The sequence below is a fragment of the Simplicispira piscis genome, assembly GCF_054783455.1.
Genome location: NZ_BAAGQN010000014.1, coordinates 117,878 through 209,629, shown reverse-complemented (window position 1 = coordinate 209,629; position 91,752 = coordinate 117,878). Strand labels below are relative to the sequence as shown.

114 protein-coding genes, 3 tRNA genes and 1 other RNA gene are annotated in these 91,752 nt (G+C 62.5%); 47 read left to right on the top strand and 71 right to left on the bottom strand.

Annotation, left to right across the window (positions count from 1 at the left end; all coding sequences use genetic code 11):
- Positions 1 to 31 precede the first annotated feature (31 nt).
- The 5 genes from ACYVOC_RS09580 to ACYVOC_RS09560 form a co-directional block, all read right to left on the bottom strand.
- Entirely contained in the window at positions 32 to 727 is a 696-nt protein-coding gene (locus tag ACYVOC_RS09580; RefSeq protein ID WP_461161658.1) for a hypothetical protein, read from the bottom strand.
- Between the two features lie 246 nt (positions 728 to 973).
- Positions 974 to 1,387 carry a VOC family protein gene (locus ACYVOC_RS09575; protein ID WP_461161657.1) on the bottom strand — a complete coding sequence of 138 codons (414 nt, stop codon included), beginning with the start codon at positions 1,385 to 1,387 and terminating at the stop codon, positions 974 to 976.
- A 131-nt stretch (positions 1,388 to 1,518) separates the two neighbouring features.
- Complete coding sequence (locus ACYVOC_RS09570; RefSeq protein WP_461161656.1) at positions 1,519 to 2,652, bottom strand: GGDEF domain-containing protein; 1,134 nt, start codon at positions 2,650 to 2,652, stop codon at positions 1,519 to 1,521.
- Between the two features lie 157 nt (positions 2,653 to 2,809).
- On the bottom strand, positions 2,810 to 3,448 hold the full coding sequence (gene nth, locus ACYVOC_RS09565; RefSeq protein WP_461161655.1) for an endonuclease III: 639 nt from the start codon (positions 3,446 to 3,448) through the stop codon (positions 2,810 to 2,812).
- 299 nt (positions 3,449 to 3,747) lie between these two features.
- Complete coding sequence (locus tag ACYVOC_RS09560; protein ID WP_116003331.1) at positions 3,748 to 4,011, bottom strand: DUF2164 domain-containing protein; 264 nt, start codon at positions 4,009 to 4,011, stop codon at positions 3,748 to 3,750.
- Between the two features lie 110 nt (positions 4,012 to 4,121).
- On the opposite strand from ACYVOC_RS09560, the gene ACYVOC_RS09555 reads away from it, so the two are divergent.
- Positions 4,122 to 5,312 (top strand): aminotransferase-like domain-containing protein, encoded by a 1,191-nt coding sequence (locus ACYVOC_RS09555; RefSeq protein WP_461161662.1) that lies wholly within the window; start codon positions 4,122 to 4,124, stop codon positions 5,310 to 5,312.
- A 147-nt stretch (positions 5,313 to 5,459) separates the two neighbouring features.
- Here ACYVOC_RS09555 and ACYVOC_RS09550 read toward each other — a convergent pair whose 3' ends face one another.
- Positions 5,460 to 6,059 (bottom strand): 3'-5' exonuclease, encoded by a 600-nt coding sequence (locus tag ACYVOC_RS09550; RefSeq protein WP_116003333.1) that lies wholly within the window; start codon positions 6,057 to 6,059, stop codon positions 5,460 to 5,462.
- A gap of 47 nt (positions 6,060 to 6,106) precedes the next feature.
- A complete protein-coding gene (locus ACYVOC_RS09545; protein WP_116003334.1) occupies positions 6,107 to 7,399 on the bottom strand; it encodes a sensor domain-containing diguanylate cyclase in 1,293 nt (430 codons plus the stop codon).
- A gap of 79 nt (positions 7,400 to 7,478) precedes the next feature.
- Here ACYVOC_RS09545 and ACYVOC_RS09540 point away from each other — a divergent pair, with 79 nt between their 5' ends.
- The gene (locus ACYVOC_RS09540; RefSeq protein WP_116005952.1) at positions 7,479 to 7,775 is read left to right on the top strand and encodes a DUF6172 family protein; all 297 of its coding nucleotides are present in this window, start codon (positions 7,479 to 7,481) and stop codon (positions 7,773 to 7,775) included.
- 136 nt (positions 7,776 to 7,911) lie between these two features.
- On the opposite strand, the gene ACYVOC_RS09535 is transcribed toward ACYVOC_RS09540, so the two are convergent.
- Positions 7,912 to 9,180 (bottom strand): DEAD/DEAH box helicase, encoded by a 1,269-nt coding sequence (locus ACYVOC_RS09535; protein WP_461161654.1) that lies wholly within the window; start codon positions 9,178 to 9,180, stop codon positions 7,912 to 7,914.
- Between the two features lie 110 nt (positions 9,181 to 9,290).
- On the opposite strand from ACYVOC_RS09535, the gene ACYVOC_RS09530 reads away from it, so the two are divergent.
- The 3 genes from ACYVOC_RS09530 to ACYVOC_RS09520 are packed head-to-tail and all read left to right on the top strand — an operon-like array spanning position 9,291 to position 10,334.
- A complete protein-coding gene (locus tag ACYVOC_RS09530; RefSeq protein ID WP_461161653.1) occupies positions 9,291 to 9,746 on the top strand; it encodes a DUF2721 domain-containing protein in 456 nt (151 codons plus the stop codon).
- Complete coding sequence (locus ACYVOC_RS09525; RefSeq protein ID WP_461161652.1) at positions 9,743 to 10,105, top strand: translation initiation factor Sui1; 363 nt, start codon at positions 9,743 to 9,745, stop codon at positions 10,103 to 10,105. The genes ACYVOC_RS09530 and ACYVOC_RS09525 overlap by 4 nt, the downstream gene beginning before the upstream one ends.
- A gap of 13 nt (positions 10,106 to 10,118) precedes the next feature.
- On the top strand, positions 10,119 to 10,334 hold the full coding sequence (locus ACYVOC_RS09520; protein ID WP_116005953.1) for a DUF3820 family protein: 216 nt from the start codon (positions 10,119 to 10,121) through the stop codon (positions 10,332 to 10,334).
- Positions 10,335 to 10,354: 20 nt separating this feature from the next.
- Here the strand turns inward: ACYVOC_RS09520 and ytfE are convergent, their stop codons facing one another.
- On the bottom strand, positions 10,355 to 11,107 hold the full coding sequence (gene ytfE, locus ACYVOC_RS09515; protein ID WP_461161651.1) for an iron-sulfur cluster repair protein YtfE: 753 nt from the start codon (positions 11,105 to 11,107) through the stop codon (positions 10,355 to 10,357).
- A gap of 94 nt (positions 11,108 to 11,201) precedes the next feature.
- On the opposite strand from ytfE, the gene ACYVOC_RS09510 reads away from it, so the two are divergent.
- Entirely contained in the window at positions 11,202 to 11,669 is a 468-nt protein-coding gene (locus tag ACYVOC_RS09510; RefSeq protein ID WP_116003339.1) for an RrF2 family transcriptional regulator, read from the top strand.
- Here ACYVOC_RS09510 and ACYVOC_RS09505 read toward each other — a convergent pair.
- The 4 genes from ACYVOC_RS09505 to mfd are packed head-to-tail and all read right to left on the bottom strand — an operon-like array spanning position 11,663 to position 17,103.
- Entirely contained in the window at positions 11,663 to 12,211 is a 549-nt protein-coding gene (locus tag ACYVOC_RS09505) for a redoxin domain-containing protein (RefSeq protein WP_461161650.1), read from the bottom strand. The two genes, ACYVOC_RS09510 and ACYVOC_RS09505, sit on opposite strands and share 7 nt — an antisense overlap.
- On the bottom strand, positions 12,208 to 12,924 hold the full coding sequence (serB, locus tag ACYVOC_RS09500) for a phosphoserine phosphatase SerB (protein WP_116003340.1): 717 nt from the start codon (positions 12,922 to 12,924) through the stop codon (positions 12,208 to 12,210). Before serB ends, ACYVOC_RS09505 begins: the two co-directional genes overlap by 4 nt.
- A 38-nt stretch (positions 12,925 to 12,962) precedes the next feature.
- Positions 12,963 to 13,610: a hypothetical protein gene (locus tag ACYVOC_RS09495; protein WP_461161649.1), complete on the bottom strand. Its 648-nt coding sequence runs from the start codon at positions 13,608 to 13,610 to the stop codon at positions 12,963 to 12,965.
- Positions 13,611 to 13,629: 19 nt separating this feature from the next.
- Positions 13,630 to 17,103: a transcription-repair coupling factor gene (gene mfd / locus ACYVOC_RS09490; RefSeq protein WP_461161648.1), complete on the bottom strand. Its 3,474-nt coding sequence runs from the start codon at positions 17,101 to 17,103 to the stop codon at positions 13,630 to 13,632.
- Between the two features lie 89 nt (positions 17,104 to 17,192).
- Here mfd and ACYVOC_RS09485 point away from each other — a divergent pair, with 89 nt between their 5' ends.
- Together ACYVOC_RS09485 and ispF are read left to right on the top strand one after the other, a co-directional pair.
- On the top strand, positions 17,193 to 18,029 hold the full coding sequence (locus ACYVOC_RS09485; RefSeq protein WP_461161647.1) for an IspD/TarI family cytidylyltransferase: 837 nt from the start codon (positions 17,193 to 17,195) through the stop codon (positions 18,027 to 18,029).
- A gap of 18 nt (positions 18,030 to 18,047) precedes the next feature.
- The gene (ispF, locus tag ACYVOC_RS09480) at positions 18,048 to 18,527 is read left to right on the top strand and encodes a 2-C-methyl-D-erythritol 2,4-cyclodiphosphate synthase (protein WP_461161646.1); all 480 of its coding nucleotides are present in this window, start codon (positions 18,048 to 18,050) and stop codon (positions 18,525 to 18,527) included.
- Between the two features lie 165 nt (positions 18,528 to 18,692).
- Here the strand turns inward: ispF and ACYVOC_RS09475 are convergent, their stop codons facing one another.
- Positions 18,693 to 20,174 carry a sensor histidine kinase gene (locus ACYVOC_RS09475; protein ID WP_116003344.1) on the bottom strand — a complete coding sequence of 494 codons (1,482 nt, stop codon included), beginning with the start codon at positions 20,172 to 20,174 and terminating at the stop codon, positions 18,693 to 18,695.
- 16 nt (positions 20,175 to 20,190) lie between these two features.
- Positions 20,191 to 20,922: an osmolarity response regulator transcription factor OmpR gene (gene ompR, locus ACYVOC_RS09470; protein WP_116003345.1), complete on the bottom strand. Its 732-nt coding sequence runs from the start codon at positions 20,920 to 20,922 to the stop codon at positions 20,191 to 20,193.
- A gap of 205 nt (positions 20,923 to 21,127) precedes the next feature.
- On the opposite strand from ompR, the gene ACYVOC_RS09465 reads away from it, so the two are divergent.
- The gene (locus ACYVOC_RS09465; protein WP_461161645.1) at positions 21,128 to 21,838 is read left to right on the top strand and encodes an SIMPL domain-containing protein; all 711 of its coding nucleotides are present in this window, start codon (positions 21,128 to 21,130) and stop codon (positions 21,836 to 21,838) included.
- 63 nt (positions 21,839 to 21,901) lie between these two features.
- Here the strand turns inward: ACYVOC_RS09465 and ACYVOC_RS09460 are convergent, their stop codons facing one another.
- Positions 21,902 to 22,684 (bottom strand): 3-hydroxybutyrate dehydrogenase, encoded by a 783-nt coding sequence (locus tag ACYVOC_RS09460; RefSeq protein WP_116003347.1) that lies wholly within the window; start codon positions 22,682 to 22,684, stop codon positions 21,902 to 21,904.
- 74 nt (positions 22,685 to 22,758) lie between these two features.
- Here ACYVOC_RS09460 and ACYVOC_RS09455 point away from each other — a divergent pair, with 74 nt between their 5' ends.
- From ACYVOC_RS09455 to ACYVOC_RS09445, 3 genes are all read left to right on the top strand, one after another.
- Entirely contained in the window at positions 22,759 to 23,706 is a 948-nt protein-coding gene (locus ACYVOC_RS09455; protein WP_461161644.1) for an alpha/beta fold hydrolase, read from the top strand.
- The gene (locus tag ACYVOC_RS09450) at positions 23,703 to 25,937 is read left to right on the top strand and encodes a RelA/SpoT family protein (RefSeq protein WP_461161643.1); all 2,235 of its coding nucleotides are present in this window, start codon (positions 23,703 to 23,705) and stop codon (positions 25,935 to 25,937) included. Before ACYVOC_RS09455 ends, ACYVOC_RS09450 begins: the two co-directional genes overlap by 4 nt.
- Positions 25,938 to 26,016: 79 nt before the next feature.
- Positions 26,017 to 26,093 (top strand) — tRNA-Val (locus ACYVOC_RS09445).
- A gap of 92 nt (positions 26,094 to 26,185) precedes the next feature.
- Here ACYVOC_RS09445 and ACYVOC_RS09440 read toward each other — a convergent pair.
- On the bottom strand, positions 26,186 to 27,373 hold the full coding sequence (locus ACYVOC_RS09440; protein ID WP_461161642.1) for an acetate/propionate family kinase: 1,188 nt from the start codon (positions 27,371 to 27,373) through the stop codon (positions 26,186 to 26,188).
- Positions 27,374 to 27,389: 16 nt separating this feature from the next.
- Positions 27,390 to 28,820 carry a bifunctional enoyl-CoA hydratase/phosphate acetyltransferase gene (locus ACYVOC_RS09435; protein ID WP_461161641.1) on the bottom strand — a complete coding sequence of 477 codons (1,431 nt, stop codon included), beginning with the start codon at positions 28,818 to 28,820 and terminating at the stop codon, positions 27,390 to 27,392.
- A gap of 202 nt (positions 28,821 to 29,022) precedes the next feature.
- Between ACYVOC_RS09435 and phaR the strand changes: the two genes are divergently transcribed.
- Both phaR and rimO read left to right on the top strand, forming a co-directional pair.
- Positions 29,023 to 29,580: a polyhydroxyalkanoate synthesis repressor PhaR gene (phaR, locus tag ACYVOC_RS09430; RefSeq protein ID WP_461161640.1), complete on the top strand. Its 558-nt coding sequence runs from the start codon at positions 29,023 to 29,025 to the stop codon at positions 29,578 to 29,580.
- 33 nt (positions 29,581 to 29,613) lie between these two features.
- Entirely contained in the window at positions 29,614 to 31,005 is a 1,392-nt protein-coding gene (gene rimO / locus ACYVOC_RS09425; RefSeq protein WP_461161639.1) for a 30S ribosomal protein S12 methylthiotransferase RimO, read from the top strand.
- 385 nt (positions 31,006 to 31,390) lie between these two features.
- Here the strand turns inward: rimO and efp are convergent, their stop codons facing one another.
- Both efp and earP read right to left on the bottom strand, forming a co-directional pair.
- Entirely contained in the window at positions 31,391 to 31,945 is a 555-nt protein-coding gene (gene efp, locus ACYVOC_RS09420) for an elongation factor P (RefSeq protein ID WP_116003352.1), read from the bottom strand.
- A 140-nt stretch (positions 31,946 to 32,085) separates the two neighbouring features.
- Positions 32,086 to 33,192, bottom strand: coding sequence for an elongation factor P maturation arginine rhamnosyltransferase EarP (earP, locus tag ACYVOC_RS09415; protein WP_461161638.1), 1,107 nt, complete (start codon positions 33,190 to 33,192; stop codon positions 32,086 to 32,088).
- A gap of 113 nt (positions 33,193 to 33,305) precedes the next feature.
- On the opposite strand from earP, the gene uvrC reads away from it, so the two are divergent.
- From uvrC to ACYVOC_RS09380, 7 genes are all read left to right on the top strand, one after another.
- Positions 33,306 to 35,246 (top strand): excinuclease ABC subunit UvrC, encoded by a 1,941-nt coding sequence (uvrC, locus tag ACYVOC_RS09410; protein ID WP_461161637.1) that lies wholly within the window; start codon positions 33,306 to 33,308, stop codon positions 35,244 to 35,246.
- Positions 35,247 to 35,299: 53 nt separating this feature from the next.
- Positions 35,300 to 35,866, top strand: a complete 567-nt coding sequence (gene pgsA / locus ACYVOC_RS09405) for a CDP-diacylglycerol--glycerol-3-phosphate 3-phosphatidyltransferase (RefSeq protein WP_116003354.1) — start codon at positions 35,300 to 35,302, stop codon at positions 35,864 to 35,866.
- Positions 35,867 to 35,988: 122 nt separating this feature from the next.
- The gene (locus ACYVOC_RS09400; RefSeq protein ID WP_116003355.1) at positions 35,989 to 37,074 is read left to right on the top strand and encodes a tartrate dehydrogenase; all 1,086 of its coding nucleotides are present in this window, start codon (positions 35,989 to 35,991) and stop codon (positions 37,072 to 37,074) included.
- Positions 37,075 to 37,358: 284 nt separating this feature from the next.
- Positions 37,359 to 37,631 (top strand): HU family DNA-binding protein, encoded by a 273-nt coding sequence (locus ACYVOC_RS09395; RefSeq protein ID WP_116003356.1) that lies wholly within the window; start codon positions 37,359 to 37,361, stop codon positions 37,629 to 37,631.
- Between the two features lie 16 nt (positions 37,632 to 37,647).
- Positions 37,648 to 37,723 (top strand) — tRNA-Val (locus ACYVOC_RS09390).
- 57 nt (positions 37,724 to 37,780) lie between these two features.
- Positions 37,781 to 39,700: a SurA N-terminal domain-containing protein gene (locus ACYVOC_RS09385; RefSeq protein ID WP_116003357.1), complete on the top strand. Its 1,920-nt coding sequence runs from the start codon at positions 37,781 to 37,783 to the stop codon at positions 39,698 to 39,700.
- Positions 39,701 to 39,749: 49 nt separating this feature from the next.
- Positions 39,750 to 39,825, top strand: a tRNA-His gene (locus ACYVOC_RS09380).
- A 204-nt stretch (positions 39,826 to 40,029) separates the two neighbouring features.
- On the opposite strand, the gene ACYVOC_RS09375 is transcribed toward ACYVOC_RS09380, so the two are convergent.
- Genes ACYVOC_RS09375 through ACYVOC_RS09360 form a run of 4 tightly spaced genes read right to left on the bottom strand, consistent with a single transcriptional unit; the run spans position 40,030 to position 41,831 of the window.
- A complete protein-coding gene (locus ACYVOC_RS09375; RefSeq protein ID WP_461161636.1) occupies positions 40,030 to 40,884 on the bottom strand; it encodes a hypothetical protein in 855 nt (284 codons plus the stop codon).
- A gap of 3 nt (positions 40,885 to 40,887) precedes the next feature.
- Positions 40,888 to 41,244, bottom strand: a complete 357-nt coding sequence (locus tag ACYVOC_RS09370) for a hypothetical protein (protein WP_461161635.1) — start codon at positions 41,242 to 41,244, stop codon at positions 40,888 to 40,890.
- Positions 41,241 to 41,576 carry a hypothetical protein gene (locus tag ACYVOC_RS09365; RefSeq protein WP_461161634.1) on the bottom strand — a complete coding sequence of 112 codons (336 nt, stop codon included), beginning with the start codon at positions 41,574 to 41,576 and terminating at the stop codon, positions 41,241 to 41,243. Before ACYVOC_RS09365 ends, ACYVOC_RS09370 begins: the two co-directional genes overlap by 4 nt.
- 3 nt (positions 41,577 to 41,579) lie before the next feature.
- On the bottom strand, positions 41,580 to 41,831 hold the full coding sequence (locus tag ACYVOC_RS09360) for a hypothetical protein (RefSeq protein WP_461161633.1): 252 nt from the start codon (positions 41,829 to 41,831) through the stop codon (positions 41,580 to 41,582).
- A gap of 351 nt (positions 41,832 to 42,182) precedes the next feature.
- Here ACYVOC_RS09360 and ACYVOC_RS09355 point away from each other — a divergent pair, with 351 nt between their 5' ends.
- On the top strand, positions 42,183 to 43,019 hold the full coding sequence (locus ACYVOC_RS09355; RefSeq protein ID WP_461161632.1) for a KilA-N domain-containing protein: 837 nt from the start codon (positions 42,183 to 42,185) through the stop codon (positions 43,017 to 43,019).
- Position 43,020: 1 nt separating this feature from the next.
- Here ACYVOC_RS09355 and ACYVOC_RS09350 read toward each other — a convergent pair whose 3' ends face one another.
- From ACYVOC_RS09350 to ffs, 15 genes are all read right to left on the bottom strand, one after another.
- Complete coding sequence (locus ACYVOC_RS09350; protein WP_461161631.1) at positions 43,021 to 43,398, bottom strand: hypothetical protein; 378 nt, start codon at positions 43,396 to 43,398, stop codon at positions 43,021 to 43,023.
- Entirely contained in the window at positions 43,395 to 45,584 is a 2,190-nt protein-coding gene (locus ACYVOC_RS09345) for a hypothetical protein (RefSeq protein WP_461161630.1), read from the bottom strand. The genes ACYVOC_RS09350 and ACYVOC_RS09345 overlap by 4 nt, the downstream gene beginning before the upstream one ends.
- Positions 45,574 to 47,421 carry a hypothetical protein gene (locus ACYVOC_RS09340; protein ID WP_461161629.1) on the bottom strand — a complete coding sequence of 616 codons (1,848 nt, stop codon included), beginning with the start codon at positions 47,419 to 47,421 and terminating at the stop codon, positions 45,574 to 45,576. The genes ACYVOC_RS09345 and ACYVOC_RS09340 overlap by 11 nt, the downstream gene beginning before the upstream one ends.
- Positions 47,422 to 47,424: 3 nt before the next feature.
- Positions 47,425 to 47,985: a hypothetical protein gene (locus ACYVOC_RS09335; protein WP_461161628.1), complete on the bottom strand. Its 561-nt coding sequence runs from the start codon at positions 47,983 to 47,985 to the stop codon at positions 47,425 to 47,427.
- Positions 47,978 to 48,184 (bottom strand): helix-turn-helix transcriptional regulator, encoded by a 207-nt coding sequence (locus ACYVOC_RS09330; protein ID WP_461161627.1) that lies wholly within the window; start codon positions 48,182 to 48,184, stop codon positions 47,978 to 47,980. The genes ACYVOC_RS09335 and ACYVOC_RS09330 overlap by 8 nt, the downstream gene beginning before the upstream one ends.
- 266 nt (positions 48,185 to 48,450) lie before the next feature.
- Positions 48,451 to 49,014 carry a hypothetical protein gene (locus tag ACYVOC_RS09325; RefSeq protein WP_461161626.1) on the bottom strand — a complete coding sequence of 188 codons (564 nt, stop codon included), beginning with the start codon at positions 49,012 to 49,014 and terminating at the stop codon, positions 48,451 to 48,453.
- 49 nt (positions 49,015 to 49,063) lie between these two features.
- On the bottom strand, positions 49,064 to 49,540 hold the full coding sequence (locus ACYVOC_RS09320) for a hypothetical protein (protein WP_461161625.1): 477 nt from the start codon (positions 49,538 to 49,540) through the stop codon (positions 49,064 to 49,066).
- Between the two features lie 113 nt (positions 49,541 to 49,653).
- The gene (locus tag ACYVOC_RS09315) at positions 49,654 to 50,121 is read right to left on the bottom strand and encodes a hypothetical protein (protein ID WP_461161624.1); all 468 of its coding nucleotides are present in this window, start codon (positions 50,119 to 50,121) and stop codon (positions 49,654 to 49,656) included.
- Positions 50,121 to 50,459, bottom strand: coding sequence for a hypothetical protein (locus ACYVOC_RS09310; RefSeq protein ID WP_461161623.1), 339 nt, complete (start codon positions 50,457 to 50,459; stop codon positions 50,121 to 50,123). The genes ACYVOC_RS09315 and ACYVOC_RS09310 overlap by 1 nt, the downstream gene beginning before the upstream one ends.
- On the bottom strand, positions 50,460 to 50,717 hold the full coding sequence (locus tag ACYVOC_RS09305; protein WP_461161622.1) for a hypothetical protein: 258 nt from the start codon (positions 50,715 to 50,717) through the stop codon (positions 50,460 to 50,462).
- Between the two features lie 187 nt (positions 50,718 to 50,904).
- Entirely contained in the window at positions 50,905 to 52,200 is a 1,296-nt protein-coding gene (locus ACYVOC_RS09300) for a hypothetical protein (protein WP_461161621.1), read from the bottom strand.
- Positions 52,201 to 52,304: 104 nt separating this feature from the next.
- Positions 52,305 to 52,616 carry a HigA family addiction module antitoxin gene (locus ACYVOC_RS09295; protein ID WP_461161620.1) on the bottom strand — a complete coding sequence of 104 codons (312 nt, stop codon included), beginning with the start codon at positions 52,614 to 52,616 and terminating at the stop codon, positions 52,305 to 52,307.
- 16 nt (positions 52,617 to 52,632) lie between these two features.
- Complete coding sequence (locus ACYVOC_RS09290) at positions 52,633 to 52,911, bottom strand: type II toxin-antitoxin system RelE/ParE family toxin (RefSeq protein ID WP_461161619.1); 279 nt, start codon at positions 52,909 to 52,911, stop codon at positions 52,633 to 52,635.
- 36 nt (positions 52,912 to 52,947) lie between these two features.
- Positions 52,948 to 54,249 (bottom strand): tyrosine-type recombinase/integrase, encoded by a 1,302-nt coding sequence (locus ACYVOC_RS09285; RefSeq protein WP_461161618.1) that lies wholly within the window; start codon positions 54,247 to 54,249, stop codon positions 52,948 to 52,950.
- Positions 54,250 to 54,715: 466 nt separating this feature from the next.
- Positions 54,716 to 54,812: signal recognition particle sRNA small type (ffs, locus tag ACYVOC_RS09280), an RNA gene on the bottom strand.
- 72 nt (positions 54,813 to 54,884) lie between these two features.
- Between ffs and dnaX the strand changes: the two genes are divergently transcribed.
- The 6 genes from dnaX to ACYVOC_RS09250 all read left to right on the top strand — a co-directional run bounded on the left by dnaX (position 54,885) and on the right by ACYVOC_RS09250 (position 59,690).
- A complete protein-coding gene (dnaX, locus tag ACYVOC_RS09275) occupies positions 54,885 to 56,849 on the top strand; it encodes a DNA polymerase III subunit gamma/tau (RefSeq protein ID WP_461161617.1) in 1,965 nt (654 codons plus the stop codon).
- 33 nt (positions 56,850 to 56,882) lie between these two features.
- Entirely contained in the window at positions 56,883 to 57,215 is a 333-nt protein-coding gene (locus tag ACYVOC_RS09270) for a YbaB/EbfC family nucleoid-associated protein (protein ID WP_116003359.1), read from the top strand.
- 15 nt (positions 57,216 to 57,230) lie between these two features.
- Positions 57,231 to 57,821, top strand: a complete 591-nt coding sequence (gene recR, locus ACYVOC_RS09265; protein ID WP_116003360.1) for a recombination mediator RecR — start codon at positions 57,231 to 57,233, stop codon at positions 57,819 to 57,821.
- 76 nt (positions 57,822 to 57,897) lie between these two features.
- Positions 57,898 to 58,308 (top strand): MAPEG family protein, encoded by a 411-nt coding sequence (locus ACYVOC_RS09260; RefSeq protein WP_461161616.1) that lies wholly within the window; start codon positions 57,898 to 57,900, stop codon positions 58,306 to 58,308.
- Between the two features lie 125 nt (positions 58,309 to 58,433).
- Positions 58,434 to 59,483 carry an ABC transporter substrate-binding protein gene (locus tag ACYVOC_RS09255; RefSeq protein ID WP_461161615.1) on the top strand — a complete coding sequence of 350 codons (1,050 nt, stop codon included), beginning with the start codon at positions 58,434 to 58,436 and terminating at the stop codon, positions 59,481 to 59,483.
- 54 nt (positions 59,484 to 59,537) lie between these two features.
- Positions 59,538 to 59,690 (top strand): DUF3096 domain-containing protein, encoded by a 153-nt coding sequence (locus ACYVOC_RS09250; RefSeq protein ID WP_116003362.1) that lies wholly within the window; start codon positions 59,538 to 59,540, stop codon positions 59,688 to 59,690.
- A 240-nt stretch (positions 59,691 to 59,930) separates the two neighbouring features.
- On the opposite strand, the gene ACYVOC_RS09245 is transcribed toward ACYVOC_RS09250, so the two are convergent.
- The 14 genes from ACYVOC_RS09245 to ACYVOC_RS09180 form a co-directional block, all read right to left on the bottom strand.
- Positions 59,931 to 61,436, bottom strand: coding sequence for a transglycosylase SLT domain-containing protein (locus ACYVOC_RS09245; RefSeq protein ID WP_116003363.1), 1,506 nt, complete (start codon positions 61,434 to 61,436; stop codon positions 59,931 to 59,933).
- The gene (gene gloB, locus ACYVOC_RS09240; RefSeq protein WP_116003364.1) at positions 61,433 to 62,209 is read right to left on the bottom strand and encodes a hydroxyacylglutathione hydrolase; all 777 of its coding nucleotides are present in this window, start codon (positions 62,207 to 62,209) and stop codon (positions 61,433 to 61,435) included. The genes ACYVOC_RS09245 and gloB overlap by 4 nt, the downstream gene beginning before the upstream one ends.
- Positions 62,210 to 62,293: 84 nt before the next feature.
- Positions 62,294 to 62,545 (bottom strand): pyocin activator PrtN family protein, encoded by a 252-nt coding sequence (locus tag ACYVOC_RS09235; protein ID WP_461161614.1) that lies wholly within the window; start codon positions 62,543 to 62,545, stop codon positions 62,294 to 62,296.
- Positions 62,542 to 62,865, bottom strand: a complete 324-nt coding sequence (locus ACYVOC_RS09230; RefSeq protein WP_461161613.1) for a hypothetical protein — start codon at positions 62,863 to 62,865, stop codon at positions 62,542 to 62,544. The genes ACYVOC_RS09235 and ACYVOC_RS09230 overlap by 4 nt, the downstream gene beginning before the upstream one ends.
- A 5-nt stretch (positions 62,866 to 62,870) precedes the next feature.
- A complete protein-coding gene (locus ACYVOC_RS09225; RefSeq protein ID WP_461161612.1) occupies positions 62,871 to 63,203 on the bottom strand; it encodes a hypothetical protein in 333 nt (110 codons plus the stop codon).
- A 195-nt stretch (positions 63,204 to 63,398) separates the two neighbouring features.
- On the bottom strand, positions 63,399 to 63,944 hold the full coding sequence (locus ACYVOC_RS09220; protein ID WP_461161611.1) for a hypothetical protein: 546 nt from the start codon (positions 63,942 to 63,944) through the stop codon (positions 63,399 to 63,401).
- Between the two features lie 61 nt (positions 63,945 to 64,005).
- The gene (locus ACYVOC_RS09215; RefSeq protein WP_461161610.1) at positions 64,006 to 64,260 is read right to left on the bottom strand and encodes a hypothetical protein; all 255 of its coding nucleotides are present in this window, start codon (positions 64,258 to 64,260) and stop codon (positions 64,006 to 64,008) included.
- Positions 64,257 to 65,513 carry a hypothetical protein gene (locus ACYVOC_RS09210; protein WP_461161609.1) on the bottom strand — a complete coding sequence of 419 codons (1,257 nt, stop codon included), beginning with the start codon at positions 65,511 to 65,513 and terminating at the stop codon, positions 64,257 to 64,259. Before ACYVOC_RS09210 ends, ACYVOC_RS09215 begins: the two co-directional genes overlap by 4 nt.
- A gap of 119 nt (positions 65,514 to 65,632) precedes the next feature.
- On the bottom strand, positions 65,633 to 65,944 hold the full coding sequence (locus tag ACYVOC_RS09205; RefSeq protein WP_461161608.1) for a hypothetical protein: 312 nt from the start codon (positions 65,942 to 65,944) through the stop codon (positions 65,633 to 65,635).
- Positions 65,910 to 66,617 (bottom strand): hypothetical protein, encoded by a 708-nt coding sequence (locus ACYVOC_RS09200; RefSeq protein ID WP_461161607.1) that lies wholly within the window; start codon positions 66,615 to 66,617, stop codon positions 65,910 to 65,912. Before ACYVOC_RS09200 ends, ACYVOC_RS09205 begins: the two co-directional genes overlap by 35 nt.
- Positions 66,618 to 66,737: 120 nt before the next feature.
- Positions 66,738 to 66,998, bottom strand: a complete 261-nt coding sequence (locus ACYVOC_RS09195) for a hypothetical protein (protein ID WP_461161606.1) — start codon at positions 66,996 to 66,998, stop codon at positions 66,738 to 66,740.
- On the bottom strand, positions 66,995 to 67,429 hold the full coding sequence (locus ACYVOC_RS09190) for a hypothetical protein (RefSeq protein ID WP_461161605.1): 435 nt from the start codon (positions 67,427 to 67,429) through the stop codon (positions 66,995 to 66,997). The genes ACYVOC_RS09195 and ACYVOC_RS09190 overlap by 4 nt, the downstream gene beginning before the upstream one ends.
- A gap of 31 nt (positions 67,430 to 67,460) precedes the next feature.
- The gene (locus tag ACYVOC_RS09185) at positions 67,461 to 67,859 is read right to left on the bottom strand and encodes an Lcl C-terminal domain-containing protein (protein ID WP_461161604.1); all 399 of its coding nucleotides are present in this window, start codon (positions 67,857 to 67,859) and stop codon (positions 67,461 to 67,463) included.
- A complete protein-coding gene (locus ACYVOC_RS09180) occupies positions 67,856 to 68,044 on the bottom strand; it encodes a hypothetical protein (protein ID WP_461161603.1) in 189 nt (62 codons plus the stop codon). Before ACYVOC_RS09180 ends, ACYVOC_RS09185 begins: the two co-directional genes overlap by 4 nt.
- A 698-nt stretch (positions 68,045 to 68,742) precedes the next feature.
- On the opposite strand from ACYVOC_RS09180, the gene ACYVOC_RS09175 reads away from it, so the two are divergent.
- Positions 68,743 to 68,907 (top strand): hypothetical protein, encoded by a 165-nt coding sequence (locus tag ACYVOC_RS09175; RefSeq protein ID WP_461161602.1) that lies wholly within the window; start codon positions 68,743 to 68,745, stop codon positions 68,905 to 68,907.
- A gap of 3 nt (positions 68,908 to 68,910) precedes the next feature.
- On the opposite strand, the gene ACYVOC_RS09170 is transcribed toward ACYVOC_RS09175, so the two are convergent.
- The 17 genes from ACYVOC_RS09170 to ACYVOC_RS09090 all read right to left on the bottom strand — a co-directional run bounded on the left by ACYVOC_RS09170 (position 68,911) and on the right by ACYVOC_RS09090 (position 79,729).
- A complete protein-coding gene (locus ACYVOC_RS09170) occupies positions 68,911 to 69,252 on the bottom strand; it encodes a hypothetical protein (protein ID WP_461161601.1) in 342 nt (113 codons plus the stop codon).
- A gap of 59 nt (positions 69,253 to 69,311) precedes the next feature.
- Positions 69,312 to 71,057: a YqaJ viral recombinase family protein gene (locus ACYVOC_RS09165; RefSeq protein WP_461161600.1), complete on the bottom strand. Its 1,746-nt coding sequence runs from the start codon at positions 71,055 to 71,057 to the stop codon at positions 69,312 to 69,314.
- A 67-nt stretch (positions 71,058 to 71,124) separates the two neighbouring features.
- A complete protein-coding gene (locus tag ACYVOC_RS09160) occupies positions 71,125 to 72,285 on the bottom strand; it encodes a recombinase family protein (protein ID WP_461161599.1) in 1,161 nt (386 codons plus the stop codon).
- Positions 72,286 to 72,584: 299 nt separating this feature from the next.
- Positions 72,585 to 72,866, bottom strand: coding sequence for a hypothetical protein (locus ACYVOC_RS09155; RefSeq protein WP_461161598.1), 282 nt, complete (start codon positions 72,864 to 72,866; stop codon positions 72,585 to 72,587).
- Positions 72,863 to 73,081 (bottom strand): hypothetical protein, encoded by a 219-nt coding sequence (locus ACYVOC_RS09150; RefSeq protein WP_461161597.1) that lies wholly within the window; start codon positions 73,079 to 73,081, stop codon positions 72,863 to 72,865. The genes ACYVOC_RS09155 and ACYVOC_RS09150 overlap by 4 nt, the downstream gene beginning before the upstream one ends.
- A 108-nt stretch (positions 73,082 to 73,189) precedes the next feature.
- The gene (locus ACYVOC_RS09145) at positions 73,190 to 73,546 is read right to left on the bottom strand and encodes a hypothetical protein (RefSeq protein WP_461161596.1); all 357 of its coding nucleotides are present in this window, start codon (positions 73,544 to 73,546) and stop codon (positions 73,190 to 73,192) included.
- A 27-nt stretch (positions 73,547 to 73,573) separates the two neighbouring features.
- A complete protein-coding gene (locus ACYVOC_RS09140) occupies positions 73,574 to 74,092 on the bottom strand; it encodes a hypothetical protein (RefSeq protein WP_461161595.1) in 519 nt (172 codons plus the stop codon).
- Between the two features lie 389 nt (positions 74,093 to 74,481).
- The gene (locus ACYVOC_RS09135; RefSeq protein ID WP_461161594.1) at positions 74,482 to 74,679 is read right to left on the bottom strand and encodes a hypothetical protein; all 198 of its coding nucleotides are present in this window, start codon (positions 74,677 to 74,679) and stop codon (positions 74,482 to 74,484) included.
- A gap of 451 nt (positions 74,680 to 75,130) precedes the next feature.
- Positions 75,131 to 75,415, bottom strand: a complete 285-nt coding sequence (locus ACYVOC_RS09130; RefSeq protein ID WP_461161593.1) for a hypothetical protein — start codon at positions 75,413 to 75,415, stop codon at positions 75,131 to 75,133.
- 277 nt (positions 75,416 to 75,692) lie between these two features.
- Positions 75,693 to 75,920, bottom strand: coding sequence for a hypothetical protein (locus tag ACYVOC_RS09125; RefSeq protein ID WP_461161592.1), 228 nt, complete (start codon positions 75,918 to 75,920; stop codon positions 75,693 to 75,695).
- 41 nt (positions 75,921 to 75,961) lie between these two features.
- On the bottom strand, positions 75,962 to 76,513 hold the full coding sequence (locus ACYVOC_RS09120; protein WP_461161591.1) for an HNH endonuclease signature motif containing protein: 552 nt from the start codon (positions 76,511 to 76,513) through the stop codon (positions 75,962 to 75,964).
- A gap of 280 nt (positions 76,514 to 76,793) precedes the next feature.
- Positions 76,794 to 76,988 carry a YegP family protein gene (locus tag ACYVOC_RS09115; protein ID WP_461161590.1) on the bottom strand — a complete coding sequence of 65 codons (195 nt, stop codon included), beginning with the start codon at positions 76,986 to 76,988 and terminating at the stop codon, positions 76,794 to 76,796.
- A 199-nt stretch (positions 76,989 to 77,187) separates the two neighbouring features.
- Complete coding sequence (locus ACYVOC_RS09110) at positions 77,188 to 77,397, bottom strand: hypothetical protein (RefSeq protein WP_461161589.1); 210 nt, start codon at positions 77,395 to 77,397, stop codon at positions 77,188 to 77,190.
- Positions 77,394 to 77,834, bottom strand: coding sequence for a thermonuclease family protein (locus tag ACYVOC_RS09105; RefSeq protein ID WP_461161588.1), 441 nt, complete (start codon positions 77,832 to 77,834; stop codon positions 77,394 to 77,396). The genes ACYVOC_RS09110 and ACYVOC_RS09105 overlap by 4 nt, the downstream gene beginning before the upstream one ends.
- Position 77,835: 1 nt before the next feature.
- Positions 77,836 to 78,582, bottom strand: coding sequence for a DUF1828 domain-containing protein (locus ACYVOC_RS09100; RefSeq protein WP_461161587.1), 747 nt, complete (start codon positions 78,580 to 78,582; stop codon positions 77,836 to 77,838).
- Entirely contained in the window at positions 78,569 to 79,003 is a 435-nt protein-coding gene (locus ACYVOC_RS09095; RefSeq protein ID WP_461161586.1) for a hypothetical protein, read from the bottom strand. Before ACYVOC_RS09095 ends, ACYVOC_RS09100 begins: the two co-directional genes overlap by 14 nt.
- A 39-nt stretch (positions 79,004 to 79,042) precedes the next feature.
- Positions 79,043 to 79,729 (bottom strand): LexA family protein, encoded by a 687-nt coding sequence (locus ACYVOC_RS09090; RefSeq protein WP_461161585.1) that lies wholly within the window; start codon positions 79,727 to 79,729, stop codon positions 79,043 to 79,045.
- A gap of 71 nt (positions 79,730 to 79,800) precedes the next feature.
- Here ACYVOC_RS09090 and ACYVOC_RS09085 point away from each other — a divergent pair, with 71 nt between their 5' ends.
- On the top strand, positions 79,801 to 80,028 hold the full coding sequence (locus ACYVOC_RS09085; RefSeq protein WP_461161584.1) for a hypothetical protein: 228 nt from the start codon (positions 79,801 to 79,803) through the stop codon (positions 80,026 to 80,028).
- A 101-nt stretch (positions 80,029 to 80,129) separates the two neighbouring features.
- Here the strand turns inward: ACYVOC_RS09085 and ACYVOC_RS09080 are convergent, their stop codons facing one another.
- On the bottom strand, positions 80,130 to 80,309 hold the full coding sequence (locus ACYVOC_RS09080) for a hypothetical protein (RefSeq protein ID WP_461161583.1): 180 nt from the start codon (positions 80,307 to 80,309) through the stop codon (positions 80,130 to 80,132).
- Positions 80,310 to 80,392: 83 nt separating this feature from the next.
- On the opposite strand from ACYVOC_RS09080, the gene ACYVOC_RS09075 reads away from it, so the two are divergent.
- From ACYVOC_RS09075 to ACYVOC_RS08995, 17 genes are all read left to right on the top strand, one after another.
- On the top strand, positions 80,393 to 80,638 hold the full coding sequence (locus tag ACYVOC_RS09075) for a hypothetical protein (protein WP_461161582.1): 246 nt from the start codon (positions 80,393 to 80,395) through the stop codon (positions 80,636 to 80,638).
- Between the two features lie 18 nt (positions 80,639 to 80,656).
- A complete protein-coding gene (locus ACYVOC_RS09070; protein WP_461161581.1) occupies positions 80,657 to 80,929 on the top strand; it encodes a hypothetical protein in 273 nt (90 codons plus the stop codon).
- The gene (locus ACYVOC_RS09065) at positions 80,922 to 81,176 is read left to right on the top strand and encodes a hypothetical protein (protein WP_461161580.1); all 255 of its coding nucleotides are present in this window, start codon (positions 80,922 to 80,924) and stop codon (positions 81,174 to 81,176) included. Before ACYVOC_RS09070 ends, ACYVOC_RS09065 begins: the two co-directional genes overlap by 8 nt.
- A 4-nt stretch (positions 81,177 to 81,180) precedes the next feature.
- Entirely contained in the window at positions 81,181 to 82,017 is an 837-nt protein-coding gene (locus ACYVOC_RS09060) for a hypothetical protein (RefSeq protein WP_461161579.1), read from the top strand.
- Entirely contained in the window at positions 82,001 to 82,834 is an 834-nt protein-coding gene (locus ACYVOC_RS09055) for an ATP-binding protein (protein WP_461161578.1), read from the top strand. Before ACYVOC_RS09060 ends, ACYVOC_RS09055 begins: the two co-directional genes overlap by 17 nt.
- The gene (locus ACYVOC_RS09050) at positions 82,831 to 83,052 is read left to right on the top strand and encodes a hypothetical protein (protein WP_461161577.1); all 222 of its coding nucleotides are present in this window, start codon (positions 82,831 to 82,833) and stop codon (positions 83,050 to 83,052) included. The genes ACYVOC_RS09055 and ACYVOC_RS09050 overlap by 4 nt, the downstream gene beginning before the upstream one ends.
- Entirely contained in the window at positions 83,045 to 83,263 is a 219-nt protein-coding gene (locus ACYVOC_RS09045) for a hypothetical protein (RefSeq protein WP_461161576.1), read from the top strand. The genes ACYVOC_RS09050 and ACYVOC_RS09045 overlap by 8 nt, the downstream gene beginning before the upstream one ends.
- The gene (locus tag ACYVOC_RS09040) at positions 83,260 to 83,685 is read left to right on the top strand and encodes a hypothetical protein (protein ID WP_461161575.1); all 426 of its coding nucleotides are present in this window, start codon (positions 83,260 to 83,262) and stop codon (positions 83,683 to 83,685) included. The genes ACYVOC_RS09045 and ACYVOC_RS09040 overlap by 4 nt, the downstream gene beginning before the upstream one ends.
- On the top strand, positions 83,678 to 84,142 hold the full coding sequence (locus ACYVOC_RS09035) for a recombination protein NinB (protein ID WP_461161574.1): 465 nt from the start codon (positions 83,678 to 83,680) through the stop codon (positions 84,140 to 84,142). Before ACYVOC_RS09040 ends, ACYVOC_RS09035 begins: the two co-directional genes overlap by 8 nt.
- The gene (locus tag ACYVOC_RS09030) at positions 84,135 to 84,401 is read left to right on the top strand and encodes a hypothetical protein (RefSeq protein ID WP_461161573.1); all 267 of its coding nucleotides are present in this window, start codon (positions 84,135 to 84,137) and stop codon (positions 84,399 to 84,401) included. Before ACYVOC_RS09035 ends, ACYVOC_RS09030 begins: the two co-directional genes overlap by 8 nt.
- Positions 84,402 to 84,474: 73 nt before the next feature.
- Positions 84,475 to 84,972: a hypothetical protein gene (locus tag ACYVOC_RS09025; RefSeq protein ID WP_461161572.1), complete on the top strand. Its 498-nt coding sequence runs from the start codon at positions 84,475 to 84,477 to the stop codon at positions 84,970 to 84,972.
- A gap of 89 nt (positions 84,973 to 85,061) precedes the next feature.
- Positions 85,062 to 85,778 (top strand): hypothetical protein, encoded by a 717-nt coding sequence (locus tag ACYVOC_RS09020; protein WP_461161571.1) that lies wholly within the window; start codon positions 85,062 to 85,064, stop codon positions 85,776 to 85,778.
- Positions 85,775 to 87,343, top strand: coding sequence for a terminase (locus ACYVOC_RS09015; RefSeq protein ID WP_461161570.1), 1,569 nt, complete (start codon positions 85,775 to 85,777; stop codon positions 87,341 to 87,343). The genes ACYVOC_RS09020 and ACYVOC_RS09015 overlap by 4 nt, the downstream gene beginning before the upstream one ends.
- Positions 87,340 to 89,451, top strand: a complete 2,112-nt coding sequence (locus ACYVOC_RS09010; protein WP_461161569.1) for a portal protein — start codon at positions 87,340 to 87,342, stop codon at positions 89,449 to 89,451. Before ACYVOC_RS09015 ends, ACYVOC_RS09010 begins: the two co-directional genes overlap by 4 nt.
- Before the next feature lie 17 nt (positions 89,452 to 89,468).
- The gene (locus ACYVOC_RS09005; RefSeq protein ID WP_461161568.1) at positions 89,469 to 89,783 is read left to right on the top strand and encodes a hypothetical protein; all 315 of its coding nucleotides are present in this window, start codon (positions 89,469 to 89,471) and stop codon (positions 89,781 to 89,783) included.
- Positions 89,784 to 89,812: 29 nt separating this feature from the next.
- Positions 89,813 to 90,835, top strand: coding sequence for a hypothetical protein (locus tag ACYVOC_RS09000; RefSeq protein WP_461161567.1), 1,023 nt, complete (start codon positions 89,813 to 89,815; stop codon positions 90,833 to 90,835).
- A 166-nt stretch (positions 90,836 to 91,001) separates the two neighbouring features.
- A partial coding sequence (locus ACYVOC_RS08995; protein WP_461161566.1) for a phage capsid family protein occupies positions 91,002 to 91,752 on the top strand: 751 nt, incomplete at its 3' end.

The window sequence follows — 91,752 nt, the reverse complement described above, 5'->3', positions numbered from 1 at the left end:
GCCAGTCAGACTGCCATGATGGTGGCCTGACTTAAACCAACTGGCCTCCACGAAAGCCGGGGCGATTCAGTACCCCACGTGGATGGAGGCTGTCAGTCAACCAGACCGCCAGTTGTTCCTGCTGTCCGCCCTCGTCTAGGCTGAACAAGTCGACCGGGCTGTTGCTGCCGTGGCTCGTAATGAAGTGATTGAAAACTGCATGCCATTCCTCGATGAGGACAATTTCTGCAGATAGCAACTCGTCAGGGGTTGTAGTGCCTTTGAATGCCCGTTTCAGCAGGTCGTCTGCCTCTTCAGTTATGGCTGTGTAATCTACTTTCCCCCGTGTCGCGTTGTTGATCCAGCCGCTTACCTCCGAAGGGAAGCGAACCTGTACGGTGGACCATGCAACATTCAGGGCAAGCTCGTTAAACAGGAATATGGGGGATGGTTCCCCTGATATCAGCCCCTGCAGCGCTGTGACTTCTGCCTCGTTCTCCACGACTGACCAGAGCATCGCAGGCTTAGATGGATCGTCGTACGCCGTGAATGCATACAGGAGACGACCGCTCACGCGCGCCAGATGAAACCGTAGCCGCGCACCCAACACCATGTACTTCAGTAGGAGCGTGCTGCCCTTCACCAGCAGCGTCGGCTCAAAGCTCTTCGTTCCCTTTGCATAGTCGATTCGTATGAGTTGCGGTGTAGCCAGGAACTCAGATCGATAGTGCGAGGCGAGTAGGTGCATGTGGCCTTCTTCGTGCGGTAGTCGCTCAACGGAATGTGGGTGTGGTCTAAATGTAGACAGTACTAAACCGTAGGCCATATCTGGCGCTTGTGGTGGCACCAAACGCGTCGGTGGCCAAGCGCCAACAGACAAGTAGCGTGTCAGTAGCTCTGAAATCAATAGCTTGTAGCGCAATGAGAGCGGGCGCTACAGGCCAATATGAATCAAAATTTTGCCGCTCATTGCAGCCGAGGTATGTAGTCTTGTTTACCCCGCCAAATGGCACACCGCCTCGATGTTGTTGCCTTCGGGGTCGATGACAAAGGCGCCGTAGTAGTGCGCGTGGTACTCGGGGCGCAGGCCGGGGGCGCCGTTGTCCTTGCCGCCAGCGGCGATGGCGGCGGCATGGAAGGCGTCCACCTGGGCGCGGGTCTGGGCCTTCCAGGCCAGGTGGCAGCCGGTGGTGGCCGGTGGGCCGCCGTAGGGGGAGGGGCCGTCGATGAACCAGACGTCGGCCTTTTTGCCGTCGGGTTCGGCGGGGTCGGGGTAGGCGAAGCCGAGGATGTTCATGCCGTAGTTGCCCTCGAAGCAAACGCTGTAGCCCAGGGGCGCAAGGGCTGCGCTGTAGAACGCCTTGGCGCGCTGGATGTCGGTGACGCGGAAGGTCATGTGGTCAAGCATGGGGTGGCTCCTGTGTGGGTTGGTCGTGCGCATGCCGCACATCGATACTGTATGCGTATACAGTTTGATTTGGCAAGAGGCGCGTGAACCTGCTCAAAGGCCGGTGTGTGGGCTGCCGCAGCACACCACCTTCAGGCTGTGCAGGTTTTGTTGCGCCCCTGCGCCTTGGCGCGGTACAGGGCGGCATCGGCGCGGTCCAGCATGGCGTCCAGCGTGTCTTCGGGTCCGCGCCAGTGGGTCAAGCCGATGCTGGCGGTGCAGTCCAGGACATGGCCGGTGGAGAGTGCGGCGCGAATGCGCTCGGCCACGGGCAGCGCTGCGTCCGTGGTGGTGTTGGGCAGCAGCACCAGAAATTCCTCGCCGCCATAGCGTCCGAAGCGGTCGGCGCGGCGCAGGGCGGCGCGGGTGCATTCGACAAAATGCACCAGCACCCGGTCGCCGTGCTGGTGGCCGTGGGTGTCGTTCACCGACTTGAAGTGATCGAGGTCGATCATCATCAGCGAGAACGCCTGCCCGTAGCGCAGGCTGCGCTCATGCTCGTCCTCGCAGAAATCGAGAATGGCGCGGCGGTTGAGGGTGCCGGTGAGCACATCGTGCGTGGCCATGTGTTCCAGCTCGGTGCGCACACGGTCCGTGGCCATGAGCACTGCGCCAATGGAAAGCAGCAGCACAGCCAGCACATAGGCGCCGAGGTAGAAGGTCTGCAAGGTAGAGGCTTCCATCAGGTTGCCCACTTCGGGGACAGACAGCACGCTTTGCAGCCGCACCAACAGCACGCACAGGTGCAGTGCCAAAGTCACCTGCACCATGCGCACCGGGAAATTGCGGTTGCCGCGCTGCCACAGGAACACCAGCGTGCTGGTATGTGCCACGGCGATGGCGGCGGTGACAATGGCCACGCGCATGCGGTAGGACGGATCGGGCCCGGCAAACCAGGCCAGTGACAGCATGACCAGCGCGAATGGAACCACGATTCGGCGCCATTGAACGGGTTGCCCGAAGAAACGGCGGCACCCCACATGGAACAGGACGAAACCCAGCAAGACCAGGCCATTGCCGAACCAGCGCCCCACTTCCGGGTGCCATGGGCCGGGAATTGCGAAGAAAACCGTGGCAATCAGCCAGACGGCAGGAGCCAGTGCCCAGTAGCCCAGCCCCAGGATGCTGGGCGGGTAGTAGCGCCGCATGAAGCCCAGCACCAGCCCCATCACCAAGGCCATAAAACCACCCATGGCAATCAGGGAGCGCGGGTCAAGTGAGTTCATGGGGGCGGGCGAGAGGCGTGGTCAGTGCAATTCAGTATATCGAGAGGTGTATTCAAGAGGCCCCGTGGGGAAATGGCCGCTATGGAGGCTCATGGAGATTGTGGCGCTTATCTGGTAAGCGCAATGCGCTATCAATGCAATAGCAATTTGGCGCATCTCAGGGGCGTTGGGTTTTGGGCGTGAAGTCGCAATACGGCGCCACCAGGCACTCCCAGCAGCGCGGCTTGCGTGCCTGGCAGACGTAGCGGCCCAGCAGGATGAGCCAGTGGTGCGAATCCACCGCGTAGGCGGGGGGCACGCGCGCGAGGAGTTGCTTTTCCACCTCTAGCGGGTTCTTGCCGGGGGCCAGGCCCGTGCGGTTGCTGACGCGGAAGATGTGCGTGTCCACCGCCATGGTGGGTTGGCCAAAGGCCACGTTGAGCACCACGTTGGCGGTCTTGCGGCCCACGCCGGGCAAGGCTTCGAGCGCCTCGCGCGTGCGGGGCACCACACCGCCGTGCTGCTCGACCAGGATGCGGCAGGTTTGCATCAGGTGGCGCGCCTTGCTTTTGTACAGGCCGATGGTCTTGATGTAACCCTCCAGGCCATCGAGCCCCAGATCCAGGATGGCCTGCGGCGTGGCCGCCACCGGGAACAGCTTGCGCGTGGCCTTGTTCACGCCCACGTCGGTGGCCTGGGCCGAGAGCAGCACGGCGGCCAGCAGCTCGAACACGGTGGTGTATTCCAGCTCGGTTTGCGGGTGGGGGTTGGCTGCCTGCAGTGCAGCAAAAAAAGGTTCGATCAGGGCGGTTTGCATGAAGGGTGGGTGGCGGGTCGCAGCGCAGCTACTATAGAAGAAGCAGGGTGCCATTGCCTCGGGTTGGGGCTGCATCGTTGGGTACACCGTGCTGCCGCGCTTGCGTTCCAGCGCCGCCGCCTTGGTACAGCTGAGCGTGCCGCTTCTTGCGGCGCTGGGTAGAACCTTGCTGCTGGGTGAGGATTGGCCCCAGCGCCTGGGCTGGACGGGCCATCTTGGGCGGTATTGCGCTGGTGGTCATGCGGCCCCAGCGGGCTCTGGGCGCGTGAAGGGTTGGTTTTGGCGCTTGGGATGGCGCGTCAGCGCTTGCTGGCGCGCTTGTTCCACCAGGTAAATGCGTTTTCGTGCAGATCGATGTCCAGTTCCGCAATGCGCGCCTGCATGCTTTCCTGTGCTTGCGCCACGGCCAGGTTGTACACGGCGGGAGCAATGTCGGCGAGGAAGAAGTTCAGCAGCGCACCCGCGGCCATGTTGCCGATGGGTTCGCCGTTTTCTTCCAGAAAATAGCGCTCAATCGAAGCGATGGCTTGGGTGCGTACTTCTTTGGTGAGTTCGATGGTCATGCGCGCAGTCTAAAACGGCCCCGCAATTCCCAGGATCACCCCAACGCAGGATTCGAGCGTGTGGGATTGGCGACAATCGGGGCCAGACTTTACGGGACACCACCATGCCGCTGCAATTTGCCGATCGCCTGAACAACGTAGAAACCTCCGCCATCCGTGAGCTTTTCAAACTGCTGGGCAAGCCCGGCATCATCAGTTTTGCCGGGGGGTTCCCCGACAGCGCCCTGTTTGATGTGGACGGCATCCGCGCCGCCAGCAACGCAGCGCTGGACCAGGAACCCGGCGCCGCGCTGCAGTACGGCGCCACCGAGGGCTACCAGCCGCTGCGCGAGCAGCTTGCCGCCTTCATGGCAGCCAAGGGCGCGCTAGATGTGGCGCCCGAGCAGCTCATCGTCACCACCGGCAGCCAGCAGGCGCTCGATTTGCTGGGCAAGACGCTGATCAGCCCCGGTGACAAAGTCATTGTCGAAGGCCCGACCTTCCTCGCCACCATCCAATGCTTCCGCCTGTACGGCGCCGAGCTGATCAGCGCGCCCATCGATGCCCATGGCGTGCAGACCGACGAACTCGAAAAGCTCATCGCCGAGCACAAACCCAAGTTTGTGTACCTGATCCCCACCTTCGGCAACCCCAGCGGTGCCATGCTGAGCCTGGAGCGCCGCAAGCAGGTGCTGGAGATGGCCGCCCGGCACCAGACGCTGATTGTCGAGGACGACCCCTACGGCGACCTGTACTTTGGCGAGGCCCCGCCGCCCAGCCTGCTGGCGCTCTCGGCCACGGTGCCGGGCAGCCGCGAACTGCTGGCGCACTGCGGCAGTTTGAGCAAGGTGCTTTCGCCCGGCCTGCGTGTGGGCTGGATGATTGCCCCGCCCGAGCTGCTGGCCAAGGCCACCATGTGCAAGCAGTTCAGCGATGCGCATACCAGCACTTTTGCCCAGGCCACGGCAGCCCAATACCTCAAGACCGGCCGCATGCCCGCCACGCTGGCCCATGTGCGCCAGGTGTACGCCGAGCGCGCCCAGGCCATGGGCGATGCATTGCGCAAGGATCTGGGTGATGCCATCGCGTTCGTGCAGCCCCAGGGCGGCCTGTTTGTGTGGGCACGCCTGACGGGTGCGGGCGGCAAGGTGAATGACGGCAATGTGCTGGCCAAGCGCGCCATCGAGAAGGGCGTGGCCTTTGTGCCCGGCACGCCGTTCTTCTGCGCCCACCCCGATCACGCCACGCTGCGCCTGTCGTTTGCCACGGCCGATGTGGACAAGATCCGCGAAGGCGTGGCGCGGCTGGCGCAGGCTCTTTGAGGTTTCAGGGCCGTAGCGCACGCTAGTGGTGTGCGCTACTGAAAAAATAGCATTTAACGCTTGTATTTGTTGGGGTTCAACTATTTTTAATATTGAATATCAATATGGACAAGCGCTAGAAGCTCTCGTATTGATAGCAAAAACTCCTCAGCCATTGAACCCCAGTGCATCGAAAACGCGCGCTGCTGCGTAGGCGTCGTTGGCTGCGTAGACCAGTTGCCCTTCGCTCAGCTGGCGCTGCGCCCAGTTGGAGGTAGCGGCTTTTTTCGACTTGATGAAGCGCTGCTGGAACAGCACGGCCACGGCGGCCTTGACGCCCATGTCTTTGCGGTAGCCCCGCTGGTGCAAGGCGGTGTTGAGTTCCAGCACATCGGCCGTCTCCACGCCCAGCCGCGCCTGGATGCGCTTGCGGTCATCGCCCAGGCCAAAACCCGCTTTGGTCACACCACGCAGCGCCAGCAGCTGTGCCACCACAGCGCGGCAATCGGGGTCGTGCAGCTGGAACACCCAGGCGCGGTCCAGGGTGGACAGCTGCACGGTGTGCGGCCCCTCGGACGCCTGGCCTTTGGTGAAGGTAGGGCGCGATTCGGTGTCAAAACCCCAGAAGCGGCTGGCGGCCAGCGCATCCCAGGCGCGCTCGGCTTGCGCGGCGGTGTGGACCAGGAAGATGCGGTCCAGGCCCAGGCGTTCAAAGGGTTCGAGCAGGGCGATCTGCTCTTTGTCGGGAACCCGGTGAAAATTGTGCATGGAGGGCATTGTGAACCCAGCGCCCAGGCCCCCGTGGGGAGGCGCGGTCAGGGCGCTGCAGCGGGGGCGGCCATGGCGCCGCCGCTTCCGGCGTCCAGCACTGCGAGCTGGTTGCGGCCCCGGTGCTTGGCCAGGTACAGGGCCTGGTCGGCGCGGTCCAGCAGCTCATGCAGACTGCGGTCGCCCGGGCTGAGCGTGCCCAGACCAACGCTGGTGGTGATGCCGTAGTGCTGCCCGGTGCTGTCGGTCAGCGACAGGGCGCGAATGGCCTCCAGAATGCGGGAGGCGATGTCGGCACCCTCGGTAGAGGTGGTTTGTGGCAGCAGCAGGCCAAACTCCTCGCCGCCCAGACGGCCCATGGTATCGGTGGCGCGCAACTGGTGTTTGGTGGCCCGGGCAAACTCCGCCAGCACCCGGTCACCTTCCAGGTGGCCGAAGCGGTCATTGATGCTCTTGAAATGGTCCAGGTCAAGCATCAGCAAGGTCAGCGGTAGCTGGCTTTCCTGGGCCCGCTGGAAGGCCGCCTCGGCCACTTCGAGAAAGGAGCGGCGGTTGGCCATGCCGGTCAGCATATCGGTGGTGGCCAGGCGGTGTAGTTCGCGCTCCAGGTTTTTGCGCTGCGTGACGTCGCGGTACATGCCCTCGACGCCGGCAAACGCACCGTTGTGGTCGAACAGCGCGTGGCTGCTGATGGAAATGTCGATGACGGTGCCGTCCTTGCGCACCATCTGGCCCGGAAAATCAGACACCTCACCGTGCGCCAGAATCGCGGCCTTGAAGGCATCGCGGTCGCTGCTGTGCGGGTAATACGACTCGGCGGTGTGTCCCTCGATCTCATGGGGCTCGTAGCCCAGCACGCGGCGCACGCCCGGGCCCACGTGCTGCACTACGCCGTGGGCGTCGGTGCGGTAGTACACATCCTGCATGCTCTCGAACAGGCGGCGAAAGTGGCGCTCGCTGTCGCGCAGCTGCTCCTGGATCTCGTTCTGGTGCGTCATGTCCATGCCGCAGATCAGCAAGGATGCAACGCCGTCGAGCGTGATGCCGACGGTCGAGACCAACACCATGCGCAGATGGCCCTTGGCGGTGCGAACGCGGAACTCGGCCGGTTTGTTGGCATGGCCGATCTGCTCTGGCGCGCTGGCCTGGCGGACGCGGTCGCTGGAACGCAGCTTGTCCAGCGTGTGCACAAAATCGGAAAGCCGTCGACCTTGCAGGTCTTCCTGCGTGTCCGCCTCCAGCAACGCCACTCCGGCCGGATTGGCGCGGCAGATCACGCCCTGCTGGGTGATCAGCGCGGCCACCGGCAAGGCTTGCATCAGTTCTGTATCGCTCGGCATGGCCCTGGCATTCTTTGATTTGCAATCCATTGTGGCACTTGGGCGCTTGTTGTGGCTACGCGGCGCGCTACCATTGGCCATGAAAAAAACATTTGCCCTGCATGTCGAGGGTCTGCACCCCGACCGGCGCCTTGACGCCATCAAGCACGAAATCCGCAAATACTTGCGCCGCGAACGTGGCAAGTCGCTGCCCGAAGGCATGGATTTTTGGGATTTTGACTGCCGTTTCGCTGTACCGCCGGCCGCGCCTGAACCGGTGGCACTGGCGGACATCATGGGTTTGATTGATGCCGCTGCTGCAGCGCAGGCCGGGCAGTTTTACCTGGAAGTTCTGGCGCGCGCCGCCAAGCGCCCGCCGCCAGCCCTCTCGGCCTAAAGCGTCAACGGCACACGCCGCTTGTCGCTGCGCCTTATTCTGTTTCCAAATCATCCGTGTCTAGGCGCGAAGCCGCAGACAGTGCTATTGCACGGCAAGGCGAAGCAACAACGACACGGATGGTTTAGAAACGGAATTACTCTGAGGATTGATCGAGCGGTGGCAGCAAGCCTGCAGCGCGCAATTTGTCTTTCTTGCTCGGGCGCTTGCCCTTGATACCGCCGACGCCACTGCCTGGCTGCGGGGGCGGCGCCGCTTCGGTGGGCTCAAAGCCTGTCACCTGTTCCAGCGGCAGACTGAGGCCCTGGCGCTTTTCAATCAGGTGCCAATGCGCCGTGCTGGCGGGGGTGACCAAAGTGACGGCCAGGCCGCTTTCGCCCGCACGGCCGGTGCGGCCGATGCGGTGGATGTAATCGACGGCCGAGCGCGGCAGGTCGTAATTGACCACCACGGGCAGTTGCGCAATGTCGATGCCGCGCGCCGCCAGGTCGGTGGTCACCACCACTTGCCAGCGGTCGGCCTTGAATTCGTCGAGCACCTGCGTGCGTGCGCCCTGGCTCAGGTCGCCATGGAAGGGCGTGGCAAACACCTTGGCGCGGTAGAGTTTTTCTGCCACATGCTCGGCGGTGTATTTGGTGGCAACAAATACCAGCACGCGCTCCCAGCCTTCGTCTTTGATCAGCTTGAGCAGTAGCTGCGTGCGCCGCTTCTCGTCCACCGCGATGGCGCGCTGCAAGATGGTGGCCTTACCATCTTCGCCCACCTCGGTCGGTGCGACTTCAATGCGCACGGGTTCGCGCAGCAGGCCAGTGGCCAGCTGCTGCACGTCGGCCGGAAAGGTGGCAGAGAACAGCAGGTTCTGGCGCTGGCGCGGCAGCAGTGCCAAAACGCGCTGCAACTCTTCGGCAAAACCCAGGTCGAGCAGGCGGTCGGCTTCATCGAGCACCAGCAACGTAGCCCCCGAGAGGCCCAGTGCGTTGTGTTCCACCAGATCGAGCAGACGCCCTGGTGTGGCCACCACGACATCCGCACCACCGCGCAGCGCCATCATCTGCGGGTTGATGGAGACGCCGCCAAACACCACGGCGATGCGCGGTGGCGAGGGCAACGCCGCAGCCAAGTCGCGCAGCACGCCGCCCACCTGGGCCGCCAGTTCCCGCGTGGGCACCAGCACCAGGGCCTGCACGCTCCGCTGGCCGGGCAGGCGGGCCTCTTGCACCCGCTGCAGCAGCGGCAGGGCAAAGGCTGCGGTCTTGCCCGAGCCCGTTTGCGCCTGGCCCAGCAGGTCGGCGCCGCGCAGGATGGCGGGAATGGCCTCGGCCTGAATCGGGGTTGGCGACTGAAATCCTTGTGCAGCAGCAGCGGCAGCCAGGGCGGGGGAAAGACCAAGAGAGGCAAAAGGCATGGAATAAGCGCTGGAGCCACTACGGGCGCCTGCAGGCGTACATGGAACAAAGACAGTCATTGTGCTGCACCGCCGATAATCCACGCCTGCTTTTTACAAAGACCCAGAACATGGCCCTTGCCCTTGATTCCAGTGCCATCACCCACGGCATCCAGCTGGCGGTTGCGCCGGTGTTCCTGCTCACCGCGGTCTCGGGGATGATCGGCGCGGTGGCCGGGCGGCTGGCCCGCATCATTGACCGCGCGCGCGTGGTGGAAGACCGGGCCCTCAAGGACGCCAGCTTTGTGGCCGCCGCCTACCGGGAACTGGCCCAACTGCGCACACGCGGGCGGCTGGCCAATGGCTGCATCGCCTTGCTGACTTTTTGCGCTTTCCTGATCGGGCTCACCATCATTTTGCTGTTTTTGGGGGAGACCACCAGCTTTCAGGCCAACCGCCTGGCGGTGGCGGGTTTTCTCGCTGGCGTGGTGTGTTTCCTGCTGGCGCTGGTGTGCTTTCTGACCGAAACCGTGATCGCCACGCGCCTGCTCAATTTTTCCCTGCTGAACGAAGGCGGTACGCCATGAGATCGACGTCCAAGGCAGGTGGCCTGGTTTATTCAACCGATGCGGGACGCATGTGTCCCGACTGCCGCCAGCCGGTCGCCAGTTGCACCTGCCGCCAGGCTCCGCCCCGCCCGGTGGGCGATGGCACTGCCCGCGTCAGCCGCGAAAGCAAGGGGCGTGGGGGTAAGACAGTCACCCTGGTGCGCGGGCTGGCGCTGGACGATGCCGCGCTGGCGCAACTGGGCAAGCTGCTCAGAACGGGGTGCGGTAGCGGCGGTACGGTGAAAGACGGCGTGATCGAGGTGCAAGGCGATCATGCTGACCAGGTGCTGGACTTGTTGCGCAAGCAGGGCCACGCTGCCAAGCGGGCCGGAGGCTGAACGCATGGCACCCATGCACCCGGAGCAGTTGCAAAAACTGGTGGAGACGCGCATGCCTTTCGGCAAATACGAAGGGCGCTTGCTGGCCGACCTGCCCGGCAACTACCTGAACTGGTTTGCGCGGGAGGGTTTTCCGCGGGGCGAACTGGGCCGCTTGCTAGCCCTGATGCACGAGATCGATCACAACGGCCTGTCGGCCTTGCTCGATCCCTTGCGCCCGCGCAGATAAATATTGATCAGGGGTTCAGCTCAACCGCACTGGCAGCCGCCACCGCTGCCACCGCATCCGCCACCGCCCATGGCCTTCTGGGCCTGGGCCTCGAAAGCCGGGAACAGGACATTGTTTTCCAGGTGGATGTGGTTGATCAGGTCGTCATTGAGCTGGGCAATGCCACTGTAGAGCGCGCGCCAGGTATTGCAGGCGTCCGCCGGAGGGGTAGCGTCGTTGGTCAGGGCGTTGAGCTTGTCGAGGGCGGCGCCGTGGTCCACATGTTCGGAGCGCATCACGCTGATCGGGTGCTGAACGAAAGGGTTGCCGCCCGACTTGAGCATGGGGAACAGAATGTTCTCTTCCTTCTGCATGTGGCCCAACAGCTCCGCCTGGATTTCTTCCAGCAGGTCGCCCAGACCCGCCGGTACATCAGGGTTGGCCCGGTGCACGCTTTCCACACGGTGGGCCATGCGGATCAGTTCGGGCAACTGGGCGCGGTGCACCTCGTGGTAGCGCACCAGGATGTGGTCGATCAGTGCGCCGGGTTCAGTCACCTCGGGCAGACTGGTCGGGCGCTGCAACTGCGCCAATTCGCCCAGAACGGCCTGCAAGTCAAGCCCTTTTTCGGCCACGGCCTGTGCCAGGCTCAGGTGGCCGCCACAACAAAAATCCAGCTTCAGGCGCCGAAAAACAGCCGTGGAGCCCGGCAATTCGACGGCAATCTGCCCAATGGATTGGCCGACATTGAGAGCAGATGCCGAGGTTTCAGCGGGCGACATGGGGGCGTTCATGGGGAATATCCTTACAAAGATGCATTGTGATTGCATATTTTATCGAATAAGATCTATACCGTATGTGTATTCTTCTTGATCTGCGGCAAGCTCCATGAGGCTCACTCAGTGGACCGACTTCACATTGCGGGTGCTGATGTACTGCGCCGCCTGCGAGGGGCGTGAGCAGCCGGTCACCATCAGCGAGGTGGCCGAGAGCTATGGCATCTCACGCAGCCATCTGACAAAAATAGTGCAGGAACTGTCGGCCAGTGGCCTGCTGGAAACCACCCGTGGCCGGGGCGGTGGTATGCGCCTGATGAAACCGGCCCGCGAGATCAACATCGGCGCTGTCGTTCGCTCGACCGAGACGGACTTCACCGTCGTAGAGTGCTTCGACCCCGAGAACAACCAGTGCCGCCTCAGCAGCCACTGCCGCTTGCAGGGTGTGCTGGGCAAGGCCATGCAGAGTTTTTTTGGGGTGCTTGACGCGCTCACTCTTGAAGATCTGATGGCGCCACCGACCGAGCAGCGCCCGGGCACGATCCGGCTCGTGCCGGGTCTGCCGCGCACGCCTCACTGAACCATTCGCACCCAGAGCATGCGAAGCCGCATGCCGATTTCGCTGGTGTAGCCCACCGTTGCCGCGCGGACATGGCCGTGAGCGTCGATCACCAATAGGGCGGGCACCGACTGCACGCCCAGGCTGCGGGCCAGCGTGCCCTGGCTGTCAATAGCGGTGTTCCAGGGCAACTGGCGTTTTTCCAGAACCTTCTGAACCGTTTGCAAGCTACCAGACTGCATGGCCAGCGTGAGCACGGGCCAGTCCTGGTGCAGCCGCGTGATGCTGTGTTCTTCCGTGCGGCAGATGGGACACCATTCGGCCCAGACATGCAGGGCCACCGGTTGGCCAGGGTGTCGCGCCCGCCAGGCGTGCAAGGTGGTCGTCTCGCCGGAAGTCAGCACCAGGGGCAGGTCGGGCACGGGCCCGGACGGCACATGGCGTGTCTGCCAAAGGTGTGCGCCCACCAATACGGCCATGACCGTCAATAGGGTGCCCAGGTGTGCACGCCAGCGCTGGCGCCGTAGTACCGTGGCAAGTCGCTGCCACAGCGATGCCGTCAAGGCTGAACCACTTCCAGCAAACGGTCGAGGCCGCCGCTGTTGATGGCGATGCGGGCTTGTGCGCGTACCGAGGGTTTGGCCCGGAAAGCCACTGAGAGCCCGGCGATCTCCATCATGGGCAGGTCGTTGGCGCCATCACCCACGGCGATGATCTGCGCCCGGCTGATGCCCAGGAGCGCTGCCAGTTCCAGCACGGTGCGGCGTTTTTCCTGGCCGTCGCAAATATCGCCCCAGTCCTGGTCCACCATGCGGCCTGTCAGGTGGCCGTCGTGCACCTCCAGTACATTCGAGCGCGCGTACTGTATGCCCAGTGCGGACTGGACGTGGCTGGAGAAAAAAGTGAACCCGCCGGACACCAATAACGTGGCCAACCCCGCGTTGCGGCATGCAGCGACCAGCGTCTGTGCGCCAGGGTTGTACTGCATCCGTTCGCGCAGCACTTGTTCCATGTGGGCCACCGGCACGCCCCTCAGAAGGGCAACACGCTGGCGCAGGCTTTCCTTGTAGTCGGTGATCACGCCCTGCATGGCCGCTTCGGTGATGGCGGCCACCTCGGCCTTGCGGCCGGCGGCGTCGGCGATCTCGTCCACGCATTCAATGTTGATGAGCGTGGAGTCCATGTCAAAAGCGATGAGCTTGTAATCGGACAGGCGCAGGGGCGCAACAATTCTCTGGACGATGAGGCCGGGTGCGAATTCGGTAGCGTGTTTCATGGAAGAGCCGAGCAGCGGAAATGGAAGGATCTTAACTTTCAGGGGTGCAGGTACAGCCGGTCTGACCATGTCGCCAGCCATTCGGGCTTGAAGGCGACGAAAACCGCGCAGAGCATACCGGTGACGATGGCATCGCCCCAGGCCATGAGCCAATGCGCTACCAGGGATAGTGGACCACCCACGCCGGGCAGCGGGTTGCTCGCCCATTGGGCGAGTACGGATGCTGCAAAGGTGCACAGCGCCGTGCCGAGGAAACCACGCCCCAGGATATAGACGAACATGTTTTCGCCGGTAAGGCGCCGCAGGGCTGTGCCCAGCAGCAGGGCCAGCGTGGCGGGCACCAGGCCCTGCCACACCGTGGCGACCAGGCTTTGTGACCATTCCATGGGCGATACCAGGCCAGTGGCGCAACCCACCGCCAGCAGCACCGGAACGGCCAGCGGCCAGCCCAGCATCAGCACTACCAGGCAGGCGCCCGACCACTGCAATTGCAGTGGCATGGCGTGCAAGGCCGGTAGAGCCCACAGCCAAGGCAGCAGCACCAGCGTGGCCAGCAAGGGGGTGAGTAAGGGGCTGGCGGTGGCGGCTGCACCGGCGGCTCCCGGCCTGCTGGCCAGCAAACGCCAGGGCCGGGTGGCCAGGGCAGCCGCGAGGGCCAGGGCGACGATGAGCCATTCGAGCAGCATGCTTTTCACGCCGTTTTACTCAGACCGTCGTGGGCTGTCCCAGGCTGCGCAGAATGTCGCGCACCATCTGCGCACGGGCCTTGGGGTCGGGCAGCTCTCGTTCGATGCGCAGTTTTTCGTTGCCTGCCAACTTGATGTGCCGGTTCTTCTGGATGAGTTCGATGATGCGCATCGGCTCTACCGGTGGTTGGGGCCGGAAGGTGATATTCGTGATGCCGGGCGCTGCATCCACCTTGATGACGCCATAGGGTTGGCTCAGGCAGCGCAGTCGGTGTACGTCGATCAGCGTTTGCGCCTGCGGGGGCAGCTTGCCAAAACGATCGACAATTTCTTCGAGCAAGGCGTCAATCTGCTCGCTGGTTTTCGCGGTGGCCAGTTTTTTGTAGAACGACAGGCGCAGATGCACGTCGCCACAGTAGTCGTCGGGCAGCAGGGCGGGAGCGTGCAGGTTGATGTCGGTGGTGACGGACAAGGGACTGAGCAGGTCGGGTTCTTTGCCTGCCTTCAAGCAGCGCACGGCCTCGGACAGCATCTCGTTGTAGAGCTGGAAGCCGATCTCCAGCATGTTGCCGCTCTGGTTCTCGCCCAGCACTTCACCAGCGCCGCGGATCTCCAGGTCGTGCATGGCCAAGTAGAAGCCGCTGCCCAGTTCTTCCATTTGCTGGATGGCATCCAGGCGCTGAGCTGCCTGCTTGGTCAGACCCTCGGTGTCGGGCACCATGAGGTAGGCATACGCTTGGTGGTGGCTGCGGCCTACGCGACCGCGCAGCTGATGCAATTGGGCCAGGCCGAACTTGTCGGCGCGGCTCATGATGATGGTGTTGGCCGTGGGCACGTCGATGCCGGTTTCGATGATGGTCGAGCACAGCAGGATGTTGTAGCGCTGGGCCACGAAGTCGCGCATCACGCGCTCGAGCTCGCGCTCGGGCATCTGGCCGTGGGCCACGGCGATGCGCGCCTCGGGCAGGATTTCTTCGAGCTTTTGGCGGCGGTTCTCGATGGTCTCGACCTCGTTGTGCAAAAAGTAGCACTGCCCGCCGCGCTTCAATTCGCGCAGCACGGCTTCGCGGATCACACCCGTGCCCTCGTTGCGCACAAAAGTCTTGATCGCCAGGCGACGCTGCGGCGCGGTGGCAATCACGCTGAGGTCGCGCAGGCCTTCGAGTGCCATGCCCAAGGTGCGTGGAATGGGCGTGGCCGTGAGGGTGAGCACGTCCACCTCGGCACGCAGTGCCTTCATCTGCTCCTTGTGGCGCACGCCAAAGCGATGTTCCTCGTCAATGATGAGCAGGCCCAGGTTATGGAACTTGGTCGATTCGCTGAGCAGCTTGTGCGTGCCGACCACGATGTCCACCGTGCCGTCGGCAATGCCTTTGATGGCCGCGGTGATCTCCTTGCCCGAGCGAAAGCGCGACACTTCGGCCACTTTCACGGGCCACTTGCTGAAGCGGTCCACCAGCGTGCGGTAGTGCTGTTCAGCCAACAGCGTGGTGGGCGCCAGCAGCGCCACCTGCTTGCCTCCTGTGACGGCCACGAACGCAGCGCGCAGCGCCACCTCGGTCTTGCCAAAGCCCACGTCACCACAGACCAGGCGGTCCATGGGGCGGGGTGAGATCATGTCCTGGATCACCGCGTGGATGGCGGCATTCTGGTCAGCGGTTTCCTCAAAGCCGAAGTCGTTGGCAAAAGTCTCGTAGTCCTGCGCGCTGTAGCGGAAGGCGTGGCCTTCGCGTGCGGCGCGCCGGGCATAAATATTAAGCAACTCGGCCGCGCTGTCGCGCACCTGTTCGGCGGCCTTGCGTTTGGCTTTTTCCCATTGGCCGCTGCCCAGCTTGTGCAGTGGGGCCTCGTCGGCGCTCACACCCGTGTAGCGGCTGATAAGTTGCAGTTGGCTCACAGGCACGTACAGCACCGCTTCACCCGCATATTCCAGGTGTAAGAATTCTTGCAGGGCAGGGGTTCCGTCTGGGTTTTTGTTGCCTACGTCCATGTTGACGAGGCCCCGGTAGCGGCCGATGCCGTGTGCGTTGTGCACGACGGGGTCGCCCACGTTGAGCTCCGAGAGGTCCTTGATCAGCGCCTCGACATCGCTCACCTGTTCCTGTTTCTTGCGGCGGCGGGTGGTGGGGCCTGCGGCAAAAAGCTCGGTCTCGGTGACGAAATCGATGCCTTCCTCCATCCACTTGAACCCCGTGGTGAGAGCCGCCGTGGCGATGCCCACTTTTTCATCGGTGCTGGCCTGGAATTCAGTCAGCGTGTCAAAGGCAGGTGGATTCAGGTGCGATGCACGCAGGAAGTCGAGCAGGCTTTCGCGCCGCCCGGCGCTTTCGGCCAGCAGAAGCACACGGTGCGGCGTGTTGCGAATGTGGGCGTGCAACCGGGCCAGCGGGTCTTCTGCACCACGGACCACGGACAGGTCGGTGTGGGGCTGGAAGTGCGCGTTGTCGATCACATCGTCCACCCCCGGGCGGATGGACAGCTGCGGGAGCGTTTTGCACCGGGTGTAGAACTGGTCGGCGCTCAGGAACAGGGCCTCGGGCGGTAGCACCGGGCGTTCGGGGTCGCCCTGCAGCAGGCGGTAGCGGTCGCGCGTGTCCTGCCAGAAGCGCTGAAACGCGGGTTCCAGGTCGCCGTGCAGGACTACGGTGGCTGCATCGCCCAGATAGTCAAACACCGTGGCGGTCTCGTCAAAGAACAGTGGCAGGTAGTATTCGATGCCAGCCGTGGCGACGCCTGCGCCCATGTCCTTGTAGATGCGGCTCTTGGTGGGGTCGCCCTCCAGCAGCTCGCGCCAGCGGGCCCGAAAGCGTGCCCGGGCCGGTTCATCCATGGGGAATTCGCGACCGGGCAGCAGGCGCACTTCGGGCACGGGGTACAGGCTGCGCTGGCTGTCGGGGTCAAAGGTGCGGATGCTGTCGATCTCATCGTCGAACAGGTCCACGCGGAAGGGCTGTAGCGAGCCCATCGGAAACAGGTCGATCAGGCCGCCGCGCACCGCGTATTCACCTGGGCTCACCACCTGGGTCACATGGCTGTAGCCAGCCAGCGTGAGCTGGGCTTTAAGTTTTGTTTCGTCCAGCTTTTGCTTGACCTTGAACTGGAAGGTGTAGCCCGCCAGGAACGAGGGAGGGGCAAGCCGGTAGAGTGCTGTGGTCGCGGGCACGATGACCACGTCGGCGCCGGTTTCGCGGTCCTTCTGGCTGATGCGCCACAGCGCCGCGAGCCGCTCGCTGATCAGATCCTGGTGCGGCGAGAACTGGTCGTAGGGCAGGGTTTCCCAATCGGGGAAAAGTGCGCAGCGCAGTTCTGGCGCAAAGAACGTCATTTCGTCGATGAGTCGCTGGGCATCGCTGGCATCGGCCGTGACGATCACGGTGGTGCGTTGCGCAGATTTTTCACGCTCGCCCAGGCGTGCCAGCAACAGGGCATCGGCGCTACCTGTGGGGCGGGGCACAGTGAAACGTTTGCCGGGGGGAAGTTTGGGAAGATCCATGCGCAGAAAATAGGGTTGCGCCGCCCATGCAGCCGTGCAACAAATGCGCCAGCCGGGCGCAACGGAAGGAGCGATTTTAGAATGCTCCCATGACAGAACCCCTGATACCGCCACTGAAGGCCCCCGCTGGCGTGCCGCCGTCTGTGCCCGGAAACTTTTGGGCTTTGCTGCCCTGTGCGGGTGTGGGCGCGCGTGCCGTATCGGCACCGGCTGCCAGCCCCGGCCTGCCCAAGCAGTATCAGCCGGTGGCGGGCCAGCCCATGGTGTTGCACACGCTGGCGGCCTTTGCCGGGGTGGCACGCCTGCGCGGCACGCTGGTGGCCGTGGCGTCCGGAGACCGCTTTTTACAGGCCTACGCCAACCCCTCCTTTTTTACCGTCGATTGCGGCGGTCCGACGCGCGCCGATACGGTGTTGGGCGGACTGGGGGCCCTGCTGGAGCGTGGTGCCCAGGCAAACGACTGGGTGCTGGTACACGATGCAGCACGCTGCCTGGTCACTTCGGCCCAGATTGATGGTTTGATCGACGCCTGCGCACACGATGGCGTGGGCGGTCTGCTGGCGCATAAGCTGGCCGACACCCTCAAAACGGCGATTTCGGGGCCGGGTGGAATCCGCGTGGCGTCCACGGTGGACCGCTCCGACAAGTGGCTGGCCCAGACGCCGCAGATGTTCCGCATCGGCGCGCTGCGCGCTGCACTGGAGCATGTGGGCTCGTCCGCCACCGACGAGGCGAGCGCCATGGAGGCCATGGGGCTACACCCCCGCCTGGTGCCAGGCAGCGCCCTGAATTTCAAGGTGACCTACCCGGAGGACTTCTTGTTGGCCCAGGCCGTGCTGGCGCAGCGCATGCATGGTGCGACACTGGAGCGTTTCGGCGGAACCCGCGGCCAGGCCAGCGACACGCCGATGAAAACCATTTTTTGATATTGCCAGGGCAACAACATGCATTTCAGGATCGGAGAAGGCTGGGACGTACACGCATTGGTGCCGGGGCGCCGACTCGTCATCGGCGGGGTGGACATTCCGCACACGGCGGGCCTGCTCGGGCATTCCGATGCCGACGTGCTGTTGCACGCCATCACCGACGCCCTGCTGGGCGCGGCCGCGCTGGGCGACATCGGCACGCATTTTCCCGACACCGATGCGCAATTTCGGGGCGCCGATTCGGTGGTGCTGCTGCAGGAGGCGGCGCGCCGTGTGCGCGCGCAGGGCCATGCGATCGGCAACATCGACAGCACCGTGGTGGCGCAGGCGCCGCGCCTCGCAGTGCACATCCCGGCCATGCGCGAGCGCATCGCCAGTGCGCTCGGCCTAGGCCTGGACCAGGTGAACGTCAAGGCCAAGACCGCCGAGCGCATGGGCCCTGTGGGCCAGTGTCTGGCCATCGAGGCCCGGGCCGTGGCCCTGCTGCAGAAGGTCTGACTCCACCGTCAGCGGCGCATGCTGCTGGCGCGGCCTGGTTCAGCGGCCACCGCGCAAGGGCCGCCATGCCGCGTAGGCGGCGCTCCACTTGCGTGCGCTGGTGGCGTCCCCCTTCCCGGCGATAGCCGAGAGAAGGGGGAAGGCGCGCAGCGCCACAGAGGGATGTCATCCCTTTTTTTGCGGCAGGTTGCGCTTGATCTGGGGGCGTTGCAGGCGTTGGTGCAGGTCGGTGCCCGCGGGCTGGTCGCCTGCGCGTTGCAGTTGGACATGTGCCACGAGTCCCCCAGAAGTGGAATTGGCCAGCGCAAAGATGCCGCCCATGCGCTGGACGGTCTTGTCCACGATGGACAGCCCCAGGCCTGCCCCAGCTGCTGCCGTGCGTGCCGCGTCGCCGCGGAAAAACGGTTTGGTCAGGTTTGCCAGTTGCTCGGGCGGAACGCCCGCGCCATGGTCGCGCAGCTTGAGCAGCACCCAGTCCTCGCGTCCCTTGGCGGCAATGTCCACCTGCGTGATGCCGGTGTCGCTCGATTTTCCGTAGCGACGTGCGTTCTCCAGCAGGTTGGAGATGATGCGGGCGAGTTCCACCTCGTCGGCCAGGACGTTCAGGTCTTCGGGGATGGCGGTGTGGATCTGCAACTCGCGGTGGTCCTGCACGGCATATACGCACGACGACACGACCGCATTCAGGTTGACCGGCGTAAGCGTCACATGGTCGGGCCGTGCGTAGTCCAGAAATTTATCAATGGTGGCATCGAGCTGCACGATGTCGGCCACCATGTGCTCGCGGGCTACTTCGTCGTTCACGCTCATCTCGGTTTCCAGCCGCAAACGTGCCAGGGGCGTGCGCAGGTCGTGTGAAATGCCAGCCAGCATGACAGCGCGGTCCTGTTCCAGTTTGGCCAGTTTTTGTGCCATGCGGTTGAAGCCGATGTTGACCTCGCGGATCTCGCTGGTTACCGCTTCTTCGTCCAGATGGCTGGCTGCAAAGTCGCCGTCGCGCACGCGGTTGGCAGCATCTGACAACTGCTTGAGCGGCTGGTTGATCAACCGTGCGATGGCGGCGGCGCCGGCCAACGAGAGCGCGGCCGCCGTGACCAGCCAGATCATCCAGGTGCGCCCCCCGGCTGGGCTGAAACGCGAACGGTCCATCAGCAGCCAGTTCGGGTCGCCATTGATGGTGAAACCGACCCACAGACCTTTTTCTGCATTGACACTCTGGGCCACGATGGTGTCTGGCCCCAGGCGGTACGTGAGCTGCTCGGTCAGGCGTTGGCCCAGCGCCGAATCATCGAGCGCTTCGAACCGGTCGCCCGGCTCGCGCGGCAGAATGCGCACGCCCTCCTGGTCGGCCATGGTCTTGATGAGTGAAACGCGCGCAATGGCATCAGCGTGAACCAGCGCTGCGCGGCTCAGGTTGACGAGCGATGCGATCTGCTGCGCTGTTTGCAGTGCACGCGGCTCAAATTCCAGCGCCCGCAGTGTCTGCAGCCAGGCCAGGATGCTGCCCACCAGCAGCATGCTGAGCAGAAAAAACGTGCGCCAAAACAGGTTCAGGCCGACCCGCGCGCGTACCTCCTTGCGCCGCTCGGTGTATTCGAGGGGCGCAGGGCTGGTGGCTTCGCTGTCGAGGGGACGGGAGCGTTTCATGGAGGCCCAAAGGATTTCAGCTGGATCCGTCTGGAACAAAAACATAGCCCACACCCCATACCGTCTGGATGTAGCGGGGTGCAGCGGCGTCGTCCTCGATGAGCTTGCGCAGGCGCGAGATTTGTACGTCCAGGCTGCGGTCGAAAGGCTCGAACTCGCGGCCGCGGGCCAGTAGTGCCAGTTTTTCGCGCGACAGCGGCTGGCGGGGGTGGCGCACCAAGGCCTTGAGCATGGCGAATTCGCCTGTGGTCAGTGGCAACTCTTCGCCGCTCTTTTGCAGAGCACGGGTGCCCATGTCGAAGCTGAAGGGCCCAAAGGTGACGACTTCGTTGTCGCCCGATGGGGCGCCCGGAGCCTCCTGGGGTGGGCGGCGGCGTAGCACGGCATGGATGCGGGCGAGCAGCTCGCGCGGGTTGAAGGGCTTGCCCAGGTAGTCGTCGGCGCCCACCTCCAAACCAACGATGCGGTCCACGTCTTCGCCCTTGGCGGTCAGCATGATGATCGGGGTTCGGTCGTTGGCGGCGCGCAAGCGGCGGCAGATCGACAGGCCATCTTCACCCGGCATCATCAGATCGAGCACGATCAAGTCGACCGTGTCGCGCAGCAGAATGCGATTGAGTGCCTTGCCATCCTCGGCCAGGATGACTTCCAGGCCCTCCTGGGTCAGGTAGCGTCGCAGCAGGTCGCGGATGCGGGCATCGTCGTCCACCACCAGAATCTTGTCGGTGCGTGTGCTTGTTGTGGCCATGGTGTACCTCGGTCCAATTTGTAACAGCCGCCATTGTTACCAGTTTGCGGGTGAAAAACCGGGGGGTTTACCGGAGGCTGACCAACGGTTACATGTTTTGCCGGGGATGCACAGAGTTTTTTGAAATCGCGGCGTCGGCTGACATCGAAGCACACCAATCCCCGCTATTGTGTTGCGCAGATCTCTTTTTTCAGGATGTCAAAACATGAATTTTGCTATTAAAACAATAGCTGTTTGCGCTTTAATTACGGGCTATGGAGCCGCTTTTTCTCAAGTATCGAGCATGCCGCCACCGCACAATGTGCTGCAGCTGTCTGCCTCCGGTTCGGTGGAGGTGCAGCAAGACTTGCTGGTGCTGACGCTGGGCACTTCGCGTGATGGCAAGGAGGCGGGGGCCGTGCAGGCCCAGTTGCGCCAGGCGTTGGACGCCGCCCTGCAAGAGGCGCGCCGCAGCGCCGAGCCCGGAAAAATGGATGTGCGCACCGGCCAGTTCAGCCTGTTCCCGCGCTATGGCAAGAACAGCGAGATTGTGGGCTGGCAGGGCCGGGCCGAAGTAGTCCTGGAGGGGCTGGACTTTGCCCGCATCACGGGCACCGCGGCGCGCATGTCGACCATGGCGATCACGCAGACCGGTTTTGGATTGAGCAAAGCCGAACGCAGCCGTGTGGAGCGTCAGGCCCAAACCCAGGCGATCGATAATTTCAAGAACCAGGCCAGCGGCCTGTCGCAGGCGTTTGGTTTTGCCGACTACAGCCTGCGCGAGGTGGTGGTGAGCAGCCATGACAGTGCTCCTGGCCCGCGCCCGCGCATGATGGCCATGGAAGCCAAGCTCGGTGGTGCCGACGCGCCCGTGCCGGTGGAGGCGGGCAAGAGCACGGTGGAGGTCACCGTTTCCGGTTCGGTGCAGATGCGCTAATTTCAATGAAAATAGCTTCTAGCGCTTACTGGTTAAGCGTCAGAAGCTATTGAAAAGATAGTGTTATTGGGCCGTCCAACCGCCGTCCATGTTCCAAGCCACTCCGCGCACGTTGTTGGCTGCGGCGGAGCAGAAGAACACGGCCAGTTCCGCCAGCTCTTCGGGGGTGGTGAACTGCATGGAGGGCTCTTTTTCGCCCAGCAGCACTTTCTTGGCCTCTTCGTTCGAAACACCCAGCGCGGCAGCCTTGGCATCCACCTGCTTTTGCACCAGCGGCGTCAGCACCCAGCCAGGGCAAATAGCGTTGCAGGTGATGCCTGTGGTGGCGTTCTCCAGGGCGGTCACCTTGGTCAGGCCCACGATGCCGTGCTTGGCGGCCACGTAGGCCGATTTTTGTGCCGAACCCACCAGGCCGTGCACCGAGGCTACGTTGATGATGCGGCCCCAGTTGGCCGCCTTCATGGCGGGCAGGGCCAGGCGGGTAGTGTGGAAGGCGCTGGTCAGGTTGATGGCGATCACGGCGTCCCAGCGCTCGACCGGGAAGTCTTCGACGTTGGCCACATGCTGGATGCCGGCGTTGTTGACCAGGATGTCGACCGTGCCGAACTCGCGGGCGCAAAACGCCATCATGTCTTCGATCTCGGCGGCGCGACTCATGTCGGCGCCGTGGTAGGCCACACGCACGCCAGCGTGCTGGCCAGCGGCCTGCACCTCGGCACGGGGGCCTTCCGAATCACCGAAACCGTTGAGCACGATGTTGGCGCCCTGGCGCGCCAGGCCGATAGCGATACCCAGGCCAATGCCGCTGGTGGAGCCGGTGACGAGAGCCGTTTTGCCTTTGAGCATGGATTTTTCTCCGAAACAAATCAATTACGATGCAATGAAAGAATTATCAAACAGTGCTTTTGGAATCCGCATCCATGATTGAACCTAGGCTGAACTACGTATCCTGCCCCGGGTCTGCCGCCCACCCGCAGGAGGGCGCTGCCGCGCAGCAGCACCGTATGGCCTGGTGGGAGTGGAATGCCACCGGCAACCCGCAACATCCCCATGTGGTGGTGTGCGTGCACGGCCTCTCGCGCCAGGGGCGCGATTTCGATGCGTTGGCCCGGGCGATATGCCACAAGGTGCGCGTGGTGTGCCCGGACGTGGTGGGCCGTGGCCAGAGCGACTGGCTGGCCGACCCCATGGGTTACCAGCTGGGCCAGTACGCGGGCGACATGCTGGCGCTGCTGGGCCACCTGCACCAGCAGTCGCCCCTGCAGACGCTGGACTGGGTGGGTACCAGCATGGGCGGGCTGATTGGCATGGCCGTGTGTGGCCAGCCCGGCCTGCCGCTGCCCGTGCCCGTGCGCCGCCTGGTGCTCAACGATGTGGGGCCGGTGATCGAGTGGCAGGCGCTGCAGCGCATTGGTCAATACCTGGGCCAGCCCGTGCGTTTTGAGTCGGTGCAGCAGGCGGCCGACATGCTTTGGAGCCTGTCCACCACCTTTGGGCCGCACACGCCCGAGCAGTGGCTGGAGCTGTCGCGTCCTATGCTGCGCACCCTGCCCGAAGGCGGACTGGGCCTGCATTACGACCCGGCCATTGCCGTGCCTTTCCGCGCTATTGATGCGCAGGCTGCGGCGGCAGGTGGGGCCGCCTTGTGGCAGCTGTATGACCAGATTACGGCGCGGACCTTGCTGTTGCGCGGCGCGCAGTCTGATCTGCTGTCGCCCGAGACAGCGCAGGCCATGGGCCAGCGTGGGCCCCAGGCCCGGCTGGTGGAGTTTGCGGGCGTGGGCCATGCCCCTACGCTGGTGGCGTCGGATCAGATCGACGCTGTGGCGTCGTTTCTTTTAGATCCCTGCGACAAGAGCCCTGCATGAAAAACCATTCCGCGCGGCCGGTGGCTGAAGGCGCAGGCGTGCAAGGCGCTGCAGCGGTACCCGAACTCATTGCGGCCACGGCCCACACCTTGCCCGAACAGGTGGATGCCTTGGCGCGTGCGCGCAATTTTGCCGAACCCCTGATTGCCGGTGAATCGCTGGATACGGGCGAGAACGCCCTGGAGCACGCCGATGCGGTCGCCGCGATCCTCAAGACCATTGGCGGCTCCGAGGCCATGCAGGCGTCCAGCTACCTGGTGCACGCCTGCACGCACCTGAGCAAGCCGCGCGAGGTGATCGCCAAGGCCTTTGGTGAAAACTTTGCCACCTTGGCCGTGGAGACCACGCAGTTGATGCGCGTGCAGCAGCAGGCCCGCGTGGCGCAGGCCTCGGGGCAACTGGTGGACGATTCCGTGGTCCAGACGGAAAACGTGCGCAAGATGCTGCTGGCCTTCTCGCGCGACCTGCGCGTGGTCATGCTGCGGCTGGCGTCTCGCCTGCAAACACTGCGCTACTACGCCGCGAGCAAGCAGCCGGTATCGCCCGGCATTGCCCGCGAGGCATTGCATGTATTCGCTCCGCTGGCCAACCGCCTGGGTATCTGGCAGATCAAATGGGAAATGGAGGATTTGGCCTTTCGCTTCCTGGAGCCCGAGACCTACCGCGAGATCGCGGGGTTGCTCGATGAAAAGCGCGGCGAGCGCGAGCTGAACATGGCGCAACTGCGCGAGCGCGTCGAATCGCAGCTGCGTGCCCAAAGCATCAGCGCCACGGTGACCGGGCGGCCCAAGCATATCTACAGCATCGTCAAAAAGATGCGCGGCAAGTCGCTCAACTTCGATCAGGTGCTGGACATCCGTGCGCTGCGTGTCATCGTTCCCAACGTCAAGGACTGCTATGCCGCATTGAGCTGGGTGCACTCCGAGTTCACGCCCGTGGTGGAAGAATTTGACGACTACATCGCCAAGCCCAAGCCCAATGGCTACCAGTCGCTGCACACCATCGTGCGCGACGACAGCGGCAAGGCGACCGAGATACAGATCCGTACCCAGGCCATGCACGACCATGCCGAGCATGGCGTGGCCGCGCATTGGGCCTATAAGGAAGCGGGCAACAAGGGTTATGCAGGGGTGTCGGCCAGCGGGGATTACGACTCCAAGATCGCCGTGCTGCGCCAGTTGCTGGCCTGGGAGCGCGACCTGGCCGGAGCGCCCCAACATGCCAACCTGTTTGACGACCGCATCTATGTGCTGACCCCCAACGCCGCCATCGTAGAACTGCCGCAGGGCGCTACGCCTGTGGACTTTGCCTATGCGGTGCACACCAACGTCGGCCACCGCTGCCGGGGTGCGCGGGTGGATGGTGCGATGGTGCCGCTCAATACGCCTTTGCAGAACGGCCAGACCGTGGAGGTCACGATCGCCAAGGAGGGTGGGCCATCGCGCGACTGGCTCAACACCGATCTGGGGTATCTGACCAGCCACCGGGCGCGGGCCAAGGCGCGTGCCTGGTTCAACGCGCTGGCGCAGCACGAAACAATTGCGCGCGGACGTGAAGCCGTCGAAAAGTTGCTGCAGCGAGAAGGCAAGACCGCCATGCGGCTGGACGACCTTGCCAGCCAGCTGGGTTTCAAGTCGGCCGACGCGCTGTTTGAAGTGGTGGGCAAGGACGAGTTCTCGCTGCGCAACATCGAAACCCTGCTGCGCCCCCCCGAGCCCGTTTTGCAGCCCGACGACTATCTGCTGCTGAAAAAACCGCGCAGCAATGACAAAACGGCCAAGGGTGGTGTGCTGGTGGTGGGGGTCGAATCGCTGATGACGCAGCTGGCCAAGTGCTGCAAGCCGGCGCCACCCGACGACATCCGGGGCTTCGTCACGCGTGGCAAGGGCGTCAGCATTCACCGCGCCGATTGCAGCAATTTCCGCGAATTGGAGGTGCGCAATGGCGAGCGCGTGATCGAGGTCGAATGGGGTGCGCCCAAGGCTACGGCCGCGGCATCGGTGTACCCGGTGGATGTCGCCATTGAGGCCGCCGACCGCCAGGGCCTGCTGCGGGACATCTCGGAAGTCTTCGCCAAGGAGAAGATGAACGTGATCGGTGTGCAGACCCAATCGGTCAAGGGAACGGCTTGGATGACGTTTACCGTCGAAGTGGTTGACTCAGGACGCCTGAACAAAGTGTTGGGCATCGTGGCCTCGGTCTCGGGCGTGCGCTCTGCGCGCAGGCGTTGAAGAGAGTTCTGGCGGTTTTTCAGCGTTCGAGCCAAATGGGCCATTTTTTTGCTGCTACAATCTCATCTCTCGAATACACAGGCGCGTAGCTCAGCTGGTTAGAGCACCACCTTGACATGGTGGGGGTCGTTGGTTCGAGTCCAATCGCGCCTACCAAATTTCTGTTGACCAGACAGATCGCACTAAGCCTTGCATCATCACGATGCAGGGCTTTTTTGCTTGTGGGCCTCCGCTTTACGTTTCCTTTTTCAATCTGGCAAGACCAGTGCTGCCGCTTCCGATGCGGCTACGTGGCCTTCGTCGGTCGGTACCACCCAGATTTCCACCGTGCTGTCTTTGGTGTGGATGGGCCGGGCACTCTGGCGGCACGCTTGCTGATTGCTTGTCTCGTCCATGCGCACGCCCAGATAGGCCAGTTTGTGGCAAACCTGCGCGCGCAGAACCGCATCGTTTTCTCCGATTCCACCGCTAAAGGCCAGTACGTCCATGCCCGACATACTGGCGGTGAGTTCGCCGGCGCCGCGCACGATGCGGTGCGTGAACAGGTCAATGGCAAACTGGGCCGATGGGCTGTTGTTGGCGCGCAGTGCGCGCATATCGGCGGCGATGCCGGAGACACCCAGCAGGCCGCTTTGCTTGTACAGCAAACCTTGGATGCGGTCGTGGCTCCAGCCTAGTTCCAGCAAATACAAGAGTACGCCAGGGTCGATGGAGCCGCAGCGCGTACCCATCATCAAACCATCGAGTGCCGAAAAACCCATGGTGGTCGATAGGCTGCGCCCTTCCAGGGCAGCGCACAGGCTGGCACCATTGCCCAGGTGGGCCATCAGCGTGCGCCCGTAGGCACGCGGGCTGTGTTGTTGCAGCGTGCCCATGATGAACTGGTAGGACAGGCCATGGAAACCATAGCGCCGAACGCCTTGTGCGCTCAGGGCTTGCGGCAGGGCATAGCAATACTCCAGCGCAGGCAAGGTGGCGTGGTAGGCGGTGTCGAAGCAGGCCACCTGGGGCAGATGGGCAAATGTCTGGCTGAAGGAGCGGATGCCTGCCAGGTTGTGCGGCTGGTGCAGCGGCGCCAGTGAATTGAGGCGCTCCAGCGCGGCCAGGGTGGCGGGCGTAACGATGATGCTGGAGCGGAAATCCTGGCCGCCATGCACCACCCGGTGCGCCACGGCCTGAAGCACCGGCAACGACAACTCGCGCGTGAGCAGCTCGCGCAACGCTTCAAGGGCCTGGCCAAAGGGGTTGTGTTGGGAGGGGGGCAGAGCGCGGTGCGCGCGCTCGCCGTTCAACGTCCAGCGCATTTCAGGGGTGCCGCCCGGCTCCAGCCCCTGGATGCTGCCTGTCAGGACAGCGGGCTGAACCTGCTTTCCCTGCAGGGGGTGGACCGAAAACTTGAGCGTGGACGAGCCCGCATTGACAGCAAGAATAGCCATGGTGCGCGAACCCCCTTCAGGCGGCGTTGCTTGGGTTGGCGCGCATGGCTTCGCGGCCATGGTGGGCGATGAGCTTGGCCAGCAAGGCTGAAGAGACGCGCGCCAGCGGGCCGTCGGCCCGGCTGGTCAGCGCAATGGGGACGCGCGCGCCCAGCACCACGCCCGAGCCTGTGGCGCCGGCCAGGTATTCCAGCTGTTTGGCCAGCATGTTGCCGCTTTCCAGGTCCGGCACGGCCAGAATGTCGGCCTGGCCTGCCACCGGAGATGTAATCTGCTTGATCAGCGCGGCCTGGGCCGAAATGGCGTTGTCGAAGGCCAGCGGGCCGTCCAGCAGGCCACCCGTGATCTGGTGGCGGTCGGCCATCTTGCACAGCGCCGCAGCATCCAGGGTGGAGGGAATGTTGGGGCTGACCGTTTCCACCGCAGAGAGAATGGCCACCTTGGGTTGCTCCACCCCCAGAATGCGTGCGAAGTCGATCGCGTTCTGGATGATGTCCGCCTTTTCGGCCAGGCTGGGGCGGATGTTCAGGGCTGCGTCGGTGATGAGCAGCGGCTTGGGGTACAGCGGAATGTCAAACCGGAACACATGGGACATGCGCCGCCCGGTGCGCAGCGCCGGGCTGGAGAGCACGGCATGCATCAGTTCGTCTGTGTGCAGGCTGCCCTTCATCAGCATGCCCACATCACCCAGCGCGGCCAGGTCCACCGCTTTTTGGGCAGCGGCGTGGCTGTGCGGGACATTGATGATTTCGATGCCGTTCAGGTCGATGTCCGCCGCTTCGGCCACGCTGCGCAGGCGCGCCTGCGGGCCGATGAGCACCGGGATGATGAGGCCGTACTGCGCTGCGTCGATGGCGCCGCGCAGCGAATCGGTGTCGCAGGGGTGCACCACCGCGCAGCGCTCGGCCGACAAGCCCTGGCCCAGGGCCAGCAGATCCTGAAAGCGCGCCTGGGGATCGAACAACTGGATCTGGGGGGCTTGGGGCTTGGGCAGGCGCACCTTTTGCGTGGGTGCAATCACCTGGGCCATGCCGTGCAGCACGCTTTCCCCCTTCTGGTTGATGGCCTGGCAGGCCAGTTCCACCCGCTTGCGGCTGTCGTCTTTGCTGACCACGGTGGCGGTGACGGTCAGGGTGTCGCCGATGCGCACGGGCCGGGTGAAGTGCAGGTCTTGCGACACGTAGATGGTGCCAGGGCCGGGGAAGCTGGTGCCCAGCAAAGCCGAAATCAGGGCGCCGCCCCACATGCCGTGGGCAATCACACCGTGAAACAGGGTGTCGTTGGCGTATGCCGAATCCAGGTGGGCCGGGTTGGTGTCGCCCGAGACGGCGGCAAAAGCCTGGATGTCACTCGTGCTCAAGGTGCGCAGCAGGCGCGCGCTTTGGCCGACGACCATTTCGTCGTAGGTGACGTTTTCCAGCCATTCGCTGGGAGAGATCTGGTTCATTGCTATCGGGGCGAAATGGGAAGGTGGCGCCACGGTATCACGGACGCGCGAAGGGCCCGGCGTTGTCGGGTAGAGCACATGCCCTAACCGGGCGCACCTGTCGGGAGGCGCCGCACCGCAGCGCTGGGGCAGTCAGGGTATTCCTGCGCGGGGCGATAGAGTCACCCGCCTAAAATCTGCTGCAGTGCAATACATGGGCGCGATGGCCCGAGGAGACTCCACAGTGCAAGAACAAAATGCCGCGCCAGCCCCCAAGCAAGCCCAGCGGGTCATCAAAAAATACCCCAATCGGCGCCTCTATGACACCACGACCTCTTCGTACATCACCCTGGCGGAAGTCAAAAATCTGGTGATGGCCAGCGAGCCCGTGGTGGTGCGCGATGCCAAGACGAGCGAAGACATCACGCGCAGCATCCTGCTGCAGATCATTCTGGAAGAAGAGGCGGGCGGTGCGCCCATGTTCACCGAGGCCGTGCTGGCCAACATCATCCGCTTCTATGGCCATGCCATGCAGGGCTTCATGGGCAGCTATCTGGAAAAGAACGTGCAAATGTTCACCGACATGCAGACCCGCCTGAAGGAACAATCGCAAAGCGTGACTCCTGAGATGTGGTCCCAGTTCATGGGCGCGCAGTCGCCCATGGTGCAGGGGCTGATGGGCAGTTATGCCGATCAGTCGCGCAACATGTTCACGCAGATGCAGGAACAGATGCAGAAACAGACCGAGCAGATGATGGGCATACTGGGGCTCAAGCGCTGATCACTGGTTTCGCAATACTGGGACAATACGGGGATGACTGAAGTCTCCTCCCCCACGAAAATTCCCAAGGTCGGTTTTGTCAGCCTGGGCTGCCCCAAGAACCTGACCGACTCCGAACTCATCCTCACCCAGCTCAGCGCAGAGGGCTACGAGACCGCCAAGACGTTTGAAGGCGCGGATCTGGTTATCGTCAATACCTGCGGTTTCATCGACGACGCCGTCAAGGAAAGCCTGGACACCATTGGCGAGGCACTGGCCGAGAATGGCAAGGTCATCGTCACCGGCTGCCTGGGTGCGCGTGCGGGCAAGGACGGCGGCAACATGGTGCAGCAGATGCACCCGAGCGTGCTGGCCGTGACCGGCCCGCAGGCCACGCAGGAGGTGATGGATGCCGTGCACCACAACCTGCCCAAGCCGCACGATCCCTTTATCGACCTGGTACCCGGTGCCATGGGCGTGGCCGGTATCAAGCTCACGCCGCGCCACTACGCCTACCTCAAGATCAGCGAAGGCTGCAACCACCGCTGCACCTTCTGCATCATCCCCTCGATGCGCGGCGACCTCGTCTCGCGCCCCATTGGCGACGTGCTGAAGGAGGCCAAGGCGCTGTTCGAGGGCGGCGTGAAAGAGCTGCTGATCATCAGCCAGGACACCTCGGCCTATGGCGTGGACGTGAAGTACCGCACCGGCTTCTGGGACGGCAAACCGGTCAAGACCCGTCTGCTGGAACTGGTGCAGTCGCTGGGCGAAATGGCCGAGCCTTATGGCGCCTGGGTGCGTTTGCATTACGTGTATCCCTACCCGAGCGTGGACGAGATCATCCCGCTCATGGCGCAGGGCCGGGTGCTGCCGTACCTGGACGTACCTTTCCAGCACAGCCATCCCGATGTGCTGCGCCGCATGAAGCGTCCGGCCAGCGGCGAGAAGAACCTGGAGCGCATCCAGCGTTGGCGCGAAGCCTGTCCCGACATCGTGATCCGCAGCACCTTCATCGCCGGATTCCCCGGCGAGACCGAGGAAGAATTTCAGCACCTGCTGGACTTCATGCGCGAGGCGCAAATTGACCGCGCTGGTTGCTTTGCCTACAGCGACGTCACGGGTGCCGAGGCCAACAAGCTGCCCGGCATGCTGCCACTGGAGGAGCGTGAGGCACGCCGGGCACGCTTCATGGCGGTGGCCGAGGAGGTCTCGATTGCCAAGCTGCAGCGCCGCGTGGGCGCGACCATGCAGGTGCTGGTGGATTCGGCTCCGGGCCTGGGGCGCAAGGGGGGCGTGGGCCGCAGCTACGCCGATGCGCCCGAGATCGACGGCACCGTGCGCCTGCTGCCGCCCGAGAAGATCAGCAAGACCATGAAAGTGGGCGAATTCACCAAGGCCCGCATCGTCGGCGTGCAAGGCCACGACTTGGTGGCGCAACCCATCTAATTCCATTTCTAAATCACCCGTGTCGTTGTTGCTTCGCCTTGTCGTGCTACAGCACTGCCTGCGGCTTCGCGCCTAGACACGAATGATTTGGAAACGGAATAAAAAGTGAGCTGGTCGCGCTTGATGGCAGTGGATTTCGACCTGTTTTAACAGTGAATTCTTTGCATGAAAAGCGTTACTAGCTCATTTTTTCATAGCGCTGATCAGCGCAGTGCCCACAAAAAAGGCTTCCATCGGGAAGCCTTTTTTGTTCTTGCCGCCCGTGGCGGGCGCAGGGTGTAATTCCATTTCTAAACCATCCGTGTCGTTGTTGCTTCGCCTTGCCGTGCAATAGCACTGATCGTAGGCTTCGCGCCTAGACACGAATGATTTGGAAACAGAATAATTACACGCGCTTGCGATATTCGCCCGTGCGGGTGTCGATTTCGATCTTGTCGCCTTGCGAGACGAACAGGGGCACGGGCACTTCAAAGCCGGTGGCGATCTTGGCGGGCTTGAGCACCTTGCCGGACGTGTCGCCCTTGACAGCGGGCTCGGTCCAGGTGATTTCGCGCTCGACGCTGGTGGGCAGTTCGACCGAGATGGCCTTGCCGTCATAGAACACCACTTCCACGGCCATGCCGTCTTCGAGGTAATTGAGCGAGTCGCCCATGTTTTCGGCTTCCACTTCGTACTGGTTGAACTCTTCGTCCATGCACACGTACATCGGGTCGGCGAAGTAGGAGTAGGTGCAGTCCTTCTTGTCCAGAATGACCTGGTCCATCTTGTCGTCGGCCTTGAACACGACTTCGGTGCCGAAGTTGGCGATCAGGCTCTTGAGCTTCATGCGCACGGTGGCTGAGTTGCGGCCGCCGCGCGAGTACTCTGTCTTGAGCACAACCATGGGGTCTTTGCCGTGCATGATGACGTTGCCGGCGCGGATTTCTTGAGCGATTTTCATAGCATATTGCCTGGGTTGGGGCCGCTCAATGCGCAGGCCTGCAGCCCGATGGACTGCTGTGCCGACGCATGTTCCGCGGCGGGAATGCGCGAGGGTCGCTGTGCCAGTGGATCACAGCATTTTGCGCAAAGCCTTGGATTTTACCGTTTTTCGTAAACGAACCCCAAAATTTGCGTCACCAGGTCGTCTTGCTCCAGTAAGCGGGCCCGCGCGGACTGCACGCACAGGGCCCATTCCGTCAGCGTGGATGCGTCTGGCAAAACCAGCGGCGCATCGCCGATTGCGTTCCAAGCGGCATGGAACTGCCGCAGCGAGGCGGGAGCCTGCAGCCAGTCCAGAAAGGCGTGCAGTTTGTCGTGGTGCGCGTTGTCGTGCTGGGGGTAGATCTGCCAGACCAGCGGGCGCCCTGCCCACAGCGCACGCACCAACGAGTCTTCGCCGCGTACGCAATTGAGGTCGCTGGCCCAGAGCATTTCGTCAAAGGCTGCTTGGGTGCAGTATGGAAGGTATGAAATTGATAGCTTATTGCGCTTGATGGGTAAGCCCTGGTGGCTTGTTTCATTCAAAGCCTTCGGCAAGGCCATACGCGTGGCCTGGGCCGCGCGGCCAGGGGTGACCAGCAGGTGTGTCGGTTGTTTCGTGCTCTGTGCCAGCAGGGCGGGCAGGGCAGCCGGCTCGTAGCAGAACAGCGAAATCCAGTGTTCCTTCGCATCGATCGGGGCGCCAGAGTGCTGGCTGCGCCATGCCTGCACGTCAAAGCGTGCCTGGCGCTCCAGCAGACCGGGCTCGCGCAGCAGCCCCCCAGAGTCAGGGGTGAAGCCCGGATAAAAAAACCACTTGGTCCAGCCGACTGCGGGGCCCTGCATTACCGGGCTGGGCAGGGTGTGGTGGCGTGGCACCCAGTTTTCGGCCGAGAGGTATTCCAGGTTGATCCATACGGGTTTGCGGGCGCCAGCGCTGACTCGGTCTGCGCAGGCTGCGATGAAATCCGGTCGAATGTCGCAACCAAAGGCCTCCACCAGCACGTCGGGCGCGGCGTCGCTGGTTCCAAGCGGGCTGGCCCAGTCGCGCAGTTCCACGCCTGGTGCGCCAGCGGGTGCCATCCACTCCAAGGCAGATGCATCGTCCACCCACAGGCGCACGGCGTGGCCGTGGCCGGCGAGCTGGCTGGCCAGTCGCCAGCACACGCCAATATCGCCGTGGTTATCGATGACTTGGCAAAAAATGTCCCAGTACAGAGGTGGCATAGGGGCGCATTGTCGGGGCATTGTCGTACCGCAGGCGCGGCGCAGGTGGGTGGGGGTTGGTGAAGTACCCCCGTGGCCAGGGTGGCGCCTTGTGTGGCGCCACAATAGGCGCGATGTCCGATCTGCATTCCGACGAACTGCTGGCCCAGGTGGCCGCGCTGCCTCCGCTGCCCGGCGTCTATCGCTATTTCGACGCCGAGGACGCGCTTCTTTACGTGGGCAAGGCGCGCAATCTGAAAAAACGGGTGTCCAGCTATTTCCAGAAAACCCATGGCGGCACGCGCATCGGCCACATGGTGGGCAAGATCGTGCGCATGGAGACCACCGTGGTGCGCTCCGAGGCCGAGGCGCTGCTGCTGGAGAACAACCTCATCAAGTCGTTGAATCCCCGGTACAACATCCTGTTCCGCGACGACAAGAGCTATCCCTACCTGAAGATCACGGGCGTGGCTTCCAAGGATGGCCAGGGCAATGCGCCGGGCCAGCAGTTTCCCCGCATGGCCTATTACCGGGGCGCCATCGACCGGCGGCACCGCTATTTCGGGCCGTACCCCAGTGCCTGGGCTGTCAAGGAAACCATCCAGCTGCTGCAAAAGGTGTTTCGCCTGCGTACTTGCGAAGACACGGTGTTTGCCAATCGGACCCGGCCCTGCCTGCTGTATCAAATCAAGCGCTGCACGGCCCCGTGTGTGGGTCTGGTCTCGCCCGAAGCCTATGCGCAGGACGTGGCGCACGCCGAGGCGCTTTTGCGCGGCGAAACACAGGCGCTGTTGCAGACGCTGGAGTCGCGCATGATGGCGCACGCCGAACGTCTCGAGTTTGAGCAGGCGGCCGAACTGCGCAACCAGATCACGGCACTGGCGCGTGTACTGCACCAGCAGTCCATCGAAACCGTCTCCGACAAGGACGTGGACATCCTGGCCGTGAAGGTGCAAGGGGGCCGCGCGTGCGTGAACCTGGCGATGGTGCGCGGCGGGCGGCACCTGGGCGACCGGGCCTATTTTCCCGTGCATGTGGAAGATGCCGCCGCTGTTTTCGAGGCCGAAGACGCCGCCACGCCAGACCGTCCGGTGGAAGCCCTGGTGCTGCATGCATTTATTGCGCAGCACTACATCGGGGTGCCGGTGCCGCCGGTGTTGGTGACCACCGAGGCGGTGGACAAAGGGCTGCTGCAGGCCTTGTCGGAGCAATGCGGCGTGCAGGTGGGAGCGGTGCACCAGCCCAGGGCGCAGCGCCGTGCGTGGCTGGACATGGCGGAAAAGAATGCCGAGCTGCAGCTGGCCCGGCTGTTGGCCGAGGAAGGCTCGCAACAGGCCCGCACCCGGGCGCTGGCCGAGGCGCTGGACCTGCCGGGGGAAGATCTGGACCAGCTCACCATCGAATGTTTCGACATCTCGCACACGGCGGGCGAGTCAACCCAAGCCTCGTGCGTGGTGTTCCATCACCACAAGATGCAGGGCAGCGAATACCGCCGGTACAAGATCGAGGGCATTACCGGCGGGGATGACTACGCTGCGATGCGCCAGGTGCTCGAACGCCGCTACAGCAAGGTGGCCGAGGCGCAGCGCGAAGCGGGCGGCGCCGAGCCCACGGGGGCGCAGGCACGCTTGCCCGACCTGGTGCTGGTCGATGGCGGCAAGGGCCAGGTGTCCATGGCGCGCGAGGTGTTCACCGCCCTGGGGCTGGATGTCACGCGCATCGTTGGCGTAGAAAAAGGCGAAGGCCGCAAGATCGGCCTGGAAGAACTGGTGTTTGCCGACGGGCGCGAGAAGGTGTACCTGGGCAAGGATTCCGCTGCGCTGATGCTCGTCGCGCAGATCCGCGACGAAGCGCACCGCTTTGCCATCACTGGCATGCGCGCAGCGCGCGCCAAGGTGCGGGTGGGCGGCAGTCGGCTGGAGGATATTCCCGGCATCGGGCCGAAAAAACGTGCGCGCCTGCTGCAGCGCTTTGGTGGCGTGCGCGGCGTGGCCGAGGCCAGCGTAGCCGACCTGGCCACGGTAGACGGAATCTCGCACGAGCTGGCCGAAGAGATTTACCGCGCGCTGCGCTGACAAGGCCGCAATGCCTGACGCCAAGGGCGCTGGGGCATGACACAATCGCAGCCATGTTCTGGACCATTCCCACCATCATGACCTGGACGCGCATCGTCGCGATACCTTTGATCGTGGGGGTGTTCTACCTGCCACTGGACCCGGCGATGCGCAACCTCATCGCCACGGTGATGTTCGTGGTGTTCGCAGCCACCGACTGGCTCGATGGTTTTTTGGCCCGCAAACTCAACCAGACTTCGGCCTTCGGCGCCTTTCTCGATCCCGTGGCCGACAAGTTCCTTGTCTGCGCCTCGCTGCTGGTGCTGGTGCACCTGCAGCGGACCGATGTGTTCGTGGCGCTCATCATCATCGGGCGCGAAATTGCCATCTCGGCCCTGCGCGAATGGATGGCACAAATCGGTGCCAGCAGGAGCGTGGCCGTGCACATGCTGGGCAAACTCAAGACCACGGTGCAGATGGTGGCCATCCCCTTCTTGCTCTACGACGGGCGCGTGTTCGAGCGCATCGACACCGGCGTTTGGGGCACCTGGCTGATCTGGATTGCGGCAGTGCTCACGGTGTGGTCCATGGTGTATTACCTGCAAAAGGCCTTGCCGGAAATCCGCGCCCGCGTGAAGTAGTCAACGCGGCTGAAAGCGCCCTTGGCTGGGTTGCTCCGCTCAGTTCTCAACAGTTTTAAAGCGAAATCAGCCTTGAGCGCTTGATGGATAAGCGCAAGCAGCTATCAATAGAGGAGTATTCCATGCCCACGCACCGCATTGCCGTTGTGGCCGGAGATGGTATTGGCAAAGAGGTCGTTCCCGAGGGCCTGCGGGTGCTCGACGCCGTGGCCCGCAAACAGGGCATCGACCTGCGATTCGACCATTTCGACTTCGCCAGTTGGGATTATTTTGAACGCCACGGCAAGATGCTGCCCGACGATTGGAAGGCGCAGATCGGCGGCCACGATGCCATCTACTTTGGCGCCGTAGGCTGGCCCGAGAAAATCCCGGATCACATCTCGCTGTGGGGCTCTCTGTTGCTGTTCAGGCGCGAGTTCGACCAGTACGTGAACCTGCGCCCGGCCCGCCTCATGCCGGGCATCACGGCACCTGTGGTGCGGCGAGACGGCAGTGCGCGCCTGCCAGGTGAGATCGATATGCTCATCGTGCGTGAAAACACCGAAGGCGAATATTCCAGCATTGGCGGGCGCATGTTCGAGGGCACCCCGCGAGAGATCGTTCTGCAGGAAACCGTGATGACCCGCCATGGCGTGGACCGCGTGCTCCGCTATGCGTTTGATCTGGCGCAAGCGCGCCCGAAAAAACACCTGACCAGTGCCACCAAGTCCAACGGTATCGCCATCACCATGCCCTACTGGGACGAGCGTGTGGCCGAGATGGCGCGGCACTACCCTGAAGTACGGGTGGACAAGTTCCACATCGACATTCTGACGGCGCACTTCGTGCAGCGGCCCGATCAGTTTGATGTGGTGGTGGCCAGCAACCTGTTTGGCGACATCCTGTCGGACCTGGGGCCCGCCTGCACCGGCACGATTGGCATTGCGCCCAGCGCCAACCTCAATCCAGACCGTTTGTTCCCTTCGCTTTTTGAGCCTGTGCATGGCTCAGCGCCGGACATTGCGGGCCAGGGCATTGCCAATCCCATTGGCCAGATCTGGTGTGGAGCGCTCATGCTCGACTTTCTGGGTTACCGGGCCGCGCACGATGCGATCCTGGCCGCCATCGAAACCGTACTGGATCCCCGTGCGGACGGCCCCCGAACACCGGACCTGGGTGGTCGGGCGTCCACGCAGGATCTGGGGCGCGCCATTGCCAATGCACTGTGAAAGCGCGTTGTCAATCCGTAAAGATGCCAAGCGTGGCAGAGGTGTCAAAAAACGCACGCAAGGGCAATGGGTGCCATAAATGCGTCTAGAATTGCCCGCAACGCCGTTGCATTCCGGCCCCTTGTATTGACACCCGGAGAGTCGATGGCTTTAATCTGACACGGCGGCGCCTGCTGTGCCCACCAGTCAATCATTCGCCACCACAATGCCGCTTAAGAGCCCATTGGCGTATGGTGACCAGACCATCCAGAGACAATCCAACCATTTTTCCCGAGAGGCTTCTTGTGAACAAAACCGAACTGATTGAGCATATTGCGAACAATGCCGATATCTCCAAGGCTGCGGCTGCGCGGGCACTGGAGGCCACGATCGAAGCCGTGAAGAAGACGCTGAAAAAGGGCGGTACTGTTTCACTCGTCGGTTTTGGCACCTTTGCCGTGGGCAAGCGTGCCGCGCGCACGGGTCGCAATCCCCGTACGGGCGATGCGATTAAAATCAAGGCTGCTAAAGTTCCGAAGTTCCGTCCAGGTAAGGCATTGAAGGATGCCTTGAACTGATGGCAAGTTAACGGTGGGGTGCTTAGCTCAGTTGGTAGAGCGGCGCCCTTACAAGGCGTAGGTCGGCGGTTCGAACCCGTCAGCACCCACCACCGATGCAAAGGCGAACGAAAGTTCGCCTTTTGTTTTATGTCACAGAAAGATTGACCATGTTTGAATCCATCCGCAAGCACACCAAGATCGCTATGTTCTTGCTGTTCTTGCTGATCATTCCCTCGTTCGTGCTTGTCGGTATCGACAGTAGCTACTTCTCCGGCAGCAGCCCGGTAGTTGCCCGTGTTGATGGCCATGACATCACGCAAGCGGAATGGGATTCCGCCCACAAAATGGAGTCGGATCGCATGCGGTCGCAGCAGCCCACGATGGATGCCAAGCTGCTCGATTCACCTGAGGCGCGCTATGCCACGTTGGAGCGCATGGTGCGGGATCGCGTCCTGCAAATCGCTGCGCAGAAGATGCACCTGGCGACCAGTGACGCCCGTCTGGCTCGCAGCCTGCAGGAAATTCCGCAAATCGCGGCGCTGCGCAAGCCCGATGGTTCCTTGGACAGCGAAGGTTATCGTGCCCTGGTCGCCACCCAGGGCATGACACCGGAAGGCTTTGAAGCCACCATGCGGCGTGACCTGGCCGTGAGCCAGGTGCTCGGTGGGGTCATGAGCACCAGTTTTGCCACGGATGCGCAAACCAATGCAGCCATCGGCCCGCTGTTCCAGCAGCGCGAGATCCAGGTGGCATGGTTCAAGCCAGCCGATTTCGCCGGCCAGGTCAAACCCTCCGGCGAGCAATTGCAGGCCTACTACAAGGAGCACTCCGACCAGTTCCAGCAGGCCGAGCAGGCCACGGTGGAGTATGTAGTGCTAGACCTCGAGAGTCTGCGCGCCGGCATGGTGCTCAACGAAGACGACCTGCGCACCTACTACAAGGAAAACGCGGCGCGCATGGCCGGCAAAGAAGAGCGCCGTGCCAGCCACATCTTGATTACTGCGGGCAAGGATGCCCCAGCGGCTGAGCGCGAAAAGGCCCGCGCACGCGCCACCGAATTGCTCGAGCAGGCGCGCAAGACCCCTGGCGCCTTCGCTGATTTGGCCAAAAAGAATTCCCAGGATTCGGGGTCGGCCACACAAGGTGGTGACCTGGGCTTCTTTGCACGGGGCGCTATGGTCAAGCCCTTTGAAGATGCCGCTTTTGCCTTGAATAAAGGTGACATCAGCGATGTGGTGGAGAGCGATTTCGGGTACCACGTCATCCAACTGACGGACATCAAAGCACCGCGCACCCCCACTTTCGACGAATTGCGTCCGAGCATGGAAGCCGAGTTGAAGCAGCAGCAGGCGCAACGCAAGTTTGCTGAGGTGGCCGAGTCTTTCACCAATACGGTCTATGAGCAGTCCGATAGCCTACAGCCTGTGGCGGACAAACTGAAGCTGAAGATCCAGACCGCTAAGGGCGTGGTACGCACGCCAGCGCTCGGAGTCGCGGGTGCCTTGGCCAACCCCAAATTCCTGGAGGCCCTGTTCTCGTCGGATTCTCTGGAGAACAAGCGCAACACCGAAGCCGTGGAGTTTGGCCCTAGCCAGATGGTTGCAGGCCGGGTTACGGAGTACACCCCAGCGCGCACACTGGCGTTCGATGAAGTGCAAACCCAGGTACGCCAGCGTTATGTCGCCGAAAAATCTGCAGAACTGGCGCGCAAGGAAGGTGAATCCAAGCGCGCAGCGTGGGCAGAGAAGGCCGGCAGCGCAACGGGCCTTTCCGCACCGACTGTGGTCGCGCGTGACCAGCCCCAAAACCAGCCACGTGCGGTGGTGGATGCCGTTTTGAGCGTTCGTGCGGACGAACTGCCTGCATGGACCGGTGTGGACATGGGCGACATGGGCTACGTGGTAGCCAAGGTCAACCGCGTACTGCCCCAGGTCACGCCCGAGCCGCAAGTCAATGCGCAGCGCCACCAGCAATACGTACAGTGGTGGTCGGAGGCCGAAGGCCTTGCCTACTATGAAACGCTCAAGCAGCGCTACAAAGCGCAGGTCAAGGTGCCACGCCCGGCACCGGCTGGCGCCGAAAAATGATGTACTAGTGCGGAAGGCATCTATTTACAGGTTATAATTTAAAGCTACGGTGGCTGTAGCTCAGTTGGTAGAGTCCAGGATTGTGATTCCTGTTGTCGTGGGTTCGAGCCCCATCAGCCACCCCAAGTAAACAAAGGAAACCCCGCTATTTAAAAGATAGCGGGGTTTTTTGTTTTCCGTTGCTTGTAGGCAATCTGTAGGCAAGTTGGCCAAATGCAGCACCAAGCGCCAGCAAAGAAAAAGCCCCACGGGCGGGGGCTGGGGGCTCTGAGCGATACGGGATTTTCCGTATCGGCTGGTGTGTGTGCGGTGGCACCAGCGGCCGGGCATCAGCCCATGGAGCAGCCGATGGGTAGCAGCAATTCCATCTGTGCAGCCGGTTCCGTGCGTACCGTGCTGCGTACCGCTTCTTTTCGTACCAGCGGCTTCGGCCTTCGCCTGGGGCTGGTGGGTCGTGATGCTGCCTCGCGCTTCCGGCTGGCGCTGTCGCCATCCTGCCCGATGTTCGCCCGCGTCTCCTGCACCCCTTCAACAGCCTGAACATCCTTCGCTGCGCTTGCCGGTAGATGGTTCTCTAGATGGTGTCCGTGTGGCGGTACAGAGAGAGCACCAAAAACACCCCGGATAGTACCGTGGGGCGGTACAGGAGCGGCCTTCTCTGTACCGTGGGGCGGTACTATGGGGCGCTCTATTGGACCGTGGGACGGTACAAGGGATGCGTTTTTCTCTGTACCGTGGGGCGGTACAAGCGGAGTAATTTTTGCAGCGTCCTGCGCCGGGACGCCATGGCGGTACGCGCCCCGCTGGAACCCCTCCATGCTGCCCACGTCATAGCCCGGATGCCGGTCAAGTGCTCGCCATGTCACCGCATATCGGGCTGCCTTGTTCGGGCGCTGGCCCTTCACCGTCTCGAAGATGAACCCGGCGTCCAGCAGTTCCCGCTTGGCCTTGGTCAGCATGTCAGTCGAGTTCCAGCCCCGGCCTGCCATGTAGGCCCGCGACAGCTGCAGCCAGCCGTTGTTGTCCCGCGTGAACTGCCTCGCCACCTCCAGCAGCAGGGCACGGGCGTGCATGGACAGGCGTAGATAGGCGGGCGAGTCCAGCACCACCCAAGGCAGGGCCACGAACCCGCCCGCGTCCCGGCCCGCATCGCCCCGGCGCAGCTTGTTGCGACCGTTCGCCATGGGTCAGCCGTTCAGCCAGCGTTTCAGGTACTCGGCTGCCTGGGCTCGAAGCTCGGCGGCACGCTCGGGACATTTCGATGCTTCCGCCAAACTCAAACACAGCAAGCTCTCGTCAATCTCCGTCCACACGCGCACAAAAAGGCGCTCCATGTCATCCATCGCAACGGCCAGGGCGCGGGCATCTGGGGCGTCGAACTTCTGCGCCCAGGCTCGAACCTCATTCACAAGGCGGCGGGCCTCCCGGTTTGTGTTCGGTGCTCCCTCCCAGCTCTTGCCGATGGGCGTGGTGACCAAAGGGGGTGTGGTCTTTGGGCGTTGCTCCGTCAGCGTTACCAGCTCTGCGGCGTTGATGGTGGTCATGCTGCACACCCTTCCTTCGCGGCACGATTGTTGATGCGCTCGATGTCGCAGTGGGCATCGGACGCCAGGGCGTGCACGGCCTCAATCAGGCCAGCGCTCAACCACGCACCCAGGCACAGGGATTCACTGTCGTCTGCTGCGATGAGCACCGCCGTGATGGCACTGATGCCGCGCAATCGGGCCGTGATGCCTTGCACGGTGCTGCAGCTCAACAGCAGGTCGCGGGTGTAGCCGCACGCGGCCTGCTGTTGATACAGGCGGTGCAGGTCGATGGGCGCCGATTCGTCGGGCACGCTCACGCCTGCCTGGGCGGCTTTCTTCGGATGGGTCATGACTCAGCCCTCCGCCAGTTGGTTGACGGACGCCAGGGCCTGGGCCAGCTTGCGCCGGGCGGCGGCGAAGTTGCCGCGCTCGATGTAGCAGGACGCCAGGTTGCAGGCGTTGAAGGCTGCGAGAACGGCGGTCAGGTTGATGGTGGGAATGGTGTCCGGGGTGGACTGGGTGGGCGCGGATTTGCGCTCCGTGATTGCGGTTATGGTCTTGATTCCTGCAGGTGAACCAATAAAAACCACCGTTCGCGTTTTCAAGCGCAGCGGGGTGGACGGGATGTTGAAAACACGCCAGCAGACGTGCGGCCATCCTTGCGGGTAAGCCCATCCCGCCCGAAACCATGGGGGTGCTGGCGGACCAGCTCCCGAAAATTGGGACGTGACAAAACCCCGCTTAAAGGTGGGGGCTGCTACCTCTGCTGGTTTGGTGTTTTCAAGCACCGGGCCTTTCGGCTTGGGGGCAGTGTAGCCCAAGATTTCGCAGTGGAGCAAGGGCTCATGCGGAGATTGGCCTGGCCCTGGAGGGGGGGCAAGCCCCAGGCATGAAAAAGCCCGCGCGGGGCTGGCTTGGTGGGACTCGTAAAATGGGCCATACAGCAAGGAGTGCGCATGGCCACTGGTGACAAGAGCTTGACAGTTCAGGGTGTAGAGATTCACCTGACCACAAAGGGGGAAGAGGACTACATCAGCCTGACGGACATGGCCTCGAAGTTCGAGGCCGGGCCATCGCTGATTGATTCGTGGCTTCGGTCGAAGGACACCATTGAATTCCTTGGTGTATGGGAGCGCCTGAACAACCCTGGTTTTAATTCCGTCGAATTCGACAGAATTAGATTGGATGCCGGTACGAACCGGTTCCGGCTCTCGGTTAAGAGGTGGGCCGAAGATGTGCGCGGCGTTGGTATCGTCGCCAAAGCCGGGCGCTACGGCGGCACCTTTGCACACAAAGACATCGCTTTTGAGTTCGGCTCCTGGCTCAGTCCAGAATTCAAGCTGTACCTGATTACCGAGTTCCAGCGGTTCAAGCAAGCAGAAGCCGAGCGTGGATTGGACTGGGATGTGCGCCGGACCCTGTCGAAGGTTCAATATCGGGTACATACGGATGCCGTACAGCAGCACCTTATCCCATCGCAGCTCACACAAAAAGAGGCTGGTTTTGTCTATGCCAGTGAGGCGGATGTCCTGAACAAGGCGCTTTTCGGCGTGACCGCTGCAGAGTGGAAACGTGCGAATCCTAACGCCAAAGGCAATTTGCGTGACAACGCCACCATGGAGCAGTTGGTGGTGATGTCCAGCATTGAAAGTCAGAACGCGCTTCTCATCCAGCAGGGTGTTCCGCAGTCGCAGCGCCTTCAAATGCTCAATGGTCTGGCTCGCGCTCAACTCCAGTCGCTTCTGTCGAACCCCAGTCTGCCTCCTTTGCGGGGTGGCCCTCTTCTGAGCTGAATCAGATAGCGGCCCTGCCCGTGGCAATCCCCAGCACCTGCATGACAGCCCCGGCCTGCAGCATCGCCAGCGCCCGGTCCTCGCGCGGCGTCAGGGTCAGCACATCGTCGCCGATCTCAATCTTCACCGTCCCATCCGTCAGCACGGTCTTGCTGATGCTGCGCGCGGGCGGGTGGACCTCCACGGGCACGTACACGCCGCGCAGCACCCCCTTGACCCGGCCGTCATCCAGCAGGGCGCGCAGCCGGTCATCCACGATGCTCTGTTTCAGGCCCGTCAGCTCAGCCACCGTTTCCCGGGTGGCCACCTGCTCCAAGGCGTGCAACTCGCACACGGCGTCGTAGATGCGCTGGGTGCTTGTCGGTGCTGGCGCTGTCATTGGCCACCCTCCAGAGTCATCAGGGTACCGAACGTCGCACCTGGCAGGCGGCCGGCGTCCTGGGCAGCGCGGCGCGCAAGGGCCGGGCCGATGTTCTGCGCCTGCCGCTGCTGCTGCGCCCGCGTGACCGTGGACACCGTGGGGCCAATCCCCAGAAGCGGCAACTTGGCGGCCATGCGGTCGAGGAAGTCCAGCCCCCGGCCCATCAGCAGAGCTGAAGAGTTGCTGTTGTTCACGGCAGAGCCCACAGGCTGCACCGTGGTGTACTGCGCCACCTTGCCTACGGCCTTGAGCTGGGCGATTTCCTCCTTGTCGAAGAACTGCGCCAGCTTGCGCGGCCCCAGCGCCAGCAACGCCCGGTTGTAGCCGCTGGCGCTGAACTTGCCCGTCTCGTCGGATGCCGCACCGATGGCGGCAGCCTTCAGGTGACTGGCGATGCCGCCGCGCACGGCCTCCAGTGTGGTGGGGTCGCTGCGGCGCAGTTCGTCGGCCATCCGCCCGGTGTCCGCCGCCTTCGCGTTGCGGCTGATGACGTACTTTTGAACGAAGTCATCCGGCGCGGCGCTGCCCTCGTACACCGCCTTCAAGCCGGGGATGCGCTCCACGCGCTGCATCATGTCGCGGTTCGCCAGTCGGGCGCGGCTGAATGCTCCCAGCGCCTGCTCGCCCAGTTCCACGCCGCCGGCATACGGCTGTGCACCGCCCAGGGCGCGGGCGCCTGCAGCAGGTCCAGCGCGCCCCAGCTCCATGACAGGGGCGTCGTCCAATGCCTGGCGCACCAGCCCCAGCGCCATGCGGGTCTGTCCGTCGTTCGTGGCCCGCTGCAGCTTGCACATGGCGGTTTTGAGCTGCTCGGCATAGTCCACCGTGAACGGTACTTCGCCAGCGGCAATGCGGTTCATGTGCTGCTGCACCGATGGCGGCAGGGCACCGCCCAGCAAGGCGTCATCCAGTAGCTTGCTGGCCGTGGTGGTGAAGGTGTGCCCATCCAGCGGGAAGGAGCGCCCCGCGCTGTCTCGGGCCTGGCTGTAAAGGTCACCTATGGCGGCCTTGTCGGCATCCAGCCCCCGCTGCAGGGCGCCGATGGTCCGCGCGCCTACCGAATGCGCGTCGTCTGCAGCCCCGGCCCCGAGCCGGTTCATCGCAGTAATCAGCGCGGCATTGTTCTCGTTCTGCACCTTCGCCAGCCCGTGCAAACCGGTGTCGGTGGAGTTGATGCCCATGCGCGCAAGATTCTGTTCGCGGGTGATTTGCGCCGGGTCCAGGGTCAGCGTGCCACGGGTAGGCGTGGCTCCCACGCGCTGGAAGTCCACCAGCCGGGCCAGCGCGCCAGCATCGAGAGACTGGCCCGCGCCCATGGCGCTCTCAGCATCTGCACGCACGGCCTGCCGGATGCGCTCGGGCACATCCTGCCAGTTCACCCCGGCAGTTCCCAGGGCCTGCTGAATCTGCTGCTCTACCTGTTGCGCGCGGCCGGGCAGCAGCTTCCCAGCCCACTGCAAGCCGCTGCGCACCGCCGGAACCGCGCTGCCCGCCGCAATCCCACCGGCCAGGCCCGCAGCCAACTGCATGCCCTCGCTCCCTCCGGCTTCACGCGCAATACCAGCGCCAGCGCCAGCCCCGGCAGCGCTGGCAATCTGTGTTCCAGGGTTGGCGGCCATCAGTTCGGCCGCAGCTTGGAGCGTGCCCGGGGCGGCCACCCGCGCCACTTGGCGCGCAGCCCCGGCCATGCCCGCACCGCCAGCCATGAAGCGGGCGGCATCGCCCACAACGCGCTCCGTCTCGTTCGCGGGCTTGGGTAGGCCGATGGTGTCGGCAATACCTTCCATGGTCTTTCCCATGGGCTTGCCTTCGGGCTGCCCAATGGCGCGCATGGCCGGGTCTGTGACCAGGTTGCGCACCGGCTCCGTGACAATCTCGGCCGCCTGGCCCAGGCCCTCCAGGCCATAGCGCGCCGTCAGGCCCACCTGCCGGGCCAGCTCCTTACCGCCGTCCACCACGCGCTGAGCGATGCCGGGGGCAGTTTCCGTGGATACCGGAGTGGATACCGCTGGGCTGGCCGCCTCGGGCGCATCCCATTGCACCTTGCTGGCGTCGATACCCGCACTGGTGGCGGGCTGGGCGGGCTGGCCAGGCGTGCCCGGCTGGGCGTCATCCCAGGTCACTTTGCTGGCGTCAATCTGCATAGCTGATGCTCCCGTCGCTGTACTGCACGACCTTGCGGCCGTTGATGGTGCCGGTGCGGCTGACGGCGCGCTGTGGCTGTTGGGTGGGCTGGCCGGCGGCCGTCACCTGCTGCACACGCTTTTCGCTGTCGGGCACTTCGGCCAGCACGCCCCGGGTGGCAAGTTCGCGGTTGCGGCGCTTCTGTTCAATCACCTTGTCGTCATCGCCAATCTGCGGGAAATACTGGCGGCGTGCGTTGTCGAACTCGCTATTGCTGATGGCAGCCCCCGATTCGCGGCGCAGTACGGCATTCACGAAATCACGCTGCGACTGCTCAACCTGCTGCTGTTTGGGGCTCTGTGTCCAGTTCATCACGCCACCCAGCCCGACAACATCGGCGGCGCTCTTGATGTCGCCCGGGCGCGTCACCCCGCTGTTCGCCAGTGCGTCAAGGTTCTGGCCCGACTGCTGCATGCGCGCGCCAAACTGCAGCGCCTTGGCCTGGGTGTCGTTCAGGTTGTTGCGGCCCTTGGGGGTGTTCGGGTCGGCCGGCCCGCCCGGGATGTACTCCAGTCCGGTGCCGTCAGCCTTGGGGCGGTAGCCAGAGGGCGCACCATCCCGGCTCAGGCGCGCTGCGTCGATTGCGAGACGCTGGCGGGCGATGCCGTCCTGGTTGTCCTGGTGCTGGGCCGTGCGGCGTTCGCGGATGTCGGCAAGGGCCTGCTGCAAGCGGCTGCGCTGGGTTTCTCCAGCCTGTTGCATGCCCTCGCGCTGGATGCCTGCGTTCTCGCGCATGGCGGCTGCGTCCACGCCGGGCTGCGCGCCGCGCAGGGCTGCATCGGTCTTGGCAAGCTCCATGGCATAGGCTCGCTCTGGCGAGACAACGCCCTTGCCGTGCTTGTCCCATTTCCCGCCGTCGTTGGTGATGGAAGTAGCCGACACCATGGCGTTGCGCAGGTCGTTGCGCGCCTGCCAGGAGTTGCCGCTGTGCAGCACCTGGGGCGCCTGCACTGCCTGTGGCGCGAAGCCGCCGGGGGCAAAGCCGCGTGCCTCGATGCGGCCCATGGACTCCTGCTGCTGGCGTGCTGCAAGCCCATAGGCGGCGGCCATGTTCTGAGCCGATGGCAGGCCGCGCGGCGTGGCGCCGTCCACGGCACCCTGCGCTGAATCGGAATAGCTGTTGCCGCTGCGGTAGACGCCTGCCATCACCTGGCTGGCCTCGGGCGTGCCGGGCTTGGCGCCCACAATCCCGCGTTCCTGTGGCGCTGCGCTGGAAGGGTTGACGAAGCCACGACCAGCGCCAGCACCCGCGCGGTCTTCGGCGGCTGGCTGTGCTGCAATCCCAGCAGGCGCGAACCCGCGCACTGCCGACGTGGCGCCCGGCCCCGTTGCCGGTTGTGCAGCGGGCTCGGGGGTGCGTCCTGGCTGTGTGCCAATGGGTGCTGGCACCTGCGCAATGCGGTTCGCGCTGGCGCCGCCGTCATTGGCCAAGCCGCCCACCTGGGTGACACCGGCATCCCGCGCTGCTGCCGCCGCGTCGCCGAAGCTGTTGGGGCGCTTGGGGTTCTCGTCCTCGACCAGGCCACCATTGGCGAAGAACTGGCGCGGTTCCTCCGGCTTGGCCTTCGGTGCGAAGCCGCGCGCGGGCGTGTGCGTGGCGTTCACCACACCCTGCAGCGCTTGCGCGCCGCCCATCGCGTTTACGGTGTCAGGCGGGAGCACGAACTCCCCGGGCTTCACCATGGCATGGACGCTGTCAGGGGCCTGGTTCTGCGCCTGTGCCAGGGCGGCTGTCATGGCGGGGCGGAAGCCTCGGGCCTTTGCGGGGCTCTTGGCTGGGGATTGAAATCCGCGCATTGCTTACTCCTTCGCGCCGTCGATGTGGGACAGCTTCAATTCAAAAAGGCGCTCGCTCAGGGCTCGGCGGGCGCGGTCCACTTCAGTCGAAACGTGGTGATTCGCATTGGGCGGCAGGGCCAGCAGCGCCAGCGCGGAATCGATGACCGACACCAGCGCCTTGCCCGACTCCAGAGCAGCCAGCTCGGCACGGGCCAGCGCGAAGCCGCCATCCTGCTGGGCTCCGTCCGTGAGAGCTGCCCAGGCCAGAGCCTTCTCAGCCGCGCCGATTTGCGCGGTCAGGCGCTCGCGTTCCTCCATCAGCCAGCGGCGGATAGTGGTCTGGTTGGCGCTGACTGCCAGGCGGGCCTCATGGGTGGCATGCAGGGCCTGCGCCTGGGCATCTTCCAGAAACAGGGCATCGGGCAGGGTGCGGGCGGCTTCCAGGCGCTCGGCCTTGGCGCGCTCCGTGGCTCTCTGCACAGGACGCGGCGAAAGACCCAGCGAAATGGCACCGCCCAGCCGATGGCGTTCCTCGTCTGCCTGCCAGCGACGTTCAAGGGTGGAAATGTTTTCTTCAGACACGAGATTTCTCCTTGGGGGCGGGCGTGCGCTTGCCGTCGAAATAGGCGTCAAGCTCAGAGCACTTGAAAAGCACCAGGCGTTTGCTCACGCGGATGGGTTGGGGGAAGTCGGGGTCATCACGCATGCGGCGCGCGATGGTGCGGCGGCTCAGGTCGTACCGGGCCGCCACCGAAGATGGACGTAGCGTTTCAGGCTTCATGTCCTCTATCGTCCTGAATTGGCGGGTTTTGGCTCAACCCCATACTGGGCAGCGTCCCGCGCGGGCGGAACCCGTGATATGAGGTTTTCTGAGGTGTTCGCAGCCCTGGGCCTCGCGCGTGCGCGCGTACTGCTCCCACGGGTGCGGGCGAGCTTCAGAAAACTTCAGGTTTTTTTAGGTTCTGATGTCAGGTTTTGACAGGTCCGGGCGCACTCGGCCCAACAAAAAGCCCGCACGGCGGCGGGCTGGGTGGTGCGGGGGAGGCCTCACTGAATCGGATGCACCGGTCTGTTGTGCAGGCCATCCGAGAAACCCACGTCCTCCATGTGCTGGATGCCCGCCTCGATGGCCTCTACGGACACACCCAGCGTGTCGGCAATCTGCTGGGCGCTGTACACGGGCCGGCCATGCTCATCAACGTGGGTTGCGGTCGGCAGCGCTTCGGCCGCGATGGCCTCCGCCTCGCCCAAGTAGCGCGGCGGGGCGGCGTGCATCATCTTCATGAGCAGCTCGGTATGCTCCGGTGCTGCCGCAGCTTCCTCCCCCTGCTCATCGCGGATGCGGCCAATCTCGGTCAGCATGGCGAAGAACTCCGGGTAGTCGCGGCGCTCGATGTAGCCCTGCGCCCAGGCAATCATCGCCGGGCCTACGCTGGGGTCCAGGCGGTCAACCGCGTCCCAGTAGCTGGCAGGCGCACCCAGGAGTGCGTCGGCGTATTCACTCGCCAGGGCGGCCGGGGCGTCATTGAAAGCGCCATCTTTCCAGTACGGGACCATGGCTTCATGGGCTGCCATCAAACGGGTAATGCGTTGGGAATTGGTGGTGGTCATTGTGTTGTTCCTTCGGGTGTGTGGGTGGGCGTGTCATCTGCCCAGGTGCTCAGGCTTGTGCGTGCTCATCAAAGCAATGAAGCTTGGGCAGCGGGTGCACTGGTGCACTGGTGCACTCGGGCGGCGCGGTCTGCGGCTGCGGGCCTTCGCCAAAGCCTTCGGGCAAGCCTTCCTCGAAGTCTGCGCACCACTCGTCTGCCAGGTCACGCAGTGCCCGGAGCTGCGTCATCTCATACGTCAGGTCGGCGTGCTCGTGGTCGCTGTGCTTTGCCATCCAGCAGGTCAGGTCGTCGATGCGCTCGCGCAGGCCCTCCATGCGGTGCTGCAAGGTGGCGATGGTCTTTGCGGCCTGCCGGTCGCTGGTGAGGATGTTGAACTGTTCACAGACTGCGCGCAGTTGCCAGGGGTGAAGCAGTACCGACTGCGGTTCTTCAATCCCGTCCTGCTGGGTCAGCATGATTGCCGGGCCGTGTTCGTCCTTCACTTCTTCGATGGTCAGGTGGTGGTGGGTCAGTTTGGTGGTCATGGTGGTGATGCCTTTCAATGGGTCGGGCCAAATGCGGATGCAGATGGCTTCTCTAGATGGTTTCCGTGAGACGGTGTAGAGCGGGCACCAGAAACGGGCCTGATAGCACCGTCTCACGGTGTAGGCGCGGCCTTCCCTACACCGTGAGACGGTGTAAGGGTCGCGTTTTTGATGGCAGGGCCTTGCCGGTAGGCGCCACGCTGGAAGCTCTCGGCTGCCCCTGGGTCGTAGCCGGGCAAGCGGTCGAGGGCCTGCCAGGTGATGGCAAACCAACTGGCCTTGTTTGGCCGGTGACCTTTGACGGTTTCGTGAATGAATCCAGCCTCCAGCAGTTCGCGCTTTGCGCGAGTGATGACATCGGCGCTTTTCCAGCCACGCGCGGCCAGGTATGCGCCAGACGCCAGCAAACGCCCGTTGTTGTCTCGGACGAACTGACGTGCGAACTCCAGCAGCAGGGCGCGCGCCGGGTGGCTCAGACGGGCAAATGCCGGGCAATCCAGTACGGACCACGGCAAGGCGACAAAGCCCCCTGCATCCCGCCCTGAACTGGCTTTGCTGCCCTTGCTTCGCCCGTTGGCCATCAGCAGCCCTCCGCGCCAGGCTTCATGCGGCGGGCCTGCCACTGGCGCACCTTGCGGCGGTCTGTGGTAGTCAGGAAATAGACGCCAGGGCGGCAAATGAAGCCGTCGCGGTCGACAAAGTTGATTCGCTCGCAGGGCAGTTCCAGGCCACGGCGGCGCAGTTCGGCCACCAACTCGGGGCCATTGCTGCATCCCGCTTCGGTATCCAGGCTCTCGCGTGGCATGGGGCGGCGCAGTAGTGCGGCAATTGCGCGCAAGTGACGTGGGTTGTCTGTGCCGGTAAACTCGCGCTTGTTCGGGGCGCTCGGGTTTTCTGTGGAAGGCTCGGGCGTTTTCATTTACGCGCCCTCCATGCCCAGTGCAGCGCGGATGCCCGCCACTGGCCAGCCCAGGCGGCCATGGATGCGCACGGGGCGCAGGCCAGCAGGGAAGGTTTCGGCGCAAGCCCAGCCGCGAAGGGTTTGCGGGCGGCGGTTCAGGTAGTGCGCGGCCTGCTCGGTGGGAACCGTGGGGCGGTTCACCAGTTCCAGCGGGGGGAACTGCTGGGACTCAGATACAGCGCGGCGGGTATCGGCGCCGTGCGTGGTCGCTTGCATCGCGGTTTGCTTTCCATCCCAGCGGCGCGGGCTTGCGATATGCAAGGCATCCGGGCTGGCGATGGTGCAATTGCGAAAACCCCGAATGTTTCCGAACGCCCCCGGGGTTCTGGAATCAAGCATTCATGCGGGTTTGCGGTATGTGGCCCCCAAATTTCCGGGGTTCGCCCCCGGGGTTCTCACGATGTTAATCGCCGTCGAGATAGTCCGCTTCGAAGGTTTTCCATGCGTCCAGCCACGGCAGTAACAGGGGTTGTTTCTGGAACCTCGCACGCACAATTCGGGCCTGTGTGTGCCCGTTGTTCACCAGCGAAGCGGCAATCTTTACCGGGTTCCACCGTGTCTCGCTCACGCCTCGCTGTCCGGGAATTGCAACGCAGCTTTTCAGCCAATTTGGTTTGTCGCCAAGCGGCTTCCGCCACTGCTTTTCGTCCCACCGGATGCCGTTAAAGCAAAACGCAATATCGCCGGTTGTCAGTGGTAGTGGCGCGCCCTCGGGCTGTACAGGTGCTGTGGCCCGGGACGGGGGGAGTGACCACCCGCTTGGTGCACTAGCCCCACGCACTCCTTCTAGCGCGTCAACTTCCGCGGTTAAGGCGTACAGGTCCGCAACTTCAATCACGAGAGGATGGGTCAGCGGCACACCCCGCAAACAAGACTCTCTCGTTGGAGGCGGCAATGCATGCACCCGTTTTCCATCGCGGGTGTACGCCTCTCGGACATCTTCCGCTTTGCCATGAAGATAAAGCTCTTGCAGCGTGGCTTCATTTGCACGCAGGTGGCCGCTATACGCCCGCATATGCAATTGCTGTCCCGGACTTGGATTTGGCAGGTCTGCGATAGCGCCATTGGATAGCATGAAATACAACCCAAGGCTTCCCTTTTTTGCCAGTTCAATCACCTGCTGCGGCCTCATATCCAAACGCTGCGCAAGCTGGGCAATGCCTATCGTGTCTGGCTCGGCTTGACGCTGGGCTGGTATCAACCGTTCAAACCCCTCCATGACCAACTCGCGCCAGTTCTCGCATGGCCCATGTTGCGGGTCGTAGTTCAGTTCGCAGTCCGTGGGGTTGAAGGTGTCACGGTTGACCCTTGCACGCTTGCTGTTCGGTCCGTACTCTCGTTTGTGCGCAGCCTCAAAGGCTTCACGCCATACAAATGCACCGGCGGGCAGCAGCGCCAAAGATTCCTGCCGCCATTGCTGATAGCCAGACTCGTGCAAAGCCTGCGCGGCTTTAATCCTTTCACTGCAAGCGCGCAACTTCCGAGCTATCCAGTTCGCCCATTCGCGCTGTTCCATGACCTGATGACCGCCATTAGGATTTAGACGATGCGCGCTCATGCCCTTGAAGTATTGCAAAGTGTCGTCACCGGAGAAAATGCGGGCGCAAGCATCGGGAGACAGGACTTCCCAATCTGTCAGCAGCGGTATCGCACGAACCGGTATGGCCTCTTTGCCTTCAATAGTGACGATGACGTTCAAAGCATCCTCCCGAATGCTGCTCCCTCGATAGGAGCCCCAGCAGGCCGGCGGGAGGAACCGGCTTTTCGGCAGGATTGCGGCCCTGCCTAGCTGGGGCGAAACGGTCAGGCCATCGCTGGCGCAGGTTGAACGTGCATGGGCGCATCCTTGAATCGCTGCGCTGCCTGCCACATGTCATAGGCGCTTTGCTCGGCAAGCCACACGCGTGCATCCCCACCACGTTCCGCACCTAGCCAGGCTTCGATGCGCAGGGCCATTTCTGGAGAGACAGCGGCACGGCCATTGAGCACGCGGGATAGGGTCACGCGGGACACGTCCAATTGCTGGGCGGCCTGGGTCACACTCAGCCCCAGCGCGGGCAAAACATCATCGCGCAGCGTCAGGCCAGGGTGCGGGGGGTTGAACATGCGTGCCATCGTTGTTTCTCCTGTCTCAGTGGTAGTCCTGATAGTCCACCAGCACAGCGTGCACGCCTTCAAAGGTGAAGGTCATGCGCCAATTGCCATTCACGGACACCGACCAATGTCCGGCAAGGTTGCCATGCAGCGAGTGCAGGCCCCAGCCGGGCAGGTTCATATCCTGGGGCTGTTGCGCTTGGTCGAGTCGGGCCAGTTGCCGGGCCAGCTTGGGCGCATGGGCGGCCTGAATGCCCGCCTTGCTGCCTCGCTCGAAAAAGGCTTGCAGCCCCTTGTGACGGAATGACTTAATCACGGGTTGATTGTAGCGTGTAGCGATACGCTGCGCATATCACCCGGCCACCACGCGCAGCGTACCGGGTGCGGCCTTGGCATCAAACACAATCCCGGCCTGTTCCAGAATCCAGGCCTCGATGCGCTCATGGTGCACGCGCAGCAGTTCGAGCGGGCGCACGGTGTAGTGTTTCTCAGCGGTTGCGCTGGGCTTGTGGCCTTGAATCTGTGCCACCACGCCCACCGGCACCTCCAGCCATTCGGTCAGGCTCTTGAACGAGCGGCGCAGGCCGTGCAGGGTCAGGCCCTCCAAGCCAGCGGCATTGCAGGCGCGTGTGTGCGGGTTGTTGGGCTCGGTCAGGCACCCGCTGGCGCTGGTGGGGCTGGAGAACACCCATTCATTGCGGCGGGGCAGGGCGGCCAGCAAGTGCAGCATGTAGGGCGTCGCAGGAATTTCGCGGGCGCCCTCCACCTTGTCGCGGATGCTGATTCCCTTCCATTGGGCATTCACATCCTCCCAGCGCAGCGCCAGCACCTCGCCAGGGCGTGCGCCGGTCAGCAGCATCATTTGCAGGCAGGCGGCAATGACGGGGTTCTGTATCTGCTGGACGGCGGCAAACCAGGCGGCCAGTTGCTCGCGCTGTAGCACGTCCGATTTCGTCCCGGCCTTGCCCAGCGCCTCGCGGGCCTTCTTGGTTTTGGCGGGGTTCTTGTCCGGCAGCAGGGCGGCATATTCTGGCTGCTCTGCGCACCATGTCAGAAACACGGTCAGCAGCCGCCACGCCAGCCGGGCCGATGATGGGCGGGTCTTGCCTTCATTGGCGGCCCATCGTTCTATCGTGGCTTGGTCAAGGTCTTTCAGCGCCAGCGGCATCAGGGCGGCCAGCGGCCCCGGCTTGGTCAGTTGCTTTCCGCCACCACGGCGGCCCGATGGCTGGCCCCCGGCCTTTGCCTTGTCGATATGGTCACGGTAGTGCAGTTCGCCCCATAACGGGCGGCGCTGTTCAATGTAGGCGGTCCACACTTCGCCCACGGTCACGGCGGCCACCTTGTCGGCTTCCACCTTGGCAGCGACGGCAGCTTTGTCGGCAGCTTGGGCGGCCTGTTGCTGGCGCTCTAGCTCTCGGGGGTCGGTGCCACTGTCCACCAGCACTTTGAGGCGCTGCGCCTCGCCTCGGGCCTTTTCAATCGGCCAGTCTGTTGCGGTGCCGATGGTCAGGCGGATGGTTGCAGCATTCAGGCGTGACTCAAAAACGTAGGTTTTGCGGCCCGTGGGCGTCACGCGCAGCGCCAGGGCGGGGGTGTCGGTGTCCCATAGGAAAGCCTGGGATTTACCAGCCGGGCAGGTGAAGGCGTCCACCGCTGCCAGCGGTAAGCCTCACGCGGTTTTGTGGCTTGCTCATGGCGCCCTTTTGGAATCTGTAGGCAATCTGTAGGCAAATTTGGTAGAAATTGCCGAATTTCAATCAACACGTTTGCTGTGCGCGCATCCAGTGCATTGCGCGCAAGATGTTGATTTGTATTGATTCTATCTGCATCAATCAACACTGCCAAATAGCATAAAGTCAGGATTGTGATTCCTGTTGTCGTGGGTTCGAGCCCCATCAGCCACCCCAAGTAAAAGAAAAACCCGAATTTCGAAAGAAGTTCGGGTTTTTTTTGTTGGTGGTATTTGCTCAGGATTCTGCACCCCCAAAACAGGGTTGCACTCCAAGAGGGAATTGTCTTTGGATCGTGGGGATGATGCGCTTGGCCGCTGGAGCTGAGCTGCAGGCACCGCAGCCACGAGAGGGCTGCTGATGGATGGCTGGTGAAAGCCAGAAGAAGTTGACGAGCCTTACCCCCGGCACTGGCTCCACAGTTAGGGCTGCTTGGTTCCCCACCTGACCCGGTTGGCCGCTTCACCATGCGGGGAGGCCCGTCAGGGTCGATTGTACGCTGACTTGGCGTACCGTTCGAGCCCGCGGGGCTTGCGCAGCCCGTAGAATCGCCCCGATGTCTTACCTCGTGCTCGCCCGCAAGTACCGTCCGCGCAACTTCACCGAGATGGTGGGGCAGCAGCACGTGGTGCAGGCCCTGACCAACGCACTTACCCAGCAGCGGCTGCACCATGCCTACCTGTTCACGGGAACGCGGGGCGTGGGCAAGACCACGGTGTCGCGCATCCTGGCCAAGTCGCTCAATTGCCAGGGGCTGGATGGGCAAGGTGGCATCACAGCCACACCGTGCGGACAATGCCAGGCGTGCCGGGACATCGACAGCGGCCGCTTTGTGGATTACACCGAGCTGGATGCAGCTTCCAATCGGGGTGTGGACGAGGTGCAGAGCTTGCTGGAGCAAGCGGTGTACAAGCCGGTGCAAGGGCGCTTCAAGGTCTTCATGATCGATGAGGTGCACATGCTGACCAACACCGCTTTCAATGCCATGCTGAAAACGCTGGAGGAGCCGCCCGAGTACCTGAAATTTGTTTTGGCTACGACCGACCCGCAGAAGGTGCCGGTCACGGTGCTCAGCCGCTGCCTGCAGTTCAACCTGCGTCCCATGGCGCCTGAAACCGTGCGGGAGCATCTTGTGCAGGTGTTGCAGGCCGAAAACGTGGCGGCTGAACCCCAGGCATTGCGCCTGCTGGCACAGGCGGCGCGTGGCTCGATGCGCGATGCGCTGTCCCTGACCGATCAGGCCATTGCTTTTGGTTGTGGACAGATCGAAGAAGCAGCTGTGCGCCAGATGCTGGGCAGCGTGGACCGCAGCTATGTGTTCCGGCTGATGGATGCGTTGGCGCAAGGCGATGGCCGGACGGTGGTCGAAACTGTGGATGTGCTGCGCCTCAATGGCTTGTCGGCGGCCTCGACGCTGGAGGACATGGCGACCGTGCTGCAGCGCATGGCCGTGCTGCAGGCGGTTCCGGGCATGGAAGGAAGGCCGACCGACGCCGAAGACCCCGATGCTGCTGAAACGGCACGCCTGGCGGCATTGTTGCCGGCTGACGAGACCCAGTTGCTTTACAGCATCTGCCTGCATGGGCGTGGTGACCTGGGTCTGGCCTCCGACGAATATGCGGCGCTCACCATGGTGTTGCTGCGCCTGCTGGCTTTCAAGCCTGTAGGCGGCGCCCTGGAAAAAAAAACACTGTCGCAGCCTGACCGTCCCGCGTTAACGCCATCACCGGCGATTTCTACAGCACTGGTGGCCGCGCCCGCCGCTGCGCAGGGATCTGCGCCAGTCTCTGAGTACATGGTTTCAGAGGCACCAGAATATGGAGAAAAACAGGCTTTCGCGACCGCTGATAAAGCGTCGTTAGCTACTGTTTTGATAGTAAATGCTTCTTCGGTGGAGTCAACGGTAGCTGCGGCGCCCATGGCCGTGTCGGCGCTGCCTTCACCCCCAGCGCAGGTGCTGCCCGCGCGTATTGTGGAGGGCGTAGCTGCGGACGCAGGGGCGGTGTCTGGGCCTGTACCTGCCGAACCAGTCCCGACCGTCGTTGCGATTCCTGTACGCCAGACGCCCGAACCGGGTGCACGCCTGCAAGCCCAGGCCAGTGGAGAAGGGCGCGGCGCTGCGGCGCGTTTCACACCGACTGAAGAGGGCGAAATATGGCACGCCACGGTGCAGCAGTTGGTCGCCAGCGAGGTGATCACCGCGCTGGTGCGCGAACTTGCTCTGCAGGCGCAATTGGTGGCCCGCGATGGTGACCACTGGCTGTTGCGCGTGGAGCGCGAATCTCTGAATCAACCGACCACGCGCGAGCGCTTGCGCGGTGCTTTGGCTGCGGCGGGCCACGCGCAGCGCATCAGCGTGGAGTTGGGTGTGGTCATCGACAGCCCCGCCCGTCGCAATGCCGCCCTTGAGAACGAACGCCAGCAGCGTGCGCTCGACATCGTCATGAACGATCCCTTCGTACAGACCATGGTGCGCGAGTTTGACGCCCGCATTGTGCCCGGCAGCATTCAGCCCCTCTGATCCCTTATTTCCCATCACGAAAGGACTCTTTCCATGTTCAACAAAGGACAACTCGCCGGTCTCATGAAGCAGGCGCAGGCCATGCAGGACAACCTCAAGAAAGCGCAGGACGAGCTGGCCCACATCGAGGTCGAAGCCGAGGCGGGCGCCGGATTGGTGAAAGTGCTGATGACCTGCAAGCACGACGTCAAGCGCGTCACCATTGATCCGAGCCTGTTGGCCGAAGACAAAGACATGCTCGAAGATTTGGTGGCTGCCGCGTTCAATGCCGCAGTGCGCAAGGCCGAGGACACCTCGGCCGAGAAGATGGGTAAGCTGACCCAGGGCATGCCCGGTTTGCCTGGCGGAATGAAATTCCCTTTTTGACGGATTCTGGTTTTCATGTCGACCACCAACGCGCTTGAGGTGCTGGTCCAGGCCCTGCGACGGCTGCCGGGGGTGGGGGTGAAGTCGGCTGCGCGCATGGCTTTCCATTTGCTGCAGCACGACCGTGCAGGGGCCCAGGTGCTGGCGCAGGCCTTGGCGCATGCGGCAGACCATGTGAAGCATTGCACGCGCTGCCATACTTTCACGGAGGCCGAGGTGTGTGATGCCTGCCTTGACCCGGGGCGTGATGCGACGCGGCTGTGCGTGGTGGAAACTCCAGCCGACCAATCGGCACTGGAGCGCACTGGGGCCTTTCAAGGGCTTTATTTTGTGCTCATGGGGCGGTTGTCGCCGCTCGATGGCGTGGGCCCAAAGGACATTGGTGTGCAAAAGCTCCTGGAGCGCGCCACCGACGGTGTGGTGCAAGAGGTCATTTTGGCCACCAATTTCACTGCCGAGGGTGAAACCACAGCCTATGTGATTGGCGAGGCGCTCAAGGCCCGTGGCCTGACCGTCACGCGCCTGGCGCGGGGGGTTCCCGTGGGCAGTGAGTTGGAATACGTGGACTTGGGGACCATCGCCCATGCCTTGGCCGATCGCCGCTGATGTGCTATTGATACAATAGCTATTGCCGCTTGACAGTTAAGCGTTTGAAGCCTTTTTGAATGCCAGGAGTACAGCCATGCTGCCCCATTTCACCGTTGCCTATTGGTGCGTTTTCGTGGCGGCGATGCTGCCCTTGCTGTGTTCTGTCCTTGCCAAGCGGGGGAGCTTTGGCAAGAAGCGCTCCCAAGGCGGGTATGACAACCACGATCCGCGGACCTGGCTGGCGCAGCAATCAGGCGCCTCGGCCCGGGCCAATGCCGCGCAGGCCAACAGTTTTGAGGCGCTGCCGTTCTTCATTGGCGCCGTACTGGTGGCGCACCAGCTTGGTGCGGGACAAACGGTGCTCGACCTGTTGGCCGTGTTCTATGTGCTGCTGCGCCTGTTCTACATCATGATGTATGTGTCCGACATGCCCAGGGCGCGCAGTGCGGTCTGGGGCGTTGCTTTGTTGGTGAACATTGCCATTTTCTTTATTGGTTATCGCTAATAAACAGTGGTGACTGGCTTGAGCCAAATCGGCGGTACGTAGTAATCCTGACGGGCTCACCCTGATGTGCTGCGCGTGGGGTTTGGGCAAAATTGCTGCATTGCACCAATTTTGAATTGCCCGCTGTGTCTTTCTCCTTTTCCCGTCGTCGCACTCTAGGGGCTGTCTCTGCCTTGGCGGTGGCCGGCCTGTTGCCGACGTTGTGGGCGCGTGCCGCCGCACCACCGGCGCGGGTGCGGGTAGCGGTCGGAGGTGGTGAGGGACAGGCGCTGCGGCATTTGCCGCTGACCGTTGCGACCCAGTTGGATTATTTTCGACCCAAGGGTGTGGATGTCACCTGGCTCTCCTACCCCAATGACGCTTTGGCTTTGCAGGCCGTGCAGGATGGTGTGGCAGACGTGGGTGCCATGGGTTTCGAGCAGGCCCTGCGTTCCCAGGGGCGCTCACAGGCTGTGCGTTCGCTGGTGTTGCAGGCGCGGACGCCGCAATTGGTCCTGGCCGTATCGACCCGCGCATTACCCCATTACCGCACCCCCCAGGATCTGCGCCGTTGCAAGATTGGCGTGGACGAATGGGGCGGGCTTGCGCATGCAATGGCCTGCCGGGTGCTGGAGCAAGCCGGGGTAGGCACGCAGGAGGTGGGTTTCGTGGTCGTGGGCGATGGGGTTCAGGCTGTGGCGGCCCTGCGGGCCGGCAAGGTGCAGGCGCTGTGCCACGGTGCCCCGGTCCTGGCCCGGCTGGAGCGCAGCCGCGAGTTGCGTATGGTGTACGACACCCGCAGCCTGGCGGGTGCGCAGGCCGTGTTCGGCGGGAGCCTGCCCGGCAGCTGCCTGGCCGCGCTGCCGCAGTTTCTACAAACGTATCCTGCGCGGGCACAGTCGCTGGCTGATGGCGTTGTGCACGCGCTCAAGTGGCTGCAGACAGCCGCCCCAGCGGATATTGTCAAAGTGATTCCTGCGGAGTCTTTGATGGGCGACCGCCGCCTGTTTCTGGCTGCGCTGGACCGTGTGCGCGAATCCATCTCGCCCGATGGCCTAGTGCCCGAGGGAGGGGCGCTGACCGCTGCGAAAACCCTGGCCATGCTGGACCCGACCCTCGACGCCCGCCGCTCCCTGCTGGCGCGGGCTTACACGCAAGAGTTTGCGCGCAAGGCCAAGCAACAATTCAGCGCCTGATGCGCCGATACTCCTGGGTTCGGATTGTATGAACCCTTTTGCTCTTTTGCCCCTATGACGCTTCATCTCAGCATTGCTCCCCTAATCTCCCTGATTGCAGGCATCCTGGTTCTGGTGTTTCCGCGCCTGCTCAGCACCATCGTGGCGCTGTACCTGATCGCCATCGGCATCATTGGCTTGCTCGGATTGCACCAGTGGCGTCTTTAGGGCAATGCTGAACAAGTCCCTCACGCGCTGCGCATCCGTACCTCGGGCGGTCTGCGGCGTTGCAAATCCTCGCCATAGCTGCGGCTATGGCTGCGGTGTGCGCCTTGCATCCCATCCCGATGCACGGCGCGCATCATCGCGGTGACTTATTCAGCATCGCCTTAGAGCGGCGCACAGGCGTCCCCTGGTGTCGTTTTTCGTCTGCGTGTGGGACGAAGCGCCTGACCAGGGCCTCTGAACTCAGCGACGCTTGACTTTGGACGGCTTGCCGCCCCGGCGCACGGGCGCGCTTTTGCCCGCAGTGCGCTTGCCCGCGCGGGCCTGTGTGGAAGGGCCGGTGCGAACCGGCACGAACAGCACCACCTGCTGGCCCAGCTTGAAGGCCGCATTGGCCTTGACGTCGTTCCAGTCGGCCACGCTGGCTGCGCTCACGCGGTAGCGGCGGGCAATGCTGGCGACCGATTCATTCTTGCGCGCGCGCACCGTGGTGCGGCGCGTCACCTGTTCGGGCGTGAGCGAGATCTGGCCGTTGTCGGCCACACTTTCGGCAACGTCGGCGCGCGATGTAGTGGAGCGGGGCACGATGAGTGCCGACCCTGCCTTGATCAGCATGCGCGGCGGGATGCCGTTGAGATTGCGCAAGTCCGACTCGTCCATGGCCACCCGGCGTGCAGCTTCGGCCGTCGACATGGTCGAGGGCAGGGTCCAGACAGTCCAGCTCGCATACTGCCCCTGGTTGTAGGCCTCGAAATTGCGCTCGAAGACCTTGGCGTTGTCCCAGGGCAGCAAAATCTGCGGGGTGCCCGCAGCGAGGATCAAGGGCCGGTGCAAAGAGGGGTTCAGGGCCTTGAAATCTTCCTCGCGCACACCGGCCAGTTTGGCTGCCAGGGCCACGTCGATGTCGCGGGTGATGTCTACGGTCTGGAAGTAGGGGTGGTTTTCAATCAATGGCAGTTCGGTGCCATAGGCGTCGGGGCGGGCCACAATGTTTTTCACCGCCTGCAGCTTGGGAACATACATGCGCGTCTCGCCCGGCAGGGTCAGGTCGGTGTAGCGGGTGCCCAGGCCCGCTTTCTGGTTGCGGGCGATGGCGCGGCCCACGCTGCCTTCGCCCCAGTTGTAAGCAGCCAGGGCCAGGTGCCAGTCGCCAAACATGCCGTACAGCTTTTGCAGATAGTCCAGTGCGGCCCGCGTCGAAGCGAGTACGTCGCGTCGGTCGTCGCGGAAAGCGTTCTGCTTGAGGTCAAAATAATTGCCTGTGGCGGGCATGAACTGCCACATGCCCGCAGCCTTGGCCGTGGAGACCGCCTGCGGGTTGAAAGCGCTTTCAATGTAGGGCAGCAGCGCCAGTTCGGTCGGCATGCCCCGGCGCTCCAGTTCCTCGACGATATGGAACAGGTATTTGCGTGAGCGCTCGGTCATGCGCTGCATGTATTCGGGGCGGGTGGCATACCACTGCTCGCGGTCCTGCACCAACTCGTGCTGAAGGTCGGGCATGGCAAAGCCACGACGGATGCGGTCCCACAGGTCTGACGGCGTGAACAGCGGCATGACCTGCTGGCCCGTGGCCTGCGCTGCGGTGATGGGCCGCAGTGGGCCCGAGGGGATGATGGGGGAGAGGGGTGCTGCCGGGGCCTCGGAAGGGATTGCAGGCGTGTTGCTCGTGGTGTCCTGGGTGCCCACGGGGGTGGCGCAGCCGGTCAGCCAGAGCAGGCCTGACAGGCAGGCAATGTGCAGAAACTTCATCGGAACTCGTTTTTCCATGCGCGCAGCGCCGCCAATACAGCGACGGCATCCTGCGTGGGGGTGGATGGGTCAAAACCTGCTGCAGCCGCTGCCACGGCAGGCGTGCGGGTGCGCAGAAAGGGGTTGATCTCGCGCTCGGTGGCGATGCGCGAGGGTAGCGTAGGCAGGCCCTGTGCACGCAGCGCTTCGCAGCGGCTGCTGTAGTGGAGCAGGTCTGTGTTGCCGGGTTCCACGGCGCGGGCAAATTTCAGGTTCGAAAGTGTGTATTCATGGGCGCAGCACACCCGCGTATCGCCGGGCAGGGCTGCCAGGGCATCCAGTGATGCCAGCATCTGCGCCGGGCTGCCTTCAAACAGGCGGCCACAGCCGCCAGAAAACAGCGTGTCGCCGCAAAACAGCAGCGGCGCCCCGTCCATCTGTGGGCAATAGTAGGCAATGTGCCCGGCGGTGTGGCCCGGCACGTCGATGACGTCAAAGCCCAGGCCCAGCACTTCGACCCGGTTGCCCTGCACCAGCGGCACGAACGGGGCGGGAATGCGCTCGCGCGCAGGACCGTACACGGCAGCCCCCGTGGCTTCACGCAGCGCCTGCACACCACCGACGTGGTCGGCATGGTGGTGGGTGACTAGAATGGCCTGCAACTGCAGATTCCGTTCTTCGAGGGCCTGCAGGACAGGCTCCGACTGGCCGGGGTCGACCACCACCGCATGGCGCTCATCGTGCAGCAGCCACAGGTAGTTATCGGAGAAGGCGGGCAATGCAAGCAGGTTCATGAGCAATCAAATTATAGGTTCGACCTATTCCCCTCTGTAGGCTGGCATCTGTCACACCGGTTGTCACACCGGTGTGACGGAAAATCAAACGGCCTGCATCTTACGATGTTGAGCCTTGGCATTGGCTGCCCGATCGTTCACCCATTTTTCCAGATCGTCCTTGAGCACATACAGCGGGCCTTTTCGGGTTCCGCCGATGCGAAATGCTGGGACGGGTAGGGTGTTGGTGGCCGCCTTGCGCTGGGCAATGCGGGGTGTGATGTTGAACACCGGTTTGGCGATGTCAGCCAGCGGCAGCATGTTTTCGCCCAGGATGTTGTTCGTTGTTTCGGTCATTGTGTGGTTCTCCCGTACTTCCCGGCCAGGGCAGACCCGGAGATTGCATAGTTGCGCCCGCCCAGGTGGACAAGCGTGGGTTCAGGTTCAGGCTTCCAGGAGCACAGCCCTGTGGCATCGACAACGCCACCCTGCTGCGCCCACTGGGTGACCGCATCCCAGAAGGGCGAGCGTTCCCCGGGCTGCTTGTCGGCCAGCTCGCCGTCGTCGTCCTGCACGGCTGGCCCCGAGTGCGGGTGCATTTCAAAGCGCCACACCTTGCCCGTGGTGTCCTTGATCCGGCGGTCGGGGCCGCCGTAGCTGATGTGGATGGTTTTCATATCGGTTAGCCTCGTACTTCGCCTAGCCACGCTATGGCTGCAGAGATTGCCTCCGCCCGCTGGCGAGCCCACGCATCGCTCTTCCAAGCGTAAGTTCGGTCTGTGTATGGGGAGGATTGCACCAGAGCGCAAAGCATGGTGTGGATCAAGTCGTCGCGCTTTCGTAGTTCATGCGTTTGATCGACAGGCGGCGTCCACCCGGCCGCAATCAGCTGGGCGCGCACGATCTGGTCTTGCAGGCTGGCGACTTGCATGGCAACCTGCCCGTAAATGTCGGTTTCAAAGCCGATCAAGTCTTGGCCTAGCACTGGTTTGACGGTGATCTTGTTGCTGAGCACGGCTTCCTTTCTCCTGGCGCAGCCAGGTGAAATGCGGGGGATCACCCGCTGCTTGGTAGGCGGCCCACAGCTCGGCCCCGGCGGGGCAGCGCTGCAGGGCGTTGTTGGGGTTTGCACCGGCTGCGAGACAGGTGGCGCAGCCGGTGTGGTGGAGCTGGTAGCCCCTGTCGGCGGCGTACCAGTCGGGCGGGGTGGTCATCGGCCACTGGCGAAGTGCTCCACCATCACGCGTGTCAGCTGCTTTGCGACTTCGGGCGCCAGACGCTCGTGCAGCATTTCCGGTGAAAGGTGGTACAGGGCGCTCTCAGAAATGGCGTAGGCGTACTCGCCAGAATGCAACCGCACCCGATAGTGCATGCCTTGCATGCGCAAGTGGTCGCCGCGGTGTGCTTCTGCCACCAGCACATGCATGCGTTCCGCCACCAAGGCGGTGCACATTTCTCCGGTCTCGCTGATGAAGTCCTGCAACGGCGGTGATGCGGGTCTTGCCATGAACGAGCTTTCTCCCTTGCGTAGTGGGTATGGCGTGCCTATTTCCACGGCTGGCAGGGCCACGCTATCGCCAAGGACCTTTCGGGCTTCGGCTATCACCTTTGTCAGCGCCGCGTTGCGATTGGAGATTTCACGCAGCAACCCTCGATCACGGTCCAATGCCGTGCGCAGGTCATCGCCCTGCTGGTTGAGCGCCGCGATCTGTTCTCTCGCCCGTCGCCGCTGGTTGCGGCCAAATCGTTGTGCCATGTATGGCTCCAGAAAAAGAAAACCCCGCATGAGCGGGGCTGTTGATGTGGTGGGGTGCCTGTCAGGCGGTGGGAGGTGGGGACATGCGCGCACGGGCGGCGATCCAGTTGGTGTGGAATCCCTTGGCCCACGAAATCGTGTAAAGGAAGCAGAGGGTGAAAATCCCCCACTGCTGCGCCTCCCACGCTGAGTAAAACCAGAAAGGCTGGCCGAGCAGCCCAAACACTGATGCCCAGCGTCGGCGGCCAGAAAGTGATGATTGCGACAATGCAACTGCCGTGACGCCAAACAGGGCGATAAAAATTTGTGCGGTCATACCAAGGCTCCCCGCACTTCGGCATCGCGCTGCTCGTACCCTTGGCGGTAACCGCGCTGATACTCCGACTCCAGCGCATCCCCCTGCGCTGCGGGCGATGGCTGGGGTGCTGCCATTGCCGACTCAAACAGGTCCAATGCTTTATCAACTGCTGGCTTGTGCAGTGCTGTGATGCGCTCTCGCACATCGCTCATCGCGTCATAGCGGTTGTATGCGCTTGACCACTCAGGGCGATCTGCGCCCAAAACCTCATCAAGCAACTCATTGATGAAATCTTCGGCGTCATCACGTTCGCGCAGCACTTCCTCTAGTTCGTCCGCAGGCGCCTCCTGCTGGGGTGCTGGCTGGGCGGTGGGCGCGGCAGCATTGAGCGCATCGACGACAGCCAGCGCAAGCGCTTCGCAATCGAGCGTCCGTTCATCGTCTTCCATCTTCCAGACGATGCGAATGACACCCTGGTGGTTTTTGTGGTCAATATCACGCCAGTTGCCTTCGAACTCTCCGAGGCTCCACGGCTCCGCTACAGCGGCAGGCGCTGGCTGGGTGGTGGGCGTGGCGGCGAGTGCTGCCAGCACTTTCTCTGCCCTGCCACGAAGCACGTCAACTTCGCATTGCCGCAATGAATCCCAATCGTCAGCATCTGGCGTCGTTGCATGGATCGCCTTTGCAACTGCCATCACTTGGTACAGGCTCGGCCCAGCTACAGCGGCAGGCGCTGCCTGTGCTGGTGCTTGCCCAAGGGATGCGAGCCGCAGCTCGTAGTTGCGTTGGCTCAACTTGTCCAGTTCTTCGCAGTACGCCGCAGCTAACGATTCCACACGCAAGGTGTGGGTGGCGTCGGCGTAGTCGCGCAGCAGCTTGCGAACGGCAGCATCGACAGCTTTTGCAGCAGCAGATGTTTCGACGGTAGTTATTGCCCGGCGATGCTGCCCAATGGCAAGCCACAAGGTGTCGTCCATGTCAGGCAGAGATGCATAGGCCGCACCGGTCTGCAGTGCTGCAAGCTCTTTCTCCCGGCTTGCCCCGCACATGTAGGCCACGGTCAGTTCGTCTGCGTGCTCTTTCAGTTGCGCCTTGAGCGACTCAATCTCCAGCCGCGCAGCTTCATATCCGGTGCGCAAGGTTTCGATCTCGGCGTACTGGCGGCGCAGTTCTACGGCTATCTCTTTGCGGACTTCAATTACAAAAGTCCATGCGCCGTCGTCGGCAATATCTGCTAGGTGCAGCGCATCTGGTTGTCGTTTGTCTGTCATGCTGCGTCCTTTGCCGCTATGTTTATGATAGCTGTCAGCGCTTTGGTGGTAAGCGCTGGGGATTGTTTTGGTGTGTTTTCTGGCTGTGTTATTCCGCAGGTTTTGCGGGATACATTGCGTTAAGCGTCAATCGGCACGCCAACAGGGCGCGTCCAGTCGGTGTTTCGCGGGGCCGACTTCTTGACCAGCGCCACCAGTTCATCGAAATGCTTTTGCGCTTCGTTCACCTTGTTGCGTGCGTCGGTTTCTTCGTTCCGAGCGCGTGCTGTCAATTCGCACATCCGGCCAAGGTAATCCTGTGCCGATGCGACCGCTGCCACAGCGTTTGCAAGCTGTGTGTTCAGGCTCTGTTTTTGCTCGCCCATACTCGTGTCCTTTTGTTGTTCCACCAGACGCTTAACCGGGCGTCCGAGTCGGATGCGCTTGCGCACCGTTCGACTCTGCGTTGTGCGTCATGCGCGCTATCGACAGCAGCAGGTCGCGGAACTGCGGGGGGGTGCCGTTGCGTAGCGCGGTCTTGTCCTTGCCGCCGATCATCGCCACCACCCCAATCCGCCGCGCCTTGGCATAGCCGTAGCGCTCGATCATCCAGTCCGGCAGCCGCTGCTTGCCACGGCTCCAGTCCAGTTCGGGCAGCTCGGGTGCGTTGGCTAGCAGCCATGTCGGCTTGCGGCTCGCGTGCCCGTAGTGCCCCTGCTCCACGTAGCAGGTCATGCAGCCGTAGTTGTCGGCTTGCACCCAACCTTCTCCGCGCTTTGGCTTTCGAAGGCCAAAGTAATCCCAGGCCAACGAATCGGCCGGATGCTCCAGCACGCCACCATAGTTGCGCACTGCCGTGAGCGCAGCAGCGAAGCAGCCGCCGTCTTCGCCAAGCCGGTATTGGTGCGGCTTGCGGGTGCTGCCGTGCCAGAACTTGCCCCAGCGCTGGCACGGCGAATGGCACACCACCGGGTGCGGCCCGCGGTACTTGCGCGCGTCGCGCGCCTCGTCCCACGGGTCCACGCCTGGCACGCCAACGTACACGCCATTCGGCTCAACGTAGAGGGCCGCCACCGTCGCGCATGCCACCGGCCGCACAACTGGGCGGTCAACCGGACAACGCACGGCGGCCAGCTCGGGTGCGTCTGCGAATAGGTCAGCGCCGTGCATTGCCGGTTACCTCTGCGTTATCCAGCGAGTTAGGGTCTTTGCGCGCAAACCACGGCCCCGGTGTATGGGCGGCTGTCATGACTCACCCCCCTTCACCTGATCCTCTGCCAGCGCATTCAGCGCGCCCGTGATCCGGCCTGCCAGCCCGTTCAAGCGTGCGTCGCTGTCGTCGTCGCCGGGTATTTGCATCAGCGCATCAATCACCGGGAGGCACTCGCCAAGCAGCGAGCACAGCACCATGCGCTGGCCTCGTAGCTTTGCCACCTCTGCGTCTCTGGCGCGGAATCCATCGGCGGATGCGGTAGTCATGTCGGCGGGGGAAAATTGCTCTGTCATTTCGTGTCCTTTGGTTGATTTGCCCATTGCGTGACGGCATCAATGCCCGCTTGCGCAACGACGTATGCCTGTGCTGTCGTCCATCCGCTCCCGCTCCAGATTCCTGCGGATTCAAGAATCGCGCTGGCTTGCCTGATTGCCTCTTGCTGCTTCTTTGTCCACGGCGTCCCGATTGCAATCGTGCGTTGATTGGCCTTGTGGATCGCCTCGGTCATGGCGTGCACTGCCAGCGTCGCAGCAGCTACCCATGCGGCTGTGTCGGGGGTGACTTCGTAGGCATACCGGCGCCCGCCGTCGCTGTAGGCGTGCACAAGGCGGAAGCTGCCCACGGGCATCAAGTCCTTGTCGTAGCTCCAGTCCGCAAGGCTGTAAGCGGACACGTAGCGGCGCCCGACTTTGCGAAAGAGGGTTTCTGTTTCGGTGGTGGTCATGGGATGGCCTTGAAGAAAAGGACTGAAGGACTCAAGAACTCAGCGGAATCAAGCGGACGGCAACAGCCGAGCCCTCAAAGCTCTTGTGGTTGTTGCCCTGGAAGCCGAGGTCGAAGTGGCAACTCCAGGCGTAGGAGGCGTCTTCTTCATCTTCCTGGCACGACCAGTGCCAGCCTGGCTGCAGGTGCGGCTCGCAGTTGGCGAACAGCAGGGCCTGCTCTTGCCGGTCGGGCAGTTCGCCGCCCACGCTGGTGGCCCAGGCCTTGGCGGCGTCCCAGTTCAGGCGGGATTCGGGGCGGTGGGGCAGCAGCACCAGGTGGTGTTTGACGCGGCCTTCGGCGTCGAGCACGGGGCCTGCGTAGCGCTCTCCGGGGTGTAGCTCGATGGTGATGGCGGGGATCTGGAGGGGGGTGGTTTCGGTGGTGGTCATGGGGTGTCTTTCTTGAGCAGCTTTGCTCGAACCTGTTCGTATGTGTCCGCGCAGTCCATGTTGCGGCCCTGTTCGTGGTTGCTCCACATAGCGGGCTTGTCGCCCTTGTCGTCAATTTCCCAGTGGCTGGCGAAGTCGATGAGAAAGCGCGTGCCGTCCCGGCGCTTGAATTCGATGAAGGTCATGCTGGTTCTCCAGTCCACGGATTGCGGCCACCAAAAAACACGCTTCGCAGCGCGTACGATGGGACTGGCAGGGCTGGCGTTGGTCGTTTCTTTTGCGGAACGCCCGTCAGGTGCCATGTGTACGCCTTCCTGATGGACTCAGATTCAGAGTAAACAACTCCTTCACCTCGCAGCCTGCGAAGTGAGTCTTTGATCGTTCGGATGCTTGGCCCACCGTCTTTTGCAAGGTCTGCAAAAGTTCCTGGCCCAATTGCTAGGCGCGACAATATGTAGTCGTCGGTCTTTTTCTTCTTCGCTTCGCAGTACGCCATGAATGCTGGGGAGCTTTCTTTGCTTGTGTTCGCCTTTGGCTTTATGTCTCGCGGGTCTGCATCCTTGCGCCCGCCAACGTCGTAGACGGGCCATGTCGTGCCGCGTGCCCGCACGTAGCCAGATATTCGTATCAGTCGATTGGTGCGAAGCCGGTCTATTGCGGCTTCAATCTCGGTCTGCTCTGCGCATGTGTGCTTCCCCAGGGCGATGCATGTAGACGGCGCTCTCTTTAGCCTGCGCAGGACGGCTTGTGCGAGGTTTGGTGTCATGTTTAAGGCGTAAAAAAGCCCGCTGGTGCGGGCTGGGGTGTGGGGCGAAATCGTGCCGCAGTGGTCAAAGTGCGGTTTCGCTGGACACTGGGGCCTCATTCAATTAAGGAGCGATCCATGAACCCAGCTATTTTTGAAACCGCACTGCGCAACTACCGCGAACAAGTGAAGACCGACAGCGGTCGGCGCATGACTCAGCAAGATCTAAATGAAAAGAACCTCACTCCTGAGCACGAGAAGGCGGCGCGTCAGGCACTCCTGGAATGGCGCGAGAAGTCATGAGGCTTACTGTTGTTGCCTGGTAGTCATCGGCACAAGACCGCTCCATGGACTCGCACGATGTGCGCCGGAGCGGATCTGGCGATCCACGGCGATCCGCGCTCGGTTGCTGCGGTAGTAGCTGGCGCGGCGGGCGACGATATGTTTCTGTCCGAACTCTGGACGCCTCGTATCTGGCCCAGGGCCCGCTGCATAGATCGGTGTCTCGCGCCCCTGCACGCCCACTTGCGCGCGGTACTTGACGATGCGAAAGAACTTGCCCGGGTGGTTCGCGCGAGCGGTCGTAAGACAGGCGTTCACGCGATTGCGCGTCATGCCCAAGTGCTCCACCAGCTCGGGTACGCTCATCGGCCCGCATTCCTCCAGCGCTGCGGTTATGGCGTCGCGGGTTGTTGGCGGGACTGGCATCAGGCAGCCTCTGCCATTTCCGTCGCGGCCTCCATGGCGCGGGCGGCGATGGCCCGGCACAGCGCCGGGAACTGCGCGGCAGGGAAGTGCACAGTCCCGCGCACCTTGGTGGCCGTGAAGCCCAGCGCCTCAATTCCAGCGGCGTCCAGCTTGATAGGCGACAGCCTGGCGTTGATCTGGCCCAGGGTGATTGTGTCGTCCGGGTCGATCTCGGGCGCTGCGGCTGCGCTGGCCTGCGCGGCGTCGATGGCCTGGCGGGCGTCGAGCCCGGCAACGGCCTCGGCGCACTGCTCTGCGACCAGGCCGCTCAGGTCTGCGGCCACGGGTGCCGCGATCTTGTTCTGCTGGACAGCCCGGGCGATGGAGGCCTGGGCGTCGCGGGCTTCGGCTTCCAGCTTCTCTCGGGCCTCACGGTCAGCGCGCTCCTGCTCCTCTTTTCGGATGCGTTCGCGCTCTGCCTCCTGGCGCTGCTGTTCGGTTGCCACGCGGTTGGTGATGATCGCAGCCAGGTCGTCGGTGGCCTTGAGTACCAGGGCGGCGGCATCGTGCACCACCATCCCGCTGGCCTGCAGCGTCTTGACGTTGGCATGGATGCGGTTGGCGATTTCGCTGGCGGCGATCTTGGCGCGGGCCAGTTCGTCGTTCACGGCGCCGCGCAGGCTGTCCAGGGTGCGCTTGCCCTTGACGGCCCCGGCGAAGTCGGCGGGCACCTTTGGCATGTAGTTGGCGGGCATGGCCGCATTCAGCTGGTCGATGTGTTCGCGCAGGGCGGCGATGCCACCGGCCACGATTTCACCGCGAATCTGCTCCTTGCGCGCGGCCACCAGCTTCTCGGTGGTCAGCCGCGTGGTGCGGGCCAGCTCCTTGAGGTCGCGCACTTGGCGACGCATGGCTTCAAAGTCCACCATTTCGCCCAGGGCTGCATCTTCGCCAGCGGTCAGCGCATCCTCTGCGCGCTTGAGCGCTTTGCAGGCGCTCTCGGCGTTGGCAAATTCTTGGTCGGTGTCGGGCTTCTCCGGGATGCGCTCAATGAAGGCGCGCAGCGCGGTGGCGAAGTCGGGCAGGTTGGACACCACGACCAGCTTGCCATCCAAGCGCATGGACACGGCTGGAAGGCTTTCCATGGCCTCGGCCACCACGGGCGCGGGCTTGGGCTCGGGCGGCACGTAGGCGGCCAGGTCTGCGGCGAACTGCTTCCACCCGGCGATCAGCTGCGCGCGCCGCTCGGGCTTGCTTTCGTACCACAGCGGGTGCGTGCCCTCTGGCGTGCCGTCGCTGGTGGTGAACAGGGCGCGCTGTGCGCCGCTGACCAGGAGCTGGTGCTCCAACTGCAGGTAGTAGTGCGGCTCCAGGTCGCCCGCCTGCACCTGCTGCACCAGGGACTGGTTCAGCAGCTTGTTCTCCCAGATCAGTTCGTCCAGTATGTCGATGCCGTCGAAGCTGGCCAGCAGGGGCATGCCTTCCACTTCGCGCGTGGCCACCACGGGGTAGAAATCGGTGCCTGCGATTTCTTCGGCAATGGGCCGGGCCAGCGCCTCGGCTTCGTGCCCGGCGTCAAAGATGCGCTGTTTGGCCGGGCTGACTTCTTCGGTCAGGCCGGTGGCCTTCTGGCGCAGCAGCTCGTCTCGGGTGGTGTACTTGGACAGGCCCAGCGCGGCAGCGGCTTCGGATGCGCACAGGTGACGGGCGCGGGCGGCGTGCCAGGCTGCAGATCCTTGGGGTGCGCCTTCGAGAACTTGGTACATGGTTTTTCCTTCAAATACGGCATCAGCGCTTAACTGATAAGCGCTGTAAGCTATTAAATGTGTAGCGTTATGCGGCTTCCAGCGCGAACTGGCGTTGCTCGAAAAGCTCTGTCAACTGGGCGCGCGCGGCGGGGTCGGCCACTTCGCCAATCAGATCGGCGGCGATGTAGAGGGCGTCCAGGTCGCTGGCGCTGTTGATGCGCTCGGTCACTGTGCTGGCCGTCCAGCGGCTTGGTTCTGCGGCTGCTGCCTCACCCTTTGGCTGCACGTCTGTCACCGGCGGCTCGATCGGCGCACGGATGGCGGCCTCCTGCTCGGGCGTCAGCGTGCCCTTTGTACCGGCCTTGGCAATCACCGCGTCAGCTGTGGCCTTGCCTGCTGCGATGGCGGCGCGCCAGGAAGGCAGGTTCTTGGTGAACTGGTCTTCGGTGTATGGCTGCAGCTCGGTCGCGCGCACCTCACCGGTTGCGGGGTCGATATTCCCGGTGGTGCGCGGCACGGACTGCTTGCCGCCCTCGGTCACGGTGCCGTCTGCATCCACGCTGAAAACATCGTGCATTTCCTCGGCGGTTGGCAGGCCCATCAGCAGCTCGGGGGCATAGATCCGGCCAAAGAATGCCGCGCTTCGATAGCGCATCATCAGATCTGGCATGGACTTCCACTTGCTGCCGTTCTTCCCGAACCAGCCTTCATTGACCGCCATTTCCATGGTCACGGGCGCAGATTCCAAGCGCTCGCCCGTGGCCTTCTCGATGGCCCAGGCCACGCAGCGCGCGTTTTTGATGCACACCTTGTGCTTTTTCTCGACCTTCTTGCGGTCCTCCCACTCAAAGGTGGAGTAGGTGGCGTCGATTTCGTCCAGCCACTGCAGGTCGAAGCGCAGCGGGCTGAACTTGCCGCAGTTGTTGATGGCCGCGATGATGAACTGGCTCGACCAGCTTGGGCGCCCCTCGATGATGTGCAGGTTCTGCATGATCATCAGCGGGTTGGCGTTCATGCGCTGGCTCATGTCCAGGGCGATCATGCAGTTGGAGATTGCGGCAGGGTTGGGCTCGACCGTGGCGCGGTCGCCGTAGCCCTTGGTGACCATGGCCTGATAGGCAGTTGGCACCATCGTGCTGGCGGCGAACATCTTTGCTGTTCGCTGCATGAATTCAAAGCTCTGCAGGTCATTGAATCCCATGGTGACCGTGATGGCGGTCTTCTCGGTCTGTGTCAGTGCATTCATGTGAGCCTCATTTGGTGGTTGTCGTAAATCGTCTTTACCGGGCGTTTCAGCCCGTTGCTCTGCCCCACATGCCACGAACCGCAGAGCGTGCAGCGGTATGGCGCAAGGGGGTTTTCTGTGCGCCTGCGTGCGCGCTTTGCTGATTCCGTGGCGGTCTTGAGCGTGTGCACCACCTTGCCTGTTGGGCATTGCATGTCACCCCCGTTTAATAGCGCTCCAAGCGGCTGATATAGCCACGCGGCGCGGGTTGCAACTGCGGTAGAGGCGGTAGGTGGCCCAGGCTATGGCGATGCGGGTTTTCATTGCGCTGCTACCTCCACCGCGCCTGATTTCTTGCCACGGGTCGTAAAGCACTGCACGGTGCTTTCGTTGACCCACTCATAAGCAGACTGCGGCCCGCATGCGTACTGCGCTGCCGTGTCTCGTCTGCGCTGCTGCTCTGCTTCGCTCAGGCGCTGCTCAATTTCTTGAGCCTGCGCGTGCTCTGCGCTGTTGTCCGTCATGTCCAGGTGCTGGGCCGCGAAGAATGCGGCGAAGATTGCGGCCAGCAGCAGGCCAGTGCCGATATTTGGGCGGCTCATTGCATACTCCAGGATGGCACCGCCACAAGATTTCCGAAGTCATCCACCACTGCCATGACATGCCAGCGTTTTGCGCCCTGCATCCTCGCTAGTTCGCAATTTGCGGCAATGATTGCGTACAGCTCTGGCCGATCGCACATCAGGGGACTGTGGCGATAGATGCTGTGCGTTGGAGTAAAAGATGCGCCGCAGGTGTTGTCGTATGAGTGGGTCATGCTGTCTCCTTCTTTTGTTCGGCAAGGCTTCGCCCAGACTGCCGTTTGCAGCTGTTGCGGTTTTTTGATGGAATCAGGGTGCAGCGCTTATCTGGAAAGCGCTAGAAGCTATCTATTTGATAGCTCCCGCCATTCGCGTGTCGCGCTCATTGCCCATGCTTCGGCGAGGTCGTCAACAACATCTCGCGCTGCTGGATCATCGATCTGTGCAAGCATGCAAAGGGCCCGGTCGATTAGGTCGGGCTTCTCGTCTTGAAGCACATAAAGCGCCTCTGCAGTGTCACGCTTTGCCATTTTTTGCGGCGTATCAAGCGTGTGTTTTGGCCCCCATTGCAAGCCTTCTATAAAAGCCTCTTTCAGACGCTGGAAGACTCGCATTTCCTCTGCCTCTTCGGCCTCGGCAATGTCGGCGCAGGCGTTTTCGTAGCGCTCGGCGTCGGCGCATGGGTTTGCTGTGCAGTACATAAAATCCTCCAGGTGAAAAAAGCCCGACTAAGCGGGCTGTGGTGTTTTCTTCTTAGCGCCGTGTGCCGCTTCTGCAGCGGCAAACTCGCTGCCTAGAATTTCTTGTCCCGTGATTTGCTGAGCGGGGTCGCTAGTACAGAAGTACAAGCTGCCGCCTTGGGGAAACACTGTGTACCCGTGGAAAAACCCCCAAGAGAAGCCGAATGTTTTCAGCACCGGATCAATGTCGGCCACCTGATTCGGGTAGTCTTTCCATATCGCGTTCAGGTCCGCAAGCGCCTGTTTTGCATCAGGCGCCACCTTTGAGCGCGGTCGCTGGATACGGTTTTGGCGGTTAGGCTTTGTCCACTCCGGGCCAGTCATCGGAGGAGAAAATGAGAAGCCAGCAACGCGGCGTTGCGGCCCCGTTGTGTACCAAGCCTTTGCGCGCCCTGGTGCCAGCCGCTCAGCAAATGCACGGCCCGCTGCGGTCATGGCGTCATCGTCTCTTAAAAACTGCTCCAATGCAGCAAGAGCAGCGGGGTCTGTGATCTTGAAATAGCGCATTGCTGTCTCCATGAAAAAAGCCCCGCATTGCAGGGCTGTGTGTGTTTATCTGCTGCCAGATAAAGTTGAATAGTTGATAGCCAGCGCGTACCGAGGCAGAGGCGCTGGGCAAATTGAAGATGGCGCCGCAGTTGCTGCGGACGGCAGAATCTCGAACCTCCGGGTTTCGGTGCACCTCCGCCCTTCCTGTTATCTGCCTTCACGTCGTTGGCCGCCCCGGGAACCCCCAGAGCATTGCGCCTCACCATCACATCGGCCTGCTGCATCCCCCGCACATCCGGTGCGTGGTCGCGCCCGGCAAATCGAGAGAAGGCTGTTGTGCGCGCGGCTTGATCGGAGCCGCGCCAACAGGCCGATGTGATGGCCCCGGCGCTTGGCCGGGACGGTTGTCAGATCAATTCAAGTTGCTCAACCACAGGACGCCCGACAAGCTCCGGTGCTTCGCCGTTGATCCAGCGCTCCCAGTCCTTGCGGTTGATGCGCAAGCCCTTGAACACCTGGGCGCCGCACTGGTGGCAGTGGCCGCGCTCATGTGGCTTGCCTGGCGAGAACACCGTCACGGCGCCGCCGCAGTCGATACAGGTCATGTGCTGCTCCTGTTGGCCCCAGCCTTGCACTGGGGAGGGGGTTACTGCGTGGCCTCGGCGAGCGCTGCACGTTTCTCAGCATCTGGTCCGCACCAGCCACGACCGCTGCATGTTTCGCACTCTTCCAGAAACGGCAAGTCATCCGAGCCGAGCTGGTGAGTTACCTTGCTATAGCGCGTGACGCGGCCTGCGCCGCCGCAGTCTGGGCACTCATGCGCGTCGTACTCGCGCCACTCAAACGGATGGCGCTTCCCGCATCCATTGCACTCAATGCCATCCGACATAAGCAGCGCGAAATTCACAGAACCGCAGTCGCATGTAAGCGCCTTGTGGTCAGCAAGGCTGTGCACTTGAGCAGTCATGTCGTTTTACTCGGTGTAGTACGCGACGTGGCACTCACCCAGCCGTGGGTGCTTGTAGTAAACGATGGTCATGTCGCCAACGGTCTTGGTTAGTTATACGACTCAAGGTGCGCGTCGATGTAGTCAAAAAGTGTTTCGTGTGGGGTGTGCCAGATCGTGTCGCAAATCGGCCCGTTTGGTTCTGTGTTCGCAACTTCTAGCGTCTTGCGAATGGCACTCAGGACAGCCAAGTCTTTGTCGCACCTTGCCGCTAGACCTTCCGCAATCCCGCGAAGCAAAGAGGCGTGGTGCTCGGACAAAATCAACCGCTGGCGTAGCTGGTCTGTCTCGTTGTTGGCCTTTTGTATCGCGCCGCGTTTTCGTGCTGAACTCATGTGTGTCCTCGTATAACGATATGTCGAAGTGGATGGCTTTCAGCCACCATTCACAACGGCGATATGTGAGCATGCTTCTCTCCTTGGTTGAAAACCACAGCCGACTCGTTGAATGGGCTCTGGTTTTGCCCCTGTCTCCAAGGGCTTGCAGGCATATCCCGGTGCTCCAATTCCGTCGAATTCGACAGTTTTGGCCGGTTCCTGCTGCGCGACTGGCCCGCGCTTTGCTGATGACTATCAAAGCACTCCCGGCCCCTGGTGTAGGGGCGGGGTGGGGTTAGATCGGTTTGAAGTGCCCGCCTGCATGGAACTTTGCGCAGTGCTCTGCCATTTGCTCCAGTGCGTAGTGGCACATGTCAGCCTCGGAACCGTCGCCTTCTTCAAAGTGGCCGAACTGTTCTCGCGCCAGTTCTCGGGCCTTCATCTTTGGCGGCATGAGTGCGGTTCCTAGAAGTTTCGTTTCGCCGTTTGGATGCACGCCAAATACTTGAACGTTGTCGTCCATGCTCTATCTCCTGGATTGCCCCGTGTGGATGTGGGAGTGGGTTAGATCGTGCATCCTTGGTGAAGCTTGCGCTTTGCGTTGAGGTACGCCTGATGAGCCTCGGCTGGAGAGCCGAAGGCTCCAAGATGTATGGATCGTCCATTTACTTTAATTTGCGCCTTCCAACGATCGCTAACCAGCCCGGCCTGCCTAATTGGGCTCACTCCAAGTAGCCCGGTTGAGCTGGTCTTGTGTGCGCGCCTTTGGTTTTGGCTGTTTTCGATCGGGCTGACTTCGCGCAGGTTTGAAAACCTGTTGTCATCGCGTTTCCCGTTGATGTGGTCGATCTGTTTATTTGGCAACCTTCCTGTGTGCAATAGCCATACTAGGTGGTGCGCCATGTAGTACTTTCGCCCGACGAAAACACGTATATAGCCTTTCACATTCTTGATCACCCCACGATCCGGTGTATGCGAATTTCTCCGGAATTGACCAGTTGATGGCTCGTAGCGGTATTTGGAAAGCAATGATTGCGTGTCCATGCGAACTCCCTTCAATACCAAAAAGACGGCGCGCGTTTTTTTGGTATTGCCCTTGTCACCAAGGGCTGTCATTTCTTTTCTTCGCCTGCTCAACATGCACCACCCGATGCACTAGCTTTCCGCGTCACACAGTGTTTCGACCCTCTGTGATGGTCCCGGCGTTGGGGCTCTCCCTTTGCCTGCTCCGCTTTGTTTGCGGCATGGGTGAATTGTCAGGCAAAACTAACAACACAGTCAAGCGATTATTTCAGGTAAAACTAACATTTTTTGCTACACTCCCCCCATGCCCATCCCGGGCGGGCAACAAAAAACCGCCTCAAGGGCGGTTGGTGGGTTGTTGCAACAGGCTTGGCTAGATCCATTTTTCCTGCGACTTGTCATAGACGCCGCTGGATGCGGCATTGGCCTTCACCAGGTTGATGCCGTGAATTGCATCCTGCCTGTTGATGTAGCCCTCGGCTCCAGTAGCAATGATCTTGTGGTTGTCGGAATTGAGGTTCCAGTACCACTGGCTGTTCTTGTCACTCTTGAAAAGGATGAAATACATGAGTTCCCTCAGTTTTGTTGGCGGGCGCGGTACCACTTTCATCATCGACGGCCCGGAAGTCGAGATACATCAGGAAGGGCGTCCGGCAGCGAGAGTCCTTCTTACTGACCTGCTTGAGTTTGCAGAGCATCATCCATTGCGCCACGCGCCTTCCGGTACTCCCTCACATCCACCAGCGTCTTGAAGCGGTGGTCTAAACTCATTCGGATTGCTTCGGCTCCAGTTCCGCGAGCGTTCCCTCCAACGTCTTGATGAGCCCCCTCACAGTCTCGGGCGGCATTTCCACCCATGCGGTCGTGACCGGCATATCTCCAGCCGCCTTGGCTCTGTGCCTCAATCCGATGAGCGGCTTGCCGTCCACCAGGCGAGTGCGAACGTCGGTATATTGGAGGCGTAGCGTGGTGGTCATAGTGCTCCTTTTATCTGGTATTTCCGCCATTCCCACGGAGGGGTTTGCTCTCGATCTACCCACAGCCCGCGCTGCGCAGCTTGAGCCTCATCCTGCAGCCCCTGCAGGTGCTCATACCCCCGCCCGTACTTCACATAGAACCAGGCCAGCCCTGAGCGCACCTGCTCGGTGGCCACGTCCTGGCCCTGGCATTCCACGTCCGCCACGGTGCGCCCGTAGCGATCTCTTGATCGGGTTTTGATCGTGGCCTGTTGTTGGAAGCAGAGCTTGGCCAGGTTCTGGCGTGACACCTGGCCAAAGGGCTGTTTTCTCTCTGGGGCGTCGATGGCCGAGATTCGGATGGTGATTTGCTCGTAGGCGCCTGGCTCTCCGCACCGGGCCTTGATGGTGTCGCCGTCGCTGATGGCGACGACCAGGCAGAGCAGGGCGGAAAGCAATTCAGTGAACGTGCTGCATCAGCCTGCTTGCGGGCATGGCACGGGCCACCGAACCCAGGATGCTGATTTCGTTCATGGCTCGCTCACTGTCAACAAGGTCGTACACCACAAACAGCGGAGATAGATCTTCTGCAAATGGGCCGTTTTGGATGTCGCCCGCCTTTCGCATGGCGGCGCCCGTGGCCTGTGCGCTAGGGCCGATGATGTCAATCAAATCGGTGCCATGCTGCAGGTCAAAAGCGTAATCCGTGTTGGATGCCCCCCTGACATGGGGATTGCGCCGGTATGCGGCGGCCGGGTTGCGCGCAATGATGTAGGGCTCAAGCTCTGCCAACATGTCGATTGTTTGAGGCTGGGCCTGCAGGTGCTCGCTAGCCCATGCCGACAAGGCCAAAAGACCGGTGATGGCCATCGCAAATCCGTTGGCTGCATGGGCTGCCTGCGCCAAGATGAACACCTCTCCCTGTTTTCCAATGGCCATCCGGTGCTTCTGCATCAGGTCGCGCAGTGCCGCCAGTCGTGCGGCCTGCCACACCTCCAACCCCATGCCGCCGAGTTGGAGCAGGGTGTCTGCGTTGTCGCTAATCTTCAGCATTCCATCGCCTGCTGTGGTGATGTAGAGATTGATAGCGCTGCCGTCGGGCAGGCTGAACGGAGTGCCTATTTCAAGGCACGGCCCACCGTCCAGCGCCTTGAGCGTCTGGCAGTCGTAGCGGGTGAGCGCTTGCGCCCATTCACAGTTCAGCATGGCAATTCGGGTCAATAATTTCAAAGGGCTGCACGGAAATTCTGTTGAAAAACCATTGCAGAGCGCCTGTCCAATTCTCGCAGTCTACGCCCGAATCGGTGACGGGAGTAGGTTCTGTTTCGTCCACATGTTCATGCGGACCGTAGATTGGCTTTGGGCCGTTGTGGGTGCGCTTCCCGCGCGGTGCCACTTCAAGCTGGTACACACGAACGCGCTTTTTTTGGTGCAGCCGCATGATGCTGAAAAGGAATAAGCAGCGGGCGGTGTCCACGGGCGCTTTGATCTCGATTTGTAATGTGTACCCAGGCAGGGTAATGCCTTGAGCATCGGTCAACTCAGCAACGCCTACCAGGTGTCCTGCATGATTGCTGCGAGGCTTGAGCCCAGACCAGCGCAAGGCTTGCTTGGGTATGTCGATCATGCGCTAGACACCATCCCTCTCTCCTATGGTTGCCAGGTGTCAGATAAGACCACCCAGCGATGCATCTACTACCACGCCGCACCATTCGTCGCCAGGCTGCAGAGGCAAATACTTCATGTCTTTGGGCCAGTCGGGATTGATGGCTTCAAGGTATTTTTCTCCGTCGATCAGCACGTAGCGCTTGAACGTCGCTTCAAGTGTGGAATTGCGGCGTACCACCACATAATTCCCCGGAACAGGGTCAAGGTGTGGGTTTACGTGCAGCACCATGCCTTCTGCAAAGCTTGGCTTGCCAGTCGGGTTTTCCATGGACTTGCCTTCGACCCGCAGCATGTAGCCGCATTTCCCCAAGTTCTTGGTGGAAGGTAGCCATTCATCGGCCTGCCCTGGCTGGAAGTGGTCGCACAGCTCCGTCCATGCGCCTGCCTGCACTTTCGAGATAAGTGGGTAGGTGCCTTTTATGTCGGGGCCGGTGGATGTGTTGGCATGGGTGGCAGTTTCCCCAGAACCCGGGAGCATGGGGCCTTCGCCTGTGGAGAGCCAATGCGCGCTCACCCCCAGGTAGTACGCCGCAGTGGTCAGGTACTTCCCATCAATGCTGTCAGTCTTGCCGTTGACCCACGCATTTACAGACGCACGCGAGATTCCGCACGCCTTCGCCAAGCCCGACTGAGACAAGTCGGACCCATTGGCAAGCGCTGCGCGAATTCTGTCCGATAGGGCCATGAGGCAATCCTAACAACAATGCTGTAAACGATACTTGACTGTTACGTTAGTTTTGCCTGACAATTACGGCCATGAACCCACACGCAACCAAAATCATCGAGGCGCTGGGCGACACCGCCGAGGTGGCGCGCCTGTTCGATGTGCGCATGCCATCGGTCAGCGACTGGAAAAAGCACGGCATCCCCCGGGCGCGAATGATGTACCTCAAGGTGGCGCATGCGCAGGCGCTGGATGGCGTTGACCCGGACGCAGCCACCGCCCCTGTGCGCGGCGAAGCCCAGGAGGTTATCCATGGCTAATCCATATCGATGGGGCGACGTGACTCCACCGAGCGTGCGGTATCTGCGCGAGCTGCGGTTGAACCGTGGCTTCAAGAGCCAAGTTCCACCGGCTTGGGCGGCTACTTCGCCACTTGGCCCTGCTCGATCTTTTGAACCGCTTCCTGAATTGCTTCGTAGCTTTGAAGAAGGGCTTGGGCAATCGCACTCGTTCCAGGCTTCGTGTTCTGGTGGTTCGTCTGTATGAGCCCAGACGCGATGACTGCAGCTAGCTGCAGGTGTTCTTTGTTGACTTCTTTCATGTCCGCCCCTTTCGGTTTTGGCTGTGTAGGAGCTGCCAATGTAAGCCGGGAGAGGGCGGGCACCAATCAGGGGATACGCATCCATGAATGACGACTCGCTTGTTGCACACGTTGCTGACATCCCACTAGCCATCGCTGACTCTGCTTTTCACGCTTGCCTGCGCAATACAGCTGTCAATGGCGAGTTGATCGCCAACTTCAAGCGTCTTACGGGGTTCGATCAGATCGACCACCGCTTCGCGCGCGAATTCGTCGGGTTCGTACATGAGTACGTCTATATGCGACTGGATGAGCAAAGCATTTCGGCCATGCGAACCACAGCCAACTGACACAAGGACATCAACAGCATGAACCAGAACGACGACCAGGCGCCCATGTTCGCAAGGAGCGCACATACCCCGAGAAACGACAAGGCAGAGCTGCGCATGATGGTTCCTGTCCGGCTGATGGCCATCTTCGATGCTGTGAGCTTGGCTCGCAACCAGGAACGCTTCGAGTTGGTGCTGGAAGAGTTGAGTAAGAGTGCTGATCGTTGGGAACATGAAGCGACTTTGATCCATCGTGTCACGCGTGGCAATCCATCGCTATCGGACACCAATGGAGAGCAGCGCCATGGCTGAAACCATGCCGAACGCCTTTCAGTCCGTGCGCCCCCGCGGCGCCGATGCTCCAGCAAAACTGCCTGTGCAGCGCAAGACAGCCAAGCCCATCACAACCAAAGGCACCACCCGCGTGATGAATGCCCGCGGCGTGTTGCAGGCCAATCTTGCGCCCGATCCGAGCCGTTCGATCTCTATCGAGAGCAGGGAGCAGGCCCAGGCCAGCAACAGCAAGACGCGGCGCATCAGCAAGGCGGGGACGAAGTAGGCGCATGAGCTATGAAGCCGTGAGCTGGGCAATGGCGCAGCAGGTTGGCAAGTCATCAACGAAGTTCGTTCTGGTGGCCATGGCCGAGTGCGTCAACGGCAAAGACACCGACATGCTGTGCTTCCCGTCTGTTCAGGCGCTCAGCAGCATGACCGAACAGGACCGCAAGACGGTCATGGACAACCTCCAGCGTTTGCGCGAAATGGGGTTCATTGAGGACACCGGAGCGCGTCGCGGCATCACGGGGCAGGTTCCTGTGTACCGCCTTAAGAGTCCCGAAAACGGCACTGTTAAGGCAGACCAAACCAAGCCATCGATCAAGCCCAACAGTACCGAAATTCCTCCCTCAAACAGTACCGAAAGCGGCACCGGTACCGAAAACGGAACAGTCCCGTTTTTCCCTCCTAACAGTACCGAAATTCCCACGAAACAGTCCCGTTTTTCCCTCCAAACAGTACCGAAAACGGGACACGGAACCAGGAAGGAACAAGGAAAGGAACAAGGAAGGAACAAGGAACAGAGCGCGTGCACGTCCATGCCCGGTGTTCCTGCCCAACTGTTCTCGGACTACATGACCGTGCGGAAAGCGAAGAAGGCCGGGGCACTGACGACCACCGCTATCAACGGGTTGATCCGTGAGGCGGAGAAGGCGGGAAAGACCCTGGAGGAGGCCGTGACGATTTGCTGCGAAAGGGGGTGGCAATCGCTGAAGGCTGACTGGCTGATCGACCGGTCGGCTGCTGGAAGGGCGCCCCAGACACACACCAAGCCGAACCGCCACAGCGGCTTCGATCTTCTCGACTACACAACCGGAGTGAACCAGGATGGAAGCTTTGTTTGACAAGCTCAACGCGCGGAGCATCGACTACAACCGCGTGATGGGGCGCCCCATGTCGGCTATCGGCAAGGTGCAGTTCTCCTGCCCTCGCCATGGCGAGTACATGGCCACCGGCACCCGACTGGCCAGCCGCGACATCTGGACATCCTGCCCAGGCTGCAAGCAGGACCGCGAGAACCAAGAGGCGGCAGAAAAGGCAAAGCTGGCGGCACGGCTGGAGGCTCAGGCCAAGTCGGTACGCCTGCAGCAGGCCGCAATCCCGCAGCGCTTCATCGACCGCACCTTGGAAACGTTCAAGGCCACCACGCCGGAGCAGCAGCGCGCTTTCGGTATCGCCACTGAGTTCGCTTCCAACTTCGAGCACCACTACAAAAAGGGCTCCTGGCTGGTGTTCTCTGGCCTCCCTGGCACTGGCAAGAGCCATCTGGCAGCGGGCATCCTGCAGGCCATCATGCCGGCCTACGTGGGCCGGTATTTCACCTGTATGGAGGTGATCCAGCACATCCGCTCGACGTGGCGCAAGGACTCCGAGGCCAGCGAGTTGGATCTGTTGACCGAGTTCGGCCAAGCTCCCCTGCTGGTCATTGACGAGATTGGCATGCAGTACGGAACCGAGAGCGAGCAGAACCACCTGTTCGACGTGCTGGACCGCCGCTACCGCGACATGATGCCGACCATCCTGCTGACCAACCAGAACAAGGATGGCTTCCGGCAGTACGTGGGCGATCGCATCTATGACCGCATGACCGAGTGCGCGCGCTGGGTGCCTTTTCCATGGGAGAGCTATCGGCCGATCGCTCGCAAGGAGATCGCTGAATGACCCGCGCCGAAGCCCTCCGCAAGCTCCTGGCCATCGGCGCCCTGTGCCGCCAGGAGATTGAGAACGTCATGGGTGGCGAGCCCGCCGAGGTGGCCGGCGCCATCAGCACCCTCCGTGCCAGCGGCGAGATCATCTATGTCCGTGACGGTCGTCAGCAGACGTTTTACCGCCTGACTGATGATTCTCGCGCCAGGGCGTTCGGAGGATCGCATGCATGACATGCGCAACATGCCTCCACTGGTCGCCAAAAAAATCGGGGCAAATCGCGAAGCACGGTTTTGCAATCTGCGCCATCGGCCCTGTATGGAAATTTCTGGCGCCGCAGCACACATGCAAGAAGCACAAGCCAGCAGAGGAATCTGTCGTATCGGCTCGCGTGGCGTGGCTGTCATCGCCCGCACCGCGCAAGAGTGGGGAGTGACAGAGTGAACATCATCATGGGCATCGACCCCGGCACAAATACAGGCGTTGCCATCTTCATCGGCGGCAAGCTTACTCACCTGTACACCATCGAACCGGTAGAAATTGCAGACCGCATCGAAGCCGTGCGTCCGAGCCGCGTTGTGCTTGAAGACTCGCGCCTGCAGTCGTTTGTGTGGACAACATCCACCAGCAAGCCAGCCGCAGCAAAGATGGCGCGCAACATCGGAGAAGTTGACGCCTGGTGCAAATTGATTGTGGCTGTGTGCGAAAAGCTGGACATCCCAGCGCACAGCGTCAGCCCGCTGGGCAAGGGCTGCAAGATGGCCGCAGACCAGTTCAAGCGCATTACAGGGTGGGATAAGCCCAGCAATCAGCACGAGCGAGACGCTGCGATGGTGTCGTGGTTGTACAGGGGTGCCCATGTCTGAGTGCCTTGTCCTGCGACTGCACAACGCCCAACAGGGCCACGGCGCCATTCAACAGGCATGGGCGCATGCCAAGGGGTGGCTCCTGGCCGGTGGGCAGCGCCTGGTGCTGGAGATCAAGCCAGAGACGCGCAGCGACAAGCAGAACCGCCTGTTGCACGCCATGCTGGGCGACATCGCTGCACAAGTGGAGTGGGCTGGCGCGAAGCGAGACGCTGAAGTCTGGAAGCGCCTGCTGGTTGCCGCGTGGTGCCGCGCGCGCCGGGAGCAGGTGGAGCTTCTGCCCGCATTGGATGGGCATGGCGTGGACATCGTTTTCCGGCGCACCAGCCAGCTCACGCGCGGGGAGTGCGCAGAGCTGTGCGACTTCATCGGATCCTGGTGTTCGGAGAACGGCGTGGAGCTGCGCGAGGCCCGCCAGTGGGTGGATGCAGAGACTGGGGAGGTGCTCCATGCGTAGCAAGAACAAGCCCGCACCCACCGCTGCAGAGCGCCGCCATATCGAGCGTGTCGCTGCACTTCCGTGCGTCGTGTGCGATGCTCCGGGCCCGAGCGAGGTACACGAGCCTGAGCAGGGCCTATGGTTCGCCTCTATGCCTCTCTGCGCCGCCTGCCACCGCGGATCGGATGGCTGGCACGGCACCCGCCTGCGCTGGACGCTGCGCAGGATCAACGAGCTGCAGGCCATCAACAAGACGGTGGGTGCGTTGAGCCCATAGAAAAAGAAAAGCCCGCACAAGGCGGGCCTTCCGGTCGATGCGACCTGAGCAATCGCATTATACCGGAGGCCACATGAGCGACAAGATGACTCTGACCGAAAAGCGCAGCAGCAGGGTTGTGGTGCTGGAAGCTATCCACGCTCTGCATGAGCAAGAGATGGAGATCAATAGCGCGGCGATTGTGCGTCATACCGGCCTAAAGACGGTGACAGTGAGTGACTGCATAAAAGAGCTAAAAGAGCGGGAGGAAATTTGGTCACCGTCGCGCGGCGTCTACATCCCGCGCCAGCGGCACGAGCCAAGTGAGGCCGTAAGCCTTACGGCGATGCCATCGGGCCATGTAAAGTTAGAGAAGGGCGACATGGTCATGGAATTCACGCCGCACGAGTGGCGGTTGCAGGTCGCGCCATTTGCCGCTGGCGCATCCGCGCAGACTGCAGTGATTGAGAGCACGCACCACACACTACAACTCTTAGAGCAAGTCCGCAAGCTGCAGCGCAAGGTGGACGGACTGCAAGCTGTCATCGCGACAAACCCAGCTCAAATGCAGCTGCTGGAGGCTTCTGTGTGACGAGCGACCCAGAGCAACGGACTGGCTTGCGCCATCAATGCCCCCTGTAGGGTTCGACACCAAAGTTGATGCCCGGAACACTTCGGGGCATGGCATCACAAAAGCCGGGCACGCCGCCCGCAACACCCACAAAAAAGCCTGCGCCACGCAACAATGGCGCAGGCGCAGCCACGCCAGAAAAGCGAAAGCGCATTGACTGGGAGGCCGTTGAACGCGACTACCGCACGGGCCATTTCACCCTGCGCGAGCTGGAAGCGAAACACGGTGTTTCATTCGCCCAGATCAGCCGTAAAGCCAAGGAACTCCAGTGGTCCAAGGATTTGCGGGAGGTCATCAAGCAGGCCACCGATGCCGCGTTGTTGCGCGAAACCGTAACGGATGCGCAAAAAGATGCAACAGAGACGGTTCTTGTTGCGGCCGAGATCAACAAGCAGGTGATCCTCGGGCACCGCGCCGGGCTGCGTTCCATCGCTGATGTGAAGCATGCACTGCTGGGTCAGATTGCCCAGGCGGCTGAAATGTTGCCCGATCTGGCTGAGGTGATCGAGATGGTGCGCATGCCCGATGAAAACGGCATCGACCGCGCTAACGATGCTTTGCGTAAAGCCATGAGCCGTTCCGCGCTGGTGGATGACCTCAAGAAGCTTGCCGACGTGGATGAAAAGGTGCGCAAGGGGGAGCGGGAAGCCTTTGGGCTGGATGACGACCCGGCAGACAAGCAGGAGCAGCAAGGGCCGAAGATGACCGACGCCCAGCTTGCGCTGAGGATCACAAACCTCATGTCGCGCGCGAAGGTCGCTAAATGAGCGGGCTTGTCACTCACGCCGACTATCTGGAGCACATCAAGACGCTGCCAGAGGATGAGCGCGAGGCACTCATTGCGCTGGTGACTTCAAATGGTGTGCCGCTGTGGGAGCCGCAGCCAGGCCCTCAGACGATGGCGTACAACAGCCAGGCCGACATTGTTTTTTACGGCGGCGCTGCTGGAGGTGGAAAGACTGACCTGCTGCTCGGCGTGGCCATCACAGCACAAGAGCACAGCATCATCTTTCGGCGCGAGGCGGTGCAACTCATCGGTATTGAAGAGCGCAACACGCAGATTCTCGGATCTCGCACTGGCTACAACAGCCAAACCGGAGTTTGGAGATTGCCGGGCAACAAGGTGCTGGAGCTTGGCAGTGTCAAAGAGCCTGGAGACTGGATTAAGTACCAAGGCAGGCCACACGACGCCAAATTGTTTGACGAGATATGTCACTTCACCGAAGGGCAATTTCGCACTCTCATCGGCTGGCTGCGCACCGACAACCCCGACATTCGCCAGCGCGTGATAGCGGCCGGCAATCCACCCACGAGCGCAGAGGGCGAATGGGTGAAACGCTTTTGGGGAGCTTGGCTCGACCCACAGCACCCGAACCCAGCAAAGCCCGGAGAGCTTCGTTGGTATGTGACGAACGAGAAGGGCGAGGACCAAGAGGTGCCAGACGGCACGCCTGTGATGGTCGGCAATGACCTGATGCAGCCCAAGAGCCGCACATTCATACCGTCCAGCGTGGACGACAACCTGTTTCTGTCCAGCACCGGCTACAAGGCCACGCTGCAATCCCTACCAGAGCCACTTCGCTCCCAGATGCTGCGCGGCGATTTCAATGCGGGCGTGACTGACCCGGTGTGGCAGCTCATCCCCACCGAGTGGGTGAAGGCCGCCCAGGCACGCTGGAAGGACCGCGACGCCAAGGGACTCATGACCGCTATCGGCTTCGATCCTTCCCGTGGTGGCCAGGACAAGTCGTCGGCCGCCCGTCGGCATGGCCAGTGGTTCGACAAGATCGTGACGGCACCTGGCGTGGTGACCAAGGACGGCCCCACTGCTGCAGGTTTCATCGCTCCTTTGATCCGCGACGGCGCGGTGGTGTGCATCGACTCCATCGGCATCGGCTCCAGCGCCCTGGACTTCGTCAAGGGCTTGGGCCTTCATGTCCACTCGGTGGTGGGCTCCGAGGGCAGCGCTCTGATGGACAAGTCCGGCCAGATGAAATTCCGCAACAAGCGGGCCGAGATGTACTGGCTGCTGCGCGAAGCCCTGGACCCAACGAACCCTGACCCCATCGCGCTCCCGCCCGACCAGGAACTGCTGGGCGACCTCACAGCTCCCCGCTACAAGGTCGTGACCATGGGCAAGGGCGCCGCCATCCAGATCAGCAGCAAGGACGACATCCGCCTGGTGCTGGGCCGTAGCCCGGACAAGGGCGACTCCGTGGCCATGACCTTCGCGGCCGACATTCCCCGCCCGCAGCGCGCGCCGCGCAAGAAGAGCTGGCGCGATCGCCTGGCCACCCGGGCCCGAACCAACGGATCGGCGCAAGCCGCATGAGCACCATGGCATACGACGACGCAGCACGCGAGAACTGGGCCCGCTACCTCTACGGCAAGGACCGTGGTCACATCGAATACACCGAGCAGGCCGCCCGGTGCGAGGGCATGTACCTGGGTGGCGGCGAGCAATGGTCCGAGGGCGACAAGGCGATCCTGGCAGATCAGGGGCGCCCGGCCTACGAGTTCAACGAGATCTTGCCCAGCACAAACAGTGCCATCGGGTACCAGATCCACAACCGCATGGACATTGCGTTCAAGCCACGGGGCGAGAAGGGTGACCTGGCCGTGGCCACCATCCTGTCCAAGGTTGTGAAGCAGGTCCTGGACGCCACCCAGTTCCATTGGGTCGAGACGCAGGTTTTCAGCGACGGCTTGATCGAACAGCGCGGGTATTTCGATGTCCGCATGAACTTCGACAACAACATCAAGGGCGAGATCGAGATCCACGTCGATGACCCGCGTGACGTGATTCCGGACCCCGACGCCAAGAGCTACGACCCGGACAAGTGGGGTGACGTCACCAAGAGCCGCTGGCTCACGCTGGACGAGATCGAGCAGTTCTATGGCCCCGATGCCCGCGTGAAGGCCGAGGCTTCGAACGATGAGGGGCACGACTTTGGTGACCTGGACGACGAGGCGCAGCGCAACAAGTTCGGGCGCCATGATCGGCTCGGCCTGTATGACGCCTACAGTGCGCACGACGATGGGCTCAAGCGCTTCCGCGTGATCGACCGGCAGCGTTTCGTGTACGAGAAGACCCCTTGCGTCGTTTTCCCTGACTCTGGCGAAGTCCAGATCGAGGCCGGGCTGTCGAAGGAGTCGATTGCCGACGCCATGAACCATGGCGCAGTGCGTTCCACCAGGATGCGCCGCCGCGTGAAGTGGACTGTCAGCACCTATTCCACGGTGCTGCACGACGACTACAGCCCCTACGAGCACTTCACCACGGTGCCGTTTTTCGCCTACTTCCGGCGTGGCAAGACCCGGGGGATGATCGACAACGCCATCGGGCCGCAGGAAGCCCTGAACAAGGCCGTCAGTCAGTACATCCACATCGTCAACACCAGTGCGAACAGCGGGTGGATGGTCGAAGAGGATTCGCTCACCAACATCACGACCGAGGATCTGGAAGGCCTAGGCGCCCGCACGGGTCTGGTGCTGGAGTACAAGAAGAACAGCACCTCCCCGGAGAAGATCACTCCAAACCCAGTCCCTACCGGTGTCGATCGGATCATCGACCGGGCCACCCAGGCGCTGAAGGATGTGACCGTGCCCGAGGCGATGCGCGGGCAGCAGGGCCCAGAGGTCTCCGGCATCGCCATCCAGGCCAAGCAGTTCGCCAGCCAGCAGCAGTTGGCTGTGCCGCTGGACAACCTGGCGTTCACCCGCTCACTGCTGGGCAAGCGCATCCTGAAGCTGGTGCAGCGCTACTACGACAGCCACCGGGTGTTCCGCATCACGGAGACCGACCCGAACACGGGCAAGGAAGTCGAGCAGGTGCTGGAGATCAACAAGTTCGACCCGGACACGAACAGCTACCTATATGACGTGACCGTGGGCGACTACGACGTTGTGATCACTGAGCAGCCGATGCAGGTCACCTTCGAGAACAGCCAGTTCCAACAGGCGCTGGAGATGCGCAAGGCAGGAATCGCCATCCCTGATCCGGCCGTCATTCGCTATTCGGCACTGGCCGACAAGCACGAGATCCTGGCTGGCATGCAGGGCACCAAGCCACCGGAGGACCCGACTTTGCAGGCCAAGGCCAAGCTGATCGAGGCCCAGGCACGCAAGACCGATGCGGAAACCGTCCATGTGCAGTCGAAGACGGTGAACGAGGACGTGACGGCCATGTACAGCGCCACCCAGGCGGCCCAGGTGCTGATGACGGTGCCTGGCGCCTCCGGCGTGGCGGACGGCCTGCTGCGCTCTGCAGCCTTCCATGACAAGGATGCGGCACCCATCGTTCCGGCTGCGCCTGTCATCGCAGCCCCCGCAGCGGAGATCCCGCCCAACACCGATCCGCTGACGCCCGTCAGCCCAGCGCGCGGCCTGAACGCCGGCATCGAAACACTCGCAGCAGACGGCCTGCGCACTGAAGCATGACCACCACAAGGAGAACCATGACCACCGATACCCCACCAGCAGTAAGCGAGGATGACGGCCTGGTGCTGTCGATCGCGCGTGTCGCGCACGAGGTCTGCGGCGCCCTGGCAGTTGCCCAAGGCGACTACACCACCAAGCCGTGGGAATCCCTTCCTCAGGCCGAGCAGAAGGTGCTGCGCGCCCGCGTCACCGGCTTCCTGAACAACCCAGGCATGCACCCCACGGCCGACCTCGGCCCGGCCGTGGCCACGCTTTCCGCAAGCGACCGGGCCAAGGCGTATGTCTTTCACGGCGTGGTGCACGCCATTGCGCGCGAACAGAGCCGCACCTGAATCAGTTTCCAACCACAGAGGACCACACCATGAACATGCTCTTGAAGAAGCTCTTGTCCCGCTACATGAGCCCGGCAGGCGATGACGGCACCGACACCGGCGGCACCGAAACGGGCGGCGAGGGCCGCGCAGAGGACCGTGGCGATGACTTCATCCCCACAAGCGATGGCGCTACGGATGCCGCCGACCAAGGCCAGGCGGATGGTGCTGATGGAACCGGAACGGGGGATGGCACTGGAGCGGATGACGCTGGCCAGGGCGGCGCGGAAGGTGCGGAGGGCTCCGAAGACGAACGGGCCCAGCGCAGCCCGGGCATCCCGAAGGCGCGCTTCAACGAGGTCAACGAGCGCAAAAAGGCGCTGGAAACCGAGAACGAGCAGCTGAAGCGCGAGCTGGCCGAGGCGCGTGCTGCGGGTGCGGCACAGCCTTCTGTTCCAGCTGTTGCGCAGACTGCGACCACGACCCAGCTCGAGGCAGCGGTTTTTGACGTGGACGCCAAGGAGCATGAATACGCCACGGCGCTGATCGAGGGCGACACCGCCAGGGCGGCCAAGATCCGCGGGGAAATCAACTCCCACCTGGTTGAGCAGGCCACCCAGCAGGCCGAGGGCAACATTGCACGGCGCAGCGCGGCGCAGCTGCTGCAGGACGAGGTGAAAGCGACGCTGAGCGCCCATTCCTGGCTGGATACGCCCGAGGGGGCCGATGCCTTGGACCTGATCGTGGCTGCCCGCGATCGCGCGATCGCTCAAGGTGTCGCGCCCCACCTGGCCCTTCGCGGCGCTGTGTCGAAGATTGCACCACGTTTCAAGCCTGTCGGAGACGGCGATACCCCCAATAGGGTCTTGCCCGGCGCCGCCAAGGACGGTGACACTCGCTCCAGTGAAGCAGTAAAGCGCGGTGCGGCCGATGCGACGGCCCAGCCTCCCGTGATGCAGGTCGGGATTGGCAACCGCGCCACGCCTTCAGCGCGAGTGGACGTAGGCGCCATGGATGACGAGCAGTTCGCTGCCCTGTCGCCCGCCGAGAAGTCCCGCCTGCGCGGCGACTGAACTTCATTCCGGCCAGAGCTCACCCGCCTGGCCGGACTTCCCCCAGGGTGCACGCGTCCATAGGGCAGGACGGTAAACAGCTCGGCGCCTTGACCGCCCCCCCAAGTCATGTTTCCCGCATTGGCAGCGCACGCCTGAAGTCCGTAACCAATTCAAGGAGCATGACATGCTGACCAATTTCGCGGCACTGACGCCGAAGCAAAAGCTGGTCTGGTCGCGCGACGTGTGGCAGGCCGCACGCGACCAGATGTTCATCAAGCGATTCCTGGGCACGAGCGAAAACTCGATGATCCAGCGCATCACCGAGCTGACCAAGACGGAAAAGGGCGACCAGTGCCTGATCCAGCTGGTGGCTGATCTGGTCGAGGACGGCGTGATCGGCGACAACGAGCGTGAAGGCAACGAGGAAGCCATGCAGGCGTTCTCGCAGATCATCACCCTCGACCTGATCACCCACAGCGTGCGCAACAAGGGCAAGCTTTCCGAACAGCGCACGACCATCAAGTTCCGCGAAAGCGCCAAGAGTCGGCTGTCCTACTGGCTGGCCAATCGCTGTGACCAGCTCAGTTTCCTGTCGATATCTGGTATCAGCTACGCCTTCCAGAACAACGGTGCACCTCGCGTGGGCTCTTCGTTCCCTGGCCTGGCCTTCGCTGCTGATGTCACCGCGCCTTCGGCCAAGCGCTCGCTGATGTGGGACGGCACCTCCCTGGCCGTGTCCAACACCGGCAGCATCACCAGCGCCTACGTGATCAGCTACAAGACCATCGTCGATCTGATCGCCTATGCCAAGGAGCACTACGTCAAGCCGCTGATGGAAGGCGGCAGGGAATACTACGTGTTCCTGCTGGCGCCCGGCTCGCTGGCCCAACTCAAGAAGGACCCGGACTACCAGCGCGCGGTGGTGGCCACGGCAA

Bases quoted from the DNA above. Each gene is read 5' to 3' on its own strand.
- ACYVOC_RS09580 (WP_461161658.1), bottom strand. From the start codon at position 727: ATGCACCTACTCGCCTCGCACTATCGATCTGAGTTCCTGGCTACACCG.
- ACYVOC_RS09575 (WP_461161657.1), bottom strand. From the start codon at position 1,387: ATGCTTGACCACATGACCTTCCGCGTCACCGACATCCAGCGCGCCAAG.
- ACYVOC_RS09570 (WP_461161656.1), bottom strand. From the start codon at position 2,652: ATGAACTCACTTGACCCGCGCTCCCTGATTGCCATGGGTGGTTTTATG.
- nth (WP_461161655.1), bottom strand. From the start codon at position 3,448: ATGCAAACCGCCCTGATCGAACCTTTTTTTGCTGCACTGCAGGCAGCC.
- ACYVOC_RS09560 (WP_116003331.1), bottom strand. From the start codon at position 4,011: ATGACCATCGAACTCACCAAAGAAGTACGCACCCAAGCCATCGCTTCG.
- ACYVOC_RS09550 (WP_116003333.1), bottom strand. From the start codon at position 6,059: ATGCACAATTTTCACCGGGTTCCCGACAAAGAGCAGATCGCCCTGCTC.
- ACYVOC_RS09545 (WP_116003334.1), bottom strand. From the start codon at position 7,399: ATGCCGAGCGATACAGAACTGATGCAAGCCTTGCCGGTGGCCGCGCTG.
- ACYVOC_RS09540 (WP_116005952.1), top strand. From the start codon at position 7,479: ATGAAAAAAACATTTGCCCTGCATGTCGAGGGTCTGCACCCCGACCGG.
- ACYVOC_RS09535 (WP_461161654.1), bottom strand. From the start codon at position 9,180: ATGCCTTTTGCCTCTCTTGGTCTTTCCCCCGCCCTGGCTGCCGCTGCT.
- ACYVOC_RS09530 (WP_461161653.1), top strand. From the start codon at position 9,291: ATGGCCCTTGCCCTTGATTCCAGTGCCATCACCCACGGCATCCAGCTG.
- ACYVOC_RS09525 (WP_461161652.1), top strand. From the start codon at position 9,743: ATGAGATCGACGTCCAAGGCAGGTGGCCTGGTTTATTCAACCGATGCG.
- ACYVOC_RS09520 (WP_116005953.1), top strand. From the start codon at position 10,119: ATGCACCCGGAGCAGTTGCAAAAACTGGTGGAGACGCGCATGCCTTTC.
- ytfE (WP_461161651.1), bottom strand. From the start codon at position 11,107: ATGAACGCCCCCATGTCGCCCGCTGAAACCTCGGCATCTGCTCTCAAT.
- ACYVOC_RS09510 (WP_116003339.1), top strand. From the start codon at position 11,202: ATGAGGCTCACTCAGTGGACCGACTTCACATTGCGGGTGCTGATGTAC.
- serB (WP_116003340.1), bottom strand. From the start codon at position 12,924: ATGAAACACGCTACCGAATTCGCACCCGGCCTCATCGTCCAGAGAATT.
- ACYVOC_RS09495 (WP_461161649.1), bottom strand. From the start codon at position 13,610: ATGCTGCTCGAATGGCTCATCGTCGCCCTGGCCCTCGCGGCTGCCCTG.
- mfd (WP_461161648.1), bottom strand. From the start codon at position 17,103: ATGGATCTTCCCAAACTTCCCCCCGGCAAACGTTTCACTGTGCCCCGC.
- ACYVOC_RS09485 (WP_461161647.1), top strand. From the start codon at position 17,193: ATGACAGAACCCCTGATACCGCCACTGAAGGCCCCCGCTGGCGTGCCG.
- ispF (WP_461161646.1), top strand. From the start codon at position 18,048: ATGCATTTCAGGATCGGAGAAGGCTGGGACGTACACGCATTGGTGCCG.
- ACYVOC_RS09475 (WP_116003344.1), bottom strand. From the start codon at position 20,174: ATGAAACGCTCCCGTCCCCTCGACAGCGAAGCCACCAGCCCTGCGCCC.
- ompR (WP_116003345.1), bottom strand. From the start codon at position 20,922: ATGGCCACAACAAGCACACGCACCGACAAGATTCTGGTGGTGGACGAC.
- ACYVOC_RS09465 (WP_461161645.1), top strand. From the start codon at position 21,128: ATGAATTTTGCTATTAAAACAATAGCTGTTTGCGCTTTAATTACGGGC.
- ACYVOC_RS09460 (WP_116003347.1), bottom strand. From the start codon at position 22,684: ATGCTCAAAGGCAAAACGGCTCTCGTCACCGGCTCCACCAGCGGCATT.
- ACYVOC_RS09455 (WP_461161644.1), top strand. From the start codon at position 22,759: ATGATTGAACCTAGGCTGAACTACGTATCCTGCCCCGGGTCTGCCGCC.
- ACYVOC_RS09450 (WP_461161643.1), top strand. From the start codon at position 23,703: ATGAAAAACCATTCCGCGCGGCCGGTGGCTGAAGGCGCAGGCGTGCAA.
- ACYVOC_RS09440 (WP_461161642.1), bottom strand. From the start codon at position 27,373: ATGGCTATTCTTGCTGTCAATGCGGGCTCGTCCACGCTCAAGTTTTCG.
- ACYVOC_RS09435 (WP_461161641.1), bottom strand. From the start codon at position 28,820: ATGAACCAGATCTCTCCCAGCGAATGGCTGGAAAACGTCACCTACGAC.
- phaR (WP_461161640.1), top strand. From the start codon at position 29,023: ATGGCCCGAGGAGACTCCACAGTGCAAGAACAAAATGCCGCGCCAGCC.
- rimO (WP_461161639.1), top strand. From the start codon at position 29,614: ATGACTGAAGTCTCCTCCCCCACGAAAATTCCCAAGGTCGGTTTTGTC.
- efp (WP_116003352.1), bottom strand. From the start codon at position 31,945: ATGAAAATCGCTCAAGAAATCCGCGCCGGCAACGTCATCATGCACGGC.
- earP (WP_461161638.1), bottom strand. From the start codon at position 33,192: ATGCCACCTCTGTACTGGGACATTTTTTGCCAAGTCATCGATAACCAC.
- uvrC (WP_461161637.1), top strand. From the start codon at position 33,306: ATGTCCGATCTGCATTCCGACGAACTGCTGGCCCAGGTGGCCGCGCTG.
- pgsA (WP_116003354.1), top strand. From the start codon at position 35,300: ATGTTCTGGACCATTCCCACCATCATGACCTGGACGCGCATCGTCGCG.
- ACYVOC_RS09400 (WP_116003355.1), top strand. From the start codon at position 35,989: ATGCCCACGCACCGCATTGCCGTTGTGGCCGGAGATGGTATTGGCAAA.
- ACYVOC_RS09385 (WP_116003357.1), top strand. From the start codon at position 37,781: ATGTTTGAATCCATCCGCAAGCACACCAAGATCGCTATGTTCTTGCTG.
- ACYVOC_RS09375 (WP_461161636.1), bottom strand. From the start codon at position 40,884: ATGGCGAACGGTCGCAACAAGCTGCGCCGGGGCGATGCGGGCCGGGAC.
- ACYVOC_RS09370 (WP_461161635.1), bottom strand. From the start codon at position 41,244: ATGACCACCATCAACGCCGCAGAGCTGGTAACGCTGACGGAGCAACGC.
- ACYVOC_RS09365 (WP_461161634.1), bottom strand. From the start codon at position 41,576: ATGACCCATCCGAAGAAAGCCGCCCAGGCAGGCGTGAGCGTGCCCGAC.
- ACYVOC_RS09355 (WP_461161632.1), top strand. From the start codon at position 42,183: ATGGCCACTGGTGACAAGAGCTTGACAGTTCAGGGTGTAGAGATTCAC.
- ACYVOC_RS09350 (WP_461161631.1), bottom strand. From the start codon at position 43,398: ATGACAGCGCCAGCACCGACAAGCACCCAGCGCATCTACGACGCCGTG.
- ACYVOC_RS09345 (WP_461161630.1), bottom strand. From the start codon at position 45,584: ATGCAGATTGACGCCAGCAAAGTGACCTGGGATGACGCCCAGCCGGGC.
- ACYVOC_RS09340 (WP_461161629.1), bottom strand. From the start codon at position 47,421: ATGCGCGGATTTCAATCCCCAGCCAAGAGCCCCGCAAAGGCCCGAGGC.
- ACYVOC_RS09330 (WP_461161627.1), bottom strand. From the start codon at position 48,184: ATGAAGCCTGAAACGCTACGTCCATCTTCGGTGGCGGCCCGGTACGAC.
- ACYVOC_RS09325 (WP_461161626.1), bottom strand. From the start codon at position 49,014: ATGACCACCACCAATTCCCAACGCATTACCCGTTTGATGGCAGCCCAT.
- ACYVOC_RS09320 (WP_461161625.1), bottom strand. From the start codon at position 49,540: ATGACCACCAAACTGACCCACCACCACCTGACCATCGAAGAAGTGAAG.
- ACYVOC_RS09315 (WP_461161624.1), bottom strand. From the start codon at position 50,121: ATGGCCAACGGGCGAAGCAAGGGCAGCAAAGCCAGTTCAGGGCGGGAT.
- ACYVOC_RS09310 (WP_461161623.1), bottom strand. From the start codon at position 50,459: ATGAAAACGCCCGAGCCTTCCACAGAAAACCCGAGCGCCCCGAACAAG.
- ACYVOC_RS09305 (WP_461161622.1), bottom strand. From the start codon at position 50,717: ATGCAAGCGACCACGCACGGCGCCGATACCCGCCGCGCTGTATCTGAG.
- ACYVOC_RS09295 (WP_461161620.1), bottom strand. From the start codon at position 52,616: ATGGCACGCATGTTCAACCCCCCGCACCCTGGCCTGACGCTGCGCGAT.
- dnaX (WP_461161617.1), top strand. From the start codon at position 54,885: ATGTCTTACCTCGTGCTCGCCCGCAAGTACCGTCCGCGCAACTTCACC.
- ACYVOC_RS09270 (WP_116003359.1), top strand. From the start codon at position 56,883: ATGTTCAACAAAGGACAACTCGCCGGTCTCATGAAGCAGGCGCAGGCC.
- recR (WP_116003360.1), top strand. From the start codon at position 57,231: ATGTCGACCACCAACGCGCTTGAGGTGCTGGTCCAGGCCCTGCGACGG.
- ACYVOC_RS09260 (WP_461161616.1), top strand. From the start codon at position 57,898: ATGCTGCCCCATTTCACCGTTGCCTATTGGTGCGTTTTCGTGGCGGCG.
- ACYVOC_RS09250 (WP_116003362.1), top strand. From the start codon at position 59,538: ATGACGCTTCATCTCAGCATTGCTCCCCTAATCTCCCTGATTGCAGGC.
- ACYVOC_RS09245 (WP_116003363.1), bottom strand. From the start codon at position 61,436: ATGAAGTTTCTGCACATTGCCTGCCTGTCAGGCCTGCTCTGGCTGACC.
- gloB (WP_116003364.1), bottom strand. From the start codon at position 62,209: ATGAACCTGCTTGCATTGCCCGCCTTCTCCGATAACTACCTGTGGCTG.
- ACYVOC_RS09235 (WP_461161614.1), bottom strand. From the start codon at position 62,545: ATGACCGAAACAACGAACAACATCCTGGGCGAAAACATGCTGCCGCTG.
- ACYVOC_RS09230 (WP_461161613.1), bottom strand. From the start codon at position 62,865: ATGAAAACCATCCACATCAGCTACGGCGGCCCCGACCGCCGGATCAAG.
- ACYVOC_RS09220 (WP_461161611.1), bottom strand. From the start codon at position 63,944: ATGGCACAACGATTTGGCCGCAACCAGCGGCGACGGGCGAGAGAACAG.
- ACYVOC_RS09215 (WP_461161610.1), bottom strand. From the start codon at position 64,260: ATGACCGCACAAATTTTTATCGCCCTGTTTGGCGTCACGGCAGTTGCA.
- ACYVOC_RS09210 (WP_461161609.1), bottom strand. From the start codon at position 65,513: ATGACAGACAAACGACAACCAGATGCGCTGCACCTAGCAGATATTGCC.
- ACYVOC_RS09195 (WP_461161606.1), bottom strand. From the start codon at position 66,998: ATGACAGAGCAATTTTCCCCCGCCGACATGACTACCGCATCCGCCGAT.
- ACYVOC_RS09190 (WP_461161605.1), bottom strand. From the start codon at position 67,429: ATGACCACCACCGAAACAGAAACCCTCTTTCGCAAAGTCGGGCGCCGC.
- ACYVOC_RS09185 (WP_461161604.1), bottom strand. From the start codon at position 67,859: ATGACCACCACCGAAACCACCCCCCTCCAGATCCCCGCCATCACCATC.
- ACYVOC_RS09180 (WP_461161603.1), bottom strand. From the start codon at position 68,044: ATGACCTTCATCGAATTCAAGCGCCGGGACGGCACGCGCTTTCTCATC.
- ACYVOC_RS09175 (WP_461161602.1), top strand. From the start codon at position 68,743: ATGAACCCAGCTATTTTTGAAACCGCACTGCGCAACTACCGCGAACAA.
- ACYVOC_RS09170 (WP_461161601.1), bottom strand. From the start codon at position 69,252: ATGAGCGTACCCGAGCTGGTGGAGCACTTGGGCATGACGCGCAATCGC.
- ACYVOC_RS09165 (WP_461161600.1), bottom strand. From the start codon at position 71,057: ATGTACCAAGTTCTCGAAGGCGCACCCCAAGGATCTGCAGCCTGGCAC.
- ACYVOC_RS09160 (WP_461161599.1), bottom strand. From the start codon at position 72,285: ATGAATGCACTGACACAGACCGAGAAGACCGCCATCACGGTCACCATG.
- ACYVOC_RS09155 (WP_461161598.1), bottom strand. From the start codon at position 72,866: ATGAGCCGCCCAAATATCGGCACTGGCCTGCTGCTGGCCGCAATCTTC.
- ACYVOC_RS09150 (WP_461161597.1), bottom strand. From the start codon at position 73,081: ATGACCCACTCATACGACAACACCTGCGGCGCATCTTTTACTCCAACG.
- ACYVOC_RS09145 (WP_461161596.1), bottom strand. From the start codon at position 73,546: ATGTACTGCACAGCAAACCCATGCGCCGACGCCGAGCGCTACGAAAAC.
- ACYVOC_RS09140 (WP_461161595.1), bottom strand. From the start codon at position 74,092: ATGCGCTATTTCAAGATCACAGACCCCGCTGCTCTTGCTGCATTGGAG.
- ACYVOC_RS09135 (WP_461161594.1), bottom strand. From the start codon at position 74,679: ATGACCTGTATCGACTGCGGCGGCGCCGTGACGGTGTTCTCGCCAGGC.
- ACYVOC_RS09130 (WP_461161593.1), bottom strand. From the start codon at position 75,415: ATGAGTTCAGCACGAAAACGCGGCGCGATACAAAAGGCCAACAACGAG.
- ACYVOC_RS09125 (WP_461161592.1), bottom strand. From the start codon at position 75,920: ATGGACGACAACGTTCAAGTATTTGGCGTGCATCCAAACGGCGAAACG.
- ACYVOC_RS09120 (WP_461161591.1), bottom strand. From the start codon at position 76,513: ATGACAGCCCTTGGTGACAAGGGCAATACCAAAAAAACGCGCGCCGTC.
- ACYVOC_RS09115 (WP_461161590.1), bottom strand. From the start codon at position 76,988: ATGTATTTCATCCTTTTCAAGAGTGACAAGAACAGCCAGTGGTACTGG.
- ACYVOC_RS09110 (WP_461161589.1), bottom strand. From the start codon at position 77,397: ATGACCACCACGCTACGCCTCCAATATACCGACGTTCGCACTCGCCTG.
- ACYVOC_RS09100 (WP_461161587.1), bottom strand. From the start codon at position 78,582: ATGCTGAACTGTGAATGGGCGCAAGCGCTCACCCGCTACGACTGCCAG.
- ACYVOC_RS09095 (WP_461161586.1), bottom strand. From the start codon at position 79,003: ATGATCGACATACCCAAGCAAGCCTTGCGCTGGTCTGGGCTCAAGCCT.
- ACYVOC_RS09090 (WP_461161585.1), bottom strand. From the start codon at position 79,729: ATGGCCCTATCGGACAGAATTCGCGCAGCGCTTGCCAATGGGTCCGAC.
- ACYVOC_RS09085 (WP_461161584.1), top strand. From the start codon at position 79,801: ATGAACCCACACGCAACCAAAATCATCGAGGCGCTGGGCGACACCGCC.
- ACYVOC_RS09080 (WP_461161583.1), bottom strand. From the start codon at position 80,309: ATGAAAGAAGTCAACAAAGAACACCTGCAGCTAGCTGCAGTCATCGCG.
- ACYVOC_RS09075 (WP_461161582.1), top strand. From the start codon at position 80,393: ATGAATGACGACTCGCTTGTTGCACACGTTGCTGACATCCCACTAGCC.
- ACYVOC_RS09070 (WP_461161581.1), top strand. From the start codon at position 80,657: ATGAACCAGAACGACGACCAGGCGCCCATGTTCGCAAGGAGCGCACAT.
- ACYVOC_RS09065 (WP_461161580.1), top strand. From the start codon at position 80,922: ATGGCTGAAACCATGCCGAACGCCTTTCAGTCCGTGCGCCCCCGCGGC.
- ACYVOC_RS09060 (WP_461161579.1), top strand. From the start codon at position 81,181: ATGAGCTATGAAGCCGTGAGCTGGGCAATGGCGCAGCAGGTTGGCAAG.
- ACYVOC_RS09055 (WP_461161578.1), top strand. From the start codon at position 82,001: ATGGAAGCTTTGTTTGACAAGCTCAACGCGCGGAGCATCGACTACAAC.
- ACYVOC_RS09050 (WP_461161577.1), top strand. From the start codon at position 82,831: ATGACCCGCGCCGAAGCCCTCCGCAAGCTCCTGGCCATCGGCGCCCTG.
- ACYVOC_RS09045 (WP_461161576.1), top strand. From the start codon at position 83,045: ATGCATGACATGCGCAACATGCCTCCACTGGTCGCCAAAAAAATCGGG.
- ACYVOC_RS09035 (WP_461161574.1), top strand. From the start codon at position 83,678: ATGTCTGAGTGCCTTGTCCTGCGACTGCACAACGCCCAACAGGGCCAC.
- ACYVOC_RS09030 (WP_461161573.1), top strand. From the start codon at position 84,135: ATGCGTAGCAAGAACAAGCCCGCACCCACCGCTGCAGAGCGCCGCCAT.
- ACYVOC_RS09025 (WP_461161572.1), top strand. From the start codon at position 84,475: ATGAGCGACAAGATGACTCTGACCGAAAAGCGCAGCAGCAGGGTTGTG.
- ACYVOC_RS09020 (WP_461161571.1), top strand. From the start codon at position 85,062: ATGGCATCACAAAAGCCGGGCACGCCGCCCGCAACACCCACAAAAAAG.
- ACYVOC_RS09015 (WP_461161570.1), top strand. From the start codon at position 85,775: ATGAGCGGGCTTGTCACTCACGCCGACTATCTGGAGCACATCAAGACG.
- ACYVOC_RS09010 (WP_461161569.1), top strand. From the start codon at position 87,340: ATGAGCACCATGGCATACGACGACGCAGCACGCGAGAACTGGGCCCGC.
- ACYVOC_RS09005 (WP_461161568.1), top strand. From the start codon at position 89,469: ATGACCACCGATACCCCACCAGCAGTAAGCGAGGATGACGGCCTGGTG.
- ACYVOC_RS09000 (WP_461161567.1), top strand. From the start codon at position 89,813: ATGAACATGCTCTTGAAGAAGCTCTTGTCCCGCTACATGAGCCCGGCA.